This is a genomic window from Pedobacter africanus (genome assembly GCF_900176535.1).
GTDB lineage: Bacteria > Bacteroidota > Bacteroidia > Sphingobacteriales > Sphingobacteriaceae > Pedobacter > Pedobacter africanus.
Genome location: NZ_FWXT01000003.1, coordinates 57672 through 173014 on the forward strand (window position 1 = coordinate 57672; position 115343 = coordinate 173014).

95 protein-coding genes (2 of these 95 cut by a window edge) are annotated in these 115343 nt (G+C 43.7%); 57 read left to right on the forward strand and 38 right to left on the reverse strand.

What is annotated here, in order from left to right:
• The 3 genes from B9A91_RS17435 to B9A91_RS17445 all read right to left on the reverse strand — a co-directional run.
• Positions 1-3082 carry the 5' portion of a TonB-dependent receptor domain-containing protein gene (locus B9A91_RS17435; RefSeq protein WP_235012595.1) on the reverse strand. It extends 323 nt beyond the left edge of the window, so only the first 3082 of its 3405 coding nucleotides appear in the window; it begins with the start codon at positions 3080-3082; its stop codon lies off the left edge, out of view.
• Between the two features lie 165 nt (positions 3083-3247).
• Complete coding sequence (locus B9A91_RS17440) at positions 3248-4462, reverse strand: FecR family protein (RefSeq protein WP_084240315.1); 1215 nt, start codon at positions 4460-4462, stop codon at positions 3248-3250.
• A gap of 82 nt (positions 4463-4544) precedes the next feature.
• Positions 4545-5105 carry a sigma-70 family RNA polymerase sigma factor gene (locus B9A91_RS17445; RefSeq protein WP_159451735.1) on the reverse strand — a complete coding sequence of 187 codons (561 nt, stop codon included), beginning with the start codon at positions 5103-5105 and terminating at the stop codon, positions 4545-4547.
• A gap of 131 nt (positions 5106-5236) precedes the next feature.
• Between B9A91_RS17445 and B9A91_RS17450 the strand changes: the two genes are divergently transcribed.
• The 9 genes from B9A91_RS17450 to B9A91_RS17495 all read left to right on the forward strand — a co-directional run bounded on the left by B9A91_RS17450 (position 5237) and on the right by B9A91_RS17495 (position 21105).
• Entirely contained in the window at positions 5237-5827 is a 591-nt protein-coding gene (locus B9A91_RS17450) for an RNA polymerase sigma factor (protein ID WP_084240317.1), read from the forward strand.
• A gap of 77 nt (positions 5828-5904) precedes the next feature.
• A complete protein-coding gene (locus B9A91_RS17455) occupies positions 5905-7080 on the forward strand; it encodes a FecR family protein (RefSeq protein WP_084240759.1) in 1176 nt (391 codons plus the stop codon).
• A 182-nt stretch (positions 7081-7262) separates the two neighbouring features.
• Positions 7263-10883 carry a SusC/RagA family TonB-linked outer membrane protein gene (locus B9A91_RS17460; RefSeq protein ID WP_084240318.1) on the forward strand — a complete coding sequence of 1207 codons (3621 nt, stop codon included), beginning with the start codon at positions 7263-7265 and terminating at the stop codon, positions 10881-10883.
• Between the two features lie 23 nt (positions 10884-10906).
• Positions 10907-12388, forward strand: a complete 1482-nt coding sequence (locus B9A91_RS17465) for a RagB/SusD family nutrient uptake outer membrane protein (RefSeq protein ID WP_159451736.1) — start codon at positions 10907-10909, stop codon at positions 12386-12388.
• Between the two features lie 3 nt (positions 12389-12391).
• Positions 12392-15013, forward strand: a complete 2622-nt coding sequence (locus B9A91_RS17470; RefSeq protein WP_084240320.1) for a TlpA family protein disulfide reductase — start codon at positions 12392-12394, stop codon at positions 15011-15013.
• Between the two features lie 170 nt (positions 15014-15183).
• Positions 15184-16749 carry a Na+/H+ antiporter gene (locus B9A91_RS17475; RefSeq protein WP_235012596.1) on the forward strand — a complete coding sequence of 522 codons (1566 nt, stop codon included), beginning with the start codon at positions 15184-15186 and terminating at the stop codon, positions 16747-16749.
• Between the two features lie 80 nt (positions 16750-16829).
• Positions 16830-18284, forward strand: a complete 1455-nt coding sequence (locus B9A91_RS17480; protein ID WP_084240322.1) for an alpha-L-fucosidase — start codon at positions 16830-16832, stop codon at positions 18282-18284.
• 69 nt (positions 18285-18353) lie between these two features.
• Positions 18354-19145: a sulfite exporter TauE/SafE family protein gene (locus tag B9A91_RS17485; RefSeq protein WP_084240323.1), complete on the forward strand. Its 792-nt coding sequence runs from the start codon at positions 18354-18356 to the stop codon at positions 19143-19145.
• Between the two features lie 493 nt (positions 19146-19638).
• On the forward strand, positions 19639-21105 hold the full coding sequence (locus B9A91_RS17495) for an aminotransferase-like domain-containing protein (protein WP_084240325.1): 1467 nt from the start codon (positions 19639-19641) through the stop codon (positions 21103-21105).
• A gap of 13 nt (positions 21106-21118) precedes the next feature.
• Here the strand turns inward: B9A91_RS17495 and B9A91_RS17500 are convergent, their stop codons facing one another.
• The gene (locus B9A91_RS17500) at positions 21119-21904 is read right to left on the reverse strand and encodes a hypothetical protein (protein ID WP_084240326.1); all 786 of its coding nucleotides are present in this window, start codon (positions 21902-21904) and stop codon (positions 21119-21121) included.
• A 662-nt stretch (positions 21905-22566) separates the two neighbouring features.
• Here B9A91_RS17500 and B9A91_RS17505 point away from each other — a divergent pair.
• The 6 genes from B9A91_RS17505 to B9A91_RS17530 all read left to right on the forward strand — a co-directional run bounded on the left by B9A91_RS17505 (position 22567) and on the right by B9A91_RS17530 (position 31117).
• Complete coding sequence (locus tag B9A91_RS17505; RefSeq protein ID WP_084240327.1) at positions 22567-23016, forward strand: DinB family protein; 450 nt, start codon at positions 22567-22569, stop codon at positions 23014-23016.
• Positions 23017-23171: 155 nt separating this feature from the next.
• Entirely contained in the window at positions 23172-23756 is a 585-nt protein-coding gene (locus B9A91_RS17510; protein ID WP_084240328.1) for an RNA polymerase sigma factor, read from the forward strand.
• Between the two features lie 54 nt (positions 23757-23810).
• Positions 23811-24962, forward strand: a complete 1152-nt coding sequence (locus tag B9A91_RS17515; RefSeq protein ID WP_084240329.1) for a FecR family protein — start codon at positions 23811-23813, stop codon at positions 24960-24962.
• Between the two features lie 269 nt (positions 24963-25231).
• Positions 25232-28660 carry a TonB-dependent receptor gene (locus tag B9A91_RS17520; protein WP_200815686.1) on the forward strand — a complete coding sequence of 1143 codons (3429 nt, stop codon included), beginning with the start codon at positions 25232-25234 and terminating at the stop codon, positions 28658-28660.
• A gap of 11 nt (positions 28661-28671) precedes the next feature.
• Positions 28672-30480 (forward strand): RagB/SusD family nutrient uptake outer membrane protein, encoded by a 1809-nt coding sequence (locus B9A91_RS17525; protein WP_084240330.1) that lies wholly within the window; start codon positions 28672-28674, stop codon positions 30478-30480.
• 10 nt (positions 30481-30490) lie between these two features.
• Positions 30491-31117: a metallophosphoesterase gene (locus tag B9A91_RS17530; protein ID WP_144008989.1), complete on the forward strand. Its 627-nt coding sequence runs from the start codon at positions 30491-30493 to the stop codon at positions 31115-31117.
• Between the two features lie 51 nt (positions 31118-31168).
• On the opposite strand, the gene B9A91_RS17535 is transcribed toward B9A91_RS17530, so the two are convergent.
• From B9A91_RS17535 to B9A91_RS17595, 13 genes are all read right to left on the reverse strand, one after another.
• Positions 31169-31426, reverse strand: coding sequence for a hypothetical protein (locus tag B9A91_RS17535; RefSeq protein WP_144008990.1), 258 nt, complete (start codon positions 31424-31426; stop codon positions 31169-31171).
• A gap of 25 nt (positions 31427-31451) precedes the next feature.
• Entirely contained in the window at positions 31452-32108 is a 657-nt protein-coding gene (locus B9A91_RS17540) for a hypothetical protein (protein WP_084240332.1), read from the reverse strand.
• A 29-nt stretch (positions 32109-32137) separates the two neighbouring features.
• The gene (locus B9A91_RS17545; RefSeq protein WP_084240333.1) at positions 32138-34090 is read right to left on the reverse strand and encodes a TonB-dependent receptor plug domain-containing protein; all 1953 of its coding nucleotides are present in this window, start codon (positions 34088-34090) and stop codon (positions 32138-32140) included.
• Positions 34091-34201: 111 nt separating this feature from the next.
• A complete protein-coding gene (locus tag B9A91_RS17550; protein ID WP_084240334.1) occupies positions 34202-34909 on the reverse strand; it encodes a LytR/AlgR family response regulator transcription factor in 708 nt (235 codons plus the stop codon).
• Positions 34906-35931 carry a sensor histidine kinase gene (locus B9A91_RS17555; RefSeq protein ID WP_084240335.1) on the reverse strand — a complete coding sequence of 342 codons (1026 nt, stop codon included), beginning with the start codon at positions 35929-35931 and terminating at the stop codon, positions 34906-34908. The genes B9A91_RS17550 and B9A91_RS17555 overlap by 4 nt, the downstream gene beginning before the upstream one ends.
• A gap of 111 nt (positions 35932-36042) precedes the next feature.
• A complete protein-coding gene (gene pgl, locus B9A91_RS17560) occupies positions 36043-36768 on the reverse strand; it encodes a 6-phosphogluconolactonase (protein ID WP_084240336.1) in 726 nt (241 codons plus the stop codon).
• Positions 36768-38279, reverse strand: coding sequence for a glucose-6-phosphate dehydrogenase (zwf, locus tag B9A91_RS17565; protein ID WP_084240337.1), 1512 nt, complete (start codon positions 38277-38279; stop codon positions 36768-36770). Before zwf ends, pgl begins: the two co-directional genes overlap by 1 nt.
• 11 nt (positions 38280-38290) lie before the next feature.
• A complete protein-coding gene (gene gndA / locus B9A91_RS17570) occupies positions 38291-39706 on the reverse strand; it encodes an NADP-dependent phosphogluconate dehydrogenase (RefSeq protein WP_084240338.1) in 1416 nt (471 codons plus the stop codon).
• 3 nt (positions 39707-39709) lie between these two features.
• The gene (locus B9A91_RS17575; protein WP_084240339.1) at positions 39710-40474 is read right to left on the reverse strand and encodes an ROK family protein; all 765 of its coding nucleotides are present in this window, start codon (positions 40472-40474) and stop codon (positions 39710-39712) included.
• A gap of 104 nt (positions 40475-40578) precedes the next feature.
• Entirely contained in the window at positions 40579-40779 is a 201-nt protein-coding gene (locus B9A91_RS17580; RefSeq protein ID WP_084240340.1) for a hypothetical protein, read from the reverse strand.
• A 51-nt stretch (positions 40780-40830) separates the two neighbouring features.
• Positions 40831-41229, reverse strand: a complete 399-nt coding sequence (locus tag B9A91_RS17585; protein WP_084240341.1) for a hypothetical protein — start codon at positions 41227-41229, stop codon at positions 40831-40833.
• Positions 41230-41262: 33 nt separating this feature from the next.
• A complete protein-coding gene (locus tag B9A91_RS17590) occupies positions 41263-41772 on the reverse strand; it encodes a hypothetical protein (RefSeq protein WP_084240342.1) in 510 nt (169 codons plus the stop codon).
• A gap of 24 nt (positions 41773-41796) precedes the next feature.
• A complete protein-coding gene (locus B9A91_RS17595; protein ID WP_084240343.1) occupies positions 41797-42597 on the reverse strand; it encodes a DUF4382 domain-containing protein in 801 nt (266 codons plus the stop codon).
• Positions 42598-42794: 197 nt separating this feature from the next.
• Here B9A91_RS17595 and B9A91_RS17600 point away from each other — a divergent pair, with 197 nt between their 5' ends.
• From B9A91_RS17600 to B9A91_RS17615, 4 genes are read left to right on the forward strand one after another with little or no spacing between them, the layout of a single operon-like run.
• Complete coding sequence (locus B9A91_RS17600) at positions 42795-43034, forward strand: hypothetical protein (RefSeq protein ID WP_084240344.1); 240 nt, start codon at positions 42795-42797, stop codon at positions 43032-43034.
• Positions 43035-43044: 10 nt separating this feature from the next.
• Positions 43045-43887 carry a hypothetical protein gene (locus tag B9A91_RS17605; RefSeq protein WP_084240345.1) on the forward strand — a complete coding sequence of 281 codons (843 nt, stop codon included), beginning with the start codon at positions 43045-43047 and terminating at the stop codon, positions 43885-43887.
• 11 nt (positions 43888-43898) lie between these two features.
• The gene (locus B9A91_RS17610) at positions 43899-44573 is read left to right on the forward strand and encodes a response regulator transcription factor (RefSeq protein ID WP_084240346.1); all 675 of its coding nucleotides are present in this window, start codon (positions 43899-43901) and stop codon (positions 44571-44573) included.
• A 3-nt stretch (positions 44574-44576) separates the two neighbouring features.
• Positions 44577-45893 carry a sensor histidine kinase gene (locus B9A91_RS17615; protein WP_084240347.1) on the forward strand — a complete coding sequence of 439 codons (1317 nt, stop codon included), beginning with the start codon at positions 44577-44579 and terminating at the stop codon, positions 45891-45893.
• Here the strand turns inward: B9A91_RS17615 and B9A91_RS17620 are convergent.
• The gene (locus B9A91_RS17620; protein ID WP_084240348.1) at positions 45890-47128 is read right to left on the reverse strand and encodes a thioredoxin family protein; all 1239 of its coding nucleotides are present in this window, start codon (positions 47126-47128) and stop codon (positions 45890-45892) included. The two genes, B9A91_RS17615 and B9A91_RS17620, sit on opposite strands and share 4 nt — an antisense overlap.
• A 97-nt stretch (positions 47129-47225) precedes the next feature.
• Here B9A91_RS17620 and B9A91_RS17625 point away from each other — a divergent pair, with 97 nt between their 5' ends.
• The 5 genes from B9A91_RS17625 (at position 47226) to B9A91_RS17645 (ending at position 51752) form a co-directional block, all read left to right on the forward strand.
• Positions 47226-47672 (forward strand): ferritin-like domain-containing protein, encoded by a 447-nt coding sequence (locus B9A91_RS17625; protein ID WP_084240349.1) that lies wholly within the window; start codon positions 47226-47228, stop codon positions 47670-47672.
• A gap of 51 nt (positions 47673-47723) precedes the next feature.
• Positions 47724-48374, forward strand: a complete 651-nt coding sequence (locus tag B9A91_RS17630; RefSeq protein ID WP_084240350.1) for a response regulator transcription factor — start codon at positions 47724-47726, stop codon at positions 48372-48374.
• Between the two features lie 209 nt (positions 48375-48583).
• Positions 48584-49111 carry an RNA polymerase sigma factor gene (locus tag B9A91_RS17635; RefSeq protein WP_084240351.1) on the forward strand — a complete coding sequence of 176 codons (528 nt, stop codon included), beginning with the start codon at positions 48584-48586 and terminating at the stop codon, positions 49109-49111.
• A gap of 103 nt (positions 49112-49214) precedes the next feature.
• Complete coding sequence (locus tag B9A91_RS17640; protein ID WP_084240352.1) at positions 49215-49979, forward strand: DUF72 domain-containing protein; 765 nt, start codon at positions 49215-49217, stop codon at positions 49977-49979.
• Between the two features lie 126 nt (positions 49980-50105).
• Entirely contained in the window at positions 50106-51752 is a 1647-nt protein-coding gene (locus B9A91_RS17645) for a sensor histidine kinase (RefSeq protein ID WP_084240353.1), read from the forward strand.
• Between the two features lie 3 nt (positions 51753-51755).
• On the opposite strand, the gene B9A91_RS17650 is transcribed toward B9A91_RS17645, so the two are convergent.
• Positions 51756-53567, reverse strand: a complete 1812-nt coding sequence (locus B9A91_RS17650; protein WP_084240354.1) for a PAS domain-containing sensor histidine kinase — start codon at positions 53565-53567, stop codon at positions 51756-51758.
• A gap of 211 nt (positions 53568-53778) precedes the next feature.
• On the opposite strand from B9A91_RS17650, the gene B9A91_RS17655 reads away from it, so the two are divergent.
• Positions 53779-54375, forward strand: a complete 597-nt coding sequence (locus B9A91_RS17655) for a hypothetical protein (protein ID WP_144008991.1) — start codon at positions 53779-53781, stop codon at positions 54373-54375.
• A gap of 16 nt (positions 54376-54391) precedes the next feature.
• Here the strand turns inward: B9A91_RS17655 and B9A91_RS17660 are convergent, their stop codons facing one another.
• The 3 genes from B9A91_RS17660 to B9A91_RS17670 all read right to left on the reverse strand — a co-directional run bounded on the left by B9A91_RS17660 (position 54392) and on the right by B9A91_RS17670 (position 55859).
• The gene (locus B9A91_RS17660; RefSeq protein ID WP_084240356.1) at positions 54392-54802 is read right to left on the reverse strand and encodes a hypothetical protein; all 411 of its coding nucleotides are present in this window, start codon (positions 54800-54802) and stop codon (positions 54392-54394) included.
• Between the two features lie 25 nt (positions 54803-54827).
• Positions 54828-55010 (reverse strand): hypothetical protein, encoded by a 183-nt coding sequence (locus B9A91_RS17665; protein ID WP_084240357.1) that lies wholly within the window; start codon positions 55008-55010, stop codon positions 54828-54830.
• Positions 55011-55379: 369 nt separating this feature from the next.
• Entirely contained in the window at positions 55380-55859 is a 480-nt protein-coding gene (locus B9A91_RS17670; RefSeq protein ID WP_084240358.1) for an Lrp/AsnC family transcriptional regulator, read from the reverse strand.
• Positions 55860-56069: 210 nt separating this feature from the next.
• On the opposite strand from B9A91_RS17670, the gene B9A91_RS17675 reads away from it, so the two are divergent.
• Complete coding sequence (locus B9A91_RS17675) at positions 56070-56924, forward strand: sigma-70 family RNA polymerase sigma factor (protein WP_084240359.1); 855 nt, start codon at positions 56070-56072, stop codon at positions 56922-56924.
• A gap of 32 nt (positions 56925-56956) precedes the next feature.
• On the opposite strand, the gene B9A91_RS17680 is transcribed toward B9A91_RS17675, so the two are convergent.
• Both B9A91_RS17680 and B9A91_RS17685 read right to left on the reverse strand, forming a co-directional pair.
• Positions 56957-57625 carry a DUF6766 family protein gene (locus B9A91_RS17680; RefSeq protein ID WP_084240360.1) on the reverse strand — a complete coding sequence of 223 codons (669 nt, stop codon included), beginning with the start codon at positions 57623-57625 and terminating at the stop codon, positions 56957-56959.
• A 39-nt stretch (positions 57626-57664) separates the two neighbouring features.
• Positions 57665-58294 (reverse strand): DUF4142 domain-containing protein, encoded by a 630-nt coding sequence (locus B9A91_RS17685; protein WP_084240361.1) that lies wholly within the window; start codon positions 58292-58294, stop codon positions 57665-57667.
• Between the two features lie 200 nt (positions 58295-58494).
• Here B9A91_RS17685 and B9A91_RS17690 point away from each other — a divergent pair, with 200 nt between their 5' ends.
• Positions 58495-59277, forward strand: a complete 783-nt coding sequence (locus B9A91_RS17690) for a hypothetical protein (protein WP_084240362.1) — start codon at positions 58495-58497, stop codon at positions 59275-59277.
• A 340-nt stretch (positions 59278-59617) separates the two neighbouring features.
• On the opposite strand, the gene B9A91_RS17695 is transcribed toward B9A91_RS17690, so the two are convergent.
• Both B9A91_RS17695 and B9A91_RS17700 read right to left on the reverse strand, forming a co-directional pair.
• Positions 59618-60184, reverse strand: a complete 567-nt coding sequence (locus B9A91_RS17695) for a YciE/YciF ferroxidase family protein (protein WP_084240363.1) — start codon at positions 60182-60184, stop codon at positions 59618-59620.
• 387 nt (positions 60185-60571) lie between these two features.
• Positions 60572-61216, reverse strand: coding sequence for a porin family protein (locus B9A91_RS17700; RefSeq protein WP_084240364.1), 645 nt, complete (start codon positions 61214-61216; stop codon positions 60572-60574).
• Between the two features lie 347 nt (positions 61217-61563).
• Between B9A91_RS17700 and B9A91_RS24025 the strand changes: the two genes are divergently transcribed.
• The 5 genes from B9A91_RS24025 to B9A91_RS24275 all read left to right on the forward strand — a co-directional run bounded on the left by B9A91_RS24025 (position 61564) and on the right by B9A91_RS24275 (position 63790).
• Entirely contained in the window at positions 61564-61833 is a 270-nt protein-coding gene (locus B9A91_RS24025) for a hypothetical protein (protein ID WP_144008992.1), read from the forward strand.
• A 45-nt stretch (positions 61834-61878) separates the two neighbouring features.
• A complete protein-coding gene (locus tag B9A91_RS17710; protein ID WP_084240366.1) occupies positions 61879-62310 on the forward strand; it encodes a hypothetical protein in 432 nt (143 codons plus the stop codon).
• A gap of 75 nt (positions 62311-62385) precedes the next feature.
• Entirely contained in the window at positions 62386-63288 is a 903-nt protein-coding gene (locus B9A91_RS17715; RefSeq protein WP_084240367.1) for an SDR family oxidoreductase, read from the forward strand.
• Between the two features lie 12 nt (positions 63289-63300).
• The gene (locus B9A91_RS17720; RefSeq protein ID WP_084240368.1) at positions 63301-63501 is read left to right on the forward strand and encodes a KTSC domain-containing protein; all 201 of its coding nucleotides are present in this window, start codon (positions 63301-63303) and stop codon (positions 63499-63501) included.
• Between the two features lie 112 nt (positions 63502-63613).
• A complete protein-coding gene (locus B9A91_RS24275) occupies positions 63614-63790 on the forward strand; it encodes a DUF6496 domain-containing protein (protein ID WP_200815687.1) in 177 nt (58 codons plus the stop codon).
• Positions 63791-63818: 28 nt separating this feature from the next.
• On the opposite strand, the gene B9A91_RS17725 is transcribed toward B9A91_RS24275, so the two are convergent.
• Together B9A91_RS17725 and B9A91_RS17730 are read right to left on the reverse strand one after the other, a co-directional pair.
• On the reverse strand, positions 63819-64292 hold the full coding sequence (locus B9A91_RS17725; RefSeq protein ID WP_084240369.1) for a VOC family protein: 474 nt from the start codon (positions 64290-64292) through the stop codon (positions 63819-63821).
• Positions 64289-64510 carry an ArsR family transcriptional regulator gene (locus B9A91_RS17730; protein ID WP_084240370.1) on the reverse strand — a complete coding sequence of 74 codons (222 nt, stop codon included), beginning with the start codon at positions 64508-64510 and terminating at the stop codon, positions 64289-64291. The genes B9A91_RS17725 and B9A91_RS17730 overlap by 4 nt, the downstream gene beginning before the upstream one ends.
• 40 nt (positions 64511-64550) lie before the next feature.
• Between B9A91_RS17730 and ligD the strand changes: the two genes are divergently transcribed.
• Both ligD and B9A91_RS17740 read left to right on the forward strand, forming a co-directional pair.
• Positions 64551-67202: a DNA ligase D gene (gene ligD, locus B9A91_RS17735; RefSeq protein WP_084240371.1), complete on the forward strand. Its 2652-nt coding sequence runs from the start codon at positions 64551-64553 to the stop codon at positions 67200-67202.
• Positions 67203-67271: 69 nt separating this feature from the next.
• Positions 67272-68600: a putative sensor domain DACNV-containing protein gene (locus tag B9A91_RS17740; RefSeq protein ID WP_084240372.1), complete on the forward strand. Its 1329-nt coding sequence runs from the start codon at positions 67272-67274 to the stop codon at positions 68598-68600.
• 15 nt (positions 68601-68615) lie between these two features.
• On the opposite strand, the gene B9A91_RS17745 is transcribed toward B9A91_RS17740, so the two are convergent.
• Positions 68616-70100: an MFS transporter gene (locus tag B9A91_RS17745; protein WP_084240373.1), complete on the reverse strand. Its 1485-nt coding sequence runs from the start codon at positions 70098-70100 to the stop codon at positions 68616-68618.
• A gap of 86 nt (positions 70101-70186) precedes the next feature.
• On the opposite strand from B9A91_RS17745, the gene B9A91_RS17750 reads away from it, so the two are divergent.
• Positions 70187-71056, forward strand: coding sequence for a helix-turn-helix domain-containing protein (locus B9A91_RS17750; protein WP_084240374.1), 870 nt, complete (start codon positions 70187-70189; stop codon positions 71054-71056).
• A gap of 503 nt (positions 71057-71559) precedes the next feature.
• On the opposite strand, the gene B9A91_RS17755 is transcribed toward B9A91_RS17750, so the two are convergent.
• The 9 genes from B9A91_RS17755 to B9A91_RS17795 form a co-directional block, all read right to left on the reverse strand.
• A complete protein-coding gene (locus B9A91_RS17755; RefSeq protein WP_084240375.1) occupies positions 71560-72111 on the reverse strand; it encodes a hypothetical protein in 552 nt (183 codons plus the stop codon).
• Between the two features lie 191 nt (positions 72112-72302).
• Positions 72303-72863, reverse strand: a complete 561-nt coding sequence (locus B9A91_RS17760) for a DUF4230 domain-containing protein (protein ID WP_084240376.1) — start codon at positions 72861-72863, stop codon at positions 72303-72305.
• A gap of 109 nt (positions 72864-72972) precedes the next feature.
• Positions 72973-73395, reverse strand: a complete 423-nt coding sequence (locus B9A91_RS17765) for a hypothetical protein (RefSeq protein ID WP_084240377.1) — start codon at positions 73393-73395, stop codon at positions 72973-72975.
• A gap of 28 nt (positions 73396-73423) precedes the next feature.
• On the reverse strand, positions 73424-76600 hold the full coding sequence (locus B9A91_RS17770; RefSeq protein WP_200815688.1) for a collagen-like protein: 3177 nt from the start codon (positions 76598-76600) through the stop codon (positions 73424-73426).
• A 30-nt stretch (positions 76601-76630) separates the two neighbouring features.
• Entirely contained in the window at positions 76631-77797 is a 1167-nt protein-coding gene (gene porV / locus B9A91_RS17775; protein ID WP_084240378.1) for a type IX secretion system outer membrane channel protein PorV, read from the reverse strand.
• 4 nt (positions 77798-77801) lie between these two features.
• On the reverse strand, positions 77802-78299 hold the full coding sequence (locus B9A91_RS17780) for a T9SS type A sorting domain-containing protein (protein ID WP_084240379.1): 498 nt from the start codon (positions 78297-78299) through the stop codon (positions 77802-77804).
• A gap of 252 nt (positions 78300-78551) precedes the next feature.
• Entirely contained in the window at positions 78552-79379 is an 828-nt protein-coding gene (locus B9A91_RS17785) for a helix-turn-helix domain-containing protein (RefSeq protein ID WP_084240380.1), read from the reverse strand.
• Between the two features lie 123 nt (positions 79380-79502).
• Positions 79503-80132 carry an alpha/beta hydrolase gene (locus tag B9A91_RS17790; RefSeq protein WP_084240381.1) on the reverse strand — a complete coding sequence of 210 codons (630 nt, stop codon included), beginning with the start codon at positions 80130-80132 and terminating at the stop codon, positions 79503-79505.
• A 1-nt stretch (position 80133) separates the two neighbouring features.
• Positions 80134-81069: a ring-cleaving dioxygenase gene (locus B9A91_RS17795; protein ID WP_084240382.1), complete on the reverse strand. Its 936-nt coding sequence runs from the start codon at positions 81067-81069 to the stop codon at positions 80134-80136.
• A 101-nt stretch (positions 81070-81170) separates the two neighbouring features.
• Here B9A91_RS17795 and B9A91_RS17800 point away from each other — a divergent pair, with 101 nt between their 5' ends.
• The 22 genes from B9A91_RS17800 to B9A91_RS17905 form a co-directional block, all read left to right on the forward strand.
• The gene (locus B9A91_RS17800; RefSeq protein WP_084240383.1) at positions 81171-83705 is read left to right on the forward strand and encodes a BamA/TamA family outer membrane protein; all 2535 of its coding nucleotides are present in this window, start codon (positions 81171-81173) and stop codon (positions 83703-83705) included.
• A 91-nt stretch (positions 83706-83796) separates the two neighbouring features.
• Complete coding sequence (locus B9A91_RS17805) at positions 83797-84411, forward strand: sterol desaturase family protein (RefSeq protein WP_084240384.1); 615 nt, start codon at positions 83797-83799, stop codon at positions 84409-84411.
• Positions 84412-84538: 127 nt separating this feature from the next.
• Positions 84539-86044 carry a PQQ-dependent sugar dehydrogenase gene (locus tag B9A91_RS17810; RefSeq protein ID WP_084240385.1) on the forward strand — a complete coding sequence of 502 codons (1506 nt, stop codon included), beginning with the start codon at positions 84539-84541 and terminating at the stop codon, positions 86042-86044.
• A gap of 19 nt (positions 86045-86063) precedes the next feature.
• Positions 86064-89216 carry a SusC/RagA family TonB-linked outer membrane protein gene (locus B9A91_RS17815; protein ID WP_084240386.1) on the forward strand — a complete coding sequence of 1051 codons (3153 nt, stop codon included), beginning with the start codon at positions 86064-86066 and terminating at the stop codon, positions 89214-89216.
• Positions 89217-89237: 21 nt separating this feature from the next.
• Entirely contained in the window at positions 89238-91097 is a 1860-nt protein-coding gene (locus B9A91_RS17820) for a RagB/SusD family nutrient uptake outer membrane protein (RefSeq protein WP_084240387.1), read from the forward strand.
• A gap of 18 nt (positions 91098-91115) precedes the next feature.
• Positions 91116-94343 carry a polysaccharide lyase family 8 super-sandwich domain-containing protein gene (locus B9A91_RS17825; RefSeq protein ID WP_159451737.1) on the forward strand — a complete coding sequence of 1076 codons (3228 nt, stop codon included), beginning with the start codon at positions 91116-91118 and terminating at the stop codon, positions 94341-94343.
• Between the two features lie 40 nt (positions 94344-94383).
• Positions 94384-97461 carry a PVC-type heme-binding CxxCH protein gene (locus B9A91_RS17830; protein WP_084240761.1) on the forward strand — a complete coding sequence of 1026 codons (3078 nt, stop codon included), beginning with the start codon at positions 94384-94386 and terminating at the stop codon, positions 97459-97461.
• A gap of 129 nt (positions 97462-97590) precedes the next feature.
• Positions 97591-98796, forward strand: a complete 1206-nt coding sequence (locus tag B9A91_RS17835; RefSeq protein ID WP_084240389.1) for an Nramp family divalent metal transporter — start codon at positions 97591-97593, stop codon at positions 98794-98796.
• Positions 98797-98815: 19 nt separating this feature from the next.
• Positions 98816-99832 carry an NAD-dependent epimerase/dehydratase family protein gene (locus tag B9A91_RS17840; protein ID WP_084240390.1) on the forward strand — a complete coding sequence of 339 codons (1017 nt, stop codon included), beginning with the start codon at positions 98816-98818 and terminating at the stop codon, positions 99830-99832.
• Positions 99832-100884, forward strand: a complete 1053-nt coding sequence (locus tag B9A91_RS17845) for a dihydrodipicolinate synthase family protein (RefSeq protein ID WP_084240391.1) — start codon at positions 99832-99834, stop codon at positions 100882-100884. Before B9A91_RS17840 ends, B9A91_RS17845 begins: the two co-directional genes overlap by 1 nt.
• 39 nt (positions 100885-100923) lie before the next feature.
• Positions 100924-102309, forward strand: coding sequence for a mandelate racemase/muconate lactonizing enzyme family protein (locus B9A91_RS17850; protein ID WP_084240762.1), 1386 nt, complete (start codon positions 100924-100926; stop codon positions 102307-102309).
• An 83-nt stretch (positions 102310-102392) separates the two neighbouring features.
• Positions 102393-102752, forward strand: a complete 360-nt coding sequence (locus B9A91_RS17855; RefSeq protein WP_084240392.1) for a c-type cytochrome — start codon at positions 102393-102395, stop codon at positions 102750-102752.
• Positions 102753-102830: 78 nt separating this feature from the next.
• Positions 102831-103613: a sialate O-acetylesterase gene (locus B9A91_RS17860; RefSeq protein WP_084240393.1), complete on the forward strand. Its 783-nt coding sequence runs from the start codon at positions 102831-102833 to the stop codon at positions 103611-103613.
• Between the two features lie 185 nt (positions 103614-103798).
• Positions 103799-104782 (forward strand): Gfo/Idh/MocA family protein, encoded by a 984-nt coding sequence (locus B9A91_RS17865; RefSeq protein WP_317043341.1) that lies wholly within the window; start codon positions 103799-103801, stop codon positions 104780-104782.
• A gap of 10 nt (positions 104783-104792) precedes the next feature.
• Positions 104793-106148, forward strand: coding sequence for a Gfo/Idh/MocA family protein (locus B9A91_RS17870; protein ID WP_200815689.1), 1356 nt, complete (start codon positions 104793-104795; stop codon positions 106146-106148).
• 4 nt (positions 106149-106152) lie between these two features.
• Positions 106153-107487 (forward strand): sugar MFS transporter, encoded by a 1335-nt coding sequence (locus B9A91_RS17875; RefSeq protein ID WP_084240396.1) that lies wholly within the window; start codon positions 106153-106155, stop codon positions 107485-107487.
• Positions 107488-107497: 10 nt separating this feature from the next.
• Complete coding sequence (locus B9A91_RS17880; RefSeq protein WP_144008994.1) at positions 107498-108904, forward strand: putative oxidoreductase C-terminal domain-containing protein; 1407 nt, start codon at positions 107498-107500, stop codon at positions 108902-108904.
• A 116-nt stretch (positions 108905-109020) separates the two neighbouring features.
• The gene (gene nagA, locus B9A91_RS17885) at positions 109021-110247 is read left to right on the forward strand and encodes an N-acetylglucosamine-6-phosphate deacetylase (RefSeq protein WP_084240398.1); all 1227 of its coding nucleotides are present in this window, start codon (positions 109021-109023) and stop codon (positions 110245-110247) included.
• Positions 110248-110252: 5 nt separating this feature from the next.
• Positions 110253-111011, forward strand: coding sequence for a glucosamine-6-phosphate deaminase (locus tag B9A91_RS17890; RefSeq protein ID WP_084240399.1), 759 nt, complete (start codon positions 110253-110255; stop codon positions 111009-111011).
• 169 nt (positions 111012-111180) lie between these two features.
• A complete protein-coding gene (locus B9A91_RS17895; RefSeq protein ID WP_084240400.1) occupies positions 111181-112245 on the forward strand; it encodes a LacI family DNA-binding transcriptional regulator in 1065 nt (354 codons plus the stop codon).
• A gap of 63 nt (positions 112246-112308) precedes the next feature.
• Positions 112309-113934, forward strand: a complete 1626-nt coding sequence (locus B9A91_RS17900; protein ID WP_084240401.1) for an ATP-binding protein — start codon at positions 112309-112311, stop codon at positions 113932-113934.
• Between the two features lie 100 nt (positions 113935-114034).
• Positions 114035-115343, forward strand: partial view of a glucosidase family protein gene (locus tag B9A91_RS17905; RefSeq protein ID WP_084240402.1) — the 5' portion only. It continues 752 nt past the right edge of the window; 1309 of the gene's 2061 nt are visible here — the first part of the coding sequence; the start codon lies at positions 114035-114037; its stop codon lies off the right edge, out of view.

Genomic DNA, 115343 nt, shown 5'->3' on the forward strand with positions numbered 1-115343 from the left:
TATAGCTCAATTGGGCATCCAGCTGGTTGCGCGGACGCTCATATTCTACGATGCTGGGTAATAATCCGGTGGCAAAGGTTTTATAGCCCATATGGTTAAAGGCAATGTTGGCACCGAAACGAGGGCCATCGTACTGCAAGGCCATGTTGTATAGTACAGGAACCTGGCCATACAGCGGTCTTTTTTCGCGGATCATCTGCCTGGTACGGTACTCAAACCTTCTTCCATATTTATCGTCGGTCATGCTCTTGCCAACCACGGTACTGGCCTGTACATCTGAATTCTGGAGGGTCAGGTTACCACTCAGGTAAATGTCGTCCAGGAACTTCCATTCTGGTTTTACAAAACCAAAGCTTTTGCGGAGGTCAAATTCCCAGCCGCTCACTTTTGCCCATTCAGAGTTTTGTGTAACCACATACACCCTTCCGGTATTATCTGGCTGATTGCGGTAGATCTCTACTGGTTTATCAAAATATTTATAAAAATAGCCAAATGAAATCACCTCTCCGGGCTTGGGGTACCACTCCACCCGGAAATCGTAATGATCTATCAGGGTAGACAAAACACCCTGGTTGCTGCGGTAAGCGGCAATACCGGGGTCATAGCGGATCATACGGGAGTTTTCTATCAATGCCGGTCTTACCACTGATTGTGCGTATGCGGCCCTCAGGTTGAGGTCTTTCAATGGGGTAATGGTCATGCTGGCCGAGGGCAGGTAGCGCCAGGTTTTTTCTTCATGCTCCGGATCGGCAAAAGCAGATACAATTTTCCCGGTTCCGGGATCTACAAATTGCTGCTTTTCACCTTGCTCAATCAGGTTCCTGGTAGCCAGATCATTTACGCCATTTTTAATCCATTCGTATTTGTAATATTCGGCCCTGGCCCCCCAAACCAGGCGCAACCATTTAGTAAACCGGTTATCCAACATGGCATATACTGCCTGGTTGGTGTTTTTACCCTGGTATCCATTGTAAGAGAACCCTGCAGGATAATAGAAGAGGTCTTTTTGAGGGTCTTTAAATTCCAGGTATTTGCCCCAATCCTGCACCGGCACATAAGGGTAAATGCCGCCAGGCTGTACGGAGCCAATGGGCAATAGCGTCCAGTCGTACGTGCCTTCGCGCTGCATGTACTGATAGCCGGTTTTAGCCACCTGTTTTAAACCTGCTATGTAGAAATTGTAATTCAATGCGCCTTCGGCAGCTTTATTTACTTCATCATATTTGTATTGCGCCCTGTTAAAAGTACCGCCGCCCGGATTGGTGACACCGCTGGGCATGACATTGTATATGATCCCGTTCATGGTTTTGGTGGGGCCCAGCCAGGCTTCTATGGCATCTTTTTCCAGGTTAACGAGCTTATTGCGGGAAACATTCCAGTCAAAACGGAAAGCGCCGAAGGTATGCTCGCCATTGATGCGGTTTTGGAGCATGTCAATAAATTTCGGGCGGTCGTATTCACGGATTTCGGGCAGGTCTCCACGGCCAATTTCGTTGCCCCAGCCTACAATGCGAGAGAATTGGTTACTGAACACACGCGAATAAAAATTACGTGAGGTGATCTTATGATTTTTCGAGCTCCATCCCAGATTGAGCAGAGCACCCCAGCTCGTATTGAAATTGTATTGATTGGCAAAGGTAGGGTCAACTTCCCCGCCGGTCTCCACCTTAATGATCTTGTTGCCCAGTTTTTCCCAGTTGCCACGGCCAAACTGTGAAATGTCTTCATTAGCTTGTTCATTGCGATAACTTAGCGAACCAACAAAACCAATTCGACTGTTTTTAAGGTCATAACTACGGCCCAGGCTAAACTGATAGTTTTGTCCGGGTAGTGCAGTATAGATCCTTGTGCCCGCCCTTTCCAGTCCGCCAATCCTTTTGTTCTGTTCTGCAATCATGGCCGGTGTGATGGGTGTAACGCCTTTTGGAGGTATTGCACCTGGGTTGGTAGGGATGTAGTTCTGGCTGGTAAATACCATGATGTCTTTTGGGAAATGGTCCCTGACGCCATCATCAAAACCCAGGTAATCGTTTTTGCCGCGACCATAACCCAGGAAATCTTTGCCGGTACTGCCTTTGATGTATTTGCCCCCAAAACTGAAAGTATTGAAATTTTTATCAGGGATGGCCAGGGTATTGATCTGGATCAGTCCGCCGCCAAAACCAAAGCTCAGGTCAGGAGTCGAGGTTTTGGATACGATCACATTGTCGATCAGGTTAACCGGAACAATATCAAACTCAAAATCGCGTACCTGCACATCTGTGCTGGGCAGTGTAGCACCGTCCATCATGGCCAGGTTATACCGCTCTGCAATTCCCCGTACCACAACCCGGCGGTTGTCGTTGGTGCTTACGCCAGAGATCCTCTTCAAAGTTTCGCCAATGTTTTTATCGGGCAGCGCGGCAATCTGCTCTGCCGAGATGCCATTGGAAATACCGGCTTCGTTTTTCTGACGGGTATATAAGGCATTGATGCTTTCTTTTTTGAAACTGGCAGTGACCACAACCTGATCTAATGTACTGGTGATGGCGGTCAGCACCATGTCGAGCCTGGTCACTTCACCTGCTTTAACGACAACATCGGTAATACGCTTGCTCTGGAAGGATACATAGCTGGCTTCCAAGGTATAAGTACCCGGGGCTATGCTGAAGTTGTAGCTGCCATCGGTACTGCTTTGCACGGCCTGGCCACCCTGGAGCAGTTTAATGCTGGCTCCCGGAAGGGCTTCACCACGATTGTCCAATACCTTGCCTGTGATGCGACCGGGCTGCTGCCGCGCAGTATTAGGTACTGCGGCCCTTTCTGCTTTGGTAACGACCACGAGCATATTCTTTACGGTATAGCTGTAGGGCTGATTGGCAAAACAGGCATTGAGTACCTGTTCTACAGTAGCATTTTTTAGCTGGATGCTTACCGGCCTTGCATCGTTAAAAAGCTCGGTATCATAAAAGAAATCATATTTGCTTTGCTTTCTGATTTCTTCAAGTATGGAGTGGATGCTGCTGTTCTGCCTGTTCAGGTTGATGCGCTGAGCATAGCTGGCTGCATTGACCTGTATCAGCACACAGGTTATTAATATCATGGTGATTTTCATAACACGCATGCATTGATAAAAATTCATATTTTTGTTAATGTTAAAATGAGTTGATGATGTTGTAGCTTCAATATTTTCGATAAGCTTTAACAATACCGCCAGAGGTGTTCCCAGCACCTTTGGCTTTTTTTGCTTACCGTTCGTATGGTGGTATTAGTCGGTCACGATCAGCCTCCTTCCTTTTAATGTTGCTGTTGCTTTTTTTGTGGATTGTATCATTTCTATAATGGTAGAAAGCGGCTGTAAGCGCGACACCATGCCGTTAAAGCGCATGTTGCCCAGCTGATGCGGATATTCCACTTCTATATCATACCAGCGCGAAACCTGACGTAATACGCTTTCAAGGGTTTCGCCCCTGAAAATGAAATCACCATTTTTCCAGGCCAGCTGCTGCTCAATGTCGGCATCCCTTACCCGGATGGCCCCATCTAACACTGCTTGTTGCCCCGGTTTCAATAATGCAGACTGGCCATTTCTGGCATGTACCCGTACACTGCCTTCTACAAGGGTAGTTTTTACAGCAGTTTCATCGGGATATGCATTTACGTTGAAGTGCGTACCTAAAACCTGTATTTCCTGTTTGTCCGTTTCTACAAAAAATGGAACCCGCTCTGGCCTGCGGTCCCGTCCTCCCCGCAAGGAGCTATACAGCTTCGCAACCTCGAAATAAACTTCTCCGGTCATTTTTACACGGCGTTCTTTTGCATCAAAATGCAAAGGATAGCTCAAAGAAGAGGCGGCATTCAGCCAGGCCCTGGTCCCGTCGGGCAGACAAACCTGGTATTGTCCGCCCTTTGGTGTAGTAATGGTATTTGTTGTTGTACCTTGCAGCACTTTGTCCCCGGCCATGCGATACAGGATATTGCCATCCCTTGTTTTTTCTATCTGTATCCCATCCTGCCTGGCAAGCGTTCCGCTTGTTGCATCTTCCAGAGAGATGACCGAACCGTCGGCCAGGGTTAAGGTAGCTTTATGTCCGCCCGGAAGGATGTCTGTTTGTTGTGCCAGCTGCCTGTTGTTTGCCGCTTCGGGACTCCTTAACAGCCAGGTGATGCCTGCCAGTAATACAAAACCGGTAAATATGGCCGCGTAGCGCAACCAAGGTAGGCGGCGCATTAACTGCACAGCAACCGCGCTATCAGCGATCCTTTCATTGATCTGTTGCTGCCAGCTTTCCATTTTTTCGGCAGCCACATGGTCAGGCAATGCTGTTTGCTGCGCTGCACGGGCATCCTGTTCCTCCATCAGCTGATGAAGTTGAGCAACCATTTCAGGATCTTCCAGCAGCTGGTTTACCTGCTGGGCTTCCGCATGGCTGCACTGATGGTCCAGGAACCTGGTCAGTAATTTTCGGGTTTGCTCTTCCATAGCTTTTTAAATCTCCTTCTTATCCTACTACTCGTAAAAAGGAGGGGCGCACCACCTACGGAAAATGAAAAAAATATTTATGCTATACGGCCAGGTACTTTTTGGTGCGGTTGCGAAAGGTCTCCAGGGCAGATGACATGTAGTTTTCTACGGTGTTTACCGATAGGTTCATTTCCCTGGCGATCTCCGGGTAGGTAAGCCGTTCCTCCCGGCTCAGCTGGAATACACGACGGCGCTGAGGGGAAAGGGCCTGCAGCACATCCTGATATAGTCCGTCTGCATCAGCTGTCATGAGTTGATGATCGGCCAGTTTGCGGTCGGCAAGGGTTTCTGTTAGTGTAGTTTGCTCAATAGTTGTTACAGATGTAACCATTTTACGGCGCTGATCTACAATCTTGTTGCGCATACAGCGGTAAAGGTAAGCAGCTATATCGCCCTCAATTTTCCTGGTATGTCTTTTTTCCCAGATGTCGAAAAGCAGATCCAGCATCAGTTCTTCGGCAATATTTTCGTTGAGGATATAACGCAGGGCCTGTTTGTATAATCGGGCAGAATGCCGGCCGAAAAACTCATTGTAGGCCTTAACATCGTTGTGCTGACAACGTTCCAGTAAGGCATGATCGGTTGTATGCGTGTAATCCACTTCAGAAAAAATTTACCGGAGCAAAACTGTTAAAATGGCGTTTGCTTAATGTGAGTTGTATATTAATTTTTTATTAATAATTCTTAATATTGGCACTGGTATCCCTATATTAAGGGCTGAGGCAGATCACCATGGTAATTAAACCCCTTCATGAAGAAGCTGAACTACTGGCTAAAATAGCGGAGGGCGACCAGCTTGCCTTTAAAGTGATCTACGACCAATACCACAGGCAGGTGTATAACTTTGCCTTCAAATGGATACAGGAAAAAGAATCTGCACAGGAAATTGTGCAGGAAACTATGCTGTACCTTTGGCAATTGGGCCATAAGCTTAAGGACATCCACAATCTGGAGGCCTATCTGAAAACCATCGCCAAGCGTAAAGCCATTGATGTTTTTCGTACAAAAGTATTGCAGGAAAAATCTGTAAGAGTACTTGCAACGGCTTACATCGACGGTCATAATGACACCGAAGAAGGCATTCTGATGCGGGAAGCCAGGAACATTCTGGCCGAGGGGATTAGCCAGCTTCCGGCCCAGCAGCAGCAGGTATACAGGCTTTGCCAGCAACAAGGTCTTAAATACGAAGAGGCCGCCCGGCAATTGGGTATTTCTCATGGAACGGTACAAACACACATGAAGCTGGCTTTAAAATTTCTGCGTACCCATGTGCTGAAAAACACAGATGTAGCCGCTCTATTGGTGATTTTGAAATTATTTTAATTTTTTTTGAATTTCATTACCTCGATTTTTTTTGTCGCCCGACTTCAATTTAAATGGGCAGTATGCCCCGGCTAAACATGAACAAAGAAAGATTAAGTTATTTGCGTTTGCAGTACCTGTCTGGCAATATCACCTCCGCAGACCTGACTGAATTGAAAAGCCTGGTAAATAACCCTGACCTTGATGCTGGGTTTTCAGACCTCGCAGAGGAAATCTGGATGGCACCAGATTCGGATATCCAGCCTATGAGTGCAGATGAGGCAAATGACATATACCTGCAGGTAACTGCCGCTGCCCAGCAAAAAAGACCGGTTAAGCTTTGGAGGCGCCTGGCAGTTGCGGCTTCTGTTATTTTAATTGCGGGCTGTGGACTTTACTTTCTGCTAAACAAACCAAATGCAGGTCTCAAAGATACTCCGGTATATGCCGCTGATGCTTTACCAGGAAAGGTTGGTGCAACCCTTACACTTGCCAATGGAAAACAAATAGCATTGGGTGATGCCAGCAAAGGAGAGTTGGCTAAAGAAGCCGGTGTCATGATTACGAAGCAGGCCGATGGAAAACTGATTTATGAGGTGGCTGCGGTGGATAATGATCATAAATTGAATAAACTGACCACTGCCAGGGGAGAAACTTACCAGGTTCGTTTGTCGGATGGCACTATGGTTTGGTTAAATGCAGATTCAAAGCTAACGTACGCAGCCTCCTTAAATGTAAATAAAGGACCACAGGAGCGAAGGGTAAAGCTGGAAGGTGAAGCTTATTTTGAGGTGACCAAGAATAAAAACAGCCCTTTTATAGTGGAAACGGGGGGGCAGGAGGTCCAGGTGCTGGGCACTCATTTTAATATCAACAGTTATGCAGATGAGCCTTTGCTGAGCACCACTTTATTGGAGGGAAGTGTGCGTGTGACAACTGCTGGTTCTGCAAAGCAGGCCATAGTGCTTAGTCCAGGTCAGCAAGCCCTTAACCAGCAAGGTAACGTGAAGGTGGTGAAAGCCAACCTGGAGCAGGTGATGGACTGGAAGCAAGGCGATTTTTACCTGAACCATGTCAATTTCAAAACTGCGATGCGCAAAATTGCCAGGTGGTACAATGTCGAAGTAGTTTACGACGCCTCTGTCTCTGATGTTATAGAGGCAGGTGGCTGGATTTCAAGGAATAAAAAACTTTCCGAAATATTACAGTCCATAGAAGCAACGGAACAGGTGCACTTCAAAGTAGAAGGACGGAAAATTATAGTATTCAAATAACCAATAACCAGAAAAGCCAAATAATTATGCAGAGAAACTTACCATAAAAATCTAGAAGGAGGGGAACAAACCAGATCCTTTTAAGGATCTGGTTATAGTTTGGCCACAATTAATTTACTGTAAACCGCAGTTGCCCGCACCGTGGAAAGTTCAGGGCGTACTGCATAACCAAACCAATACAAATGTATAGAATTTATACCAGAAACCAGGGTATGGCACTAAGGCTGTACCGTAAACTATTGCTAGTTATGCGACTAACCACCGTGATCTTAATAGCATCCCTGATGCAGGTCAGTGCATCAACATTTGGCCAGCGCATTACCATGGACAAAAAAAAGGCCTCCCTCGAAGCGGTGCTGAAGGAAATCCGCAAGCAGAGCGGTTATGATTTTTACTACGATGGGAATGTGCTTTCATCGGCCCCCGCTCTTAGCATAACTTTGAAAAATGCCAGTCTGCCTGATGCCCTGCGTGTGGCGTTTGAGGGACTGGATATTGATTATACCATTAAGGGGAATATTGTGTCCATTAAAAAGAAGGACACCGGCTTTCTGGACAAAGTACTTGGCGCTTTTGCAAACATTGATGTACGTGGAACAGTGGTGGATGCGGAAGGCAATACGCTGAGTGGGGCTACTGTTAAGATTAAAGGGACCAATCGGGTGGCGGTTACCGACAACAACGGTGAGTTTAACTTCAGAAATGTAGATGAAAATGCAGTTCTGGAAATCTCCTACCTGGGGTATCGTAGCCGGGAAATTAAGGTAGCTAAAAACATGGCTCGTATTTCGCTGGAGCTTTCCAGCGGTGAGCTGAGCGAAGTATTCGTGATCTCAACCGGTTATCAGACACTTCCGAAAGATAGAAGCACCGGTTCTTTTGCACATGTAGACGCGGGGAAGATGGCCCAAAAAAGTATAGGCATGAATGTGGTAGATCGCCTGGAAGGTCTGGTACCCGGATTAGCTGTAAATTATGGACAAGGGAACGACAAACTGGTGCTGCGGGGTGTAAGTTCCGTCAATCTTAGCCGTCAGCCCTTAATTGTACTGGATGGTGTGCCGGTAGCCGAATACCGGAACATAGAATCGCTGGTAAACCCGGCGGATGTAAAGGATATCACGGTATTAAAAGATGCAACAGCAGCATCCATCTGGGGTGCGCAGGCTGCAAACGGGGTGATTGTAATTACAACTAAGTCAGGGGAATACAACAGCACTAAAATAAACATTGCCTACGATGGCTTTGTTTCCTTTAAAGGAATGCCTGATTACAGCAGTTTAAACCTGATGTCCAGTCAGGAGTATATTGCCACGGCCAAACAATTGTTCCAGAACAGCAATTACCTCACCGCCTATCCTTTCAATACAGTGAATACCTTTAATGGCGGAAATTACCCCCGGATATATCCGCATGAAAGAATTTTCTATGATCTGAAATCCGGACTCACCACAGAGGCCCTTGCCAACCAGCGTTGGGACTCCCTGGCCAATTTATCCAACAGGGAACAGATCGATAAAAACTTTTATCAGCAGGCCATGCTCAGCTCACACAGTGTAACACTTTCTGGTGGCGGCAGGCTGAATAAATTCTTTGGCTCGCTGGCCTATAGCAGGTATGACAATGCAGACAAGTCCACACGCGACAGGTACAACTTCAATTTGCGGGAAGAATGGAAACTGGCCAAATGGCTTACGCTCGACCTGACCGGTAATCTATCGTACGAGAAAAACCGGGTGCTGAGTAACCTCTCCCATCCAACGCCTTTTATAACCGAACTGGACCAGTATGTACCTTACGCACTTTTTGCCGATGGGAATGGAAGCCCTTTATCGCAAAGCTATCTATACATGACGCCCGCTTACAGAAGTACTGCAGAGCAGAGAAGCAAGATCAGCCTCGATTATGTTCCTTTAAATGAGTTAAACTATAACCGCAATGACAACAGTGTTTTAGCAGCCCGGGTAAATGGAGGGTTAAAAGTGAACCTGTACAAAGGACTTAGTTTTACAACCAGGGGGCAGTACCAGAAAACTGTAGACGATGGCTATAATTTTTATGATCAGAATGCCTATAGGGTACGTTTGGAGGTTGTCCAGTTTACACCGATTCCTGCTGCGGGAGCCGAACCGGTATCTCTTTTGCCAACAACAGGCGGACATTATGCTACCAATAAGTTAAATGTGACTGCCAGGACCATCAGGAATCAGCTGGATTACAATCTGCAAACCGGAGACCACCAGATTACAGCACTGGCCGGACAAGAGGTTAAAAGTACACTTTTTGATGTGACCAGAACCATGACCAGGGGCTACGATTTCCAAACGCAAACCTATATTACCTACAACCAAAAAGACCTGGAGAACCCTGGCATTCCTGCTACCGGCGCTACCGGTGCAATATTGCCAATAGGAACGGCCAGCAGGAATACACTCAGATCTATGCCGATCACCAGGGCCGAAGATGAATTGCGCTTTGTTTCCTTTTATGGGAATTTAGCCTATGCGTATAAGAACAGGTATAATTTTAATGGCAGCCTGCGCTACGATCAGTCTAACCTTTTTGGTAAGTCCAAAAGCAGTCAGAATAAACCGATCTGGAGTGTGGGCTTGAGCTGGAATATGGAACGGGAGGATTTTTTCAAATCTGAGCTGATCAGCAAACTGATGTTAAGGGGTACTTACGGTATTGCAGGTAATTCGCCAGGTGTGGGCAAAGGTGGGGTTGCCGATATCCTCTATGCCAGTAACAGTACAAATTATTCCGGTCTCGGTACAGGATATGTTATTATCAGTCCGGCCAACAATCGTCTGGTGTGGGAAGAAACAAGGTCTTTAAATTTAGGTGTTGACTTTGAACTGCTGGACCAGCGGATTTCGGGAACAGTAGATTATTACAGTAAACGGACGCCTAATTTGCTGGGCGAACGCCCGCTAGATCCAACAACGGGCTGGTCTAGCGCCTATGGCAATTTAGGGGAAATACGTAATAAAGGCATCGAAATTTCCATCAACAGCAGGAACATCAGCCAGAATGATTTCAGCTGGACAACCAATTTTAACATCTCCCAAAATAAAAACAAGGTAGTTTCTTTAAAGCGACCTGTTGCCTTGACCGTAGATGCGAAGACAAATGGCGGCTTTATTGAAGGCTACTCTGCCTACAGTCTGTTTGCCTATAAGTATGCAGGCTTAAATGCGGATGGAAATCCAATGGTATACAAGCAGGACGGTAGTACAGGTATGTTTACCAACCAGCTGGCTTTGGCCGATACCTATTACCAGGGAAGCACGCAGCCCTTATGGTACGGCGGGATAACCAATACCTTTCGTTATAAGGATTTTACACTGTCTGGTCTGATTGTGTATAACCTGGGGAATGTAATGCGCAGTGATGTAAACCGTTTTTATTCAGGAAGACTGCTTGCCAATATCCAAAGCAATTTTAACGAAAGGTGGCAGAACCCGGGTGATGAGGCAAATACCAATGTGCCTAAATACGTGCCCCTTGAAACCACCAGTATCAGCCAAAGGACCACCTCATTTTATAACCGGAGCGACCTGAACATCATCAGTGCATCTTATGTGCGCTTAAGGGACCTGACTTTGTCTTACGATCTGTTCAAATCCGGGTTGTCTAAACTGCATTTGCAAAAGGCAAGGATATATGCTCAGGTCAACAATGTGTTGTTGTGGACAAAAAATGACAGAGGGATAGATCCTGAGTACTACAATTTATCGCAAGGAACGAGATTAAAAGTTAACCCGGCGTTTTATACCCTGGGGCTAAACCTTTCTTTTTAATGATCAGAAAAAAATATATTCCAATGAATATTTCAATAAAAAAAATAGCACTGCTGATCATGATCGGCAGTGTATTTACAGGATGTAAGAAATTCCTCGAGATAGAACCTAAAGGAAAAGTCGTGGCCAAAAAAATCGAGCATTACAATGGTCTTTTCAATAATTCCTTAATCAATGGTTTTCAGAATTTAAGGATGACGGCCACCACCAATGCGATAACGGGCGAGCTGGGCTTTTCTTTTAGTATCCTGGGAGAGGTTGATGCTCCTTTTTATATGTCTGATGATATGATGGCCAATCCGGCCACTTTCCAGAGCTTCAGTCTGATTAATCAGAAGAGCTACAAATGGGCCGATGACATTTATTTGCCCGAAACCAATGCTTCGGAGTGGAGTGCCTTTTATACACATAATTATGTATACAATGTAATAGCCAATGGGGTAATGAATGCCGAAGATGGTACGGAAGCAGAGAAAAGGGCATTACAGGCAGAGGCCAGGGTAGCCAGGGCCTACATGCATTTTTGGGTGGCACAGCTTTTTGCCAAACCTTTTAATCCTGCTACGGCTGCTACAGACCCGGGAGTGCCTATTGTAACTGAAGCAGATACTGAAATCAAAGGTTTTAAACGTGCTGCTGTAAAAGAAGTGTATGATTTCATTACCACTGAAATTACCGAGGCAATCCCCAGCTTAAATCCCAGTACCATAAATAAAGGAAGGATAGGGCAGCTGGCTGCATACAGCATCCTGGCAGAAGTTTATTTCAATATGGGAAAATACCAGGAAGCACTTGGCCCGTTGAATAAGGCGTTTGAGCTGGTTGGCTCAAGCAAAGTGCCGATCTCACTGTACAACTACAACATTAAAGTCAATGACTGGTATAATGCACTTGCCCCTAATTCTGGCCTGGCTGGTTTCCCAACTTCTTTTGATAGTTATGAAACCATTTTTACAAAGCAGAGTGCTGCCCCGCTTTACAGTGCGTTCAGCAACCTGGCTGTGCTGACGCCGGAAACATATGCGTTGTTTGGGGCAGACGATCAGCGCAGAAAGGCATTTAGTGACAAGAGCCTGTTTTCTTCTGCAGTGCAATTGCCAGGCTATCAAAGAGCTGCTCCTTTAACTATAAATTTAGGGCCAACACTGCCTAACCTGTACCTGATGAAGGCAGAGTGCGAGGCACGCAACGGACAGCTTACAGATGCAGAAAATGATCTGGAAACTTTACGGAAAAACCGCATGCCAGATGCCACGGCACAAGTACAATATACCGGACAGCAGGAACTGGTTAAACTTATCCTGCGCGAACGTATCCTTGAATTTGCAGCGACCGGCAGAAGGTGGTTCGATATGCGCCGCCTTTCTGATGATGCCCAGTACAACAATACCCGTGGAACACGGACGATAGGAGGGCAAACCTATACCTTAAGCAACAATCGCTTAACGTTAAGAATTCCGCCGATGATCCTGAATTTTAATCCATCCATGCCCGATAACCCATAAAACATGTCAGTCAATTTAATGAAGTTAGTTGGTATAGTGCTGATCGGTATAGGCCTGCAGGTGCAGGCTTATGCTGCCAGCCAGGCTATTCCGGCCGATACCGCCATCGTAAGGATAAAAAGTAAGGATACCACAAACTATCCTGTAAGGTTGATGTACAGCCTGAACAACGAGTCTAAATTTGTTTTAAATGCAAAACCCATTAAGGGCATTTACGAATTCCGTTTGCCTTTAAATGGCTATAGTAAGGCAGTGCTGTACATTACTTCTGCCAGTAATATCATTAAGTCGGGCAAAAGTTTTGTTCCGCAGCCGGCCCCGCAATTCCTGATCAAAGGGGGAACTGATGTTACCGTAACAGCAGATTTTAACAATCCACTGGACCTGTCGCTGAAAGCCAGCGATGCTGAAATCAGGTTATACGAGAGTTATGCTGTCAAAGAACGGCAAACGCACCAGCAGATCTGGGCACGGATGAAGATCAAATTTGCGCAGCCCGATCAACAGGAAAAGCAGCAGCAGGCCGAAGCGGAAATAGCCAGCTTGTCTGCCGGGCTGAAAGCTTTTAAAAAACAGTTTACCGCGCAGCATCGTAATACTTTTTCGGCATTGATGGTTTTTGAAAGCTATTACACCGAACTGGGCAATGAACAGGCATTTAAACAGTTAAAGCTAACCGCAACTGCGTTTAAGGATAGTCCGGAATGGAAAACTTTGTATGCAAAACTGTATGCTGCCAATGCGACCGCCAAAGGTGCTGTTATTCCTGCGTTTGAGGTGCAGGATATCAATGGTCAAACCTTTAACTCACGGAAGCTGGAGGGCAAATATCTGCTGATCGATTTCTGGGGAAGCTGGTGCCAGCCCTGCAGGGCCAGTCACCCCGAACTAAAGGCCATTTACGAACAGTACAAACCAAAAGGGCTGGAGATCCTTGGAATTGCCTTTGAAAGTGGGACCATGGAAAACCAGCTGAAGCAATGGAAAAAGGCTATTGCTGAAGACCAGATCAACTGGGTACAGGTGCTCAATACAACAGAAAACAACCTGGTAAAATTGTTCGGTGTCAGTTCCTATCCCACAAAAATCCTGGTAGACCCTAAGGGTAATATCCTGCTCCGTACAAGCGGGCATAGTGATGAACTCAAAAAACTGCTGGAGACTATCTTCGGCAGCAAAACTTCCGGCCCGGTTTCCTTAAATAAATCTGTTGGCAGGGACAGCCTGTTAAATTACCTGAACCAGAAACTAACCGAAAACACCACACAATCCAAAGCCATTTTGAAAGAAGAGGCCGGTGCTTTAGTGCAAAGTGCAACCGAGGAAAATCTGTTACTGGCATTAAAGCTTTATAAAGCAATGGGTAGCGCCGACGCTGCTGCGGCTGTAGAAAAAGGAATGCTCAAAAAATATCCGAGGGGGGTAATGGCGCGTGATCTGGCATATGACAAAATTTTTGGCATCAAACCGGAACCTCCCTTAGCTGCAGTTGAAAAGAGCTATTTAAACTGGCTGAAGACCTATCCGGCAGCCGCGTATGGTGTAAAACAGCAGGAACGCTACAACTTTGCCCTTTTAACCCTTGTACAGCGCTTTTCCAAAGCAGGAAATAAAGAAAAAACGGAGCAATACCTCGAGTTGCTTAAGGATTCGAATATGAAAACTGTAGCCTTGTACAATGTGGGCAAAGACTTACTGGACCGCAATGAAGTTCCTGCTGCTGCACAATACCTGGGGCCTGCTTTAAAATTAAGTAAGGAAGCTAAAATGTCGGCTGATCCAAAGATGAGAAAGGGCTTCGCAGCGATGTATTATAGTAGCATCGTAGAGATGTACTCCTCAGCTATGCTGTTAGCCGGACAAGCCAATGAAGCCATAAAGCTAACGGCCGACTTGCTCGAAGAATACAACTATACGGGCATGAACTGCCAGCAGCTGGTATTGACATTGGCGAAAGCCAGGGTCGGCAAGGGAGAAAAATTATATGCTTTCCTGGCGCTGGACAGGTACCTTAGGGAAAATCCGCAAACGCCGCCTGTGCTGGAAATGGCAAAAGACCTCTACGTGATGTTAAATGGAAGCAAGGCTGAATTTGAGGAATACCTGAACAGTTTGCTTGCCGGAAAGCAAAAGCAGCTGACCGATCATTTAAAAACAACAATGATCAGGGAAAAAGCCCCTTTATTTTCGCTTTACAACCGCAAAGGGCAATTGGTTAACCTGGCAGATTATAAAGGCAAAGTGGTCGTGCTCGATTTCTGGGCTACCTGGTGTGTACCTTGTGTGCAGTCTTTTCCGGGCATGCAGGCAACAATTGATCAATACAAAAACAACAGGGACGTTGAATTTTTATTCATCAATACCTGGGAAACCAAAGCCGGCTTTGAAAAAAATGTTGACGAGCTGATGGATCAGCACCATTATACCTTTAATGTGCTTTATGACCGGCAGGCAAACGACAACAAAGAACTGGCAGTGAAACAATATGGTGTAAAAGCCATCCCTGCAAAATTCGTGATTGACAAAGAAGGTAACATCAGGTTTAGGGTAAGTAACAGCCGGACAGATAAGGCTTCTATACTGAGCGAGTTGTCTGCCATGATAGATATCGTCTTGAAACAATAGTTACTTTTGAATTTGAACGCTAACAGCTCGGCATTCAGTGGCAAGAGGGGGCAGGGTTGATCAGGTCTGATTACTAAATTTGAATTCCCGCATTGTAAAGATCAATTACATTGTTAAATTAGGGTAATTGATAAAGCGCAATGCATACAATTCTACCTTTTTTACTTTTGATGATAGCAGCTATAGTGCTGCTGGAAATGTGGGCCGACAAACTAAAAATTGCCTATCCCATTCTGTTGGTGGTAGCTGGCCTGGTTGTGAGTTTCATTCCCGGACTGCCGGTTATTCGAATTGACCCTGATCTGATCTTCTTTATATTCCTGCCGCCGCTGCTGTTTGAGGCTGCCTGGTCTATCTCCTTTAAAGAGATGAAGAAATGGTGGCGTATTATTGGCAGTTTTGCTTTTCTGGTGGTGTTTTTTACGGCATTATCAGTAGCACTGGTTACCAATTACTTTATACCGGGTTTCAGCATTGCGTTGGGCTTTGTGCTGGGGGGGATTGTTTCGCCGCCTGATGCGGTAAGTACCGGTGCCATCATGAAATTTGTAAAGGTCCCAAAATCTATGTCGGCCATACTGGAAGGGGAGAGTTTATTGAATGATGCTTCTTCGCTGATCATTTTCCGCTTTGCGGCGGTGGCCGTGGGTACAGGGCAGTTCATTTGGCAGGATGCCTCGCTTAGCTTCTTATGGATGGTGCTTGGGGGTACGGGGGTAGGATTGTTGTTGGGCTGGTTATTTGTTCAGGCGCATAAAAGACTGCCTACCGATGCACCTTCTGATACCGCACTTACCCTTATAGAACCCTATTTTATGTACCTGATAGCAGAACAGCTGCACAGTTCGGGAGTATTGGCTGTGGTGAGCGGCGGCTTGTTTATGGCCAATCGAAGGTTGTTCTTTCTGAACAGCAGCAGCCGCATTAAGGGGGCCAGTGTTTGGGAAAGCTTTGTGTTTATCCTGAATGGTATTGTTTTTCTGATCATTGGTCTTGGACTTCCGGAAATTGTAGCGGGTTTGCGGGCCGATGGAACACCGCTTTCCACCGCAATTGGTTATGGGGTAATGGTAACGGCAGTATTAATTGCAGCCCGCATCATCAGTTCGTACGGCGCTATGATTGCCACATTGATCTTTCGTCCCTCTGTAGCGCCCCATGCAGGTTCCAGAAGACGACAGTATATGATGCCGCTTTTGCTGGGATGGACCGGCATGCGCGGAGTGGTATCGCTTGCAGCAGCGCTGGCCATCCCTGTTACGTTGGGGAGTGGCGGGGCTTTCCCTCATCGGCACCTGATTTTGTTCATCACCTTCGTAGTGATCCTGCTTACACTGGTGGTACAGGGGCTCACTTTGCCCTACTTTATCAAACGCAGCAAGTTGTTTGATACGTTTAAGGCAGAGACCGAAGAAGAGACGGTCAAAAAAATGAAGAGAGGCTTAAGGTCGCATGTCTATAAATACCTTAAGGATAAATACGATGGTGAACTACACGATCATGCGGGCCTGCAAAAAATCCTCAAACACTGGGAAGAAAAATCGAAAGCTGCCGATGAGGACGAGTGGCTGGATAAAAAAACGATAACTGTATTTATGGAATTGCTGGAATGCCAGCGGGAGTACCTGGCAGCGCTGAATAAAGACCCGGCCATTGACGAGGAGATTATCCGGCGGCAATTGTACCAGATTGACCTGGAGGAAGAACGGTTGAATATTTTAATGCCAAAATCGTAGCACTTAATGCCAATATTATTGAATCTGGTGATGGAAATACCTTTAAATTTGAAGGTGAATACACTTTTGAATTTGAATATATGAAAAGACTGCTTACACTTTTGCTGTTGATCTATGGTACTGTTTCAGCGCAGCAAACCATCAAACCTTATGGTGCATTGCCTTCAAAAAGGCAGCTGGCCTGGCACGATATAGAGGTTTACGGGCTTATCCATTTTACGCCCACTACTTTTGAAGATAAAGAATGGGGATATGGTGATGCCGATCCAAAGATTTTTAATCCTGCCAACTTTGATGCCAATCAGATTGTGGCGGCAGCAAAAGCAGGCGGATTGAGAGGGATAATTCTGGTGGCCAAGCACCACGATGGCTTTGCACTTTGGCCAACAAAAACAACGCCCTACAATATTAGTAAAAGTTCGTTTAGAGGCGGTAAGGGCGATCTGGTTAAAGAGGTAGAGCAGGCTGCACGCAAAGCAGGCTTAAAGTTTGGCGTTTACTGCTCGCCCTGGGACCGCAATAACCCCCAATACGGTACGGCAAATTATCTGGCCATTTACCAGGCGCAATTAAAAGAGCTGTACAGCAATTATGGTCAGCTTTTTATGAGCTGGCACGATGGCGCCAATGGTGGCGATGGTTATTATGGAGGCGCGCGTGAAAAAAGAAGCATAGACAATACAGTTTATTACGACTGGAAAAATACCTGGGCCATTACCCGGAAAATGCAGCCTATGGCCAATATCTTTAGCGATGTAGGCCTGGATGTACGATGGGTAGGCAATGAAAAAGGTACAGCGGCTGAAACCAGCTGGGCTACTTTTACCCCAATGGCACCTGAAGGAAAAAATGAGGCTGTTCCGGGGCAGGCCAACTATCCTCAAAGTCCGGAAGGCATCAGGGATGGTAAATTCTGGATGCCTGCAGAATGTGATGTTCCGCTAAGAAAAGGCTGGTTTTACCATGCCAAAGAAAAACCCAGGAGCCCTGAAGCCCTTTTTGACCTTTACCTTAAAAGCGTGGGGCGTGGTGCCGGACTGGATCTTGGCTTAGCCCCTGATACGCGCGGGCAGTTGCATGAAGATGATGTGGCCTCGTTAAAGGACTTTGGCGCTATGGTGAAAACAACATTTGCTAAAAACCTGGCAAAGGGAGCTGTCATTAAGGCCAGCAATGCCAGGAGCGTTAAATACAATGCAGCTTTGCTGCTGGATGGCAATAAACAGAGCTTTTGGGCAACCGCAGATCCGGTGCATCAGGCAAGCCTGGAAATAGACCTGAAAGGGCCGCAGACTTTTGATATCATCAGTTTACAGGAGTACATCCCGTTAGGGCAGCGCATTGAGGGCTATAACATCCAGATATGGGAAGGTAATGCCTGGAAAACGGTTTACGAAGGTAAAAGCATTGGCGCAAAAAAGCTGGCAAAGTTGGAACAACCCGTAACTACAAATAAAGTAAAGCTGAATATTACCCAATCGCCTGTATGCATTACACTTAGCGAATTTGGTTTGTATAAAAAAGCGGGTTTTTAAGCATAAATACAAAATAGCTTACCTCCAATTGTAAATATTGGAATAGATTTGCTGAATACTTATTATTCAATGGAAATCGCTGGCTATTTCTCGTCAATCTTTATTGGGTTGTCATTAGGGCTTATTGGCGGAGGGGGGAGCATCCTCACCGTGCCTGTACTTGTTTACCTGTTTAGCATAGATGCGGTTCTGGCTACTGCCTATTCCCTGTTTGTGGTGGGTACTACAAGTGCGATTGGGTCCATATCCTATTTTAGAAAGGGATTGATCACTGTAAGGACTGCGATGATATTTGGTATCCCTTCTATTGCAGCTGTTTTTTTTACCAGGAGGTACGTGGTGCCTGCTATTCCCCAGGAAGTTTTTAGCATCGGTGATTTCATCGTGACCAGGAGCATTATGCTGATGGTGCTTTTTGCGGTTCTAATGATTGTGGCCTCTTACAGCATGATCAGGCAGCGTAAGCTGGCTGGCCCGGAAGAAGAAAATGCCGAGCCCAATTACCTGCAGGTATTTATACAAGGGCTATTGGTGGGCTTTGTAACCGGACTGGTAGGTGCCGGTGGCGGATTTCTGATTATCCCGGTTTTGGTAAACGGATTAAAAATGCCAATTAAGAAAGCTATAGGGACTTCCTTAGTGATTATAGCGCTGAATTCGCTCTTCGGGTTCTTTACCTCTTTTGGCAATAGCCTGGTAGATTGGGCTTTTCTGCTGCGGGTTACGCTGATTGCCATGGCTGGTGTTTTTATAGGAACCAGCATTTCAGGCAGGATGGATGGGAAAAAGCTGAAGCCTGCTTTTGGCTGGTTTGTATTGGTGATGGGGGTCTATATCATCATCAAAGAGATCTGTAAATAAAACTCTTATACTGATGTTTGTTTTTGCGAATAATGTAAAATGCGCTGTATAAACTATAATTCAGTTTATGATAAGCTAGCGCAGGGTTTCCTGTTTCGATAAACCGGATCAACTCTTTTAGCCGTATGGTTCCAATGTATTGTTCAGCTCGTTGAAGGGGCAAGGATTTGCAGTGGTGGGCTGTCATGAGGTTGATAGCTTCGCATACCAGCTGATCCTGATCCAGTAAAACCGGTTTCCGGATATTTAAGACCTCCACAGTGTTGTTTGTATTATCGAGGCTGTAATTATTTTGACAATCACTCATTTTTAGTTTATTTTTATAAAAAATAATAGTGGTTCAACCTATTGTCGTAAAGCTCAGTACTATATTTGAGGTTTACTGAACCTACTTTAAGTTTTTTTTCTGAACACAGTTTGCAATCCCTTTTTATTTCTAAACTTTTAATATACATTTGATTAAGATTATAAACTATGAATTAATGCTCAAAAAATGAAGAATAAATACAGTATGAACTGGGTAATTCCACAATTGGACAAAAGTCGATGTGCTACCCAAATTGAAGAATTCATAATCGGACAGATCAAGGTTAAAAACCTGCTTGCCGGGGATAGCATTCCCTCTTCCCGGATACTGGCAAACATTAATAATATTAGTCAAAGTTCAGTTAGGAGGGCCTACACCCGTTTGATAGATAACAACTGGCTCACCAGTACACCCGGTTCAGGAACCACTGTATCAGCAAACAATCCAACTGAAGATATACCGCACCGAACTTCGGGCTTCACAGAACATTTTCCAGCAGGCCTGGTCTATATAAATAAAAAAGAAGAGATTGTTCAACCGGCCTATATAGAAGAACCATTTGTAGCAGTGGGCACAGATTTTCCAAGCCCTGCTTCTTTTCCTGAAGAAAAGTTTGTAGCTTATTGTAACCACTTTAGAGAGGAGAGCAGAAAACTGAGCCAGGCAGAGCTGCTTAATGCATACGACGCAAGGTATTTAAAAGATAACATGGTTGATTATCTGAATCGTAAGCGCAACTTCGGTTTAAAACACAATATGCTTGACATTATAAAAGGCCGGAAAAGTACGCTCGATAGGGTATTTAGAATTCTAATTAACCCGGGAGATGTGGTGATCAATACCTCACCTCACGACAATAAACTGCTGGCGGCTTTGTTAAAACGAAATGCAAATGTATTTACCATTAGCCGTAGAGATCCTGATTTTATTGAACGCATAGAACAGATGCTGAACCATACCAGGGTAAGGGCAATACACGTCAGGCCGCAATGCAGCTTTCCTGAAAGTTTTACCCTTCCGGAGGATAGCTGTGAACGTCTTGTGGAGTTGGCGAAAAAACACAGGATGTGCATTATCGAGGAAGAAGAAGATCATGAATTCTGGTACGGCACTACTGCCTATAAGCCATTGGCTTGTTATGATCACGATGGTTTTGTGATTTATATGTCTTCGCTGAGCAAAGCAACTTCAGATGCACAGTCTTTACGTATTGTAGTGGCATCGGTACAATTTATCAATGAATTGCAAACGTTACCTGCACAGCCCATAGAAGAGAGGGATATCTTTAAGGAGCAAGCCTTTGCCAGAATGATAGCCAAAGGCGATATGGCTGATTACGCCAGGCAGATCAGGTTGCAATCCAAAACCTATCGCGATGAACTGCATTTAATCCTGAACCATTACCTGCATAAGTTTGTGAGTTATATCGTACCAGAACATGGCCTTACTTTTTGGCTGAAATTTGACAATAAGTTTGACCTGAACGTAATGTTAAAGAAACTGGATGATGGGGGCATCCAGGTTCCTTATCACCCAAATAACAAGAAGACTTCCCTAAAAACAAGCCATATGATGCTGGGCTTTGGAGCCTTTGACATCAATGAAGCAGAAGGCGGTGCCAAAATGTTAAATATGGTGTTGAGTGAGTATTGAAGGGTGGGGGCCTTTACTCTGTTTTAAAATCCATTCTTTTCCAGCCTTTGGTTCTTGCTTTTTCCGTTTCTCCTGCAGCTATAAAAGCCCTGAGTACAGCCACAGGGTTAAAAGATTTTGTATTTACTACGAGAGTCCCTACAAAAGTGGTTCTAATATACTGTAGCGTAATAACCGGTATACACAAACAACCAGGCTCAATTTCAAAATTAAATGTTGCGGGCGGAACAACCAGTGGATCAAAAGTCCAGTCTATGCTGGTCATTTGTATGGGGCTTAAAGTCATTTTTCCATGCTTCAGGTCATGCATCCCAACAGCAAGACCCAGTATGCATTTACGCCCATCTTTTGGGAAATTTAGCTCATTGGGTAGTTGCATTTCCGGGATATTGATGCTTAAAGTTGTGTGATTAATAGTTACTTCAGGCTGTACAAAAAAGTTATCCCTTACCGGCGAATCCATATTGAACTCAAAACCAGCCAGCCGGTTAAAGCTGTCTTGATTAAATGTAAAAACTTTATTTTTTGGATCATACGTCTGTCCCATTACGTATATTAGATCTGAATTGAAGCGGTTTACCATTCCGCCATCAAAGAGCTCTGTAATAACAGGATTTAGATTCTGCCGGATACTTCCTGCCAGGGATGATGCCAACCCGAAACTGGAAGCTGCTAATTTGGTGGCCTTTGTTTGCTTACCGCCAGCAGATTTGGAGGTAATTACCTGTTTGCCGCGATGCTTTTTTAAAACTGAAGGGCCTAAAGTGCCCCTGATGAATTTTCCGTCTACTATTGCCATAGTTCAATTTGGTTAAGGTTTAGAATCGCTCTTACCTTTCCTCAGGTCAGATCACTAATAAATATACAATTATAATACAAATACTATATAGTTAGTCCGCATATTTTCATTAAAACGCGGACTATATGCGGACTATACTTGGACTATATGCGGACTATTATCCTATTAGGTGCGGGCCTGTCTTACCTTAACACTGTCTTTATTTCTTGAATTTTTGAAAGCGGCGTTTATTTGCGAAAAAATTGATTAGAATTTAAATCAATTGTTAGTGCTAATATACGTCGCAGATCGCATGACTGCAAGTCCCAATTGCTTTATTGTTGCACTCATCATCTCCCGTTGTAGCTCGTACGCTGAGCCGTCTTTCAGCTGCATATTGGTTGGCTTTTGCTCGGACTTTGGCTGGCTCCAGCCGACTGATTTTCAGAAAAGATGATGGTAAAAACATGGTTTTAGTTTAGCAAACGGCCACTTTGCCTCGCGGAATCAGGGGCCAAATTTGAACATGAAGCTGGGAACTTAATTTTAGAATAGCTGAGCCAGCTTATATGAAATTTGCTGAATAAAATTTTCTTAACAGTTTGACAGAATTTTGATGCCCGGGAGACAAGAGTGGGTGCCAGGTTGTTTAACTTTACGTAAACTTTAAAACACCTGTACCCATGCTAAAAGAATCCTTGAAAGCACTCTTTATAAGAGACCTCAATAGACTGAAATCGGAAATTGAACAATACCAGGATGAGAAAAACCTCTGGCGCATTGATAAGAACATTACAAATTCTGCGGGTAACCTCTGCCTGCACCTTGTTGGCAACCTAAATACCTTTATAGGTGCCGAACTGGGTAAAACCGGATATATAAGGGACAGGCCACTGGAGTTTTCGCTAAAAGATGTGCCCCGTGCCGAGTTGATCCGTAAAGTGGAAGCTACAATTGAAGTAGTGAACAATGCAATAGACAATTTAGCTGAACAAGATCTGGAAAGTGATTATCCGCAGTCAAAAATTGTAGAAGGAGGGAGTTCGGTGGCTTTTATCCTGATGCATTTGAGCACCCACCTGGTATACCACCTTGGCCAGATCAATTACCACCGCAGGTTATTGGATATTTAGCAGGCGCAACTGCTGGCACCTTAGCTAAAGCCGGAAAATAAAATATTTTGATTTGTTGCATAAAAATAAATAGCTTAGATTATATCTCTGTTTGTTTACAATAAATTAATGTTAGTTGTTTTATTTTGGCAATAGTTTAAAGGATGTAAGCTTATATGTGCACTGAACTGGACTTCAACTTTTTTCTGCTGGTTAAATCCGACAAACACCGGGCATTTAAACTCGTGTTTGAAGCCTATTGGCAGTCACTTTATAAGCAAGCATATAAAAGGGTTCAGTGCGCCGATATAGCCAAAGACCTGGTTCAGGACTCTTTTTTATCACTCTGGGACAAGATAGACCAACTCGATTCTGAAGGAAGTGTACTAGCCTACCTGTATGCTGTTCTGAGAAATAAAGTGCTTAAACTTTATGAAAAAGATGAGGTAAGGGCCAGGTATGCCATAAGTATAACCGCACTTGAAGCCCCTTCAGACCTTCACGCGCAGAACGCACTTATTGAAAAAGAACTGAAATCCCTAATAGAAAAGGAATTGGCCAGCATGCCACCCAGAATGCGCGAAATTTACCTACTGAAAAAAGACGAAGAGCTTTCTGTAAAACAAATTGCGGTTAACCTTTCCCTTTCCGAACAGACCATCAAGAACCAGCTGCAGACTGCGTACCAGCGTTTGCGGGTAAGGGTTAAAGATTACAACCCCGTTCTGGAGCCCAATGAACTTTTTTTGAAAAAAAAGTAACCAGCCTATAGTACTTTTCTTTCCGATACCGGATATCTGAGTAAAAGCAATATTTTGGATACCGGGAAACTAAATGATTTACTGAAGAAATACAACAATCAAACGGCTACTGCTGAAGAAAGGAAAGCTGTGGAAGATTGGTATGAAAGGATAAACGGCGAAGTGCCTGAAATGGACACTGCTGATTTAGCCGGTACCAAAGCAGATATGTTCAATTTTCTTGAACATCATATTGCACCTGTTGCTACAACTGCACCTGCCAAAAGCAGGTTCCGGATATACAGGTCGTATTTGGCTAAAGCTGCAGTGTTTGCAGGGCTGTTGCTGGGTATTGCCTATTTTTTCTTTAAAAAACCAGCTAATGGCGATGGAAAACAACTTCTTGCCCATCAAAACATACAGCCAGGGGGCAACAACGCCGTACTGCAGCTGGCCAACGGTACCAAAGTTGTGCTTAACCAGGCGGCCGACGGACAAATTTCCAGTCAGCAGGGGATCAGCATCGTTAAAACCAAAAGCGGAGAACTGGTTTATCACCTTCGGGAGCAGGCAGGAGCAAACGCATATGCCATGAACACGGTAACTACCCCGCACGGCGGACAGTACCATCTGATATTGGTAGATAGAACAGAGGTATGGCTCAATTCAGGTTCCTCCATAACCTTCCCGGCGGCATTTTCGGGCAAGGAACGTAAAGTTAAAATAACCGGGGAAGCCTATTTTGAGGTGGCAAAAAACAAGGCCAAACCATTTGTAGTTCAAACCGGTAAGTCCGAAATTACTGTTCTTGGAACCCATTTCAATGTCAATGCCTACAGTGATGAGGAAGCAGAAGCCACCACCTTATTGGAAGGTGCAGTGAGCGTAAAAAGTGCAGGTCAGCAGGTATTGTTAAAGCCCGGACAGCAGGCTAGCCTGCAGAAAAATGCCAGCCGTTTGAGCATGCATGAAGTGGAAGACGCCGATGCGGCAGTAGCCTGGAAAAACGGATACTTCCAGTTTGATAATGCCGATCCGGCAGCGGTAATGCGACAGATATCCAGATGGTATAATGTCGATGTTCAATATCAAGGGGCTTTACCGGTAAAACAATACAATGGAAAAATACCACGGGGGGTGAGTGCAAAGGAACTGGTAGAGATGCTTTCTTACAGTGGCATCAATTGTACCCTGCAAAACAACAGAATCATAGTTATTCCTAAATAGATAAACCAAACCAGCTCACCATTAAACCAGCAAATATGAAGAAATAGCACACCCGCCACGCCACAAAAATCTTCAAAAAAAACGAGAAGTGTTCGCAGCACTTCCCGTTGAAATTTTGGGATCAGGACCTGATTGACAAAATCTTAATCAGGCAAACAAAAAGTAACAAGCTATAATGTTTAAACCCCAAATTCAAAGCTATGAATTTTTTTACATTCTTTAGCGCTGTATTTATGCTGCAGCGCAAATCAACGCAATTAATATTGGTTATGAAGCTAACAACAGTACTACTCATTGCCAGCCTGCTTCAGGTTAGTGCAAGTGTATATAGCCAGAAAATAACACTGAAGAAGAAAGATGCTTCTATAGACTTGATCTTAAAATCAATAGAGAGGCAGAGTGAATATGTATTTCTGTACGATAAGCTGGAGGTTATAAAATCCGGTAAGGTATCTATTGATGTGAAGGATGCACGTATAGAAGATATAATGGAAATATGTCTGAAAGACCAGCCGCTTACCTATAAAATCTTCAATAAAACGGTGATCCTTAAAAGGAAAGAAGAACATACCCAGACCCTGTTTCCCGGCAATATGTTCGAGATCATTAAAGGAAAGGTTATGGATGAAAGCGGTCGCCCGGTACCAGGCGCAAGTATTAAAGTCAAGGGTAGCTCGGCTTCAGCAATAACGGATGCCAGTGGTTTTTTTACGATCAATGCCAAATCCGACGATATCCTGGTTATTTCCTATGTAGGTTCGAAAACCCAGGAAATATTGGTTGGTGAAAACAAACAACTCCATATTGTATTAAAAGACGATGTAAAATCACTCGATGATTTTGTGGTGGTGGGTTATGGTAAGCAAAAAAGAATTAACCTTAGTGGTGCTGTCGATGCCATTAGCTCCAAAGAAATAGAGAACAGGCCTATTCCAAGTATAGGTGCGGGCTTGCAGGGACTTATCCCGAACCTAAACATTGCAAATGGAAGCGGACGTGCCAGTGATTCTACGTCTTTAAATATCAGAGGGGTAACTTCATTGGGTGGACAGTCGGGAGATAAAACAAAAGATAAGCTTTATAGCAGCCCTTATATCCTGGTAGATAACGTTCCTTACACTGCAGGGGAACTAAGCTTGCTTAATCCGAATGACATTGAAAGCGTGACAGTTTTAAAAGATGCTGCTTCTGCTGCTATCTATGGTGCCAGGGCTTCGTTTGGGGTCATTTTAATCACCACTAAAACACCCAAGAGTGGCAAACTTAGTGTAAGCGCCAACGCATTTTATGCGTATAAAACCCTGGGTAAGCTTCCTCAAACGATTACTGATCCTTACCTTTCCTATACCACAAAGCATGAAGCCGCATTTCCTTATTATCCTCAACTTTTTAATGATGAAGCAATCAGGAATTACGCGAAACAAAGGTCTGAAAATCCTTCTTTGCCTACTACCTATGTAAATCCTTCAAATGCCAATCAATGGATTTATGTGGCCTCAACAGATTGGTTTAAAGAGGCATTCAATACTATATCACCAAGTTATAATGCTAATTTTAACCTATCTAAAAAATCTGAGGATGTAGGCTACCTGCTCTCCGCAGAATATATGAAAAATGATGGGGTTATCAAGAATGCAAATGAAACCTATGACCGGTATAACCTGAGGGGGAAAATTGATGTGAAGCTGTTAAAGTGGCTTAACTTTGGAAACAATACTGCTTTTACCACTTCCTTATATAATGCCCCTACCTCCTCGATGGATAATTTCAGTTATTTCTGGGAAATTAACCGTCAGAATTCATTGGATGCTGTTTACAACCCAGATGGTACCTTTACGGCTGCAGGGGCAAACACCATCGGACGCGTACAAAAGGGTGGGCGTACCCTACAGAAATACAATAACTTTCTGACTACTTTTAATGCAACGGCCGATGTGATTAAAGATGTGCTGGAAATTAAGGGGGACATTACTTTCAGGCGCAATACGGGAATTCTTAATGGAGGTGATTTCAGGGTGCCGTACAATAGCGGACCAAATACAGCTACACAATATCAAGGCCCCGGCACTTCCTATATCCGTGCCGACAATTCAGAAACAAGGAACAACATTACCAATCTGTATGCCGATTATCACCAGACTTTTAACAAACATTATGTGCAGGCCCTGGCTGGTTATAACCAGGAATACAGGTACGACCAGGTATCCTGGGTAAGCAAAGCAGGCCTGATCAGTAGCAGCCTGCCTTCACTTAACCTCGCCACAGGAGCGGTAACAACTGGTGAGACTATAAAGGATTGGGCAGTAAGAGGATGGTTTTATCGCCTGAATTATATTTATGCAGATAAATACATCGTTGAATTCAATGGCCGTTACGACGGGACTTCCAAATTTCCCAGGCGCGACAGGTGGGGCTTTTTTCCTTCTGCATCTGCTGCCTGGGTAGTTTCCAACGAGAACTTCATGAAATCTGTTAAAGATGGCATCAGGCTCGACCTGCTTAAATTCCGTGGATCATATGGATCATTGGGTAACCAGGACGTAGATGCCTATTATTATATCGCCAATATGAAATCTTCCCAAATCGGACAGATATTAAACGGTGGCAGGCCGCAGGCGGTTTATCCTCCTGATCCGGTTTCTCCAAGCCTGACCTGGGAAAAAGTATCTACAGCGAACTTCGGGGTAGATATGTCATGGTTTAACAATAAACTTGATATCAATTTTGATAAGTATACCCGTTACACAGATGGTATGCTGACCAAAGGAAAGACACTTCCTGGAGTGTTTGGAGTAGATGAACCTAGACTCAATGCTGCAGATTTAAAAACCAAAGGATGGGAACTGCGCGTAGGCTGGAAAGATGCTATAAATATTGCAAAAAGCCCATTTTCTTATGGTATTGGTATCAATGTGGCAGACAGCCGTTCATTCATTACCAGGTTTGATAACCCCAATAAAAACTTAACGGATTATTATGTAGGACAGGAGATCGGAGAAATATGGGGGCTGGAAACCGAAGGCTTTTTCCAGAGCGAAGCTGAACTTACCAGCCATGCCAATCAGCAGTTTTTTGTGTCGGATGATGCCGGTGGTACTTTTGGTGTAGGGGATTTAAAATGGAAAGACCAAAACGGCGACGGCTTTATCAATAGGGGGAAATACACTGCTGATGATCATGGGGACCTCATACGGATTGGTAATTCAAGCCCCAGATATACTTTTGGTGTTGACCTGAACCTGGCCTGGAAAGGTTTTGATGTCCGCTCATTTTTTATGGGAATTGGAAAACAGGATTTTTATCCAAGAAACAACAATGTGTATTTCTGGAGTGTTTTTGCCCAGCCATGGACAAACCCAACAGTACAAACAATGGACAAATGGAGCCCGGAAAACCCTAATGCGTATTTCCCGCGGTTGAAATCTTATATTGCCGAAGACGTGTCGGAACTAGGATATCCTCAAACAAGGTATCTTCAGAATTTTGCTTACATGCGCCTGAAAAACCTGACCATCGGTTATACACTACCGCAGGCTATCCTTAGGAAGCTCCAGGTAAACAGGCTGAGGGTTTATTTCAGTGGTGAAAATATCTTCGATAAGTCAGGTGTGAAATTCAATCTGGATCCTGAAGCTTTAAGTGGTAATGTTTACCCCTTCCAGAAAACCTTTTCGTTTGGCCTTAATGTAACACTTTAATCGTTAGTATCATGAAATTCAATACATCAATATATATTGCGCTGATTCTTTCGGGAGCATCCTTTGTTGGCTGCAAGAAAGATTTTCTTCAGAGAGATCCTAAATCTACAATTACAGATAACGTGTTTTTTAGTTCAACCAATGATTTGGAGACTTATAGTAACGGCTTTTATGAGCAACTGCCAACTCCTGTCAATGACATGAATAGCGACAATATCGCTACGCATAATGTGAGTGTTGAAACGGATCAGCTTGTAAGGGGCATGATTACCCAGGATACTTACGGAACATGGCAAACCAATGGCGCTGATAACTGGAGTAAGAAGGACTGGGGGAAACTAAGAGCTGTTAATTATATGCTGGACAATGCAGCTAAGGTTACAGGTAGTCAGGTAGACATCGATCATTACATCGGTATTGCCAGATTTTTCAGGGCCATGTTTTATTTTGATAAAATCAAAAAGTACAGCGATGTTCCATGGTATGGCTCGGTTTTAAATTCAGAAGACGAAGCTTTATATAAAGGACGTGATTCCAGGGCATTTGTTGTGGATAAGGTATTGGAAGACCTTCAGTTTGCAGTTGACCACATTAAGGCCGATGGTACAAATACAAGGATTACAAAATGGGCAGCCCTTGCCTTACAGGCGCGCTTCGGGCTTTATGAAGGTACTTTTAGAAAGTACCATGCAGAGCTTAACTTAGCTGCTGACTATTCCCGCTTCCTGACCCTGGCAGCAACTGCAAGTAATAAAATTATGACTGAAGGCAGTTTCTTAATTACAGGAACCAGCGCGGATGACTATGCGGCTATTTTTAATGCTACTGCTTTGTCTGCCAACAAAGAAATCATACTTTGGAAAGACTATGACCCTGCGCTCAATGTTGGAAATGGCTCTGCATTGGTATTGAATTATAATTTTGCGCTGAGCAGAAGCTTGGCTGAAGCTTATCTGAATAAAGATGGCAGCCGGTTTACAGATTTTACCAAATCCTTTTTAACACTGTTTGATAATCGCGATCCACGAATGAAGGCAACGATAAATTACCCAGGCTGGATACAACCCGGAACTACCGTTCCCTATCGAATTAATCCGACTATGGGCGGGTATGCACAGATAAAATATTATCCTGCAAGAACAGAACTGAACCAGGGCTTTGAAAAACAGTACAACGACATTCCGGTTTTCCGCTTGGGCGAAATTTTACTGATCAATGCAGAAGCTAAGGCTGAACAGGGAGCAATTACACAAACCGATCTGGACAACACCGTAAACAAGTTAAGAAAACGTGTAGGGATGCCAGATATGACTTTAGCTGTGGCACTCGACCCGGCACTTGTTGCCCAGTACCCGAATGCAGCTGGTGGTAATTTAAACGTATTGCTGGAGATCAGACGGGAAAGAAGGGTTGAATTGGCCTGTGAAGGATTCAGGTTTGACGATCTGATGCGTTGGAAGGTAGGAAAGCTGATCCAGAACAACCAGCAGGGCATGTATATACCGGCATTGGGCGCCTATGATGTAACCGGCGACGGGGTTCAGGATATTGCTGTGCTTGCTTCGCCCGCAGACGAAAGTCCGATTGCAGCTCTGCCCCCGGCAGTGAAAGCAGGCCTGGCCAAATACTATCTGAAAGACGCTGCTGGAAAAGACAATACTTTCTACTTATCAGGAGCTACCTCCGGTTTTGTTTCGTTTACCAGGGACAGGGAACAGCCGAGGAACTTTATTGAACCCAAGTATTATTATCGTCCGATTCCACGCCAGGAAACTTTACTGAACCCAAACCTTAAACAAATATTTGGCTGGGACCAATAATTCATCTATAATGAAAAGAAGGAATTTTCTTAAAAGCTCTGCATTGTTCGGAGCAGCGGGTGTGCTTCCTACCGGAGCCATTGTGGCGGCGCCGGCAGGGAAAGCCCCGGACAAGGAGGATGAGATGTACGGAAAGCCTTATGTGGTGAAACGGCTTAAAATCCCTGCCCCGTACTACAGCTTCCGTAAAAAGAACTGGCATTTCATTATTCTGGATGGCAATGGCCCCGGATTAAAGCTGGATGGAGAACAGATGAACTGGCTGGAAAGGGAGTTGGATAGTCTGAAACCCAATACCCCGGTGCTGCTCATGTCGCATTATCCCATTCTTACGGTAACCAATACCTGGGAGGGAGGGCAGCATGGCGATCATAAAGAGCTTAAAAAGCTGTTTTATAAACACCGCGACAAGGTTAAGATCTGCCTGAGCGGGCATCAGCATTTGCTGGATGAAGCTGTTTACAATGGGGTTAGGTACCATTGCAATGGCTCTATGAGTGGTTTCTGGTGGGGAAAGGGTGATGAGAAATCGGCTCGGCCTTATTTTTACCAGGAGAGCTCGCCAGGTTATGCTTTGCTGAAGCTTTACGAAGATGGCCGGGTAGAGAATGAATATATTCCGCTCGATCTAAGCTAAAGATTCAAATCCCTATAAATAATTAAGGCCGGGCATTTTGCCCGGCCTTAATTATTTATATCGGCATTGTTGCCATTTAGGTTTGCCTGTTCCAGGCCCTCCCTGCTCTCCATCTGCTCCGTGCCGGAAAACAAGGCGCATAAAAAAGACATTTGCCGAAACAAAAAGTACAATGGCCAGTATGGCTGCAACTTTTGTTAAACTTACCAAAGCCGGGTTCTTGGCAAAGCCCCCGAATATGTAACCGATAATAAACACCATACAAACCCCAAATAGTATCCGTATGGTCATAATGAATCCGAAACCCATGATCTTAAAATTTAATTGTGAACGATTATTTGTAGTTGCCAAGCAGTGCCGTGTTTTCTGATAAGCCCCAATGCGGCTCCGTACCACTTACATCTGCTGCCTTTATTTTTTTAAGGCTCTCTGTAGCCAGTTGCTTTGCCTGCGCTTTGTCTCCTCCCCAAAGTTTAGGGGTGTTGTACAGTTCCCATGCCTGTACATACATGGCCCTGGGGTTTGCAGCGTCAAGTGCCTGCGCTTTAACCCGGTATTGCTGAGCAAGCGGGCCATATTTGCGTCCGTAACTCATTGGGCTGATAAACACTTTTGTGCGGTAAACCATACTCAGCACGGTATAAACCTCTGCACACGCTTTCTTTTGCTTCAAGGTGTCCAGCAAAGACTTCGCCATCAACGCCTGCTGTTCCCCTCGGTTGCTGTAAGGCTCAATACTTTCGCCGTCATCTTTCCTGATGAAGCCGATTTTTGCATTACACAGAGCGGCGTAATAATAGGGCAGCCAGTTTTTTTTCTGCTGTCCGCCAATCCTAAGGAACTCTTTTTCAAGCGCTTCATAATCGCCGGTCTTTCGGGCCTGGTCTAATTTGGTTACTGCATTTTGCAATGCATTTGTACCCTGTTCCTGGGCTATGCCCTTAAAATAGAATGGTACCATTGCCAAAATAAGGCATGCTAACTTTTTCATACTTGTGGTTTTTAATTATTGAAAATTGATTATAGATTTTTATCGATGAAATCGGCCGTGCGGTCTATGCCAAAGCTCATGAATATGCCAGCATAGAAATACCTGTCGGCCGGTAAGGTTATGGCCGTTTTATTCCGGCCATCAAAGCTATAGTTGTAGCCAAATACCTGCTTGGTACCCAGCAGATTGTTTACGCCAATACTGACCCCCGAAATTGGTTTCTGCTTCCACCTGCCAAACAGGGAAAAGAGGTGGGCCACCTGCAGGTTCATTATGCTGTAGGGCCTGGTTGTTCCCTGGTCGGCTATCTCCAACAGCTGTAGGCCATTGTACCTGATGTTGTAATAAGGCCTGCCCGTTGCTACAGCACAGGAAAGATTTAAAAATGTATTGATGTCCTGAAAATTCTTTTTTATTGCAATGGTAGCGGTATGAGGGGTAGTAAAATCCGGTTTCAAGGCATAGGGATAGTTCAGGAAATCGCGTTTGGAATCCAGAAAGGTATAGCTGATCCAGTAATCAAGGTTCCTGATGGTTTTTTTATCTCTGAAAAACAGTTCCAGACCCTGGGCATAGCCCGATCCACTGTTGTTCAGGAACGGTGCTGTTTTTACCAGATGGTGATATTGCTTGCGGTATAATTCCATACGGAAGAACCTGTTGTTTGCTTTTTTGGTGTAGTTAAGTACATAATGTGCTGCATTTGAAAATTTCAAATCGGTGTTCTGATACAGGATTTCATTTGAGGGCTGCTGATAAAAGATGCCATAGGCAAGGTTCAGCTGTCCGCCATCATTAAAACGATAGGCCAGGCTGGCACGTGGGGCAATTGCCGGTTTGTTTAACAGCAAGGAATATTCTGCCCTAACGCCCAGTCTGGCTGCCAGGTTATCGGTTAGGTAAAGTTCGGCTTCTGCAAAAGCTGCCGACAAATTATCGGTAAGCAGGAGGGTGCTGTCATTGGAAAAACCATTGTCCCGGTTGTAAAAATGTTCTGCACCTATGCGCAGGGCCTGGTTGCCGGAAAAGATCCTGGTAAAAACCATCCTTGCTTGTGCAAAATCAGACCTGATTTGGCGCTCATGGTCCATAGCTGAACTTCTGCTTAGGGTACGGGTATCATTGTAGCTGTAGGCCAAACCTGCATCCACAAGCCAGGTTTCATTCAGCTGATCGTGATAACTCAGGTTGTTATATATGCTTTTCCCCTTTACCTGATAGCTGGACAGCAGGTTTGCGTTGTTGATGTCTGGAGAACGCATCCCGACATCACTGGAGTTCCAGTTGGTGTAAAGCTTCAGCATGCCCGATTTTCCTGTCTGTATCCTGAAGTTTGCGTCGCCTTCCAGGTACTTCGGTCCGCTGAAATAATCGGGCCTTTGCTTAACAATGGTATTGTACAAAGCCGCATTGCTGTAGCGTAAGGTAACACCATAACTACTTTTTTTATTGCGTGCCAGCTGCTGGATACCAGCCCCGACATTTGCAGGGAACAAAGAAAAACTGGCCGAGGATTTTTCGGGCAAACTACTGCTTTCCAGGATCAGGACACTGCTCATGGCTTGGCCGTAAAGTGCCGAATAACCTCCTGTATTGAACAATATTCCTTTAAACAAAATGGGATTAACACGCGCATACTGCTGCATGCCAGGTACGGCAGGGTAATTGGGGCTTTTAAGTAAGGTGCCATCAATAAACTGCCGGGTTTCCTCGCCCGTGCCCCCGCGGATAAACAGGCCATCGCGATCGCCGATCTGCTGCGCACCAGGCAGCGAACGCATGGCCAGTGCAATATCAGCATTGTTTCCTGCAACGGTAAAAGCATCCATTGCGGTAAGGGAAGCCCCTTTTGCCTTGTCACTGGCTTCAAAAGACCCCGCACTGATGGTTACCTCTTTTAAAGTCCGGCTGTCTTGTCCGTAAACGGCCTGGAAGGCCATTGACATAAAAAATGCTGCAGCTGTCAAACGTAAGGTATTCATTGCCTTTGTATTTTGTTGTATGTACAGGCAAACCTATAGCTAAAACCAATAGGTATTTTGGAGAATAGACCACAAGGGGAATTGTGCAGACGAATGCCGGAATTCCGGGAACTAGTTTTTTCTGCCCTTTAACAGAATGGATAAACTGTCTTTATAAGACTCGCTTACCGGGATTTCTTTTTTGCCTATGCAAACAAAATCGCGTTTAATGGTACTGATCTTTTTTGCGGCAACAAGAAAAGATTTGTGACAGCGTATAAAGGTACCCGGAGGGAATTTTTCCTCCATAGCCTTCATGGTCATGCGGGTAAGGATCGGCTTTTCAGCAGTAGAAAGGTAAATCTTGATGTAGTCCTTCAGCCCTTCAATATATTCAATGTCGGCTGCAATGATCTTTACCTGGGTGTACTCTACATTGACAAAAAAATCCTGCAGTTCAGGGGCCGCGGCAACCGGGTTTTGTAAAAGGAACAGTTCATTTGCCCTGTTGCACGCTTTCAGAAAACGATCAAAGCTGAAGGGTTTCAACAGGTAATCCACCACCTGCAGGTTAAAGCCTTCCAGTGCATATTGCTCATAGGCGGTAACCAGTATCACCATTGGCGGATTTTTTAAGGCAGCCAGGAACTGAAGCCCGTTTAAACCCGGCATCTGGATATCCAGAAAAATGAGGTCTACCTGCTCTCTTTGCATCACATCGCAGGCCTCCATCGCATTTTTACAGGTGGCCGTCAATTGCAAAAAAGGCACCTGGTCAATACTGTCTTCCAGTAAGTCCCTTAACAATTGTTCATCGTCTACAGCAATGCAGCGTATCATATCAATTGTAAAGTTAAGCTAATATGGAATTGGTTAGCTGTCTGTTGGATCTTTAAATTATACTTATCCTTGTACAGTAAATCCAGCCGTGATTTTACATTTGCCAGGCCGATGCCCGAATGCCCGTCTTTACTGCTGTTTGATTGCGCATCAAATTGGTTAATGGCTTCAAAAAACAGCTCACTATTGGCAAGGGATAAATTGATGCTGATGACCGGCTTTGCCTGATAACCAATGCCATGTTTAAAAGCATTTTCTACAAATGGGATGATCAGCATGGGTTCGATGAGCTGAGTTTCACTAAGGGCGTTTATTTCCGTGTGATACCTGATCTCTACATCGGTACCAAAACGCATGCGCTGCAAGGCTACGTAATTGTTCAAATAAGCGATTTCTTTATCCAGTGTTACTTTTTTGCCTTGTGTTTCATACAGCATGTAACGCATCAGTTCTGAAAGCATGATGAGCGAGGGCTCGATCTGGTCAGATTTTTTTCTGGCCAGTGATACCAAGTTGCTGAGCACATTGAACAGAAAATGCGGGCTGATCTGGGAACGGAGGAATTTCAGTTCGGTAGAAAGTTGTTCGGTTTTTATTTTTTGCTGCTCGCGGTCCTGTCTTATCTTGTCAACCACTTTACGGTAAACGATACTAATGATAAATACCGCAACAGAGGGGGCAAAAACGAACTTATAGGCGGTAAGGTCTTTCAGTACCTCAGGAAACCACCAGGCCAGCATATGGTATTTTAGCTGAAAGGAGCCAAGGATCAGTGCTGCGGAACATATTATATACAACCACCAGAACCTCCGGTTAAGCAATCTGGGAATCAGAAAAAATGCATTAAAATAAAAGATGAAGAGATGTATCAATCCGGCAAGGCTAAAAAAGTATCCGGGAATGGGGCCTATTTTATACCCGTGTGCCGCTGAAGATACCAGGTAGGGCAGGAGCAGGACCATGGCCCAGATGAGTGCATGAAGGGCGATGCTGATGTACCTGAATTTGACTGCTATTTTCATTGACCTGGACCGAACTGGAAATTGAGTTGCCGCTGCGGATAAATTTAATTATTTGGCGGCAACTCAATGTCATTGAATAGATAAGACCGGCAATTGTGTAGACGAAAAGCCCTAATTGTCCAGCAGACTGGCTGCTGCATCATCTAAAAACCAGGTTACCCCGCCGTCAATCGGGTTAATCAATTGGGCAGGATATAGTTGGGTATTCTTTTTAGGACTTTCAATCACTTGCTTTACCGCCTGCGCCTTACTTTCCCCAAAAACAAGAAAAGCGACATTTTTCGCTTTGTTGATGAGCGGGGCTGTAAAGCTGATCCTCCAGGTAGACAACTTTTCTACGAACACCGAATCGAGCTCTACATTTTTGTTGTTCAGTATGGTAGTTCCCGGAAACAGTGATGCGGTATGGGCATCATCGCCCATGCCCAGCAAAATCAGGTCGAACACCAGGTCAGCACCACCAAAATGTTTGGTAATGGCTTTGGTATATTCAATTGCAGCTTTTTCGGGTGCAAGGGTAGTATCTATATAAAAGATATGGTCCTCCGCAATATTCAGCGGGTCTAGTATGGCTTTTTTGGCCATCAGACCATTGTAACTTTCGTGGCTGGGCATCACATTGCGCTCATCACCAAAAAAGAAATATACTTTGGTCCAATCTATCTTATCTTTATAGGTAGTAGCCAGCATTTCATATAATGCTTTCGGCGAATTCCCACCGGTAAGTACAAAATTAAAGCAATCCTGCTCATCAATGGCTTTATTGGCTATTTTGATGATATATTCGGCAAGATCTTCCAGCAATTCGGGCTGTGTTTTATAGATCAGTAAATTCATTAGTCTTTATTTAAAGGTAGCGTAAACCAATGGAAGCCATCTCTGGCAATCAGCGCTTCAGCATCTTCGGGGCCCCATGAGTCGGCCGCATAGTTAGGAAAGCTGAGCGATTTTTTGCTTTCCCATGCATTGATTACCGGCATCAGCAGTTCCCATGCAATTTCTACCTGGTCGGCACGCATAAACTGTGTCTGATCGCCGGTCATTACATCCAGCAGCAGGGTTTCGTAGGCTTCTGGTGATTCCGTGGTATAAGTGCCCTTATAGTCAAATACCATGTCTACCGGGTTTAAGGTCATATCTAGTCCGGGTCTTTTGCCCTGAACCTGTAACCTGATGCTCATTTCCGGTTGTATGCTGATGATGAGCCTGTTTTGCTGCCAGTGTTCTGCTACCGATGCAGGGAATACCTGGTGCGGTACATCTTTAAACTGTATGGTAATGAGCGAAGAGGTTTGTGACAGGCGTTTTCCGGTACGAACATAAAAAGGTATTCCTTTCCAGCGCCAGTTATCTACAAAAAACTTAATGGCCGCAAAGGTTTCTGTATTTGATTGTTTGTCTACATCTTTTTCAGAGCGGTAGCCAGGTACTTCATCGCCTCTGATCCAGCCCTTGGTATATTGTCCGCGTACGGTGTTGAAGCGGATATCTTCGGCCGAGAACGGGCGCATGGCTTTCAATACATCTACTTTTTTATCCCTGATCTCATCTGCATCGAAATTGATGGGGGTTTCCATACCAATAATGCAAAGCAATTGCAGCAGGTGGTTCTGGATCATATCCCTCAGGGCACCAGAGCCATCGTAATAGCCGCCCCTGTCGCCTACACCCAGCTGCTCGGTTACCGAGATCTGCACGTGGTCAATATAATTCCTGTTCCATAGCGGCTCCAGGAAGGAGTTGGCAAAGCGGAAAGCCATGATGTTCTGTACGGTTTCCTTTCCCAGGTAATGGTCTATACGATAAATCTGTTTTTCTTTAAAACGCTCTCTCAGGATCTCATTGAGTTCACGAGCGGTTTCCAGGTCTTTACCAAAAGGTTTTTCTACCACGATGCGGCAGTTGTCTTCGTTTTCTGCCAGCTTAAATTTGGCCAGACGTTTGGCAATTGAAGGGAAAAGATCTGGCGATACGGCCAGGTAATATACAATTTGTGTGTCCGGGCCAAATTCGTTCTTAAACTTATCTAAGGTGTCTTTAAGTGTATCAAAAGAGGCGGAATCTTTAACATCAATCGGGTTATAATGAACGTTCTGAGAAAAATTGTCCCATTTTTCCTTATGTACCTTGCCTGTACGCGAAAAGCTATTTACACCTTCCATCAGCGTTTCCCTGAACTTCACGTCGGTTAAAGGTCTTCTGGCTGTGCCAATAATGGCAAATTTTTCGGGCATATAGCCCTCAGCATAAAGGTTGTAAAGAGCGGGCGCAAGTTTGCGCAGATTTAAATCACCGGTACCACCAAATATTACAATTATGGTTGGATTAAGGCTGATACTTGTCTTCATTATATGGTTTTTTACAAATTATCTGAATTCCAGTCGGCATGGAAAATGCCTTCTTCATCTGTACGTTCAAAAGTATGGGCGCCAAAGAAATCCCTTTGTGCCTGGGTTAAATTAAGTGGAGAGTTGGCCGTTCTTAAAGAATCAAAGTAGGTTAATGCCGAAGCAAGGGCAGGGACAGCGAAACCATTCTGTATGGCATTGCCTACCACTTTACGCGTGCCAGGTACAATTTCTTTCAGTTGCTGCTGGATGCTGCCATCTGCATAAAGATGCTCCAGTGCAGGCTGTTTTTTGTAAGCCTGATAGATGTCTTCGAGCAGTACCGCACGGATGATACAGCCGCCACGCCAGATCTGCGAGATCTCCTGCAGGTTCAGTTCATATTTGAACTCTTTGGATGCCTGGGTAAGCAGGTGCAGCCCCTGGGCATAGCAGGTAATCATAGAGAAATAAAGCGCCTGTTCCAGCAACACTTCAAATTCTGCAGGATTATCAATTTTCTCGGCAGCATGCGGCAAAGCATCGGCCAGGGCAACGCGTAGCTTTTTGTATTTGGAAAGGTCGCGCGAACTTACCGATTCGTTAATCGTTGGGATGGGCAACTGCAGGTCCATAGACACCTGCGAGGTCCATTTTCCCGTACCTTTGGATTTGGCCTCATCTTTAATTACGTCAATTAAATAACCACCTGTTTTTTTGTCTTTAACCTTAAAAACATCACGGGTTACTTCCAAAAGGAAGGACTTTAAACGGCCTTCATTCCATTTTTTAAAGGTATTGTAGATCTTTTCATTGTCGTAACCCATTCCATGCTTCAGCAGGTAATAGGTTTCGGCAAGGATCTGCATCATTGCATATTCTATACCATTGTGCACCATTTTAACAAAATGTCCTGAAGCCCCCGGACCGATATAAGCCACGCATGGGTCGCCGTTAACTTTAGCAGAAACAGCTTCCAGGATAGGCTTTACTGCGTTGTATGCGGTTTTGTCACCTCCCGGCATCATGCTTGGTCCGAAACGTGCGCCTTCCTCACCGCCCGAAATGCCCATTCCAAAGAAATGGATGCCCTGTTCTTCCAATTCAGTAGCTCTGCGGCTGGTATCGGTAAAATGTGAGTTTCCGCTATCGATGATCATATCGCCCTTATCTAGTAAGGGAATCAGCTCCTGGATCACACTGTCTACAATCTGACCTGCCGGTACCAGCAGCATCACCCTTCTGGGCAATTCCAGGCTTTGTATAAAATCTTCCAGCGAAGCGAAGCCTTTTAAGTTATGGGTTTTTCCATCTTCTTCAAGCTTTTGCAGCATCCTGGCATCTTTGTCGTAACCGGTTACAGCAAATCCATTGTCGGCCATGTTAAGCAGTAAATTGCGGCCCATGGTGCCAAGGCCTATCATTCCTAAAGTATATTTGTTGTCCATTGTCTATTTTTTATTGGGATGGTTGGTATATACATGGTATTTTTCTTCCAGATCCCAGAGTTTTGCGCCGCCCTTAATGCCGTCCTTATTGCTTACCAGCTTAATGTTATGGTCAAGGTTCAGTGTAATGTGCTTGGCATTGCCCCCGCCTATATACAGGGTGTCGTAATTGAATACGGTTTTATAGATTTCGATAATGTGTGCAAGGCGCTCGTTCCACTTTTCTATTCCAATCTTTTCAAAGGCCCTGTCGCCAATGTAATCATCATAATCCTTGTTTTTGGTAATGGGCAGATGCGCCAGTTCCAGGTGGGGCAGGAGATCGCCATCAAATACCAATGCAGTGCCAAAGCCGGTACCCACAGTAAATACAATTTCAAACCCTTTGCCAGCCACAACCCCCAGGGCCTGCTGATCGGCGTCGTTAATGAGCCTTACCGGTTTGCCAAATAAATCGCTCACCTGCTGGGCCAGGTTCACATTGGTCCATTTGTTTTTGGCCAGGTTTACCGCAGTTTGTACCCTGCCGCATTTTACATAACCCGGAAAGCCAATGGATATCTTTGAGAAGTCCTGATCTAAGGTAGCCACCAGTTCCTGAATGCATTTCAGCACCGCTTCGGGTGTAGATTTTTCTGGAGTCGGAAGCTTTTTGAATTCTGAAAGCAGATCGCCCTTTTGACTTAAAATGCTAGCCTTAATGCTGGTACCGCCAATATCAATGGATAAAATATGATTAGAGTCCTCTTCTTTTTTTGTAACTGGCATGTTTTGTTTTTTGAATAAAAAATGGCCTGTTCTTAAATATCTTTCAAAATAACAAAATTAAGATCAATATTCACCTATACAATCTGCTTAATCGTGGTTCGATGTTATCTTTTTTTTGTAATATTAATCAGCATTTCGTTTTGCTCATCTTCTTCTTTTACTTCCATAACCGATTCAGTATCTGCAAATAGTTTTCTCTCCCTGGAAAGCGTTGGCGGAACACCGGAAACACCGATTCCGGCCAATGCCAGTACCATAAACAGAAATACAGCAGATAACCTCATCAGCTTTTTAAGCTGTTTCATATAGCTGTTTTTAAAATGAATGATTGTTGCCAGTTTACTGGCATTGAATTTTTACGCTAGCTTGCAGTGCAATTCATCTTCATCATTTTTAGCTACAGATTTTAGCCGGTAAAAAAGATTGATTTTTTGAGTGGTTAACAGGGGAGGACGGCAGTTTGCTATTTTTGCATTAAGCAGGAGCGTATGCCATTCTGCCAAATGCAGGAGATCATTTATGCGGATGAAAAGATGCTCTTGCGGCCTGATCTGGTTTAAAGCCCGTTTGTAACTGATGCTTTTTGCCCAGCTGAGCCTGCTTTCCCCTAAAAAAGAGGTTTGCTGCTTATCCGAACTTGTATATGCAGCCGATATGGTAAACCCCGAAAAATTAAAAAAGCTGAGCAGCAAAACAACTGCCAACAGCCATTTTGAGCACCAGCTCTTATAATTGATAAGGTTTCTTGCTTTCATTGCTTGGCAAAGATACCATTAAAAAGGAAACGGCTAATGTTTTCCTTTGCCGTTTCCTTTACCATTACCATTACCATTTCCGTTTCCTGGCTTTGCGTAACCCGCTTTGGAATTTCCTTTGAATTTATTTTTAGGATGTCCTTTAACTACATAATACCTCGGATCATCGCTTCTCAGGATCACCGCCTGTCCGCGATTTGATTTGTACTTTGCGTATTTAACCTTATGGTCTTTAAAGTGCAGATAGGGCTTAGGCGAATTGATGACCACCTTGTAGCCATTGTACAGATCGTAATTCCGGTATCGCACAGGAAGGTTCGAATTGAAAACCCATGCACCATTGTTCAGATACACAAACTGCCTTCTGGGTACGTCATAATAGCTCTCTATATCGGGTAGATAGTAATAATCTACATGATCATAACCTGTTGGCCCCCAAAGCGGTTGCGAACCAATGTTTACATTAAGGCTGACTTGTGCAGCCGAAGGCAATGCCATAAAGCCGGAGATGCTGAGCAGGGCTAAAAAAACTAATTTTTTCATGATTTAGATGTTAAAGTCTGGTAGTTATTGTTTTAGAACAATGGTTCCTATGTTATTGTTTTGTCCCAGCGTTACCGCAACATTGGTGATGGTGCTGTCTTTATAGCCGGTAACAGGTACAAATTTTACGTTGTAATTGCCTGCCGCAAGTCCACCTACTGTGAATTTTCCAGTCAAAGGGTCTGCTATAGTACCAACAGTATCTGTTCCTGCAATCACTAATACCTCAGGATGGCTTAACAAGGGCATTGCTGTTCCGGAGATCAAACCAGATGTTGCAGCCGTGAGTCCTCTTACCACAGGTTTAAGCAAATATTTGCCATTACCGGTACTCACAATAGATTTTGCGGCATCAAAATCGAGCAATAAAGAATAAGTTACTCCCGGTTCCAACGAAGGATTTGCTTTAAGTTTAACTTTCCAGCCGGAAGACTGTCCACTTGGGGTAGTAAGCGCCTGTGACACCCCATTTACTACTATAGTGTTTCCTGTTTCATTTAAAACCAGACGAATTTCTGTGACCTCGCCACTTGGCATTTCTCCTGAGGCAACAAGGATATCAGGTTTACTACTTCCTATCCTGAAATCCAGAATGTTAAAAATATCGGCTGAGGCGGAAAAACGATAAGGCTTGCCATCAGAAAGCAGTACAATTTCCTTTACACTCAGGTTAATCTTCTCGAAGTTTCCAGGCGCGTCTGTCATTCTGATCTCTACCTTTGTATTACCTTCAGCTGTATTGTTATTATTTTCCTTACATCCGGTAAGAAAAATCAACCCCGTAAAAAAAAGGGCAAAACCAGCATATGCAATTTTTAGTTTCATAGTTTTAGATTTAAATAAATATTAACATTTTTGTTACTCAAAGTTGGATAGCGAAGATGAATTGAACATGAAATTCCAGATTTAATTGACCCGGAAATTTCATCTTAAATTCATGTTGGACTGTGACATTTGCTAGGACTTATATTTACATGATGCGTAGGTTATTCATTTTCAGGATACTATTTATAACTATCTTTATGCTGATCCTGTACCAGACAGTCGGGGCCAGCAGCGTTGCGCATGCATGGCAGGATAACAAAAAAGAAAAACGCAGCGAAAAAGCAGAGCCAAAGGAAAAACCGGATCAGCAGGAACCGGTTAAGCCAGATATAAGGGAAGTGCCAAAAGCCCGTAAACAATCGAGACCACCTGTAGTGAAACCGAATGTCAAGGCAAAACCGATTAAAGTTGTACGCCCCAATATTAAAAGGCCATAGCAGATAAGCCATGAGAATCACATCACTACTTGTTCTGATTTGTATGACCTGCTTTAAGGTACGTGCGCAGCAGGACAGCTCGAAAAGAGCGACCCTGACTTTAGCAGCTCTTTATAGCACGGATGTAAGTTATTATGGACAATCGACTACCGAAAAACTACCTTATGTACTGGTCAACGCCACCCTTAGGTTCCCTGTGGGTTTGTATCTCTCTGCAGGTTCATACAAGCTTTTGAATTATGGATCTGGTCTTTCTGAAACAGACCTCGGCGCCGGCTTTGATTATAACTTTAATGCCAGGTTTACCGCCGGACTGGCATATACGCGTTCTTTTTTTCCTTCCAATTCCCCGCTATTGCAGGCTGCAAATGAAAATAATGTAAATGTTTCTGCAAATTACGCCTGGCCCTGGCTTAAAAGTTCCTTTAGTGCCGATTATGCTTTCGGGCAACAGCATGATGTTTTTGTAAGTCTGGCCCATTCCAAAGAGATTAACCTGGGTAGCTTGTTTAATGAAAAAAATACGGTTTCGATTGAACCTGCCATAGAGTTGGTGGCGGGCACCCGGCATTTTTATGAAAGCTATACCATAGAAAAAAGTAACAGGGATAAAGCAAAGGGCAAGGGCAAAGCCCCGGTACAACCGGGAAATTCCAATTCAACGACTACCGTTGTTACCGCATCCGACCGTTTTAATATGTTATCTTACAATTTTAAACTGCCACTGTACCTGAGCCGGGCAAATTATATGGCCGAATTGAGCTATCAGTGGTCTGTGCTGGGGGCAAAAGCTGACGCTGAACTGAAATCCCGGCAATCGTTTTTTGGTCTCGGTTTTTACTATCAGTTTTAATCTTACTGTCAATGAAGGTATTAATTGTTGAGGATGAAAAAACACTGGCCTACGAAATGGAGGCCTTTCTGAAGAAGGGTTTCTATTTGTGTGATATTGTACATTCGTTCAGGGCTGCACTGGAACAACTTGAACTGAATACCTACGATTTCATATTGATAGACCTGAGCCTTCCTGACGGTGATGGCCTTGAAGTTTTGAAAAGAGCAAAAAAGAACAATCCGGATGCCGCTTACATCATCATTACCGCCAGAACAAATCTGAAAGACAGGGTGAGTGGACTGGACCTGGGAGCCGATGACTACCTGGCCAAACCATTCTATCTTTTGGAACTGCAATCGCGAATGCAGGCCATTGCCCGCAGGAAATTCAGCATTACAGAAGAACTCATCGCCATCGGCAGCTTTCACATCGATATCCCTAAGAGAATGGTGCTGTTCGGAGCAGAAAAGATAGAACTTTCCCGTAAAGAATTTGATCTCCTGAGTTATCTTCTGCTCCATAAAAACAGGGTGCTTACGCGCGTACAATTGAGCGAGCATATCTGGGGCACCTTTGTGAACGACGATTACGATTCCAATTATATTGATGCGCATATCAAAAATGTCCGTAAAAAACTAAACGCATGGGCAGATACCGACTGGCTCGAAACCGTACGTGGCGTAGGGTACCGGATTAAAAAATAAACAATGAAACTATCGGCTAAACTTACCATTTTCATTACCGGATCAAAACTGGTGATTGTATTGCTGTTTGTGTTGACACTTCCATTTCTGGTCAGACAAATAGCTTCAGAATATACCAATTACACTTTGAAGCAGCAGCGAAAGAAGGTGCTCAGCATCATCGGTAAAAATGGCCTCGATTATTATTTTCAGGGCGATGAGACCTATGGCAGCTACACCATGCTCAAGGAAGAATTTATAGCCCTGCTCCCGGTCGGTGCCGGACTAAAAATGGATGTTATCAAAGATTCCCAGCGTCTGATTGAAAGGGATACCCTTAATTACAGGGTTTTGAGTTATACTTTTAAGCAAAAGAACAAGAACTATCTGCTGGAGATCGGTAAGACTACGGCAAGTATCAACCAGTACAACAAACCTTTACAGGAGTTCGCTTTATATGTGCTGATCACCCTTATTGTGCTAACGATATTGATCGACCTTACCTTTATCCGTTTGCTGATCCGTCCCCTGGCAAAAATTATAAATACCCGGTTGATCAACAGGAAATTTCCTTTTAGAGCAGAACAGCAGCAGGTTAAAACCAGTACAACTGATTTTAAATACCTGGATGAATCGCTGATCCTGTTAATGAACCAGGTCAATGAGGCTTTTTATAAGGAAAGGGAATTTACCTCCAATGCCTCGCATGAACTGATGACACCGATCAGTATCTTACAGAATAAGATGGAAAACCTGCTAAGGGAGGAAACACTGGATGAGCCCTCAGCTATAGCTGTTGTAGAAATGATGAAAACGGTAGACAGGTTAAAAAACATAACGAAATCATTGCTGCTGATTTCCAGAATTGAAAACGAGCAATACATCAGAAAGGAAACGGTTAGACCTTTACAGTTGTTTAATGAAATCATCGACGAGATCAGTCACAGGCTGGAGGAAAAAGAAATAAAAATCTTTTTGGAAGTTTCTCCTGAAGCGGTACTGAAAGATGTGAACAAGGATCTGTTGTTCCTGCTGTTTTTTAACCTGCTGCACAATGCGATAAAGTTTAACCGCCTTCATGGAGAGATTTTTATAAATGACAGCTATTTAGCCAATGGTGCCTATCAGCTTAACATTAAGGATACGGGAATCGGCATTGCCAAAGCAGATCTGCCCTTTGTTTTTGACCGCTTTATGAAGACCAATCTGGAAGGGGATGTGGGTTATGGCCTGGGTCTGGCGATTGTAAAAAGCATAGCATTGTACCACCAGGTGCAGTTTAATGTTCATTCGGAAGTAGGTGAGGGCACAATATTTACAATTTTGTTTCCAAAAGATTAGGGGGCAAGGGTTTCCAGGGTTTGAACCAGGTCAGTAAATACTTTAGCATCCGGCTTCAGCTCCCTGCACCTTTTTGCCCATTTTAAAGCATCTGCCAGGCACTGGTGCTCTGTAGGGGGTAAACCGGTAAATGCTTTTGCAGCAGTGTAAAGCTGTTCGGCAATTTCCATGGTATACTCGTTTAACAGGTATTTTTTTTCTTCTTCAAAGCCAGGAGTTTTTGTACTGTCTTTCTCACCGCTGATAAATGGCTGCATTACTTTGTCGTAGCGGCGCTTATCCTCAGCACGAAGGCTATCAGCAGGAATAGCAAAAGGCCGGGCAGCTATTTTGTAACCTGCATTTTTTATGCCCTGATAGTCCCGTGTTAAGCCGTAATACATCAGATCATACCGGTTTACGAGCGCTTTCTGCTTTTCTGTAAGACCATAAAGTTGCCTGCCAAATGCCATCAGAGCAGGATAGACTGTCAGCCTTTTCTCTGTTATGGCAAGTCCGGCTGCATTTCTCACCACTTTTTCAAACAGGCGGTTGGTTGTTTTTTCTTTTGAGGATATGCTCAGCTTATCGTAATAACGGATCAGGTGATCCAGCGCTGCAGACTGCTTCCCGCTCACCTGGTTGGCCAGGTATACCAGGGTCGCATCTTCCTGTAACTTGCCAGTGCTTATGGTTTTAAAATACGCATCCAATACCGCTGTATTGTCCATATTCATTGCGGAAAGCCGGTCAAGGTAATGGCGCAGAAAAAGCGGGTCGCGGTTCCCTTCATGGTAAGTCTTTTCCAGATGGGCAAGGTTATTTTTATCGCTGCCGGCCTTCATGGCCTCATCGGCAATGTTAATAAAGGTTTTTTTTTCTCTTTCACCCACTACCTTGTGCACAAGATCGCCTTTACTGTTCAGAAAAAGATAGGTAGGATAAGCTTTTACATTGTATTTCATGGCAAGGTTTTTACCTTCACCTTTTTCTGCATCTATTTTATAATTTATAAATGTGAGGTTGTACTTGTTGCCAACGGCTTGTTCGGTAAATACAAATTTATCCATGTATTTGCAGGGACCGCACCAATCTGTATAAACATCTATAAAAACCATTTTATTGGTTTTGCCGGCTTGGGCCAGTAGTTGCTGCCAGCTGCCTTCAAAGAACTGTATGCCTTTTTTTTCGCTGGTTTGGCCAAAAAGTGATGCTCCGTACCACATAAAAAAACAAATGGAAACAAATCTTTTCATTTTATCAGCTTGAATGTACCTGATAAAGTTAGTCTTAAAAAAACAAAAACTATAATCAATAGTGACTGTTCTTATAAGACATCAAAACCTTTTAAAAATGGAAAATAATAAAGAAATCTTAAACGATCTTGTCCAGATTACGAACGACAGGATAGCCGGCTATCAGAAAGCCATTGAAGAATTGCATGTAGAAGATACAGATCTGAAAACCCTGTTTGTGGAAATGGTAAGACAAAGCCACCGGCACAAAGCTGCATTGGTTCAGGAATTGCAGGTACTTGGTGGTGATGCGGATACAGGTACAACAACATCCGGAAAAATTTACAGGGCATGGATGGACATTAAAGCCATGTTTACAGGGCACGACCGCGAGACGGTTTTAAATAATTGTGAGTTTGGCGAAGATGCCGCACAGAAAGCCTATAAGATGGCGCTTGAAGCGGATGGTTTATCAGCAAATTTACGATCTTTGATTACCGATCAGCAAACAGAGCTAAGGGCTTCGCACGACGAAATCAAAGCGCTGAGAGATCAGTTGGTATAATACATGAATCAGGGGCTTTAAGCCCCTGATTCTTTAATAAGTTTAGCGCATATGATACAGGTAGTACTGGCAGAGGACCATAACATTGTAAGAAACGGGATCAGGATGATACTCGAAATAGATAAGGGCATTCATATTGCTGCCGAAGCTGTAAATGGCCGGCAGGTGCTCGAATACCTCTCTAAAGCAGATAAAACGGATGTGGTACTTGCTGATGTCAATATGCCGGAATTGGATGGCTTAGCCCTGCTCAAGGAAATAAAAACCCTTGGTCTGGATACAAAAGTGGTGATACTTTCCATGCACGATAATGAAAAATACATATCTGAAGCTTTTATTCATGGTGCATCGGGTTACCTGTTAAAGAACGTCAGCGCCGATGAACTTATCTTTGCGCTTAAACACGTTCATAGCGGGGGGCAGTACCTTTGTTCGGAACTCGCCATGAAGGTGTTCGAAAAGTCTATACATTGCGGGCCAGACATTTTAACCATTTCAAACGAAAAAATAGATTTCTCGGCCCGTGAAATTGAAGTGCTGCATTTGATCGCGGAAGGTTTAACCAATAGTGAAATGTCTGATAAACTTTTTATCAGCAAAAGAACCGTGGAAGGGCACCGGCAGAGTTTGCTCGAGAAAACCGGCTCCAGAAACACAGCTGCACTCATTCGCTATGCCGTTTTGAACGGCTTTGTACAATGAGCCGGCGGTGCATGAATTAGCCTACAGGTAAATATTTTTAATACAGGTATAAATACGGTAGCTTAAGGATGTTTATACCTGATGTGAGCGGCCTGAATACCCAAAATATTTCCTAATTGCCTTAGAACCGAGGCTCTGTTAAAAAAGGCCAGCTAACGGCATAGTGTTTGGGATTTTAGTGGTAACCCTAATCTTAAAACCCCTTACATATGAAAACAGAATCATTGGAATTTAACAGGCAGTTATTTACATTCAGAGACACATTGCGCCACTTCGCAATTTCATTTACCAAAAACGAAGACGATGCTGATGATCTGGTTCAGGAAACCTTTCTCAAGGCAATTCGTTATGCTGCAAAATTTGAGCAGGGAACCAATTTAAAAAGCTGGCTGTACATGATCTTAAAAAATACTTTTATCAATAATTACCGCAGGGCCAATAAGCTTAAATTTTATAAAGCCGAAAGTGTTGGACTTGCTGCGGACAATTATAAAAATAACGCCGCAAGTAACAAAGGAGAAAGCAAGTGTGCGCTCGATGACATTCAGGGAGCCTTAGCTAAACTTCCTTATGAATACTACTATCCGTTTATCAAGTATTTTGAAGGTTATAAATACCATGAGATTGCTGCAGAATTGAACATTCCTATAGGCACAGTAAAAACCAGGATCCATTGTGCCAGAATGGTGCTGAAAAAAAATCTGAAGATGTACCACGCGGAGTTCTTAAAAAATTAAAGGGTATTTTATGTACCTGTTTCCAAACGCGGTGCGCCAACGGGTTTGGATTCTGTTTTTAAAGCCTAAACAATATCGGTTCTAAGCTGTTCCTGTAGGCAATATGGCTTTAAAAAGAAATATCTTTGAAAATTATTATTCCGGAACAAGTGGCTTGCTGCTACCTGTCCGGAATAAACTTTTTTATCCGGAAGCATACAGGGACAAAAGCCGGCTATGTTTTTATGGTTCTTTAATGAACAGCCTTGAGGTGAACAGCTCTTTTTATAAAGTGCCAAAAGCCGCTACGGTAGCGAAATGGGCAAATGAAGTGCCAGAGGATTTCAGGTTTACTTTTAAACTTCACAGGGGCATCAGCCACAATAAATACCTGGCATTTGATCCTGAAGCGGTAAAACACTTTATGGAAGTAATTGATCAGGCAGGTGATAAAAAAGGATGTTTGCTGGTACAGTTTCCACCCAGTGTAAGAATAAGTGAATTGCGGCAAATGGCCTTGCTGATGGATGTACTGCGAACCGCCGATCCGGAAAACAAATGGAATATTGCATTGGAATTCAGACATCTGTCACTTTACCGGGAGGAGGTGTACAGGCTGCTCCATGAGCACGGTATGGGCATGGTACTACAGGATAAGCCACCCGCGGTTACACCGATGCTGGAAACATCACTTTCTTTTATTTACTTGCGCTTTCATGGGCCCGACGGAAACTACGGAGGAAGTTACGAAGATGAAATACTTGACGAATATGCCGGGTACATCAGGAACTGGTTACGTGAAGGTAAAACTGTGTTCAGTTATTTTAATAATACCATGGGCAATGCAATAGCAAACTTATTTACGCTGAAAGATATGGTATTAAGCTGAAGGAAGTTTAATCTTTCAACTTTAATTTCAATAAAAATATTAGCTTTAAATATTCAATAAGATTTACAATACTTTTTGGTGTATAATAGGGGATTTAAATAAAATGAACAAGATTTATTGCATAATATGAATGAGGAGTTGCAGGGCGATCAAAAACTAAATAAACTGAGACTTGCCGAACTTGCCGAGAAGCAGGCACAATTGGCAGCCATTGTTAATTCATCCGACGATATCATTGTGAGTAAAACGCTGGAAGGTATAATTACAAGCTGGAATCCTACTGCCGAAAGGGTATTTGGTTACCAGGAAAGAGAAGCAGTGGGACGGCACATTTCTATCATTATTCCCCCTGACCGTTTAGCGGAGGAAGATTATATCATTTCCCAGATCAGAAATGGAAAAAAAATAGATCATTTTGAAACTGTCCGGATAGGCAAAGATGGAAAAACGGTACAGTTGTCGATAACCGTATCGCCCGTTATTGACGAGAGCGGCAAAATTATCGGGGCCTCTAAAATCGCACGCGACATCAGCGCGCAGGTCACATCGCAGAATGCTGCCAGAAAATATACAGAGCGCCTGGAGATCATGAATATGGTGATGAGTTCCATTTCAGAGGAGCTGGACCTGAATAAGATATTACAAAAGGTTACCGATGCGACCACCAACCTTACAGGTGCCAGGTTCGGTGCTTTCTTTTACAATAAGATCGATGAAGAAGGTGAATCCTACATGCTTTATACCCTGTCCGGGGCCCCGCGGGACGCATTCGATAAGTTTGGAATGCCCAGAAATACGGCTGTTTTCCATCCTACTTTTTCTGGTGAACGCGTAGTACGGGTGGACGACATCACAAAAGACCCTCGGTATGGCCAGAACTCTCCTCACTTTGGCATGCCAAAAGGCCATTTACCTGTTGTGAGTTACCTGGCTGTGCCTGTGATATCCAGATCGGGTAAAGTAATAGGTGGATTGTTCTTTGGGCATCCGGACCATGGAAGATTTACAGAAGAACATGAAATATTGGTAACCTCTATAGCAGCACAGGCTGCCATAAGCCTGGACAATGCAAAGTTGCTGGAAGAGGTTATGGCCCTGAACGACAAAAAGGATGAGTTTATCGGACTGGCCAGCCATGAACTTAAAACCCCACTGGCCAGTATCAATGGTTACCTTCAGATCTTGGGCCGACGGATTGCAGGTACCGAGCATCAGCTGTTTCTGGATAAGGCATTGCACCAGGTTTCCAGACTGACTACGCTTGTTAACGATTTGCTGGACATTTCTAAAATTGAGGCTGGCAAGCTGAAATTAAGAATAGACGCTTTTGACCTGAAAAAGATTATTGAAGAAGCGATTGAGTTGATCCAGCAAAGTGTTTCGGCACATACCATAACGTTTAAAAGCAATGTGGAACAGTGTCTTGTAAATGGTGATGCCCAGCGGGTGGAACAGGTGGTAATTAACCTCTTGTCTAATGCCATAAAATATTCCCCTTTGGCCAATCGCGTTGAAGTAGAGCTCAGACGCGAGGCCGAAAAGGTAGTGGTGTCTGTAAAAGATTTCGGTCCGGGCATCCCAAAAGATAAGCTAAAAAGTATTTTTACAAGGTTTTACCGTGTAGACGAAGCTGCACCTAATATTTCGGGATTAGGAATAGGACTATACCTGGCCAATGAAATTATCATCCGCCATTCCGGGGAAATATGGAGCGAAAGTGAAGTTGGAAAGGGAAGCACTTTTTATTTCACCATACCTGTGAACATAACATGATCATCAGGAAGGTATGGTAAGCTGTACCCTTGTTCCGGGATTTGCAGGAGAAATGTCGAGCACACCCCTTAGCAGTTCCACGTGTTGCCTGATGGTGTGCAAGCCAATGCCATAGGAAATCTTCTTTGCATCAAAGCCCTTTCCATTATCGCTTACCTCAACGGTATACTGCTTCGCATCGTAATTGATGCTAACGGTTACTTTATTTGCGTTGGCATGTTTAATGATATTGACAAGCAATTCCTGAACGCCGCGGTAGATGACAATTTCAATGTACTGTTCCATAAGTTCAGGCAGGTTATGGAATAAACAACGAATATCCAGCACGCCCTTAAATTGTTTGCATATATCTTCAATGGCAGCCTTAAAGCCAAAGTCTTGCAGTACATTGGGCATTAATTCATGAGAAATATCTCTGGACTCCCTGATGGCCTGTTGCAGAAGTGACATGGTCATCTGCCTGATTTCATCATGTTGGGCTGTCCAGGTTTCACCTTTTTTCAGATTAAGCTGGTTAAAATTGAGCAATGCCCCGAACAGAATTTGCCCAAGACCATTGTGCAGGTTTTCTGCAATCCGGCGGCGCTCTTTTTCCTGGGCGTTTAGGGTAGCTTTGAGCAGTTCCCTGCGGTGTTTCTGCTTTTTTTCGACTTCCTGTGCTTTGAGCAGGTTCTCGGCAGCTTTTTTCCGTTCGCTAACGTCATTAAAAAGAACAGCCACATGATAATCCTCGGGCGCATCAATGCGGAAAGCATAGACGTCGTACCAGCGGCCTAAGGCAGCTGCATATTCTTCAAAATGTTTAGACATTCCGGTTTTTGCAACTTCTCCATATATTTCGTACCAGTGATTTTCATGTTCAGGTAACATGGTCCGCACTGTCTTTCCGACTGCATTTTTGAGGCCTGTTTGTGCTTCAAATGCTTTATTCATCTCCAGAAAACGGTAATCTACGGGCTCATCTGCTTCATTGAAAATCATTTGAATGGTACAAAAACCCTGCTCAATCGAGTTGAATAGCCAGACATATTTGTCGGCAGCCTTTTTGGCCAGTTTATCTTTTATGTTCAGCAGTTCCTGTTCCGCTCTTTTTTCGGTAGTGATGTCGCGTGTGGTCATGATAATGCCGTCTTCATACTTCACCAGTGCCTGGTAAAACCAGGCATCGCCAAAATGTTCATAGGGATAATGATGTTCATGCTTATAGGAGATGCCAGTTTCAGTAACTTGAACCATTTTATCAAAAATCCCACTTACAATTACTCCAGGGCTTAAAGTGGTCAGGCGTTTGCCTACAACATCCCCATTTTGCCTAACGCCCTGTGTGTTGTTTAGAATCCACACAAAGTCAATGATGTTTCCTTTTTCATTTCTTACTGCTTCAAACACCTGGATAACGTCTAATGAGCTATCGACCACCGATTGGAAAAACTCAAGTCCAGACCTGGCTTTCAGCTCTGTGTTCTTGATATGGGTAATATCGATAGTAGAAGTTGCTACCCCATCGTTCAGTTTTACGACCGACTGGTAAAACCAGCCCTTAAACTGTTCATGAGCATAATGTCTTTCTGATGCATCAGGAATGCCGGTTTCGGTTACCTGTTTAAAAGTATCGAATATCCCTTCTTCAATTACACCCGGATTTAAACTGAGCAGACTCTTGCCCAGCACATCCCCATATAGCTTTTCTGAAGCGGGGTTGTTTAAGATCCATTTAAAATCAATAATGGCGCCTTCGTTGTCGCGTACAGCTTCAAATACCTGGATCATAGCAGCAGAGCTGTCCATGGCAGATTGTAATAATTTTTGCTTCATTGGGGTGTTTGGTTATGCGCTGTCCAAATCAAATCTTCTGTGCGATAGCCTGAATTTTTTGCTGGCGAAAGGTAATCTTTTTGATGGATTTTTTTTTGGGCTTTGGTTCATAATATTTTCAAAAGGCAATTGAATGGTGATGTATAGCGTGCTGCTTAAACAATCCTGACTGAAAATTTGTTTTTAATGTTGGCTTTACTATCGTTTACAAATGTCATATCACCTTATTATGGATGTTGGTTTATCAAATAATTTAAAACAAGGTATACTTTCAGAAGCGGGATTAAAGGCGGTAACTTCTAAGGATTGCAGGCGGCTAGCTGCCAAGATCAGCGCTGCTACAAACAGGCATATTAGTGTAACCACCATCAAGCGGGTATTTGGCTTTGCCGAAACCAAGCATCACTTTTCTAAGTATACAATAGCCGCACTTCAGGAATATGTAAAAGGTGATGAAGAATGGAAAGATAAAATTTTTTTTAAGTGGCTGCAAGACTCGTATATTGTAGCCAAATCTCCCTATAAAATGGACATCCTGTCGTTTATCACAGATGACCGCTCTTGTATTGATGAACTAAATGAGGGCGAACCTTATTTACATCCTGAACATTTGGTGATAACGGCCTTGAAAATGATGTTACATGATAACCTTAGCGAAGTGGCCATCTGCAAAAAGGGCAAATATATTGGGCGTATTTATGCCAATGAACTGCAGCGTTTTGTATATGCGGGTGATCAGCTGGTTTATCACCGGCTTAATTTTGATCTGGTAACTGCAATTACGGTTATGCAAAGGGAAGGGTTGTAAAAATACTTCAATTTTTTTATGGAATCCTAATGGTATCAGCATTCGCTTTTTGAATTTTAAGCTTTTCGGCTTCTTCTTCTGCCGTGATTTTTCCTTTTTTAAGATCAATGCGGATGATATTGTATAAACTCATGTACAGGTTAGCCATCCACACAATGGTAAAGCCAGCTATGACATAGCCTATCCAATTTTTATAAAGTAATTTATAATCGGTTACCAGGAGCAAAAGCAGGGTTACGTAGTGGCTGAAACAATATTCGCAGGTAAAGACATAAAAGAATTTTCGTTTCAACAGGGCATTGCAGGATTTTGATTTTGCGACGCAGTATTCCCGCGGCTCTTTAAATATTTCTTCTTTGGTAACTGTCCAGGATATACAGGCAACCACTATTGCCAGGATAAAGAACCAATAAGGGTGGCTTTCCATAGTATTACCTGCTTAATTCCATTAATTATATTTCGAACTGGTTAGCCGGTCGGGAGAGTGCTTTTGAAGCAATAGTTTTATCCTTTCCCCAATCCCAGTCTACTTTGAAGTCTTCGTCTGGATGAAAATAGTATTTAGGACCATTGGTCGGTGTGGCATCGGCTTTTGGTTTAGCATTTTCCTTTTGTTTAACATTAAATGATTTCATGGTAAAATGAGTTTTTGGATTAAAGGGTTATAAGTTTATGATATAACATAATAACAATTTTAATTAGGCTCAGTTTGACGTATATATACGTGTTTTTAATATGAAATATACGAGATAAAAACTTTGCAACTGCCAGTGGCAGCTTATTTTTATGGAAGAAGAACAAATGACAAGTCAGATTGTTCTAATGCTAAGTTAGTTTTAGAGAATAGTGGGCGAGTGATTGGATGGTCATATGCTGCTATTGAATATGTGTAATTTTTAATTTTCTTTGTTTAGCCTGTTGCTGTAGTAACAGGCTAAATGTTTTTATAGCCTACCATCAGTTCGGCTCTTTTACGCGGATACGGGATTGCAATGAATAAAAATTTAGCTTTTACTTTTCAAAGGGTACACCAGTTCCCTTTTTGCTTCATTGACCACAAAGAAACTTTGTAACGAACCGACATTGGGCAGCTTGGTTAGCTTTTCTACAATAAAACGGTTATATTCTGTCATATCGTTTACTGCGATTTTAAGCATAAAATCGCATGTGCCTGTGGTATTGTAACATTCGAGCACTTCGGTAAATTGTATAACTGCAGTTTGAAAGGCGTTTATGGCTTCGCCCCGATGATCACTCAATTGTACCTGGGTAAAACTGAGCCAGATATCTGCAAACTTTTTCTGATTGATGAGGGTGAAGCTACCCAATATAAAGCCTTGTTCTTTTAGCCGGTTTACACGTTGAAACACGCTACTGATGCTTTTGTGCAGCATTGCACTAAGCTGTTTGTTACTTAGCCGGGCATCTTTTTGGAGCAGACGTAAAATGTCGATATCCGTTTGGTCCAGTTGATTTGTTTGCATACAGTAATGGCTTAGCTCCTTACCTGCAAATAAAAGAATTTTCTTGCAAAGCAACTGAATATCAAATATAATTTTGAAAACCATGTTGTTGTAAGGTTAAATCGGAATTTAGTTTTGTTTAATGTGGCTTAAACCGAAAAATTTGCGTAAATGAAGAAATGTATACCGTTATAATACAGGCTTTAATGAAATTTGCGCGGGAGACAATACATGAGACAACTCATCATTAGCCAAACAGTTACCAACAGAACAGCTACGCTGGATAAATACCTGTATGAATTATCGAAGTCCGAACTACTAAATGCAGAAGACGAGGTTGCCTTGGCTAAAAGAATACAACAGGGAGATGAAGCAGCATTGGAACGCCTGGTTAAAGCCAACCTTCGCTTTGTGATCTCAGTAGCCAAAAAATATGCCCCATCAGGCATAGGACTGGAAGATATGATTGAAGAAGGCAATCTGGGCTTGATCAAAGCTGCCCGAACTTTTGATCCTACGCGTGGCTTTAAGTTTATTTCGTATGCTGTGTGGTGGATCAGGCAGGCTATTATGCATTATATAGCCGATAAGAACCGAATCATCAGGCTGCCCGGTAACCAGATTGTTGGCATTGCAGCTTACAAAAAGGCAAATGAGTTGCTGGAGCAACAGCTGGAGCGTGAACCTCTGCCAGACGAACTGGCCGCGCATATGGAGCAGCCTTTAGATAAGGTAACGGAATATATGAAATTTGCTGCCTATACTTTTTCGTTGGATAAAGTAATGGGCGATGAAGACAACAGCACATTGCTGGATGTATTGCAAGATGCAAGTACAGCAGCTGCTGATTCCAGTCTGGTAAATGAATCGCTCCGTACAGAGCTCAGCATCTTGGTTAGCAGGTTGCCCGGCAGAAGCGGGCAGGTGCTTAAACTGCATTATGGACTGGATGGCACTGCACCATTAAGCATGGAAGATATTGCTGTAGTAATGAAGCTAGGCAAAGAAAGGGTAAGGCAGCTGCACGCAAAGGGCATTGACACTTTAAAGTACAAGGCACCCGAAAGTCTACGCGATTATTTGTAGCTGATGGTGCAGGCTTAACACAAAGCACTGCTTTATTTCCCGGTTTCCATATCCGGGGCATCAACTGGCTTGGACTCGGGAGAGCCTTTTTGTCTCAGGTAAATCGTCAGGAATACAATAGAAGCTACAGAAAGGAACTCGCTCTGCCAGTTTTGAAAGGTCTCGAACCAGAATTCTGCTTGTCCCAGGTAAGCTATTACGCTTTCTTTTGGGAGACGTTTGGCAAGTAGTTCGACATTATGGTTTTGCCAGCTGCCATACAGGTGCAAGCTCCAGCTCGCCAGGAACAGGATCCCAAAGCAAATGGAAAGTGAATTGCTGTACACCTTTAGTATCCATCCGCCTTTTCGTACGGGCCAGGGTGCATTTTTGGATGGCTTTGGTTCCCTGTCTACCTCTTCAGGCTCATCCAGACTTTTAGACTCTGCCGAGCCAATCTGGCGCAGAGACACTGTTAGTAATACATATAAGGCCATTTGCAGGAATTCGCTTTCGAAGTTTTCGAAGGTGGCAGAAATGAAATGCCCGCTTTGCAGGTAAGTTATTAGGCCGATTTCCGTTACGTGGTCTTCCTGGAGATCCTGATTGTGTTTTTTCCAGCCGGTTAGTGCCTGGGCGGCCAGGGTTACGATAAAAAGAGTCAGGAATACGATGGTTAGCCCGTTTCTGTAAAAATAGCTGTGTTTTTTTGATGTATTCATAAAAAGCTTAAGCTGGCTGCTGGTTAATAACCAACAGTATTAAACTTTGTTTAAACTTTTTACATGAAACTTATTAGGCGGAATCGTATCTTCTGCTTTAGGTGGTCTGTCTGGTATTAGCTTACCGTTTTTAAGGTTTTTGGAGAGAAACTTTGCCATCTCCAGGTTTCTGCGCAAGCTACGCAAATGCTTTTTTGCTATGCTTACAAGAGCCGTATCGCTGGAGAGAATTACTTTTTCATAGCGGTTTATGATTTGCTGATGGTTATTGATAGAAGTAAGCAGATATATACTGTTAATGTCTGAATTTGTTTTTTTTGCGAACATCATTTCCCGGATCTTCAGGGGCACAGATGCTGAATCGGCAAGTGTAACTTTCGCCGGCCCGGCAAAAGCCTGCAGATCCTTATGGGCAAGTATGCACATATCAATGGTTTTAACTGCATATTCCCTGATCCTGGATTGCTGAGTCTTTGTTTTTATTTGTTTGGACAGATTGAGCTCCCAGGCATAGTCCATTGAAACTTTTTGCAGAAAATGGCCAATATTCAGTGTATCCTGAACAGAGATCCGCTTATTTGCAACATGGAAATTTGCTGTTGCGAAAGAGGAGGCGATTAATACGCATACTGAACAAATAAGCAGAATACGAAATTTTAAATTTTTCATGTTTAAGTTTGTTATACCAAATGCAATGATGTAAACAATTCAAATGCTTTTCTGGTTTGGAAATAGAGGTTAAAGAACTGTTTTTATTAGCCTCCAGGTAGATTCGGCCTAATAGTGCGTGTGAAATTATAAAGGTATTTTTATATACCAGTTTTAGGCCTGGACAGGCACACATTTTGCAGCCATTAAATAAACGAATTATGAAAAAAACACTTGCGTTAATCAACGGCATGGCCTTAATTATTACCATTGCAGTTAATTATTTATCAAATACCGGACTGTTAAATGGCAATACCATGAAAATGGTGTCAGACAAATATTTCAATTACTTCACTCCGGCCGGTTTTGCTTTTTCTATCTGGGGGTTTATCTATGTTGGCTTGATTGCCTTTGTGGTTTATACAGGGCGTTATGCTTTTAAAAAAAACAATGACGATCCGGTACTTACGAAAATTGGATGGTGGTTTGTGCTTTCCTGTTGTGCAAATTCACTATGGGTTGTTTCCTGGTTATATGAATATACCGCCTTATCTGTTTTAATAATGGTTGTCATCCTTATTTCCTTAGGAAAGATTGTTGTGAATACCAGAATGGAGTTGGATAGACATCCTTTTAAAAGGTATTTTTTTGTCTTTTTGCCATTTGCTATATATTTTGGATGGATTTCTGTGGCGCTTATCGCTAATATAGCTGCTTTCCTTACAAAAATTGGTTGGAGTGGATGGGGAATCTCTGCTGCAGGCTGGACAATGATTATGATTTGCATAGCAGGCCTGGTAAATATAGTTATGGTCAGGACGAGAAATATGCGTGAATACGCAGCTGTAGGTATCTGGGCCTTACTGGCCATTTCTGTTTCAAATGTCAATAATAACGGGCCCAAATCAATTATTTACACTTGTTATGTGGTAGCTGCAATCCTGCTTGTTTTTATTATTCTAAGTGCTTTTAAAAATCGTTATCGGTCTATTGAAGAAATGTAGAAAAGGATTATGATTACGTTCCATCTGAGCCTGTAAATATTTAAAATGAAACTTAATGTTACCTAATCTGTTGTGGTGGGGTAAATACCTTGAACTGATATAAGTGATTATGCAGTACACCTGTACCAATATTACTGCCCTTATGAATATCTTCAAATCAAACGGTTACAGGACTACAAAAACAGAGCTGTTGATGATGCAAAGGCAGTAAACGCGTTGGATGTACAGATGAATAGCATATGGTATAAGAATCGGGACAAGTTCATTTTTGAACTCATCCCGACTTGTTAACCTTCATATAAGCTATTACAATTGATTTTGTAAAAGGTTTGAAATTTATTTATTCAGCTGCCGCCTGCTCATTGATTGAGCTGACCGCAATCTCGGTAAGGGCAACATCGGTTGCTTTTTCATTATCAAGAGTAAATTGCAAAAGTTCAGCAACATCGGTATGCCCCATGTTTTGGGCAAAGACTATCAATGTGCCGTAGGTAGCGATTTCATAATGCTCTACTTTCTGGGCAGCAAGGATTAGCCCCGCATCACGGATCATGGTATCAGCTTCGGTATCTTCAATAACACCTTCGGCTTCTTTAACCAATCCTTCCATGGCATCACATTTTTTGCCTTGGGCTTTCTCATCCAGCAGTTGAAAAACCTGCTCCAGGGTTGCAATGTGGTTATTCGTTTCTTCGGTATGTTTTTCAAATGCGGCTGCCAGTTCAGTACTTGTGGCAGCTTTTTTCATTTTTGGGAGGGCTTTTGATAGGTGTTTTTCTGCCCAGTAGATGTCTTTTAGTTCATCTACAAAGAAATCATGAAATTCTGAATTTTCCATTTTCCCGGTTTTGGACTTTTTGTTTGATTTTGCGGCGGTCTTTGCGCCTGTTTTTGTTGTGGTAGCCATGATTTTTTTTTAAGAATGTTCCTGAATTAATATTTGTTATTACTATTAATTTAACACCTCCTTTTGCAGCTAAGTTTTTGCAATTGGAAATACCAGTATTTAATCTTTCGGGCCAGTATTAAATGCGTATTAATCCTTATGAAACAGGTGTTTATACCAAGCCATGGTTTTTGGATCTTATTATAGCTACCTAAACCATAAAGGTGGGTCTGGTTCAGGGGATACCCATAAAAAAAGCAACGACATCCATCGTTGCTCCTTTATCAACTAAACCTAAACTTTATAAATACTAACCAAATATTTATGCAGCAAAGCTAAAACAGGCTCATTAAATCCACGTTAAATATTTATGATGTGTTAGACGCAAATGGAAACATTTCCCCTGTTTTAAAACGTGTAACCCAGCGTTAGCGCAAATCCTCTGTTTTTGGCTTTATCCTGGTTTTGATCTTCTTTGGCAGCAGATTGAAAGTCCATCATGTATCGTCCGTTGATATTGATGTTGGGAGTGATACTATAACCTACACCAATAACGCCACCAGCTACAGATTTCCTTAAATTATCGGTGTCTGTTGTAGAGGTAACTTCGTTGCCATTGGCTTTTACCACTGTTTTTTGCGACAACAGGAAAGAGGCCTGAGGACCGGCAAATAGGGTAAACTCTGGTGATGGCCTATAGCCTATAAGTACCGGTATGTCAAGATAGTTCAGCGTTGAATTGATTTCACCGGTTGTTTCACCAACAGTCTCTTTTAATTTAAAGCCTTTTTGGGTAAATGTTGCTTCGGGTAAGAATGCGAATCCGCCACCCATTGGCAAATCCGCGTAAATGCCGGCCTGGAAACCTGCCTTATGATCGGTACTGTATTCCTGCCCTAGAAATGAATATTTGCCAATGTTGGTTAAAGTAGCGCCGGCTTTAATACCAAATCTCATCTGATCGTTTGCAGTTGCCTGTGTAGTTTGCGCAGTTGCCTTAAAGCTCAAACTGCCCGCAGTTAAGCCCAATACTATAATGAATAATCTTTTCATAATTCTGTTTTTTAATTAGGTAAAATCACAGAGGTATTGTAATAACCATGCCAGTATTGACAGTTTGCAGGGCTTACCGTGTGGTGTTTTTTGTTATAAGTGCTTGTTTTTTAGTGTTTTTGCTGTGATTTTTGGTCTGGATCATTTAGCAGCAAGCCGTAGTGTTTTATGTGTATTCAATCTGGTACACCCCTAAATTGTTAAGTCATGATGAAAAGTGCCCGGTTTGGTTTACTGCTGATCTGACCCCAGGGTGTTTTCTGCTTTTGAAGGTGGGTTCATACAAGGAATGTAAAAACATTTTAGAAAGATATGTTGTTTTAAATGTGCTTGTAAAACCAATGTTTATGAAAACTTTAGAAAATTATCAGCAGCACGCAATGGGCCATAAAGAACAAACAGTAATCATGGATTCGGCATTAACGGCTGAAACAGACGAATTAAATCTGGATTTATTAGCTGTCGGCTTTGCTGGTCCGGAAGACGAGGATGAGGACGATGATGATGATTTCCCTTCCAGGGAAGATATTGAATATGAAGACGATGACCAGGATTTGGATAAGGAGGTTGAGGATCCTGACTTTAATAATGACGACGAAGAGGAAGAGTTCTATTAAAGCGGCATAGGTTTTGGGTAAGCATAATTGCATACCTGCATTTATATGGAACCAAACTTAAACCTTCGCCTGAATTTATTGGACAATTACAGTCTGAGTACAAAATTTCCCCTGAGTATATGGAGCCGTTTACTATGGCTTGTTGCCGGGGATGAACTTATTTTCATTCACTCGGGGTCAGAATTTGAGACACAACAGTTTAGCGGCGCCGGCTGGGCTTTGGAATTTAACCAGCTTTTTGTGGTAGGTTTTGTGGAACGTTATCCCGATGTGTACAACAATGTGCTGATGACCAAAAGGATAAGCAATGTGAGCATGTCTTTAAGCGCCAAATTAAGGACAGAAATGAATGACCTGGCCATTTTGCTAAGGCATGCTCAGGAAAAGGAACAATCGGAACTCTATTTGCAAGCTTACGCCGACCTGATTTTACTGAATGCCAATCAGGCCTATGCAAAACAGAACGGAAGCGCTTAACATTTTTGCGATAGACTTGATGTAAAACTTTTTAATCCTTTACCTGTTTCTTTTTTTAAATTAAAGAAGACAGCTATGGAAAAACAGAAAAAGCAAAAACCGCCTCAAAAGCCTGATACTAAATATCCCGTTCCGCCTTTTCCTAAACAAAAGCAAACACCGCCAGGAAAAGAACAAAAAATGAAGCCTTTGGCCGATCATGGGGAAGAAAGCTATAAAGGTTCCGGAAAACTTACAGGTAAAAAGGCCATCATTACTGGTGGAGATTCTGGCATTGGGAAGGCTATTGCCATTGCTTTTGCGCGTGAAGGTGCAGACGTACTAATTAGCTACCTGAGCGATGATGAAACAAAAGATGCACAGGACTCCGCCAGGTATGTAGAAGAAGCTGGTCAAAAGGCAGTTTTGGTAAAAGGCGATATCAGAAAAGAAGGCCATTGCAAGAAAATCATAGAAAAAGCCGTAAAGGAATTTGGACAAATAGATATTTTGGTAAACAACGCCGCCTTTCAGATGGCCCGGAAAGATTTAGCCGACATCCCAGGTGAGGAATGGGTAAAAACGTTTGAAACCAATATCCATTCCATGTTCTATTTGAGCAAAGCGGCTGAACCTTATATGAAAAAAGGAAGCAATATTATTAATACCACCTCGGTAAATGCTTATAACCCAAGTGCTGTGCTGCTGCCCTATGCAGCCACGAAAGGTGCCATTCAAAATTTTACGGCCAATTTAAGCCAGATTTTATTAACTGCAGGCAAAGGCATAAGGGTTAACGCGGTTGCACCCGGTCCGATCTGGACGCCACTTATCCCCTCAACCATGCCCGATCCGGAAAAATTCGGCATGGATACACCAATGGGCAGGCCCGGGCAGCCTGTAGAAGTGGCTCCTGCCTATGTTTTCCTGGCATCTGATGACGCTAGCTATATTTCAGGGGCTACCATTCCAGTTGCTGGCGGAAGGATTACGATTTAAATACCCAAATGCATGCCTTCTTCAGTTATCAGGTATTTCGACTATAACAAGGAATCGCATACCCTCAAAATCATTTTTGTGACGGGTATAGAATATCATTATAAAAATGTGCCTGAAAGGGTTTTTCAAATGCTGAGGGCTGCTGGTTCGAAAGGGCGTTATTTCAACCACTATATCAAAGATAAGTTCAAGTTTAAAAAAGTAGGGGTTTAAGGTCAGGCCGTAAAAACGCCACCTGCAAAAAGAAATGGCTTAATTCAAACCAATTCAGGAGGAACTTTGTTTTGAAAGCCAAATAACTAATACGTATTCTAATTTTACTACTATGGCAAAGTATTCAGAAAAAGCCTCAGAGAAGGTGGAAAAAACAATGCATGAAATGAAAGAGGGAAAACTTAAATCCGGGAGCGGTAAAAAAGTGACTTCTAAAAAGCAGGCCATTGCAATAGGCTTGTCAGAGGCAAGAAAAGAAGGGGCCAAGGTTCCAAAAAAGAAATCTTAAAATCGATTGGGGCTCCCCTCACCGCCATTTAAATTTTCGCTGCTTCTTCTATATCTTTGATGATAATTTTGCCCATTTTCATCATTGCATCCATTACACGTTTGGCTTTATCCGGATCACTACTTTGCAACAGATTGCTAAGAATTGTGGGAGAAACCTGCCAGGATAAGCCAAATTTGTCTTTTAACCATCCGCATTGTGATTCTTTACCGCCATTGGCCGTAAGGTTGGTCCAATAATAATCAATCTCTTCCTGTGTATTGGCTTCGATAGAAAAAGACACAGACTCGTTAAATTTGAACGTTGGGCCACCGTTTAACAATATGAATTCCTGATCTTCTATTTTTATATCTGCTGCCAATATCTCGCCACCAAAATGAGGTGCATCTTTTGGGTAATAACTGGTGCTGAGCACTTCTGATTTTTTAAATACCGAGGTGTAAAAATCGATTGCTTCTTTAACATTATGGTCTAACCATAAACAGGGTCTTATCTTTTTCATGATGATTTGATATATAGTTTATCCCTAAACAATCTTTCACCTAAAATTGTTTGGGGATGAATTTGGCCGGAACCGCACTCCATAAGTATTTTAATGTGCTTGGAAATGGCCGGGCGGCTGATTTCAAAATGCCATGCAACCGCATTGAGGTTGAGCGATTGATTGCTCAGCAGATCAATGATCTGGCGCCGTGTAGGATCTGTATGATTAAAAACCAAGCCGTTTTTAGATTGTTAATTAGTTCTAAAACATTAGTTTATGAGCCTGAAAAAATATAACGAAAAGCGTGACTTTAACAAAACCACCGAACCTAAGGCTGGCAAACCTGCTGCAAGTGGTAAGCTACAGTTTGTAATCCAGAAGCATGATGCTTCGCGCCTGCACTATGATTTCAGGCTGGAAATGGGAGGTGTGTTGAAAAGCTGGGCAGTACCCAAAGGCCCTTCTACTGATCCTAAAAACAAACGCCTGGCCATGATGGTAGAAGATCATCCTTTCGATTATAAGAGTTTTGAAGGTATTATTCCCCAAGGTGAATATGGGGGCGGAACAGTGATTGTATGGGATGAGGGCACCTATGAACCTATTGAGCAGATTAAGGGGAAAAAAGCCCAGGAGAAGCATCTTTTGCATCAGCTGCATACCGGGTCATTGAAAATTGTTTTACATGGCCAGAAGCTAAAAGGTGAATATGCATTGGTTAAAACCCATGGCATGGGCGAGAATGGCTGGCTGCTGATTAAACATAAGGATGAGTATGCTTCCACAGCTGACATCACCAAAAAAGATAAATCTGTGCTTTCTGAAAAGACCATAGCACAAATGGAAAACAGCAGTGAAAAGGTGTGGAAGAACGGGCATGAAGAAGACCTGATTAAACCGCTGCTTAAAAAGGGGAAAAAAGCAAAAATTCCCATAGGGATGAAACCTATGCTGGCCACGCTTGTGAATGAGCCTTTTGATGATCCGGAATGGATATATGAAGTGAAATGGGATGGCTACCGTGCTCTGGGCTTCTGCAAAAAGAACGGTGATGTGCAGTTGCTATCGCGCAACAATAAGCAGTTTAATGAAAAGTTCTATCCCATTTTTGAGTTGCTGCAAAGCTGGAAAATGGACATTGTTGTGGACGGTGAAATTCTTGTGATCAATGATAAGGGGGTTTCGAAGTTTGGCGATTTACAAAACTGGAGAAGTGAGGCGGATGGGGAACTGGTGTATTATGTGTTCGACCTGATTTGGTTTGATGGTAAAGACTATACACAGCTTCCCTTAATGGAACGGCAGAAAATCCTGGCTGCAGTTTTACCCCAAAATGATGACCGTATAAGGTTGAGCAAGGTATTTGAGGCCAAGGGGACTGAATTTTTTGAGGCTGCAACAAAAATGGGCCTGGAAGGGATTATCGCTAAAAAAGCAAACAGTTTATATGCAAAAAATGCCCGTTCAGCTGAATGGCTGAAAATTAAAGTAAACCAGCGCCAGGAAGTGGTAATTGCTGGTTTTACAAAAAACGAAGGAACCTCCAAAAAGTTTAGTTCATTGCTGCTGGGCATTTATGAGAACGGGAATTTGCAGTATGTAGGCAAGGTAGGAACCGGTTTTAACGATAAGGCCCAGCGGGAAATGATGGCCCAGTTTGAACCGCTGATTATCAACAAAAGCCCTTTTCCGGAAGTACCGGATGTGAACAAACCTTCACGGTTTCGCCCTAACCCGCCTAAAGCCAAGGCAACATGGCTTAAACCGGAACTGGTCTGCGAAGTGAGCTTTGCCGAGGTAACCAGCGACGGTGTTTTCCGTCATCCTTCTTTTGAGGGGATGCGAACAGATAAGAAAGCCAAAGATGTGCTGAGGGAGGCCCCGGTTGAAACCAAAGCAATTGTTGAATCGGAACTGCCTGATGAGCACGAAACTCAGCCGGTGCAGAAAGACCGGCATGCTGGGGCAATCAGGCCGCCGAAAGCTACCGGGCGCAAAACCTTACTGAACCCTAAAGACGAAACCCAGGTGCGTAAAATAAACGGTCATGAATTGAAATTTACGCATTTGAGCAAACTTTACTGGCCGGAAGATAAGGTGAGCAAACGCGATATGTTTAATTATTATTACCAGGTAGCTGGCTACATTTTGCCCTACCTGAAAGACCGGCCGATGTCCTTGAACCGATTTCCGGGCGGTATACATTCCAAAGGTTTTTACCAGAAAGATGTGAAAGGTAAGGCTCCGGACTGGGCAGAGACTTTTCCTTACACCACAGGCGATGGGGAGGAAAAGGAGTATTTGCTGGGAAATAATGAAGCTGCTTTGCTTTGGATGGCCTCTTTAGGTTGTATTGAAATGAACCCCTGGTTTTCAAGAAGACAATCTCCCGACAACCCGGATTATTGCGTGATAGACCTTGACCCCGACAAGAACACCTTTGACCAGGTTATTGAAGTGGCCAGGATGGTAAAGGAGGTGCTTGACCAGATGGGCGTACCTTGTTATGTCAAGACTTCCGGATCAACAGGTATGCATGTGTATATCCCCCTGGGTGCTAAATACACTTACGACCAGTCGCAGATGTTTGCTAAAATTATTGTGAACCTGGTACACCAGCAGGTGCCGGAGTTTACCAGCCTGGAAAGAATGGTGGATAGCCGTAAGGGGAAGATGTACCTGGATTTTCTGCAGAACAGGCCTGGCGCTACTATTGCAGGGCCATATTCTTTACGCCCTAAGCCGGGCGCTACGGTATCTATGCCGCTGGACTGGGACGAAGTAAAGCCCGGGATGAAAATGATGGACTTTACAATTTTTAATGCGCTGGACCGGCTTAAAGAAACAGGCGATCTTTTTAAAGGGGTGCTGGGCAAAGGCATTGACCTTACCAAGGCGATCAATAAGGCCAAAGCCGTGTTTGGGTGACCTACAAAGCGCTATTGATTTTTAGAAGCGAGATAAAAAAGAGTAGATTTAAGCCTCAATTTATCCGATATGGCAAAACATTTTACGCCTACTGATCTTGCAGCTTTTGTGTACGCTGAGTTACAGCGCTCGAAAATAAAGGAAGAAAAACCCAGCGAGGCTATTTTAAAGGAGTTGTTTAATACTTTATATTATACCAGCCTGCAAACAGAAGAGGGGCAGTACATCAAAGTTACCGTTACCTTATTGGATCATCGATCTATAGAAAGAGATGAACCGGTACAGCACGATAACTGGAATTTCTTTGCTTTTGAGCAGCCGATAGAATTTTCTATAAAAAATCTGGTTAAGCTCTCTAAAGCTGCAGACCCCTGGAGTTCTACGCTGTCTGTTCATTATGATGAAAATCATAAGCTTTTTATTTATGGAATGATTGACCAGACCTATCATTACCAGAGTTACCTGAATTATGAACAGGACGATAAACCACCTTATCCGGGTATAATTCAGACCATGATCAATGGTATCGGGATCCTAAATGTAATGCTGGATTATCATCCGGTAGCCACGCTGAACCAGAATTCCCTGGTTAAATTATATCCGAATGTGTTTGAATATGGGCCGGTTTCAGATTTCATCCGAAAGAAAACGATATACAGTAAATCTTTTATTGAAAAGAAAGTAGGGCATGACCTAAGTGCTGATGATGCGGCTGTATACAATGACATCATATTTGAGTATGTGATCCAGTCCATTAGCCGGATTTTGCTTAAAATAAAAACTTACCATCATGGGGGCGCGATATTGATAACAAAAGATTTTGTAAGCGATCTGACTACCAAATACCAATTGGAATATAACCGGATTGAATCGGCAATTTTACATATTCTGACCAGTGTAACGGATAACGATTTGCTGTTGGACGAGATCAAAATGTATAAACGGAAGAAACGCGACATTCCTTCAGTGCTCCACGACGAGTTTAATGAGAACGCACTGGAAATTGAAGACAGCTATAATGAGCTGATTGGTGCTGTACGCTTTGTATCTTCTTTAAGCTGTGTAGATGGTTTGGTAGTTTTGTCGCCTCATTTAAATGTGCATGGATTTGGAGCAGTTATCAATGAGAAAGAATTGCCACCTTACGTTTTCCTGAACAGATCCTCCAAACTTTCAGTGAACAAGGTGAGGATAGACCCAAAGCATTTCGGCACAAGGCACCAGTCGATGTTTTCTTATTGCTATAAACATCCTGAAAGCCTTGGTTTTGTGGTGTCACAGGATGGAGAAATCAGGGCGATCAAAAACGTAGGTGGCGAGGTGATGATGTGGGAAAACATTAAAGTTTACCAATTTGAAAGAAGCAGCAAAATGCCCAAACTGCCGCCAAGGAAGTAATGGGCATTACAGCAGCTATTCTTTAACGGACCGTAAATTAGGCTTAAATAGATAAAAACTGAGGATGGCCAGTATCCAGACACCAGTTCCGCTGAATAGGGTGAGCAGTTCAAAACCATAGCTGAGTGCTGCCTGGCCCTCGTTGCCAAAGCCATTATTGCCTGCTGCTATTTTTTCGGCCAGCTCTTGGAGCTGGCTGGCATTGAAACTGCTTTCTAAAGTTGCTTTTAAATGTGTGGTAATACCTTTACTTAATACCAGCCCCATTAGAGCGATGTTGATTGCAAGTGTGATGAGCCTGGCACTCATGTCTATCCCGGATGCCATTCCTGCACGGTCAGCGCTAACCGATCCGGTGGTGGTATTGGTTACTGGCGTATTGCAGAAGCCCAGGCCAATGCCAGACAGAAGGGTCCCTGGAAGCATGCTCAGCCATCCTGGATGTTCAGCCCTGATGCCCAGCCACATGAATATAAAACCAAGGCCAATGCTGAATAAACCAAATGGAATAACAATGCCCGGTTGGTATTTTAGTAACAGGCGTTCTGCCAAAGGCGGAACTACCAGCGTGGGTAGGGTGTAAGCCAGGAGAGCGGTTCCGGCGACCAGGCTACTGTAACCCAATACACCCTGAAAATAAATTGGCAGGTAGATCATGAATGGCCAGAAGCAGAAATTCATACCTATAGAGCCAGTGATGGCACCTGAAAAGTTACGCACTTTGAAGACGGTAAAATCAAACATAGGTTGTGGGAAAGTCTTTTCGGCATAAAGAAAGAGCAGGAAAGCAAATGCAGCGCATGTAAGAATAAGCAATGCAGTAGTACTGCCGAAGCCCAGTACCGGCCCCTGAATAATAAAATAGATCAATGCGAAAACAGCTAGCGATAATGAGATCATACCCCATACATCCAGGCGCTGGGCCTTGGTGTTTTTAGATTCTGATATACCTGCAAGCGCTAAACACAGGGTAAGTATACTCAATGGAAAATGAACCAGGAAAACCCATTCCCAACTGGAAAATGATAGGATCAGTCCACCGATAAGCGGGCCAAAACCGAGCCCTATCCCAAATATTATACCCCACATGGCAAAGGCCTTGCTGCGTTGAGGCCCTTCCTGAAACTGGTGAGAAAGAATGGCGATCTGACAAATAAGCATAATGCCACCGCCCAGTCCCTGGAGAAAGCGGCTAATGATGAGCAAAGGCATATTTGTAGCCAGACCGCAGAGCAGGGAGGTGATGCCGAAGAGCGATAGTCCGATTATAAATATCAGCTTCCGTCCGTAACGATCGGCCAGGGTTCCTGTGGCCATCAGTACTGTTGTGCAGGCAATGGTGTAAGCGTTCATGATCCATTGCACATCTGTGAAGCTGCCATGTAATAATTTTTCGAGGCTGGGCAGCAAAACAGGTACACTGGAAATTTCGAGCCCGAACATCAGCGATGAAAGGCAGATGGCGGCCAGGGTAAGGTTATTTTTCTTGTTGCTATGCATAGTGCTTATTTTTTTTATGACAAAAATAGACCGGTAAAAGTGCTTTTGTTCGGTTCATTTCTATTATAAAAAGGTATGTTTGTATTATGGTTAAACAGAATATACACCAGGCTGTAGAAGTAGCATACCTTAAAACAGACCATTGCCCGCTGAGCAACAGGCAGTATAGTTTTTTTGAAATGGTATACCTCATTTCGGGTAGGGGATTTGTGAACATCAACGGCAATAGAATGGCCTATCGAGATGGCAACCTTTTGCTGCTTACACCTAATGACCACCATCATTATGAAATAGTTGTAGAGACAGAGTTTCTGCTGATCCGTTTTAGCGACAGCTACATCAGGAACTATCCCTGGAAAAGTATTCATCACCTGGAGTGTTTGCTTTTCTATGCAACTAAATTATCAGGATGTGTAATGAGGTGCAAAGAGGACAGCCTTCTTGTAGAGAAGATTGTGGACTCACTGCTTTTTGGTATGAAGCTGGGTGGTGTTTACCAGCAGGACCTGGATATGAACCTGGTAAATGCCTTGATTGTTATAGCGGCCAGAAACATCGCTAAATTGCGGCCGGGAAATGTAAGAGATAATACGGATAAACGTATACTTGAGATCATTAATCATATTGAGCGCAATATTTTTATACCGGAACAGCTAACGGCTGCAGCTATTGGGGATACTTTTGGTATTTCGCAGACCTATCTGGGTGTTTACTTTAAAAAACAATGTGGAGAGACCCTGCAGCAATTTATAAGTGGCTACAGGATCAGATTGATTGAGTGGCGTTTAAAATTCAGTGATTTGAGAATCAATGAACTGGCTGATGAATTCGGGTTTGCAGACGGGAGCCATCTGAATAAGTTTTTTAAGAAACAAAAAGGAATCAGTTTATCAGGATATCGTCAGGCCCTGCCCCGACTTGATCCGGGATCTATCAGGACCCCGAACCTGCATTAAAACTACCCAAATAACTACTGTTACTAATCTCTCGCCTGTTTTCTGCTGCAAAAAGAGTTGTAAACTTTCTATGCGTTCGTTTAGTAACTCTGGCTGTAATGGCAGTTTATCTGCTCCCTGCCTTCGGGTAGCCCCGGCCAGCACATACCACCTGTTTGCAGTTCCCTACATAAAAGGAAAGTAAAAAACCGGTGCAAGTGTAGATATATATATATAACTTGGTAAAATACCTATAAAAGTTGCTTTTATGAGCGGAGTTGTTTGTGGTGAGTTTTTTATTTGTTGCCGGATTTTTACCACTGCCTTTGCACTGCCCGGCCTGCGCTCAGCCATGTGCTGCGTGTTTTAAGCATAGTTTGGACATGTTTAATCCATCTGCAGATATAGCAATCATGCTTAAAACATATTCAATGTATGGAGAAAACAAGGTTTAACAGGCTGAGCATAGGAAGCCAGTAGCAAGGGGATAGGCTGGGCATGAAGTTTCGGCTACTCCTATTGGCCTAGTCGATCTCGATATCAACATCTCCCGATTCTATATCCTCAGGTTTCCCTATGGTAACATTCAGTTGGAATTTACCGTCAGATATGGTTTTTGTTTCCGCAGGCCCGCTATCGGGATCAGTATTGTCTGTGCCAATGTGTATGATAAATAATTCTCCTTTGAACTGAAATTCCCCTTTTATGGTTTTTTCATTAACAAACTCAGTAATTTTCACTTTGCCTTCAGTACCGATGAGACTTTGAGGCAGATCGGTGGAAGTATAAAGCCCCAGCAAGTCTTCTCCTTCAATTGTATATTCTCCGACCCCATGAAAATTGCCGATGGTAAGATTGATCTGTTCATCTTCGCTGACAATTCCGCTGATGTGCATGATATTTAATTCCTTCACATATATTGCAAGGGCATTTTTACTTCCTTTGACCTCCTTGGCTGCACCATCAATTTTGAATGAAAGATTAGGAGTAATCCAGTCTAACACTGGTACCTTTTTACAAGAGCTGGTTACAGTAAGCACGAACAGCAACAGCGCATAAAAGCGGAATTGTTTCATTGACATTAGTTTAGATGGCGGAAGGTAAGAAAAATCAATGATTTTTTCTAATTTTTCATGATAGGGAAGATACATGGGAAGTCCAACTGAGCCATACCAGCCATAGATTTTTCATTCCAGGCAAAAAGTAAGATTATGCCAGGTTCCATAGTTAAAGATAAAAAAATAGCAACGGAATGAAAAGCAGTTTATTACTCAAAAGACAAACTTATTTTATTGTAGCCCAGGCCTGTAAGCAGGGGCCGAAGGACGTTTAATGCATTTGCCCGGGTTTGCTGTAGGATATCAGACTTGCGGACTTCATCTGCAATTTGTTTTTCGGCAGTTTTGTACGCTGCATCAACAAGGTCAGCCTCCCTGAAAAATGCCATTTTAGTATCGTATACCCGGGAAGATTTATGGTCTATTTTGATGTAACAGATTTCGGGTTGCGGCAATTGTATGTTTACAGAGTCATCATAGACCTTCACATGTTCAGCTTTAACCCTGGCAAGGTCTATACAGCCTACTGCATCGGCCTTTATAATGAGCAGCACACTTGCATCGGGTAGGAAAGGGGTTTTATTTTTATGCTCCAGCACATCACTGATGCGGTATTTTACCAACTCCAGTTTGCCCATAGCTTCTACACGTTCCAATAGTAGCTGATGTTTGCTTTCAACAGTGGTTTTAAAACTGAACTTATCGGCAATTAACCAGCCTAGAAGTCCGATAATTGCAGCAATGATTAATAATTTCAACAATTTAAGCATAATTAAAGCTATCCAATTTACAGGCCAAAGTTATTTTGTCAGTAAATTGATACATGTTTAGCACAAAAAAGAGCCGTACAATGTACAGCTCTTTTCCCGTAACAATGGCTTATTGAGGTGTAGCGCCCTTTTGCTCATTTTGCATAGGAGGAAGCTTTGGGGCTTCTGTTTTCTTTTGTTCTGGTTCGGGTGTTTTTCCATCACTTGGCATCTGGTTGCTCCCTGTTTTTGTTTTATTGGCCAAGGGGGCAATAGCTCTGGACTGCGCTCCTGCACCGCCAGAACCCGATCCCTGAGCTGTTTTTTGCAGGTACGCTTTGAAGTTGCCAGAAGTATATTGCAGCTCTTTGCTGTTATCTTCTGCCTGTTTTTTCTGTACAACAGGACCGGATTTGAGTCCGGGAGTTGTACCCTGAAGCAATTGTGCTTTGATGCTCTCGCCTGTTTTGAATTCCTGTGCCTTAGCGTTTGAACCAAGGATTATGATCAGGCCGACAAAGAGTAGTGTGCTGATATGCTGAATTGTTTTCATGTTGGTTTTTTAGCTGATGAATTTGATGTTATTTGATGCTGATCAGGACTTTAATTTTACTTATGCCTTTGGCAGTATAGCCTTCCAGCGCTTTGCCCAGTACCTGTCCTATTTTAACTTTTTCGGGGTCGGCCTTCATCGCAACTCCCGGGGTTGAAGAAGTAACAAGCAGGTCTCCTCTGTATATCGCGCCTCCTTCGTCACAAACCTTGGTTGGGATAACACCTACAACGCCCATAGGTACCTGACTACTCAGATCGGCATCTATGTGCTCTTCTGTCAGTAATACCCCTGGTTTTGTAGCATAAACTCCAGCTACCAAAGTAGAGTAAGGTCCTGCAGATTTTTCGACAGTGCGGTCTTTGCTGGTCGAGATGACGAGGATGTCTCCGGGTTCGTAAGCGGCTTTATTTCCTGCAACATCAAAAGATTCCGCAATATCTGCCCCACTGTTCTGGGTACCGCCGTTAAAGAAACCCCGGCCTGCGGCATTAATGCGGGCCACATTCACTGTGCCTGGGTTCCCGCTTTTAAATAGTGCAATGTCCCCTCCGCTATGCTGCTCCGCAGTTAATACTGCGTTTGTATTGCCGGTATTGAAATTTACCAGTCTTGCTGCCCTGCCATTGCTGAAATTGGGTGTCCAGGCAAACAAGGCATTTCCGGTACCATCGGCGGTTGTTTCAACACCATCACCCAAATTACTTGCGTTTGCAGTAACCCCATTTCCGTTACCATCTGCAATGGCAATAAGGGCCGGGCCATTTCCTGCAGGATTAGAGGCATGGAAGAGTCCGGCGAAGCCACCGGTACCCGATGAAATCCCGTATATTCCTGCTGTTCCAAAATTGGCGAATTGTGAATTTACCTCACCCCTTACAGCAGGAGATGTACCAGTAACCTTGTCTACTTTAAAATTTCCTGCAATTCCATTTCCAACGGTAGTTACCGTGATGGCATCGCTGGTGTTGGATTCATTGAAGTTATTGAAACGACCAGCCCTGCCGGTTGCAAATGTAGGCACCCAGGCATAGAGGGCATTGCCGCCACCGTCGATATTGGCTTCTACGGCATTGCCATTCTTACTTGCATTGGCCGTGATGGCATTGCCATTTCCATCCTGGATGGATACCAGTGCCGCACCATTTCCGGCTGGATTGGATGAATGAAAAAGGCCTGCAAAGCCACCTGTTCCGGAAGAAACGCCAAAAATACCTGCTGCACCAAAGTTGCCAAAAATGGTTTTTACCTCCGATCTTACACCTGCAGCGACACTGTTTGAATTGTCTACCAGGAAAGAAGCTGCATTGCCCTGGGTATTGTCGGGGATATTGCCGTTTCCATTGGTTTCTACTTCTAAGGTATTTCCGGTAGTGTTGGTATTGTTGAAGTTTTCAAAACGGCCAGCCCTGCCGGTGCTGTTGTTCAGACCAACCTGACCCAATACGCCAACGGCAGTTCCAGCGGTACTGGTGGCTATAAAGCCACGGACGCCATAACCACCACCATCGTTCCGGCCTACAACTGCACCTGCAATATCGCTGGTTGTGCGGCCTACAACTGCCTCCCCACCACCATTATTATCGCCAACAACCCCGGCCGAAGTTTGTGAAGTGGTAATACCATGAATGCCAAAACCGGCACCTGTGGAAGCACGTACACCTGCACCATTGCCGGAAGTACTAACGTTTACAACGGTGCCGTTGCCTACAGATGTAACACTCAATGCATTGTTGTTATTGGCATTGTTGAAAATATTGATGGCTGCGGCAATACCATTGTTACTGGTCGCTTGTAAACCAGTTCCTGTATTGCTGTTGGCATATACTCCATATCCATTGGCAGAAGAGTTTCCATATACGCCCAGTCCATTTGGGGTATTACCATACACGCCCCATCCTGAGCCATCCTGTGAACCATAAACGCCCACGCCTAGTCCGCCGGTTCCGTTATTGATTCCTCTGATTGCACTGGAAAACCCGCCAGGCGTGGTACTTGAGATGATGCCCCTAACTGCTGCTACACTGCTGGTCTGCGAGCTGGAGGTCCCTTCTATCGAGGTGCCATCGCCGGCATTATTAATCGAAAATAATGTTCCGGCATTGTTTTCATTGGCATTGAACGGCAATACAAAACCACCGCCTCCAATTGAGGCTGGGGCCCAGGCTACGCCGTTGAACTTTAACACATCATTTAAAACTGGTGCAATGTTAGATACTGGCCTGGTCTGGATACTGGCCACCACCGGATTAGGGTAAGTTCCTGAAAGATCGCCACCAGCCGCACCATTGGGTGGCAGGGTAGCGGGGATGACTCCCGGGGCTAATTTGGCGAAGGTAACCGAACCGTCCAGCAGTTTGGTAGTAGTTACCTTACCATCTGCAATTAATGGATTGGGATAGGTGCCGGAAAGATCTCCACCTGCGGCACCATTGGGTGGTAAGGTAGCTGGGATGATTCCCGGGGCTAATTTGGGCAGTGTAACCGAACCATCCAGCAGTTTGGTGGTAGTTACTTTACCATCGGCAATTAATGGGTTTGGATAGGTACCGGAAAGATCGCCACCGGCAGGGCCGTTAGGAGGCAGAGTAGTTGGAATAACACCGGCAGCCAGTTTAGGCAAAGTTATGGCACCGTTTACTATTTTAGCTGTGGTAACCTTGTCATTGCCAATGGTTGGGTTAGGGTAGTTCCCGGTTAAGTCGCCCCCTGCAGGGCCCGTAAGTACTCCCGGAATACCCTGGACACCCTGTGGGCCTGCAGGGCCAATCGGACCCGCCGGACCTGCCGGGCCTGGTGTGCCGGCTGCTGCGTACAAAGCAAAAGGAACACTCATGAGTTGTGTAGTGCCCAATGCCGTATAGCTGCCTCCGCCAAGGGCCATCTCGACCTTGGCATATTGGTTGGCATTTTGCCATGGTATACCCGCAAATGTGCCTGTTAAGGCGGTTCCTTTACCAATTTGCAAAGTAAAAAGCCCGAGTTGGTTGGTGTTTAGCGAGTGCTCTTCCATATACTGGACAGGCCCGTTGGCAGCACCTCCGAGCACAGATATTTTAACTTTAACCGCCTGGTTGGATAAGACCGTTCCATTTGTATTTCTGGCTACCCCCTGGTAGTTTATTCCGGTTAAGCCGCTTTGTGCCAAAATATTTTGACTGGCAAAAAGCGTGATCAAGAAAGCGAATACAGTAAAATGTTTCATATAATTAGCGTTTAAATAGGTTTATGTGAATTATTTTTTTGCTGGTTTGCCCATAATAGGCGCGTAACTTAAGGTGAAGCGCATGGTGTTACGCATGACATATCTTTCGGCACTTGGGAAAATATAGCTGATATCGACACGGATGGGGTTTGCATTAAAACCCACACCTGCCGCAAAATGCTGTCTGTTCCCTTTTTCGGGGTTTTCATAAAAATAGCCGGTCCTTATAAAGAACTGGTCGTAGTAGGAGAACTCCAATCCACCGGCTATTGTAAATTCCTGCAATTCTTCTTTAAAGCCACCGGGTGCGTCGAATAATGAGCTGAACAATGCACTTGCTACACCTCTGTTGGGATCTTTTCCCTTTTCTATCTGGTTGGTTATGTTTCCCTCCTGATCGAGTTTGTAACGCGGTGGGGTAGGTACCATGAGTTTGTTTACATCCAGTAAAAGGGTTAACCTGTTTTCGGGTGTGGCATAGAGTGAATAACCCGCACCGACCCGGAGGTTCATGGGCATGAAGGTTGTTTGTACTTCGTTGTATTTTAGCTTGGTACCTATATTGGTTAAGGCAAGCCCCCAGTTAAACCGCCTGCCATATTTACCCTTTTGAGACAGTTTATCTGAATATAGGGAAATATCGGCTGCAAAGGCATCGGTACGTTTTAAGAGCAGGTTGTTATAGGTTCCGGACCCTATGTCGCTTTGAAAGTACCGTGCGGTTAAGGCCATAGCGAAGTTCTCACCAAACTTTCGGACATAACTGGCATCAATGGAAAATTCATTGGCTTTATAAGCCTCAAGCAATTCGCCGCTTTCATTCCTGAAGCTAATGGTACCCAAATCAAGGTATTTAACTGACAGTCCAAGGGCCTCTCTGTCGTTCAAGTGCCTGTACGCGGTTAAATAACCCAAATGCGAGTCTTTGGTAAGTTCTCTCATCCAGGGGGTATAAGATACACTTACCCCCATTTTTTCGCCAAATATCAGTTTAGCAGCATTGATGAAAATGGAGTTGGCGTCTACCGGTAAACCTGTTCCTGCCTCAGCTACCCCTGCGTTTCTGGCATCGGGACTGAGCAGCAGGAAGCCTGCACCGGTATTGACAACCCGGCTGTCCTGCTGCGCATAAATGTTAGGGCAGCAACAGACCATGCATGCTGTATAACATACAGCAAGGTAAATTGTACGTTTCATAGGTTTATTGTATAACTAGTTTTTCGGAATACTGCTTAAATGCTGCTTTGAGCACAACATAGTAAAGACCAGAAGACAGCCCTGAAATCAGCAAAGGATACTTCACTTTACCGGCCAGCAGGTTTACCGTAAAATTTCTGACTGTTTGCCCTGCGTTGTTAACCAGCTGCAGGTTAACAGGGCCTGATTTAAGTAAATCGAACTCTACATAAGTTGAGCCGGTGGCTGGGTTGGGATAAACAATGAAACTGTTGACGTAGTTGATTTCCGGGTCGGTTTCGTTACCCGCTACTTCTGGCTGCTGGAAGCCCTGTGTGACCAGTAGTGGAGGACTTTCAATAGGGTTTACCAGCACATCACCAATGGTGTATTGAATAATGGTGTTGTTGATTTGCGCGGTACCTCCAGTGCTTGCTACTACAGAACGCTGAAGCTGTGCTTGCTGTGCTGAGGCAGTTGTTCCGGTAGCTAAGGCAAAACAAATAGGGATGATCGTTTTCATAAAAGGTTGATTGTTAGAATTTAATTTAGACTATTCCAAGGTGTTGAAAATCATGATGTTTTTTGAAGAGAATGATTGAATGGTATGTTTAACGAGCGGGGAGTAATTCTGGTTGAGGGAAAAATAATTCCGTCCATCAGATTTGTCGGAAGGTAATATTTCATTTCTTCGTTTGTTAAGATTGTTAAATAGAATTGCTTAAAAGTAAGTGCTTTAGCAAAAAAGAAATAGTAAAAAACAACGGATTTTCAATTAAAGATCAAGGCTGTCTGTAAGCTTGCCTGTAAAGTTCAGCTGACCCATTTTATGCAATTGCGATGGGGTACAACCATAGAAATGTTTAAACTCCTTGATGAAGTGTGTCTGATCAAAGAACTCAAACCTATCTGCCAGATCTGTCCATTTCAGGCATGCGTTTTCACACAATAACCGCCTGAGCTGGCTAAAGCGGACGATCCTGCCGAAGGTTTTTGGGCCGAATCCGATCTTTTCTTTGAAATGATCGCGAAGGGTGGTGGGCGACATGGCTACTTCCCTGCAAAGTTCAGCGATGTGGATGTTTCCTGCATATGCTTTAATGAGATCACAGGCATATTCTACCCTTGCGGTGCAGATTTTTTCAGACAGGAACAAGCGCTGTAACAACCAGCTTTCAAGAATTGATATGACCTTTTGCGGAGATTTCATTTCATCCCGCATCTGACAGATCGTTAACTTTAATGCGGGAAACAAAGCCTCCATATCTGTAGCTGAATTCGTGAAATGATGCTGAGGAATGCCCAGGAGTTTGTAGGCACCAAAAGGTTTGAAATAAACCTGTACCACTTTCCTGGTAAAAGAGTCGAAGGAACGGAGCCGATCAAGAAAACCTACATAACTAAGGGGGTTTTTAAAAGTGTTGGTGGTATTGAGCTCGCGGATGAGTTTTTTTTCGTCAAGCGAAAAGCACATTACGGTATAGTCAACAGGAAAAATATGTATGGGGTTATTGCTATCGATTTGTTCATTTATTTCCACATAACCGTACGCCAGTATATAGGGCTGTAGCGCAGGGTTTGGGGTAAATGGATTGATAATCAAAACGTTTGCTTAGGTGTATAGCAAAAAAAACATTTTTTTGCTGCAATTACAAAAAAATGTTTTTCCATTTAACCCTTTGTCACAAGTTTGCCTGCTGGATTAATGACCTCCCCGTCAAAGTATTTAATTCAGTTGAAAGACGATTTTTCTGGCCAGATCAATTTCCTGCTTTGTGATGGTATGCGGTCTTCCCGGATAGATTTTTAACGTAACGCTGGCGTTCATCTTTTCAATAAGGCCTTTGCTCAACTCCACTCTTGAAACAGGTACATGCGGATCGGGGTCGCCGGTGGTGATCAATACAGGGGTTTGTTTAAAATTACCTGTATAATTTTGCATATGGATTTCCTTGCCAATCAATCCGCCTGTGAATGCAACTGCCCCGCCATACTTTGCTGCATTCCGGCTGATGTATTCCAGCGTTAAACAGGCGCCCTGGGAAAAACCGACAAAATAAATTCTATCCTGGGGAATCCCGGCATTTTCAATAACTGTAACCAGATCTTTGATGACTTGAAGTGCAGAATCTAAAGCGGGCTGGTTTTCTTTAACCGGTACCATGAAACTGTGAGGGTACCAGCTGTTATTTGTAGTCTGAGGTGCAAAGAACGCAGCTTCCTCTATTTGCAGGTGATCTGCTAAAGCAATAATGTCTGTCGCCGATGCCCCTCTGCCGTGAATAAAAATGACAGCACTTTTTGCTTCTGCTACCGGAACTCCGGCAGTAATTATATTTTTCTGATGAATATACATGCTAATCTAATTTTGGTAATATACTTTCTATTTCTTCTCTGCTGCTTTCGTACTGTACAGGTAGTTTTAAATTCCTGCCCAATTCTTCCAGCGGCTCATCTATGGTAAAGCCCGGATTATCTGTGGCAATTTCAAAAAGCACACCTCCCGGCTCGCGGAAATAAAGCGAATAGAAATAGTTACGGTCAATCTTTGGCGTGATGTTCAATCCCATTTCAACGATTTTATCTCTGAAATACATTAAGGTAGCTTCATCTTTTACCCGGAAAGCCACATGGTGTACTGATCCGCCTGCGATGTGTCCTATCGCCTCACCGGGTGCTTCTACCAGGTCTACAATAGCGGCCTGTTCAACCGCATCAGTTGTAAATCTGGAACGGTTAACTTCTTTCTCAGCTAATTTGTAACCAAATATTTGGGTTAACACTGCTGCGGTGCCTTCCATTTTATTGGTGGTGATGGTGACATGATGAAAACCATGAACAGCATTAGCTTTGGTTACTTCGGCAGTTTCCCACTGTGGCCTGTTGTCTTTAACTTTGGCCTCCGTAAGCTCAAATTTTAAACCGTCAGGGTCAAGAAAGGTGAGGTAACGTTCGCCAAACTTAACGGCTGGTTTATTGTAAATTACATTATGATCTTCAAAACGTTTTTGCCAGAACTCAAGGCTTCCTGCAGGAACGCTATAACCTATTTCTGTTGCCTGCCTTGTTCCCCTGCGCCCGGCTGGCATGCCTTCCCAGGGAAAGAATGTTAAGATACTTCCTGGTGTGCCCTTTTCATCTCCATAATAAAAGTGATAGGTATGCGGGTCATCAAAGTTAACCGTTTTTTTAATCAGTCTTAAACCTAATATGCGGGTGTAAAAATCATAGTTCCTTTTTGCATTTCCTGCGATTGCAGTAATGTGGTGAATACCTAAAATTTCGTTTTTCATAAATTTCCTTTTTTTTGATCACACAAAATTACGGCCTGTGAATTTTAAAAATCTTACCATAGATTAAGAAATGCGTAGCTTTATTTTCAGATATTTAAGTCATGACTAAATTTGTTCTCTTCCCTCTTTTGTTAATGGTAAGCTTGCTTACCCGGGCGCAGGATTCTATTGATGTAAGGATTTATCCGAAGTATGATAGTGTAGGTAAATTTCACCGCTTTCTGTTTGGTGAGAATTACCGTAAGGAATATGCGCTGCCTGTAAAAGTGCCGGTGATCAGGATCTCTGTGATAAAAGGAGGACTGACCCCCACACAGCGTGGCGGCGGGAACCAGTCGCATTCCCTGCGATTGGTAGATAGGCAGGGGAAAGAATGGGTGTTGCGCAGTGTAGAGAAATTTCCGGAGATACTTTTACCAGCGATATTCCGGAAAACATTTGCCGGTGAAGTGGTAAAGGATAACATGTCGGCCCAGAACCCTTTTTCGGCGCTGGTAGTACCGGATATAGCAGATGCAGTAAATGTGCCGCACAGTGACCCGATGATAGGCTGGGTAATGCCCGATGAAAAACTTGGGGAATTTGCAAAAGTATTTGCCAATACACTTTGTCTGCTTGAAGAAAGGGAGCCTGCGGGGGATACCGATAATTCGGAGAAGATGATGCGCAAGCTAAACGATAATAATGATTATGCCTATAACGGACCTTTGTTTTTAAGAGCTAAGGCTTTGGATGCATTGCTGGGTGATTGGGACAGGCATGAGGACCAGTGGAGGTGGAAGCCTGTAAAGGAAGACAATGGAATAACGAGGTATATACCTATACCACGTGACAGGGACCAGGTATTTTACCTGTCAGAGGGTATCATACCACGTTATGCGCAGGCTTCCTGGTTGCTGCCCATGATTCAGGGATATGAGCGCAACCTGCCGGATATCAATTGGTTTTTCTGGGAGGGAAGGGCTGTTTATGCGCGCTGGTTTTCCCAGATGAACGAAGAAGAATGGAACCAGGTAGTTAAAGAGTTTTGTGCCTTATTGACTGACGAGGTGTTTGAAAAAGCGCTGAAGAAACTTCCTGAACCGGGTTACAGTTTAAGACACGACAGGTTATTGGCGCAGCTTAAGGAAAGGCGGGCAAAGCTGCCAGTGATGATGAACAAATATTATCATTTCATAAACAGGATTGTTGACGTACAGGCCAGTAATAAAAATGAATTTATCAGCATTGCAGATGCCCCTGGAAGGGCATTGAGGGTAACCATACATAAGCTGACAAAAGATGGAATGATTAAGGATATGGTTTTTAACCGCACATTTGACCCGTCGGTAACTAAAGAGATCAGGCTGTACGTAAGGGATGGAAATGATAGCCTGCTGCTCAACAACAGAACATCGCCCATTAAACTCAGGGTTATTGGGGTGGAAGGAAATAAAAAGTATCATATAGACAATAGCGTAAACAGGGTACAGGTATTTGGCATGGACAATAATGTAAACCTTAGCGGAAACACGGCAAAAATTGCCAAACGTTTTGACAGTGATACTTCCAATACACATTTTGTGTACACAGATCTGTATACCAGGAAAATGTTGCTTTTAAATGCCGGTTACAACATTGATGACCGGGTATTGCTGGGACTTTCGTACAAAATTGTACAACCGGGCTTCCGGAAACTTCCGTTTGGCAGTACGCATTCCTTCTCGTTCCTGCATTCTTTTGCCACCGAAGGTTTCAGGTTCAATTACCGTTCGGAATTGTTTAAAGCCCTGGGAAAAGCGGATATCGTTTTACAGGCCGATGTATTTGCTCCTGAAAATTCGCAGAATTTTTACGGCCTTGGTAATGAAACTACTTTTGATAAGACCGGCGATTTTGTAAGGTATTACCGGGCAAGGTTTAGTTTGTACCAGTTTGAACCCTCGGTGAGGTGGCAACACTTAAGCTCAACTTTAGGTATCGGCCCGTCGTTTCAATATTACAGGTACGACAAGAACGATAACAACGGACGTTTTATTAACAACACTGCTGCATTGAACTCGGCCGATAGTAGTACCATTACCAAAGACAAAGCATTTGCGGGGCTTACTTTCAACTTCATCCATAACAACAGGAACAGTGACATTTTACCTGATTCGGGTACCTATCTGGACCTGAAGCTGATTGCTTATAAAGGTTTGAACTCCTATTCAAATTCTATAGCACAGCTTACTGCAAGCTTTTCAGTTTATAAAGGTCTAGACCGCAGGAGCAGGCTGGTCCTGACCGACAGGATAGGAGGGGGAATGACTATAGGCAAACAGGCCTTTTACCAGTCGCAGTTTTTAGGCGGGCAAGGCAATTTGCTTGGCTACAGGGAATTCAGGTTTGGAGGGCAGCACAGTCTTTACAATAACCTGGAGCTGAGGTATAAAGTAGCTGATTTTATCAATTATATACTACCCGGACAGTTTGGTCTTCTTGCCTTTCATGATGTAGGAAGGGTATGGGTAAGGAACGAGAAGTCGGATGTGTGGCACCAGGGCTATGGGGCCGGGGTGTATTTTGCCCCTGCAGCGTTAACGGTGTTCCGCCTGGTGGCCGGGCATTCCAATGAAGGCTGGTACCCTTATGTGGCGATGAAATTCAGGTACTAAAAATGACCGAAATTCTATAATTGCTACTTTTGGAATGACATAAAAGCTGTAATTTAGCGTTTCGCTTTTACAGGTAGCAGAATTACTGAAGATGAAAAAAAATTTTGTATCCAATTCCCGGGAATCTATAAGAATGTTTAAGAACCCTTTGTTCGAAGCATTGTCTAAAGTGCCTTTTTATGTGCCTTTAATTGTTTATATACCTGTTATCGCCTATTTTTTCTGGGCCTCGGTTACCGTCAATGGTTTTCTTGTGTTTTTGCTGCACCTCTTTTTAGGCCTGCTGATCTGGACCTTGACCGAATATGTGTTGCACCGCTTTGTGTTTCATTTCTATCCATCTTCGGAATGGGGAAAACGCATACATTTTATATTTCATGGTGTCCATCATGATTATCCGAATGATGCACAGCGTTTGGTGATGCCACCCTCGGCGAGTATTCCCCTGGCCACGGCATTTTACTTTCTTTTTCGCTGGCTTTTGCCTGTAGAAATGCTGGATGGTTTTTTTGGAGGTTTTATATTGGGTTACCTTTTTTATGATATGACACATTATATGCTGCACCATGCACAATTTAAAAGTGGGATATGGAAAAAAATTAAGCAACACCATATGCTGCACCATTATGATGACTCTACAAAAGGCTATGGGGTAACCTCCGACCTGTGGGACCGGATTTTTCGTTCGGGCTTCTTGAAAAAATAACATTTGTCTTTTTGTACTGGTATTCCTGTATTTATCTATACCGGTATACCAGTATATTGATATGCCGATTTGGTGTTTAGTGCTTTCTGTTTCTATATTCGGGTACGTACCCAATAAACCAGTCAAAATGAAAGCATCTTTTATACTTTTAATTGTATTTGCCTGTATTTTGCTAAACGGCTATGGGGGCAGGGGTATAAAACCGCCAGGTACCAATGTTGGGATTAAGACTAAAACCATTGCAGCGAACTTAGATGTACCCTGGGAAATTGCCTGGGGGCCGGACAATTGTATCTGGTTTACAGCGCAGGGCGGAACAGTAAGCAAGGTAAATCCTGAAACCGGTGAGAAACAGCTATTGCTCCGAATTGCGGGCACCTTCAGAAACCGGTCTACCGGCCTGCTGGGAATGACTATACATCCCGATAGGAAATTGCCTTATGTTTTTTTGGATTATACTTATAAAGAGGGTAAAAAGGTTTTTTTGAGGTTGGTAAGGTATAAGTATACCGATGACAGTTTAATACATCCGCTGGTATTGTTAAACGACATTCCGGCAACCACCGGACACGCCGGTTCGAGGCTTGTAATTGCACCGGATGGTAAGCTGATGTTAACGGTAGGCGACGCAACCAATGGAAACAGCGCCCAGGATACCAATGCCTTGACCGGGAAAATACTCCGCCTGAACATTGATGGCAGTATTCCGGTTGATAATCCTTTTAGGGGAAGCCCGGTTTGGTCTACCGGACATAGAAATCCGCAGGGGCTGGCTTTTACCGGTCCGGGAACGCTGTTCAGTTCGGAGCATGGTGATGCGATAGGCGACGAACTGAATCTGATAAAAAGGGGTGGAAACTATGGCTGGCCGCATGTTGAAGGCTTCTGCGATACAGAAAAGGAACAGCTGTTTTGTAAAACACATGAGGTTACAGCACCTGTAAAGGCCTGGACGCCAGTTATCGCACCGGCTGGGATAACTTACTGTGGAGCTAACTGCGCGATAAAGGAATGGAGGAATGCCATATTGCTGGTAACGCTGAAGACACAGAGCCTCAGGGTACTGAAACTAAATGATGCAGGAACAGAAGTAATTGCGGAGCAGGTTTACCTGGATCATGAATTTGGTAGGTTGAGGGGCGTATGTGTGTCTCCTGCCGGAGCGGTATATGTGTCGACCAGTAACCGGGATTGGAATCCCGGCGAAGGATATCCTAAGCAGGGAGATGACAGGATCATCAAAATATTGCCAGGTGACAGCAGTAGTAGTGGTCTTGTACAGCAAAAGCAGGCAAAGCCCGCATTAGCGGAGGGGGCAGTTGTTTACAATAACTATTGTGCTTCCTGTCATAAAAATAATGGCGAAGGGCTTGCCGGGGTTTTTCCACCTTTGAGAGGTACCCAGGGGGTGTTGGGCGATAAAACCAGATTGATAAAAATAATACTGAAAGGATTATCCGGACCGGTAACTATAAAGGGCAGGAAATACGATCAGCAAATGCCGGCCTTTGACTTTTTAAGCGATCGGGAAATAGCGCTTGTGGCGACTTATGTGCGGACACACTTTGGGAACAGTGTCGAAAACATAACCCAGGTGCATGTAGCGAAAGTAAGAGGCGCGGGTAAAAAATAACCAAAAACTAAACCAATGTATGAACAGAAAATTTATTAAACAGTTGAAGCTGCTTGTTTTACCGGTTGCAATCTGTTGTTTTTTTATGCCGGTTGAGCTGATAGCTCAACAAGCTAAGAACATTACAGGTATCGTAACCGATGCAGAAACAGGAATCTCCATCCCTATGGCCAGTATCAGGTTGAAGCGAACGAGTACGGTTGTTACAACAGATGCCAATGGTAAGTACACATTAAAGGCAAACAGTGGGGACCAGCTTACATTTTCCTATATAGGGTATACAGAACAGGCTTTTGTGGTAGGAGAAAAAAACGTAATCAATGTGGCCCTTAAAAAAGCGGTTTCCAATTTGTCTGAAGTGGTAGTTGTGGCTTATGGTACCGTTAAAAAGTCTGATCTGACGGGTGCAGTGGGGCAGGTCGATATGACCGATATGGCCAAGGCCCCTGTGGCCAGCTTTACAGACGCACTAGCAGGCCGTGTTGCGGGGGTACAGGTTTCTGCCCAGGATGGCCAGCCAGGAAAGGGTATGAGCATCGTTATACGCGGCGCAAACTCCTTAACCCAAAGCAATTCGCCTTTATATGTAATTGATGGTTTTCCTATTGAAGATCCGGAAGATGGTATGCTGAACCCGGATGATATAGAAACCATTAATATACTCAAAGACGCCTCGGCGACAGCCATATATGGCTCGAGAGCAGCAAATGGCGTAGTGCTGGTTGAAACCAAAAAAGGAAAGATTGGCAAAGCCGTGGTGACTTTTAATTCTTCCTATGGCTTCCAGCAGGTCCAGAAAACCATACCCGTAATGAACGCCTATGAATTTGTTAAATACCAGATCGAACTGAACCAGACCTCGGCTAACAATACTTATCTGACGGATGGGAAGACCCTGGAAACTTACCGGAACATGGAGGGGATAAACTGGCAGGAACAGGTTTTTCAGCAGTCGCCGATTGCCATCAACAATATCGCTCTGAGAGGAGGGAACAGCCAGACCAGGTATTCCATATCAGGCTCGTTGTTTGATCAGAAGGGAATTGTTATTAACACTGGTTTTAAGCGCTACCAGGGCAAGGCCTCCATTGACCAGACCATCAGCAAAAAGCTGAAAGCGGGGATCAGCGCAAACTATAGTAAGATCAGTACCTTCGGGCAGCCCATTTCGGAAGGCAACGGGCCTTCCTTTACGACCTATCTGCTGTCGCGGGCCTGGGGATACAGACCTGTAAACGGCGGAAATAATCAGGACTTGCTGGAAGAGGATGGTGATTTTGAACTCATCAACCAGTTTGATATCAGGCTCAATCCCATTGTTACCAGCGATAATGAGTACAACAGGAGCAGGACTTCAGATTTTTTGACCAATGCTTACCTTACTTACAGTCCTCTGAGCAATCTTGTGTTCAGGTTTGCTGGCTCGGTATCCGACAGGCAAAAAAGAGGGGTTTTATTATACAATTCAAAAACTGTTCAGGGCAGTCCGTTAAATGCCCGGAATGCAAAGGGACAATGGGGCTCGGTAATTTACAATGAGATCAATATCTTATCTAGCGACAATACGGTTACCTATACAGCTGCAATCCATAAAGTCCATAAAATAACTGCACTGGGAGGGTTTTCGTTTCAGGACTACAATGCAGAATCTTATGGTTATGCTGCGCAAAACCTGCCAAACGAGCAGTTGGGGCCAACAGGCCTGGATGAGGGGGTACCTTACGCGGGTTATGCAAATTCGGGCGGAAACTTTATGGCTTCGTATTTTGGCCGTTTATCTTATAACTACAAATCGAAATACCTGCTTGAATTCACATTCAGAAGTGACGGTTCCTCAAAGTTCGCCAAAGGACATAAATGGGGATATTTTCCATCAGGTTCTATTGCCTGGAACATGCAGGATGAAAGTTTTATGAAATCATGGACAATGGTATCCAACGCCAAACTGAGGGTAAGCTATGGCAGTACCGGGAATAACCGTGTGGGTAATTATGATGCCTTTGCCGGCCTGAGCTTTCCAATTGCCAATTCTTATTCTTTTAATAATGCTTTGCCCAGTAAGGGGTTAATTATAAGCGGATTAGGTAACAGGAACCTGAAATGGGAAACCACAAACCAGCTAAACATTGGTTATGATCTGGGTTTATATAAAGACCGGATTGCATTTACAGTAGATTGGTACAGGAAGGTGACGAAAGACCTGCTGCTCAATGCAGATCTGCCGGCGACAACCGGTGTACTCAATGTACAACAGAACATCGGCAAAATCAGGAACCAGGGAGTTGAATTTGCACTGAAGACTGTAAATATTAAAAGCAAGGTATTTGAGTGGTCTAGCAATTTTAACATTGCATTTAACCAGAACAGGATTCTGGAGTTGGTGAGGGACCAGGATGCGCTGTACTCAACTGTTAACTTTGAATCGCAGTATAATGCCAATCCAGCCTATATTTCACAGATCGAAAAGCCCGCAGGGATGTTTTACGGTTATATTTTTGATGGCGTTTACCAGCTAACCGATTTTGACAAATCTCCGGCAGGGGTTTATACTTTGAAACCCGGGGTGACCAATAACGGAGCTTCGCCGCAACCCGGACACATCAAATACAGGGATCTGAATGCCGACGGTATCATCAATACCGATGACCTTACGGTTATTGGCAGGGGGCAGCCCATTCACACCGGTGGTTTTTCCAATAATTTCAGCTATAAGGGCTTTGACCTTGGTATTTTTCTGCAGTGGTCTTATGGTAATGATATCATGAACGCCAACAGGTATATGTTTGAAGGGAATGGTAATGTGAGGGTGAGTTTAAATCAATATGCAAGTTATGTAGACCGCTGGAGCGAAAGCAACCCTACGAATAAGAATTTTAAGGCAAACGGACAGGGCACTATTGGCAGTTACTCCTCCAGGGTAATTGAAGATGGTTCTTATTTACGGTTGAAAACTGTTTCACTAGGTTATAACCTGCCGGTTTCCTACACTAAATCTGTAGGCCTGAGTAAACTGAGATTAACCGCAACTGCACAGAACCTGCTTACTTTCACCAGTTATTCGGGTATGGATCCTGAGGTGTCTGTAAGGAGTTCAGTTCTTACTCCGGGGTTTGATTTTTCGGCTTATCCCATACCAAGAACGATTGTTTTCGGTTTAAACGCAACATTTTAATTTCTGACCTTATCCTATAAAATGATGAAATACAGTTATTTGTTATTGTCTGCACTGTTGCTGGCCGGTTTTTCTGCCTGCAAAAAGCAGCTGGATACCAAGCCCAAGGATTTTTTTGAACCTTCTGATTATTATCAGAATGCTGAGCAGCTGAATATTGCACTGAATGGGGTCTATGATAACCTGTCTGTGGTGTACTCCAACCCGATCCATTTCCGCTGGGGCTTTGAAGGGGACGAAGCCTGGTATGTAAAAAGTGCACCGTTAACCGGTCCGCATATTTACGATTTTACAGCGGCCAATTCAGAGATTCAGAGTTTCTGGAACACCCTTTACATTGGAATCGGGCGGGCGAATTATTTACTCGCCAACCTGAACAATAATCTGGCCATAGATGAGGCTGTACGGAATAAAGTTAAAGGTGAAGCACTTTTTTTGAGGGCATATTATTATTTTTTACTAGTGCAAACTTACGGCGGCGTTCCTTTGATGCTGAAGCCAACCCCCTCGGTTACTGCAGTTGATGTGCCCCGTGCTACGGCAAAAGAAGTTTATGAACAGATCATTGCAGATATGACGGAAGCGGAAGGCCTGGTATCGGGTATCAACCAGCTGGGCTTTGGCGGCCGGGTAAACAAATCGGCGGTAAGGGGTATATTGGCAAGGGTTTGTCTGCATATGGCTGGTTACCCGGTTAAAGACCAGAGCAAATATAAGGCGGCAAGAGACTGGGCTAAAAAAGTAATAGATGATGCAGAGGCCGGACATGCCCTGAACCCTTCTTATTCGGGTGTATTCATTAATCTTGCCGCCGATAAATACGACATTAAAGAGTGTTTGTGGGAGGTGGAGTTCTGGGGCAATAAATCGGATGCTTTTACAGAAACAGGTTCTGTGGGGGATGTAAACGGACCTGCCTCATCCAATACGGCAACAGGCTTTGCCTATGCGGGGCTTAAGGTAACCGCAGATTTATATTATCTTTTTCAGGAGGGTGACATCAGGCGGGACTGGTCTATTGCCAGGTTTACGTATGGGGGTACCAGTCAGCCCGCCAATTCCAAGACCTTTATTACCTCCGTTAACCGCACTACTGCCTATAACAGGTTTCCGGCAAAGTACAGACGGGAATATGAGGTTGTACTGCCAAAAAATACAACAGGTACCCCTATAAACTGCCCTTTGCTCCGTTACGCTGATGTGCTGATGATGTTCGCTGAAGCAGAAAACGAGATGGCCGAAAACTCAGTGCCTACGGCTGATGCCATAGAAGCTGTAAATAAAGTGAGAAGAAGGGGCTGGTGTACAGGGGTAAAAACCGTGACCATTAACAACGGAGGATCCGGGTATACCACAGCTCCGACGGTCACATTTGCCGGAGGCGGAGGCTCGGGGATAGTGGCTACTGCCAGTGTTTCAGGCGGCAAGCTTATCGGGATAACTTTTGCCAATGATGCGGTTTACGGAACGTCGAGAGGGATGGGCTATACTACCGTCCCTTTGATCACCTTTAGCGGTGGTAACGGTTCGGGCGCGACAGCAACAGCAACCATTTATACCGCGGCCGATGCACAGGTGCCAACTGCGGTTACTGCCAGTAAAGAAGCCTTCAGGGCATTTATCCGTGATGAAAGGTCGCGTGAACTGAGCGGAGAAACCTTTAGAAAGGGTGACCTGGTACGATGGGATATTTTTGTTTCCCGGATGCATGAGCTTTCAGCTACCATTGAAAGGGATTTGGGGACGTCGACCACTCCTGCCTATCTGAACCTTTTCATCAAAGGTTTTGGACCAAACATTACCGACAGGAATAAGCTTTGGCCAATTCCTACACGAGAACTTACTTTAAACAGGGCCTTGACCCAAAATCCGGGCTGGTAATTTTAAACTGACATGAAAATGAGAACTTTATTTATCGGGCTAATGGTTTTATTAGGTACAGTGGGCGCGAGGTCTCAGCAGCGCTTTGTTTCATTTGATGCTGGCATTCCTTCAAACTGGCAAACCAATGCTGATTCGGCACTGGCGGCAAGTACTGAGCACATAAAGGCTGGCAAATCCTTGAAATGGCATGCAAAGAACGGCAAGTATATCCTGGCAACAAACCTGGCTATTCCTAAGGCATCGCTGGATACTGCTGCATCGGCAATTGCCCGGATGTTTATTCATGTTCCGGCCCCATCTAACGATACCCTGCTTTTTGAGTTTATGGATGGTAGTGGCAATGTACAACGTTCCGGAAAAATGCTTTTGAATTATAAAGGCTGGAGAGAATTTCACCGTTCGTATTATTATGATTACAGTGCCGGAAGTCCTACGCCGGGATTTTTGTTGAATGAGATGAAAATTACCTATAAGCCTGCCAATATTGCTGACAGCTGCCTGATCTATATTGACGAGGTGACGCTCATCGGAAATAAAGATGTGAGGATCCCGGGGCCACATGTATGGCCAGATTATCCCCAATTTGCAAAACAGGTAACCAATGCGCCTTACCTCAATGTGCTGGAAAACTGGAAGAGCGGACCGGATTTGCCGGTTGTTGCAGCAACGGCACAGGAACTGGCAGATATGCAAATGCTGAGGGCACATTTTGCCAGAAATTCTGACTCTGTAACAGCGGCCGTGCTTACAGCGGCAAAAAATTATGTACTTGCCTGCAACATTAGCTATCATACAGACGGAAACATCAGGGGGAATGGTCTCTTGAAAATATATGATCCCGCTACCCTTGTTCTGATTTCCGGACATTGCAGTTCACTGGCGAGGGCTGCAAATAAGGGAGATACTGATGCAAAGGACAAACTCGTATTGTTTACCGCGTACCTGATTAGTGAAGGCCTGGCAGAGGGCGGCAGAATTGTGTTACAAACTAATTCCTACACCAATCCACGGATTTTTCCGGTAGGCTTCCTGGAGGCACTACCGCATTATACGCCGGCACTAAGAGCTGAGGTCTTAAAAATGCTGAAATGGGCCAACGAATATAGTGTGATCTATGGTGCGGATTTTATGGAGGGATATAGTGTAGACTACCTGAAATTACGGACTGCATTTTTGTTTGAATTGGCCGTATTGGATCCCGATGACAATGTGGCGGTAAGGGAATTGAAAATGGTTAAAAGGTTCATGGAGCGCAATACCGTCCCATCGCTTGGAGGAAGGGACGGGGTGAAGCCGGATGGGGTGGGCTATCACCATGGCTCGCAGCATACCAGTTATATGGGGGCCTGGGCCACATGGATAGGGTTGGCTGATTTGCTGAAAGGGACCGCATACAAAATTGATCTGGCGGCGTATCGGCATATGGGCATGGCTTTGAAATATCTGCTGATGGGTTCGTCTAAGGGTGTACTTTTTGCGCATGCCGAATCGGGAAGGAACCCTTTCCCCGCTGCATTGCCTGTAAGCCTGACTGATTTTGAGAAGTTTGTTGAGATTGGGGGAGACATACAACATCTGCCCGCCGATCCTGAAATGGGCGCGATTTACAACGACGTAACCGGTACAAACAAGTATTCCGTCCCGGCTATTGCTACAACGGGCTTTCATCAATACAACTACGGCGCTTTAGGCATCCTGAGGAAAAGTAAATGGACAGCGGTAATGAGGGGCTTTACCAGTAAAATATTTGGCGCAGAAATATACAAAAATGAAAACCGGTATGGGCGTTATCAAAGTTATGGCAGTCTGGAAATCCTTTACAGTGGTACGCTGGCTGCAACAGGATACATTCTGAATGGAAAAGGATGGGACTGGAACGTAATGCCTGGTACTACAACAGTTCACTTCCCTACGTTTTCAGGCTTGCAGCCTTCGAAAGATACGGCTATGGAATTTCAGAACCTTAATTTTGCAGGTTCCTTATCTTTGGGGGATGATGGCATTTTTGGCTTCAACTTCGCCGAGATGGCTAATGGCAATTATCTGCCCTCAAGGCTCAGGTTTAAGAAAACAGTCTTTGCGTTCGACAGCATTCTGGTATGTCTTGGAAGTAACATCAATGCCATAGACGGACGGGGAAATGTGGCTACCAATTTGTTTCAGGGCATCAATAAAACCCTCAATCCGGCGATTTATGTCAATTCTGCAACCGCGGTTACGGCCGACTACGACCAGACCCTGGATACACAGCTGGCTGGTATCTGGCTCGTAAATGGTCAGTCTACCGGATATTATGTACCCCGTGGAAATGGGACAGTCCGGGTTTTTAGAGGCTCACAATCTACACCTAAAGAAACAGTGATGGATCAGAGCCTTCCCAATTCATTTGAAACAGCGTTGGCTAGTAAGGCATGGATCAATCATGGGGTTAATCCGATAGAGTCTAGTTATCAGTTTGTGGCAGTGCCGGCTACAACGCCTCAGGCTATGCAGGCATTAGCTGCACAGATAGAGGCAAATACAGTATACCAGGTGCTTAAACAAAGCGATACCATGCATGTGGTAAAATACCTGCCCAAGTTAGTGACCAGTTATGCCTTTTATAAAGCCAGTAACACAGTAAATATTGGCTTTGTAAAAAGTATTTCTGATGTATCGCTGCTGGGTATAAAGGAAAACGGAGACACCCTTACTGTAACCATGAACTCACCGGATATGAATGTGAAAAAAGAGACCGCTTACGATTATTACTGGCGTGCTTATCCGAGGCCTGTAAGCCTTGTGCTTAATGGCAACTGGGATGTGCTGGAAAACCCCTCTAATGTTTCTTTTAGCGCACAAACGAATTCAGTTACCCTGTCATTTAACCTGGAACATGGGTTCTCTAAAACGCTTAAACTGGTTAAAAGAACCAGCCTGCATTTTTCAGGAGCCACTCAGCCGGTCGGCAGTATACAAGAACTTTCTAAAATTAATTCTGGCCTGTCCCTAAAAAGAAAACTTAAAATATTTCCTAACCCGGCGAATAGAGATATGGAGGTCGAATATGAAGCCGCTGATGCCGGAACAGCCGATATGCAGATTGTGAATGTGCTAGGGCATACGGTGCTATCTAAAAAGGTGCAGATAAAGAAAGGACTGAATTCCAGTCCGGTAAACGTTGCTGCATTGGTGCCCGGAACCTACGTTGTAATACTGGCTAATGGATTTATGCAACAAAAGGGAATTTTTGTAAAATATTGACGATAACAATTCAATGAGTTTTAGCATTAAAACACAGAAAATGAACATAGAACAAAAGATAGGGGTGATTTGTATTGCCCTGGTTATGCTTGCCGCCGGATGTAACCAGGATTCCGATAAAAAAGTAGGTAAAGAGGCTGCGTTTTTCCCCAAAAGCGACAATGAAGAGGTAGCCCGCTATATGGAGTCATTTAAAGGTGTTGGTGCGCTGACCGACACTTCCCAACCTACGCTTCCGCAAAAAACGCTCAGTCATTTTAAATATCCGAACGATCTGGCCTTAGACCTGGTCTTGGCCGAACCACAGATTGTACAGCCTGTAGAATTGAGTTTTGACCACAGGGGGCGGCTTTGGGTGGTACAATACCACCAATATCCCTATCCGGAAGGGCTGAAAGTGACCAGCATCGACAATTACCTTAGGGTAAAATTCGATAAAATACCAACTGCACCACCGGGAGGGGCCAAGGGAGCAGATAAAATAACCATATTTGAGGACACCAACGGAGATGGCAAATACGATAAAGCTACAGACGCGATTAAGGGACTGAATATTGCAACCAGCGTAATAACGGGACGTGGTAAAATTTGGGTGCTTAATCCACCTTATCTGCTGGCTTATCCGGATACGAACAATGACGGCATCCCCGAGGGTAATCCGGTTGTACATTTACAGGGCTTTGGACTGGAAGATACGCATGCTGTAGCAAATAGCTTAAGATGGGGACCAGATGGCTGGCTGTACGGGGCACAGGGCAGTACTGCTACAGCAGATATCAGTTCTTCTGTTTCAAAGCATGTGGCTTTCCAGGGGCAGGCCATATGGCGCTACAATACAGATAGCCATGTGTTTGAAGTGTATGCTGAAGGTGGTGGCAATACTTTCAATGTTGAATTTGACAGCAAAGGCAGGTTGTACTCGGGGGACAATGGTTACGATCGGGGCCCTAATTTTAAACAAGGCGCCTATTACCAGAAAAGCCTGGGCAAACACGGACCTTATACCAATGCCTATACTTTTGGAAACCTGAAGAACATGCAGCTTAGTGGTGAAAGAAAGCGCTTTACACATTCCCTGATTAAATATGACGAAAATGTTCTGCCTCAAAGGTACAAAGGTAAGATGTTTGCATTGAACCCACTGCTGAATTTTGTCCAGCTTACAAGGCTGGAGTCTTTCGGATCTACATTTAAAACCATTGACGAAGATAAGATCCTGACAACCGACGATCACTGGTTCCGTCCGGTGAATGTAAAAGCAGGGCCTGATGGCGCTGTTTATATTGCTGACTGGTACGACAGCCGTCTTTCGCATGTAGATCCCCGCGATACCTGGCATAAAACCTCGGGAAGGGTTTATCGTCTGTGTAATAAAACGAATAAAATCATATTGCCAAAGTTCGATATCAGCAAATATTCGGTACAACAGCTCATACAATTGTTAAAAAATGAAAACAAATGGTATCGGCAGCAGGCACAGATCCAGTTTGCAAACCGTAAAAACAAATCTTTTGTGCCACTGCTGCTGCCACTGCTGAAATCTGCGGATGGGCAGCTGGCGTTGGAAGCGCTATGGGCCATAAACCTGAGCGGTGGGTTGAATGATGACATTGCGCATATGGCATTGAGCCACAAAGATCCTTTTGTGAGAAACTGGGCAGTGCGGTTGGCAGGTGATCATAAATTGCGCTCTCCGGTATTTTCCAAACACCTGATCAGGCTGGCAGAAACAGAAGCAGATCCTGAAACCCGGAGCCAGATTGCTGCCACCGCGAAACGCTTACCTGGCCGTATAGCTATCCCTGTCATCGAATGCCTATTGAAGAGCGGGGATGATGCCACTGATGCGGATATCCCTCTATTGATCTGGTGGGCCATAGAAGCCAAAGCTGAAGCAGATCGCGATAAGGTGCTGGGTATGTTTCAGCAGGCTGCAGTTTGGAAAAGCAAAACCATTCAAAATACAGTACTGAAGCGTTTGATACAAAGGTATGTGATGGCTGGAGGGGAAGCCAATTTTATAGCTGCTGCAAGATTAATTGAACTGGCCCCTTCAAAAAATACAGCAAAAGAATTGATCAGTGGTTTAAGTGAAGGCCTTCGCGGGCGGGATTTGATCGGACTATCACCCGCCCTTGCGAAAGCCATAAAACCTTATCAGAATGAACTTTTTGGTGGGCCTTTGGCATTGGGGATAAAGCAAGGAAAAGGCGGGGCTATTGACAAAGCCATTCTGGTTATTGCCGATCCAAAGGCCGATTCGCAACAGCGACTGGCTTATTCCAGGCTCCTTGGCGAAAGCGGGCAGAAAAAGGCAGTGCCGGCCCTATTGAAAATAGTACAGACATCGGGTTCATCGGCAGCCTTAAAGCAAACCGCTTTACAGGCGTTGCAATATTTTGATATGCCTGAGATCGGCAGGAAAGTAGTGGCTGCATATCCGCAATACCGGGGAGACGAAGGGGTAAGGACTGCTGCAATAGGCCTGGTGTCCAGCAGATCTTTATGGGCAGCTTCGTTTCTGGATGCGATAGAAAAAACCAGAAATATCAATAAGACCGATGTGTCTGATGCAGTTGCCCGTAAACTGAAATTGCTGAAAGATCCGGGTATAACTGAGCGGGTAAGCAGGCTGTGGCCAAATGTGAAACTGGCAACGTCTGCAGAAAAAAATGAAAGTATAGCCAGATTTGCAAAAATTATCAGGTCTGGTAAGGGAAATCTTCAGAAAGGAAGGGTTTTATACCTCAGCAATTGTGGCCCTTGCCACCGCTTGTTTGATGGTGGTGGGAATGTAGGACCAGATCTGACCGGGTACGATAGAGATAATATGAACAGCATGTTGCTCAACATTGTTGATCCCAATGCCGATATCAGGGAAGGTTATGTGATCCATAAGATTGTGACAACGGACGGACGTACACTGGAGGGGAAAATCATCTCAAGAAATGGTGATGCCATCACACTTCAGCCAGTTGCGGGAAAAAACATGGTGCTTTCTGCAACCAAGGTTAAGGAGATGAAAGCCCAACAGGTTTCTTTGATGCCTGAACGCATCTTAGAACACTTGTCTGAACAGGAAGTGAGGGATATATTCTCTTACATTATGAAAAAATAAAAAAAACTAAAGCGTGTTCCGGAAAAAGATATTGGATTTTAATATTTTAATTTATACTTTCGGGTACGTTAACGAAGCGTTGAGTAAACTGTTTGTCAATGCCGTAACTAAACCAAATTAACCCTGAAAATGATATCAAAACTTAAAAAATGGCTGCTTTCCCTTGGGCCAGGAATTATTACAGCCGCCTTGGTTTTTGGCCCCAGCAAAATGACCATCACCTCAAAACTGGGGGCCGACTATGGCTATAGCCTGTTGTGGATTGTTGTGGTAGCTATTTTTTTTATGACGATTTTTACGGTTATGGCGGCCAGGATTGGTGTGGCATCAGAACAGTCGCTCCTGGGGACGATTCGTCAGAAATGGGGGGATGTTGCCGCGGTGGCCATTGGATTGGGGATTTTCTTTGTTACCACCTCCTTCCAGGCTGGAAATTCTATTGGCGTTGGCATTTCAGTGGCTGAGGCCACAGGTACATCTCCTGTGCTGTGGGTTATTCTATTCAACCTTGTAGGCATAGGTTTGCTTTTCTTCAGGGCCTTTTATAAAGTGCTCGAGAAGCTGATGATTTTTTTGGTGGCATTGATGCTTTTTGCTTTTGTAACTACCCTGTTTTTTGCAAAGCCTAGCATTACAGGTATTGCTGCTGGACTGATACCAGAACTGCCTGAAGGATCAACGGGCCTGGTTATAGCTTTTTTTGCTTCCTGTTTTTCTATTGTGGGTGCTTTTTACCAGAGTTACCTGGTACAGGAGCGAATAAAGGTAAACCCTGAGATCAAAGAAAAAAAAAGCCACAGCATTACAGGAATCGTTATCCTTGGGCTGATGAGTGCAATTGTGATGATCTGTGCTGCCGCAGTTCTAAATACCAAAGGGATTAAAGTAAACACTGCATCCGATATGGCAAGGGCATTGGAACCCCTGTTTGGCAGTGCTGCTTCTATCTTTTTCCTGGTTGGACTTTTTGGTGCCTCTTTTTCTTCGCTTGTAGGAAATGCAACTGTTGGCGGGGCTTTGCTGGGCGATGCATTTGGTAAGGGAAGTCAGCTGAATTCAACAGCAGTTAAATTGCTGATTGCCCTGGTGATGGTATTTGGTGCGGTTATAGCCATTAAATTTGGCAAACTTCCGCTCGAACTGATCGTTTTTGCCCAGAGTGTCACCATATTTCTGGTTCCTTTCATTGGTATTGCCATGTATGCCATTTCCAATGACCCTAAGATTATGGGCAAACATGTGAATTCTTTGTCTACCAAAATATTTGGGGCCATAGGCCTGCTCATATTGATATTTCTTGCTTTGAGCAATATTAAAGAACTGTTTTTTAAGTAATTCAATAATCCTATTTTAAATGACCGAATTAGCACAACTGGAACAAGAGTTATTAAAGCCTTCTGAAAGGCTGATTGCAGATATCCGTAAAATTGAGGGCGACATTATGTTGTTGGGCGTTGGCGGTAAGATGGGCCCCAGCATGGCCCGGTTGGCTAAGCTGGCGGTGGATCAGGCCGGACAAAAAAAACGCATTATCGGTGTTTCCCGTTTTTCTGATGGCAATGCCCGGGAAGAACTGGAAACTGCCGGAGTAGAGACCATTTCTGCAGACCTGCTGAATGAAGCTGAGCTGGCAGGGCTGCCAGACGTTGAAAACATCATTTACCTGGCCGGAACCAAATTTGGTACCACGGGTAAAGAGGCCTTTACCTGGGCCATGAATGCTTACCTTCCGGGTCGTGTTGCTGAGCGTTTTAAAAAATCACGTATTGTTGTTTTCTCTACAGGAAACGTTTATCCCTTTACCCCGGTTACTTCTGGTGGTTTGTCTGAAGACCATCCGGTTTCTCCGGTTGGCGAATACGGGCAGTCTTGTCTGGGAAGAGAGCGTATCTTTCAATATTTTGCTGAAAAGAACCAGACACCAACCCTCATTTATCGTTTAAATTATGCAATCGATCTTCGTTATGGGGTTTTGTTAGAGCTTGCCAAATCTGTAAATGAAGGCCGGCCAATAAATTTGACTACCGGAAATGTGAATGTGATCTGGCAGGGAGATGCCAATGAGATTGCAATCAGATCTTTGCTTCATTGCAGTGCGCCTGCGAAACTATTAAATGTAACCGGGCCGGAAACACTTTCGGTAAAGTGGCTTGCAGAACAGTTTGGCATGCTGCTGGGTAAAGAACCACTTTTTGAAAATGAGGTTCAGCAGACAGCGTTGTTGAACAATGCTTCTGAAGCCCATAAGCTGTTTGGTTATCCAAGGGTAACCATCAGAGAAATGATGGATATGACAGTGAGCTGGTTACAGGGGGGTGGTAAAATCTCCAATAAACCCACACATTTTCAGGAAAGGAAAGGGCAATTCTGATGGCACGGCAATTGAAACCTGAATTGAAGAAATTCCTGGATGCAGGTACGGTAATTCCTGCGCATCCACTGGCATTAACCTCAGATAGGAAGCTGAATGAGGAGCAGCAGCGGCAGTTGACCAGATATTATATGGCCGCTGGTGCGGGTGGCGTGGCTGTGGGGGTACACAGTACGCAATTTGAGATCAGGGACCCAAAGATTAATCTTTATGACACTGTCTTGCGTCTGGCAGCCGAAGAAGTAGAAAAAGAGGGGTTGGAAAGGCCTTTTATCAAAGTGGCTGGAATTTGCGGTCCTACCGCAGAGGCGGTAGCCGAAGCGGAGACCGCTCTTAGGTATGGCTACGATATGGGGCTTTTGAGCATGGGCGGATTACAGGCTTGGACAGAAACAGCGATTTTGGACAGGGTAAAAGCTGTTGCAGCAGTAATGCCGGTTTTTGGTTTTTATCTGCAGCCAAGTGTTGGCGGACGCATCTTCAGCTATGATTTCTGGCTGCAGTTTGCAGAAATAGAAAATGTAGAAGCCATAAAAGTAGCTTCTTTTAACAGGTACCAGACCCTGGATGTGGTAAGGGCGGTATGCCATTCAACCAGAAGAAATAAAATTGCCCTTTATACGGGTAATGATGACAATATTATTGCAGACCTGCTCACCAGCTATGAGTTTGAAGTTGATGGAAAGAAAGTAGAAAAAGAATTTATTGGTGGATTGCTGGGGCATTGGGCAGTGTGGACAAACGCAGCCGTTCGGTTATTTGAAGAAGTCAAAGCCTGTAAACGGAATGCGTATCAAAATGCTGCCACATTGCTAAGTAAAGGCGTACAGGTAACGGATATGAATGCGGCGATATTTGATCCCTCGCATAACTTCCATGGCTGTATCCCGGGTATACATGAGGTGTTAAGAAAACAGGGGTTAATGGAAGGAACCTGGTGTCTGAACCCTGAAGAGCAATTGTCGGAAGGGCAGGCCGCAGAAATAGAACGGGTTTGTGCTGCTTATCCGGACTTGACAGATGATGTTTTTGTTAAAAAGTTTCTTGGCTAGTTATTGTCAGAAAACACCATCAAGGAAATACCAGGAGAAATGAACCGAAGATCCTTTATTAAGAACGCAGGTCTGATGGCTGCATTTTCCGGAACTGGTTGGAACAAAACTTCTTTTTTCGCGACACCAATTATGAAAAACATTACAATAACAACTATTGATGCCGATTTTGAACGTGAAAAACTGATTCGGCCATTTGGATTTAAAGGAGGCTATCTGACAGAACTCTGGCAGGTCGCTTCCAGAATTCAGGCTGAATCGGGGCTGGCTACCACGGGTATAGCAACGCAAAGTGTTTTATATGGCGATGCTGATCTTTTTGCCAGCCATACCGAAGCGGAGGGTAATGCACTGATGTTTCTTGTGGTGAATAAGGCGTTGGAGCTGATCAGGCAAAATCCTTTTAAAGATCCTATTGCATTGTTGGAAGCAATATTTCCTGAATTGGTTAGGGAGGCGAAAAGGATAACCGGTAAGGCTGATCTGAACCTCAATTTTGTTTACAATGCGCTTATCAGCACCGACAATGCCGCTTGGTTAATGTATGCTGCTGAAAACAAGTACAAAACGTTCGATGAAATGATTCCAGCGCCTTATAAAGAAGCTTTATCACATAAAAACCGCCAGGTTGCGGTTATTTACCAGGTGCCTTATGGGATGCCGGTATTGGATTTGACAAAGGCTGCTGCTGAAGGTTACTTTGTTTTTAAAATAAAAACGGGTTATCCAGGAAGCCAGACTGAGATGTTGCAGAAGGATATGGAAAGATTGAGCCAGGTTCATGCTGCCCTTAAAGACCTGCGTACAGACCGTACACCCAATAGTAAACTGATTTATACAATGGATGCGAATGGCCGGTATGAACGTAAGGAATTACTACAGCGCTATCTGGACCATGCCAGGAAGATAGGAGCCTTTGAACACATTTTATTTTATGAAGAGCCGCTGGCGGAACATAATGATGAAAATGTATCGGATCTGGGGATAAGGATGGCCGCGGATGAAAGTATACATACGGAAGCTGATGCTACAAAGAGAATAGAGCAGGGGTATGGAGCAATGGTACTTAAAGGAATCGCAAAAACGCTCAGTATATCGATGAAAATTGCAAAACTCGCAGCGGAAAATCAAATTCCATGCCTGTGTGCAGATCTTACTGTAAATCCCATACTGATAGACTGGAATAAAAATCTTGCGGCCCGTTTAACGCCTTTCCCAGGTATAAATATGGGCTTTATAGAAACTAATGGTGATATGAACTATAAAAACTGGAAGCATATGCTCGGGTACCATCCTTATGCTGGGGCTACCTGGACTAAAACAACAGGAGGGATATTTGAACTTGGGGATGATTTTTACGCAAAAAGCGGGGGTATTTTCGATGCTTCTGCCCATTACGAGCAAATGTTTAAAAAAGGACAATAATTTATTAAATATTTAGAAGGCAGATTGCAGGAAATATTTATTTTTAACCCGAACACAATAACCTAATAGTAACACACACAACAATGAACAAGACCTTATTTTTTTCAGGCTGCCTGGCACTGGGTATATTTACTACAGGAGCAGCCAAGAGTCAAACTGCTGACCCTAAAAAAGACATTGAAGCAGGAAAAGCATTGATTGCGAAATCAGATTGTTTTGCATGTCATAAACCAGATGGCAAACTGGTTGGCCCATCCTATACGGAGATTGCAAAAAAATACACTGCCACAGATGCAAATGTTACACTCTTATCGGGAAAGGTAATAAAGGGCGGTAGTGGTAACTGGGGGCAGATCCCTATGGCCGCACATCCAAAAGTTTCGCAACCGGATGCAAAAAAAATGGTGAAATATATTTTGTCCCATTCTTCGGCAAAAAAATAAACCAGAGATGAAACCAGTATGAAAGTACCATTTCTGGCCACACCCAAAACGGTACTTTTATGGCTTTAAATTAGCAATATGAGATTTGTGTTCCTTTTATTTCTTGTTTCGCTCTGCTGTGTTTTTAACAGCCTTGGCCAGCAAAGTCCGGACAAGGCTGATCCTGATTTTCATTTATATCTGCTTATTGGGCAGTCTAATATGGCAGGCAGAGGGAAAATAGATAGCGATGGTAAGCAAATCAACCCGAGGATACTGATGTTAAACAAAAACGGGGATTGGGTTATGGCTACGGATCCACTTCATTTTGATCGACCTGCTATGGTAGGTGTTGGCCCTGGCCTGAGTTTTGCCCAGCATATGCTTGGTAAAAACAAAAAGATAAGAATAGGCTTAATTCCATGTGCAGTAGGAGGTTCTTCAATTGAGGTATGGCAGGCAGGGAAGGAATATTTAAAAGACCACCCTTACGATGATGCCATAAAAAGGGCTAAGATTGCAATGCAATATGGGGTGCTTAAAGGTATTGTATGGCACCAGGGAGAAGCAGATAGCAATGAAGAAAAGGCGGGACGTTACATTGCGAACCTGAAAAAGCTGATTGCCGACCTTAGAAAGGACCTGCTGGCTTCTGATGTACCGTTTGTAGCCGGGGAACTGGGACAGTATCGTGAAAATTACAAACTCATAAATGCGGTACTGAAAGATTTAGCAGATGAAGTGCCAAATTCCGGACTTGCTACATCTGAAGGATTGGTGCATAAAGGAGATGGTACGCATCTGGATACCCCCTCAGCAAGGGAATTGGGAAAACGTTTTGCTGTTGTTATGCTTAGGTTGCAGAAGAATCGGAAAAAATAATTTGTTATGGGGATGCCAAAATAAATTTGCATGTTTCTTCTTTAGTGTGTATATTCGGGTACGTACACATTATTACATAGTCCTAAGAAGAACAAGGCCTTTAACACCACATTGAGAACAAAATTGTAAGTTTAGTTTATAGACAAATCATTATGAATAGTTACAACCGGAGAAATTTTATCAGAATGGCAGCATTAGCAGGCACAGGGTTTGGTGTTGCAGGTAGTTTTGAATCGCTATTTGCAAAATCAAGCATATTGGCAGGAAAAAGGGTAGGAATTATAGGGCTGGATACCTCACATGCCGTAGCTTTTACCAAGACCCTGAATGCGGCAGATGCACCAGCCGAGTACGCTGGTTATAAAGTGGTGGCAGCTTACCCGAAAGGGAGTAATGACATCAAAACCAGTGTAGAGAGGATTCCGGGGTACACGGAGGATGTAAAAAAACTCGGCGTTGAAATTGTCGGTTCGATTGCCGACCTGCTGAAGAAGACCGATGTCATATTGCTGGAAACAAATGATGGGCGCCTCCATCTGGAACAAGCTTTGCAGGTGTTTAAGGCGCGTAAACCTATGTTTATAGACAAGCCAATGGCCGCTTCGCTGGCGGATACCCATGCTATATTTACAGCCGCAAAAAAATACAATTCCCCTGTATTCTCTTCCTCTTCTTTAAGGTATATGGATGGTATATCAGACGTAATAGAAGGTAAAATCGGAAAAGTACTTGGTGCTGAAACTTATAGTCCAGCCAAATATGAAAAAACACACCCGGACCTGTTCTGGTACGGCATACATGGTGTAGAAATGTTGTTTGCGGTAATGGGACCAGGCTGTAGAACGGTGACCAGGGTGCACACTGAGGATACCGATGTTGTGGTTGGGGTATGGAACGACGGCCGCGTCGGTACTTTCAGAGGTACACGTAATGGCAAAAGTGATTACGGTGCCAGGGTATTTGGTGAAAAGAAAAACGTTACCCTTGGTGAATTTAAAGGTTATAACCCCTTGCTTCAGCAAATCGTTAAATTTTTTGAAACAGGACAGGCCCCTGTACGGCCGGAAGAGACCATAGAAATTGCTGCTTTTATGGAAGCTGCTGATGAAAGCAAAGTAAAGGGTGGTTGTCCGGTAAGCATGACGGGATTGTTAAACAAGGCTAAATAAATTGATACACATGGATAAATCAGGAGACAAAAACCGTCGTCATTTTATAAAAAATGCAGTCACTGGGGCGGCCGCACTATCCTTAGGTGGTGTACTACCCGGGTTTAGTGCCAAAAGCTATGCAAGTATATTAGGGGCAAATGATAAGATTAACGTAGCCATGATGGGGGTGAATGCGAGAGGGCTTGCCCTGGCAGGTAACTTTTCACTGCAGCCCGGCTGCGTGGTAACCTATATCTGTGATGTGGACAGTCGTGCTGCTGATAAATGCATTGCTCAGGTAGAAAAGAACCAGAGCAGGAGACCGAAATCAGAGCCGGATTTTAGAAAGGCCCTGGAATATAAAGATGTTGATGCTTTGGTTGTAGCTGCTCCTGATCATTGGCATGCGCCCGCCGCAATACTGGCTTCGAAAGCAGGTAAACATGTTTACCTGGAAAAGCCCTGCAGCCACAATCCTGCAGAGGGAGAACTGCTGCTGGCAGCAGCCAATAAATATAAAAATGTAATTCAGATGGGCAATCAGCGCCGCTCATGGCCAAATATTGTTGCCGCCATCAAGGAACTCCATGGTGGAGCAATAGGCCGGCCTTATTTTGCAAAGACCTGGTATACCAACAATAGGCCTTCAATTGGTAAAGGTAAAGAAACAGCTGTGCCATCCTGGTTAAATTTTGATTTGTGGCAAGGACCGGCGCCCCGCACGGCTTATAAAGATAATATTTTACATTACAACTGGCATTGGTTCTGGCATTGGGGAACAGGTGAAGCCCTAAACAACGGAACGCATATGGTGGATATCGCCAGATGGGGACTAGGTGTGGATTATCCTACAAAAGTGACTTCATCAGGAGGCCGTTACCGGTATCAGGATGATTGGCAAACACCCGATACCCAGGTTATAAGCCTGGAATTTGGTAATAAAGGCGCGATTACCTGGGAGGGAAGGAGTTGCAACGGCCGGAATGTAGAAGGTGCCAGTGTTGGTGTTATCTTTTATGGAGAAAACGGCTCCTTGCAAATCGATGGTACAAACGGATACGTCATTTATGATTTAAACAATAAGCTGGTGAAAGAGGTTAAAAATGATGTTAAAGTTGATGCACGAAGTTTAACTAACCCCTCACAGGCTTTAGATGCCTTGCATATCAATAATTTCTTTGATGCAATAAAAAAAGGGACCAGTTTAAATTCGGATATTTTGAGCGGACACCAAAGCACATTGCTTGTACAGTTGGGTAATATTGCGCAACGTACAGGAACGGCCCTTGATATCGATCCCAAAAACGGTCATATTTTAAACAATAGCGCAGCAATGCAATACTGGAGAAGAACTTACCAAAAAGGTTGGGAACCAACAATCTGATCGCATGGAAAAAGGAAACATTACTTCAGTTAGTGTAAGTTCGTTGAGCAAACGCGATACACTCATTTCAATTTTTATCATCGGGCTGCTGTTCTTTATTTTTGGCTTTGTGAGCTGGGTAAATGCCATTCTGATCCCTTACTTTAAGATTGCATGTGAACTCAATAATTTTCAGTCCTACCTGGTTGCATTCGCTTTTTATATCTCTTATTTTGTGATGTCTGTACCTTCATCTTACCTTTTAAAATCTGTTGGATTTAAGAAAGGGATGATGATAGGCTTCTGGACCATGGCCCTGGGTGCATTTATTTTTGTCCCGGCTGCACTTGCCAGAACCTATGAGGTATTTCTACTGGGCCTGTTTACGCTTGGTTCTGGTTTGGCAATATTGCAGACAGCGGCCAATCCATACATTACCGTACTGGGCCCGAAAGAAAGTGCAGCTCAACGCATCAGTATTATGGGGATCTGTAACAAAGGGGCTGGTATACTTGCGCCGTTGCTGTTCGCCGCCGTAATATTGAAGGCTACAGATGCTGATTTATTTAAAGAGTTGCCCACAATGGATGCTGCGGCCAGGAGTGCGGCGCTTGATGAGTTGATCCGAAGGGTGATACTTCCTTATTCCTGTGTCGGTATTGTTCTTTTATGTCTGGGTTTATTTGTGCGTTTTTCTCCTTTACCGGAAATCAATACCGAACAGGAAAGCCAAGATGTGGCACTTGCCAATTCCGGTAAGACCAGCATCTTTCAGTTCCCGCACCTGGTGCTTGGGGCTTTAGGTATATTTTTGCACGTAGGTACCCAGGTAATTGCCATTGACACCATTATAGGCTACGCCGGATCTATGAATATTCAACTGCTTGAGGCCAAAGTTTTTCCATCCTATACTTTGTTTGTGACCATTTGCGGTTATCTGCTGGGCATTATTGCCATACCCCGGTTCATTAGTCAGGCCAATGCTTTAAGAATATGTACCTTACTCGGTGCAATTTTTACATTGCTTATCATTTACGCAGAAGGAAACATTGCCTTTTTAGGCCACCAGGCCGATATTTCTATCTGGTTTGTGGTATTGCTGGGTTTTGCAAATTCGCTGGTATGGGCAGGTATATGGCCGCTTGCGCTCGATGGCCTGGGCCGATTTACCAAATTGGGTGCTTCTCTGATGATTATGGGACTATGTGGAAACGCAATTATGCCACTTCTTTATGGCTATTTTGCCGATCTGTTTGACCTGAGAACTGCCTATTGGGTCTTATTTCCCTGTTATCTGTATCTTATTTTTTATGCACTTTACGGACATAAGCTCAGAAGCTGGTCTGCTATAAAATCTTAAAAAAATGCTTATGCTTTCTAATTGCCACTTTAAATTTAACAATAATCAAGGTAAAGCACTTTTTGTACTTTGCCTCCTTTTCGTGACAGGAACAGGCTGCCAAAATGATATAAGGGAGTCGGAAGACGCCTCCATAAAATTGATTACACTAGACCCCGGGCATTTCCATGCCGCTCTGATACAGAAATCTATGTATAAAGAGATCAGCCCGATTGTACATGTCTATGCACCTGATGGACCTGAGCTTGATGCTCATTTAAAACTCATTGAAAAGTACAACAGCAGGGCTGAAGATCCTACAAAATGGGAGGAAATAGTGTATAAGGGGCCAGATTACCTGCAAAAAATGCTCGACGAAAAAAAGGGAAATGTAGTGATCCTGTCTGGCAACAACCAGAAAAAAACAGAATATATACAAAAGTCTGTTGAAGCAGGAATTAATGTTCTGGCAGATAAACCTATGGCCATCAATACCAAAGGATTTCAGCAACTGGAAAAATCATTTGAATTTGCCCAAAGGAATAAAGTATTATTATATGATATCATGACAGAGCGTTATGAAATTACAAATATGCTTCAAAAAGAGCTCTCGGAGCAGCCGGATGTTTTTGGATTACTGGAAAAAGGTACCCAAGATCAGCCTGCGATAACAAAAGAAAGTGTGCACCACTTTTTTAAATTCGTTTCTGGTTCACCTTTAATTCGTCCCCAGTGGTTTTTCGATATCAATCAGGCAGGAAACGGATTGGTTGATGTGACTACCCACCTGGTAGATATGGTACAGTGGGAAGCCTTTTCAAATGAGCTTATACACTACAAAACTGATATAAACATGCTTTCTGCAAGGCGTTGGACAACTTCAATTAACCCCGGACAATTTAAAAAGAGTACAGGTAAAGATACCTATCCTGCTTACCTTCAGAAAGATGTTAAGGACGGAGTATTGCAGGTTTACTCTAATGGAGAAATGAATTATACCATTAAGGGAGTGCATGCAAAGGTTTCAGTAGTCTGGAATTTTGAAGCGCCTGAAGGTTCGGGAGATACGCATTATTCGGTGATGCGCGGAACAAAGGCCAACCTGATCATTAAACAGGGGGCTGAACAGGGGTATAAACCTACACTCTATATTGAACCCGTAAAATCAAATGATGCAGCATACGAAAAAGCCTTAAAACAAGGCATTGAGAAGATGGGAAAGCACTACCCGGGACTTACTTTAAAGCCAATCAAAAAAGGCTGGGAAGTTGTTATTCCGGAAAAATACAAGGTAGGGCATGAGAGCCATTTTGCAGAAGTAGCTAAGAAATATCTGCGTTTTCTCAAAGAAGGGCAGCTTCCGGATTGGGAAAAAGAAGCACTTTTGAGTAAATACTATACCACAACAAAAGCACTTGAACTTGCTTTGAAAAACTAAAGTCACAAGGAACTAAACTTACATTTTACAGATAATACTATTGTTCGGGTACGTAAACATAATGACAATAATATTTATCTTTGCAAATAATTTCAGCCTTGAAATTACAACAGATTATGAGTGAGAGGAAACTAAAAATATTTAACGGCAACATTATAACCCCATACCGTATTGTAAAAAATGGAACGCTCGTTGTCTGCAATGGCATAATCAGTGATGTTATTGAAGGAGATATCGAAGTACCAGGGGCGATTCAGATCGATGCTAAAGGCAAGTATATTGCACCCGGATTTATAGACATGCATGTTCATGGCGGTGGTGGTTTTGATTTTATGGATGGTGATGTAAATTCCTTCCTTAAAGTTGCTGAAACACATGTCAAATATGGTACTACGGCCATGTGTCCGACTACATTAACCAGTGAGCTGGCCGATTTACTGGAAACCCTAGACCACTACGAAACTGCCAAAGCAATAAATAAAACAGGGGCACAATTTCTGGGTATGCACCTGGAAGGGCCATATTTTTCTAAAAACCAGAGCGGGGCACAAGACCCGCGCTTTATGCGTAACCCAGAGCCCAGGGAATATGAAAAGGTTTTGTTCCATGCGCATTCCATCAGAAGATGGAGTGCAGCTCCGGAGCTTAAAGGTGCACTTGAATTTGGCCGGCACCTGAAGGCCCTGGGCATTCTTCCTGCTATTGCCCATACCGACGCTATTTATGAAGAAGTGCTGGAAGCTTTTGAAAATGGTTACACGCTTGCCACCCATTTTTATTCGGCTATGTCGGGTGTAAGCAGAAGAAATGCTTTCAGGTATGCCGGGGCTATTGAGGCGGGGTACCTGATTGATGAAATGGATGTAGAGATTATAGCTGATGGCATACACCTTCCAGCACCTTTGTTAAAGCTTGTGTATAAGATAAAAGGAGCTTCCCGAACGGCTCTCATTACTGATGCCATGAGGGCTACGGGGATGCCACCAGGTAAAAGCATTTTAGGCAACAGAAAGGACGGACTGGAAGTTTTAATTGAAGATGGAGTGGCTAAGCTGATGGACCGCAGTGCTTTTGCGGGTAGTGTAGCTACTGCCGACAGGCTGATCAGAACCATGGTCAATGAGGCTGGTGTTCCTTTACAGGAAGCGATACGGATGATGACAGCTACCCCAGCCAGAATTTTGGACGTGGCTGATAAAAAAGGTACGATCCTCAAAGGAAAAGATGCAGATCTGGTGCTCTTCGATGAGCAAATAAACATAGCCAACACCATCATAAACGGAGAAATTATTTACAGCCGGGAAGCAATATTGCAGCACAATCCCATCCTGGTAAAAGAATAGAAAAAATGGTCAGAGAATTTACAACAGACAAACTTAAAGTACAGGTACTGGAAGATAGAAATTTGCTTGGTACACGAGCCGCAGAAGCTGTTTATCAGCAAATCAAAGCATTACTGGCCACAGAACCTTACCTCAATATCATTTTTGCTGCGGCCCCCTCTCAGCATGAATTTTTGTCAGCATTAATTGAAAAAGACATAGACTGGTCACGCATCAATGCCTTTCATATGGACGAATATATTGGCCTGACCGAAGATGCCCCCCAGGGTTTTGGTAACTTTTTGAAGGCAAGGATTTTTGAACATGCGAATTTTCACAGTGTAAACTACATCAGGGGAAATTCAGCAGATGTGGCAGCAGAGTGTGAACGCTACGAAAAACTGCTGCTACAATTTCCGCCTCACCTGGTTTGCATGGGAATTGGAGAAAATACCCACATTGCTTTTAATGATCCGCATGTAGCCGATTTTAACGATATAAGACTTGTGAAGGTAGTTGATCTTGATCAGGAATGCAGGCAGCAACAGGTAAATGATGGCTGTTTCGCCAAAATAGATCTGGTGCCTGAATATGCCCTTACCTTAACTATTCCAGCATTATTTTCTGGTAAATATATATTCTGTATGGTTCCCGGCGAAAAAAAAGCAAAGGCGGTCCACCACACTTTAAGTCAGGAAATCACCGCGCAATATCCCTCAACCATATTGAGGAAGCATGAAAATGCGGTTATGTTTACCGATAAGCAAAGCAGCGTTTTTGTTTAAGGGAAAAAACATCAGAAACGCTCCGGGTAAAAAATATTTTTGCTTTTTTAGGACCGCATTTATTTTATTTGATAAAATAAATGCAAATTTATAGCGATGAGGCCTGAATGTGGTGTTACAGCAAGTGTGCCTGCAATGGGATCATGACCTTTTAAAAAAGAGATAACTAATGAAAAAAACTGAAGAGAAAGCACTTGTTGGTGTACGTGAGATCGCAAGAAAAGCAAATGTTTCTATAGCAACTGTCGACAGGGTTTTGCATAACAGAACAGGCGTATCAGCCAAAACAAAAGAGAAGATTGATGCCATTATAGAAGAATTAAACTATAAGCCCAATATTTTAGCAAGGCGCCTGGCATCTAAACAAATTCTGAGGTTTGCGGTGTTAATCCCTTCAGTATCTAAAGAAACAGATTATTGGAGTGCTCCTTTGAGTGGTGTTTTGCAGGCTGAGTCGGAAATCTCGTCTTACGGCATTCAGGTAGAAACCTTTTTTTTTGATCAGAACGATAAAAAATCGTTTGTAAAACAATCAGAAGCCGTGCTCAGGGGCAATTTTAACGGTGTGCTTTTGGCCCCGATGTTTATAGAAGAATCGAGCAAATTTGTAGATGAATGTGCGCTACTTAACATACCTTGTGTATTCATTAATTCGGATATTCCGGACAAAAACAGTTTGTGCTACATTGGTCCTAGTCTGTATCATAGCGGTTATCTTGCGGCACATATCTCCGGTTATTTATTAAAAGAAAACGATAAGGTCCTTATTGTAAATATCTCTAAGGAAATAGATAATCACCACCACTTGCTTCGAAAAGAAGAAGGCTTCCGGAAGTATTTTGAAGATAACCATAAAGTAAATGAAATCCTCAAAGTCGATATCCGTGATACTGCATATGATTCTGTTAAAAAAAGTCTTTCAGCAGTGTTAAAAAACAATACCATAAATCTCATTTTTGTAACCAATTCCCGGGTGTCTTCTGTGGCGCATTATCTGGAAGAAGAGAATATTGAAGATGTTAAATTGATTGGTTTTGATTTTCTGACTGAAAATATAGCCTATCTGAAAAAACAAACCATAGATTTTTTAATTTGCCAGAAACCAATAGAACAGGGATATAGGGGCATTATGGCGCTTTATACCCATTTTGTACATGCCAGTCCGATAGACAAGGTATATCATATGCCTATCGATATCATTACAAAAGAAAACCACCAGTTTTACAGAAACTAAGCCAGGTTTATCAGAAGGATGATCTGATGTTTTTGTTTATATTTGTTTAACCTATTGTTGAATATGAACGAATCAGCTCATCATCATAAAAATGACGGGGGGAAGCTCCATGAATTAACTGCTCATCTGCAATCGCTCATTACTTCACTTGAAGATATTGTGTTTGAGATTGACGGAAACCAGGTTTTTAAAAACGTGTGGGTATCCGACGAGCGTTTGTTGTTTATGCCTAAGGAAGCTTTTCTGGGGAAGACAATAACAGAAGTAATGGGCGCCGGTTCTGCGCTATTTACAGCTCCGGTAAATAAAGCGATAGCAACTGGAACAGTTCAGGAAATCACCTACAAGCATCTTGATGATCTTCATAACCAGTGGTTTAAGGCGAAAATCAAGCCGGTGCTGAAATCTTCAGTTCCGGAAGATTATGTTCTGGTGTTGAGCATACAGGATATTACGGCGCAAAAACTAGCCGATATGGCCCTGGAAGAAGCCAAGCTGCAATTGGAGCTGAGTAATATGGCTTTGACGGAGGCCAGGGACAAAGCAGAAAAAGCATCCAAAACCAAGTCGGATTTCCTTTCTGTAATGAGTCACGAGATCAGGACGCCTTTAAACGGTATCATTGGCATTGCCAACCTTTTAAAGTTAAACCATACCATGGATCAGAAGGATTACATTGGTAACCTGATCTTCTCCGCAGATCATCTGATGCAGCTGATCAACGATATTCTGGACCTCACCAAGATTGAAAATGAAAAGCTGGAACTGGTACTTGCCGAGGTAGACCTTTTCAGGCTAATAAAAAACATTAAAAATCAGTTTAAATCTTTAGCGGAGTCTAAGGGTGTACAGTTAAAAAGCTATGTTGACGATGAAATTCCACAAAGGCTTATTGCTGACCCAATACGCCTTAGCCAGATGCTGAATAACCTGATCAGTAATGCCATTAAATTTACAGATAAAGGTGAGGTAAGCCTTTTGGTAAAACTTTTGTCTACTCATTCTAATCAGGTAAAACTGCATTTCAGTGTAAAAGATACCGGAATGGGCATTCCGCCCGAATTGCAGAAAACCGTTTTCGAAAGTTTTAAGCAAATTCAGTTATCGGCACAACGGGAACACGCTGGAACTGGATTGGGCTTAACCATTACCCAAAAGCTTGCCGAACTGCACAACAGCAGGGTAATTCTGGAGAGTGAAACGGGTAAAGGTGCTGAATTTCATTTTGACCTGGTTTTTGATATCGCGGACAACCAGGAGTCCGATGATAATGCAACCACGCTGCCTGTATCTGCCATTTATCAGAATAAACTTAAAGGATTGAAAGTATTGTTGGTGGAAGACAACCTGATTAACCTGATGGTTGCCCAAAAGCACCTGGAGTATTTTGGAGTACAGGCAGACTGTGCCGACGATGGCAACAGCGCCCTCCAGTTGATGCAGGGAAATGAATACCATGTAGCCATGCTGGACCTGCATATGCCTGGCCTGGATGGATTTGCACTCGCAGAGATCATACGTCAACAGTATCCCACTGTTCATCCGGTAATCTTTACAGCAGATATCATGACTGAAGTGAGGCATAGATTTGCCGCAATAAATGTTTACGACATTCTTAACAAACCATTTGCACCCGAAAAGATGTTTGCGGTGCTTTTTAAAGTGGCCAGGTCAAGAGGGATCTTATAGCAGGGGACATGCTAAAATAGTTTATTAAACAGCCAAAAGCTTCTTGAAATATGCTGTTAAAAATCTTCAAATTGCGTTAGCCAATTTAAACCAATACAACATGAACAGAATCTTTATGCAAGGCAGGTGTTTGATTGCCGTCCTTTGTTTAAAATTAACTACCGGATATGCACAGCAAACGCTTTTACCTAAACAGACAGATCGTTGGGCAATACAGCCGAATGGAAGTATTACATGGAATATAGATAAGCGCATTCCCCATACCGATCATATCGAGATGGCGGGAGAGCAGGTGGCCATATGGGTTGAATATGGATTAGATAGCATTAAACGGTCAAAAATAAATAGAACACTGGTATTTCCAACGTTCAGGATGCTTCCTGATGGTACAAGATCGCACATCACTTATTCCTTCCAGGACAATGAACTCCCAAGGTTTTATATGAACAAAAGATTGCTGGATTTTGGTACCGCTAAAAGTGGTAAATCAGGTAATTTGGGTTATAACGTTAAAGATATTAATCAGAAGGGTATCATGCGGGTAAACGCCGAAACGGGAAACCCTGTATTGGCAACAATAGTACGCAGCTTTTTTCCCTCGGTAGATCAGCCTATGGCTATTGAGAAGTTTGTGTTTACCAATGTTTCAGGAGCGGACCTACCTGTTGCCATGGAATATCTCAAAAGAGAGGTCAGGACAGATGCTTCAAGAAGTAAGGGGAAATCGCATAGCGTAATTATGGGGACCACAGGAGAGGGAAACCGGGTGCTGAAACCTGGAGAATCAGCCACATTTGCAGTTTATTACCTCGCAACAGACCATCCAGAACAATTGCCTGCAATTAATGCAGATAAAGAGGAGCAAAAAAGAATGGCAAGAATAGCAGAGATCCAGGCTCCATTGAAGCTGGAAACGCCGGACAAGGTGTTAAATACCGCTTTTGAATTTGCCAAACTGCGGGCTACCGAAAGCATTTACAAAACAAAGGGCGGCTATATGCACGGTCCCGGTGGCCTGGCTTATTATGCCGCTATCTGGGCAAACGATCAGGCCGAATATGTCAATCCATATTTTGCTTTTTCGGGCGACAGGATCGGGCACCTTTCTGCCATGAACGCCTATGCCTGGTTTGCCAGGTATATGAACCCCGATTATAAAGCAATTCCAAGCTCTATTGTAGCCGAAGGAGATGCCGTATGGAAGGGTGCAGGCGACAGGGGAGACCAGGCCATGATTGCCTACGGCGCATCCAGGTATGCCCTGGCTACAGGTAATATCGATTCTGCCCGTAAATTATGGCCTTTAATTGAGTGGTGCCTGGAATACAGCAAACGAAAAATGAACGCAGAAGGGGTGGTTACTTCTGATAAAGATGAACTGGAAGGCCGTTTTCCTGCCGGAAAGGCCA

Bases quoted from the DNA above. Each gene is read 5' to 3' on its own strand.
- B9A91_RS17440 (WP_084240315.1), bottom strand. From the start codon at position 4,462: ATGGAAGAGCAAACCCGAAAATTACTGACCAGGTTCCTGGACCATCAG.
- B9A91_RS17450 (WP_084240317.1), top strand. From the start codon at position 5,237: ATGGTAATTAAACCCCTTCATGAAGAAGCTGAACTACTGGCTAAAATA.
- B9A91_RS17455 (WP_084240759.1), top strand. From the start codon at position 5,905: ATGAACAAAGAAAGATTAAGTTATTTGCGTTTGCAGTACCTGTCTGGC.
- B9A91_RS17460 (WP_084240318.1), top strand. From the start codon at position 7,263: ATGTATAGAATTTATACCAGAAACCAGGGTATGGCACTAAGGCTGTAC.
- B9A91_RS17465 (WP_159451736.1), top strand. From the start codon at position 10,907: ATGAATATTTCAATAAAAAAAATAGCACTGCTGATCATGATCGGCAGT.
- B9A91_RS17470 (WP_084240320.1), top strand. From the start codon at position 12,392: ATGTCAGTCAATTTAATGAAGTTAGTTGGTATAGTGCTGATCGGTATA.
- B9A91_RS17475 (WP_235012596.1), top strand. From the start codon at position 15,184: ATGATAGCAGCTATAGTGCTGCTGGAAATGTGGGCCGACAAACTAAAA.
- B9A91_RS17480 (WP_084240322.1), top strand. From the start codon at position 16,830: ATGAAAAGACTGCTTACACTTTTGCTGTTGATCTATGGTACTGTTTCA.
- B9A91_RS17485 (WP_084240323.1), top strand. From the start codon at position 18,354: ATGGAAATCGCTGGCTATTTCTCGTCAATCTTTATTGGGTTGTCATTA.
- B9A91_RS17495 (WP_084240325.1), top strand. From the start codon at position 19,639: ATGAAGAATAAATACAGTATGAACTGGGTAATTCCACAATTGGACAAA.
- B9A91_RS17500 (WP_084240326.1), bottom strand. From the start codon at position 21,904: ATGGCAATAGTAGACGGAAAATTCATCAGGGGCACTTTAGGCCCTTCA.
- B9A91_RS17505 (WP_084240327.1), top strand. From the start codon at position 22,567: ATGCTAAAAGAATCCTTGAAAGCACTCTTTATAAGAGACCTCAATAGA.
- B9A91_RS17510 (WP_084240328.1), top strand. From the start codon at position 23,172: ATGTGCACTGAACTGGACTTCAACTTTTTTCTGCTGGTTAAATCCGAC.
- B9A91_RS17520 (WP_200815686.1), top strand. From the start codon at position 25,232: ATGAAGCTAACAACAGTACTACTCATTGCCAGCCTGCTTCAGGTTAGT.
- B9A91_RS17525 (WP_084240330.1), top strand. From the start codon at position 28,672: ATGAAATTCAATACATCAATATATATTGCGCTGATTCTTTCGGGAGCA.
- B9A91_RS17530 (WP_144008989.1), top strand. From the start codon at position 30,491: ATGAAAAGAAGGAATTTTCTTAAAAGCTCTGCATTGTTCGGAGCAGCG.
- B9A91_RS17535 (WP_144008990.1), bottom strand. From the start codon at position 31,426: ATGGGTTTCGGATTCATTATGACCATACGGATACTATTTGGGGTTTGT.
- B9A91_RS17540 (WP_084240332.1), bottom strand. From the start codon at position 32,108: ATGAAAAAGTTAGCATGCCTTATTTTGGCAATGGTACCATTCTATTTT.
- B9A91_RS17545 (WP_084240333.1), bottom strand. From the start codon at position 34,090: ATGAATACCTTACGTTTGACAGCTGCAGCATTTTTTATGTCAATGGCC.
- B9A91_RS17550 (WP_084240334.1), bottom strand. From the start codon at position 34,909: ATGATACGCTGCATTGCTGTAGACGATGAACAATTGTTAAGGGACTTA.
- B9A91_RS17555 (WP_084240335.1), bottom strand. From the start codon at position 35,931: ATGAAAATAGCAGTCAAATTCAGGTACATCAGCATCGCCCTTCATGCA.
- pgl (WP_084240336.1), bottom strand. From the start codon at position 36,768: ATGAATTTACTGATCTATAAAACACAGCCCGAATTGCTGGAAGATCTT.
- zwf (WP_084240337.1), bottom strand. From the start codon at position 38,279: ATGAAGACAAGTATCAGCCTTAATCCAACCATAATTGTAATATTTGGT.
- gndA (WP_084240338.1), bottom strand. From the start codon at position 39,706: ATGGACAACAAATATACTTTAGGAATGATAGGCCTTGGCACCATGGGC.
- B9A91_RS17575 (WP_084240339.1), bottom strand. From the start codon at position 40,474: ATGCCAGTTACAAAAAAAGAAGAGGACTCTAATCATATTTTATCCATT.
- B9A91_RS17580 (WP_084240340.1), bottom strand. From the start codon at position 40,779: ATGAAACAGCTTAAAAAGCTGATGAGGTTATCTGCTGTATTTCTGTTT.
- B9A91_RS17585 (WP_084240341.1), bottom strand. From the start codon at position 41,229: ATGAAAGCAAGAAACCTTATCAATTATAAGAGCTGGTGCTCAAAATGG.
- B9A91_RS17590 (WP_084240342.1), bottom strand. From the start codon at position 41,772: ATGAAAAAATTAGTTTTTTTAGCCCTGCTCAGCATCTCCGGCTTTATG.
- B9A91_RS17595 (WP_084240343.1), bottom strand. From the start codon at position 42,597: ATGAAACTAAAAATTGCATATGCTGGTTTTGCCCTTTTTTTTACGGGG.
- B9A91_RS17600 (WP_084240344.1), top strand. From the start codon at position 42,795: ATGCTGATCCTGTACCAGACAGTCGGGGCCAGCAGCGTTGCGCATGCA.
- B9A91_RS17605 (WP_084240345.1), top strand. From the start codon at position 43,045: ATGAGAATCACATCACTACTTGTTCTGATTTGTATGACCTGCTTTAAG.
- B9A91_RS17610 (WP_084240346.1), top strand. From the start codon at position 43,899: ATGAAGGTATTAATTGTTGAGGATGAAAAAACACTGGCCTACGAAATG.
- B9A91_RS17615 (WP_084240347.1), top strand. From the start codon at position 44,577: ATGAAACTATCGGCTAAACTTACCATTTTCATTACCGGATCAAAACTG.
- B9A91_RS17620 (WP_084240348.1), bottom strand. From the start codon at position 47,128: ATGAAAAGATTTGTTTCCATTTGTTTTTTTATGTGGTACGGAGCATCA.
- B9A91_RS17625 (WP_084240349.1), top strand. From the start codon at position 47,226: ATGGAAAATAATAAAGAAATCTTAAACGATCTTGTCCAGATTACGAAC.
- B9A91_RS17630 (WP_084240350.1), top strand. From the start codon at position 47,724: ATGATACAGGTAGTACTGGCAGAGGACCATAACATTGTAAGAAACGGG.
- B9A91_RS17635 (WP_084240351.1), top strand. From the start codon at position 48,584: ATGAAAACAGAATCATTGGAATTTAACAGGCAGTTATTTACATTCAGA.
- B9A91_RS17640 (WP_084240352.1), top strand. From the start codon at position 49,215: ATGGCTTTAAAAAGAAATATCTTTGAAAATTATTATTCCGGAACAAGT.
- B9A91_RS17645 (WP_084240353.1), top strand. From the start codon at position 50,106: ATGAATGAGGAGTTGCAGGGCGATCAAAAACTAAATAAACTGAGACTT.
- B9A91_RS17650 (WP_084240354.1), bottom strand. From the start codon at position 53,567: ATGAAGCAAAAATTATTACAATCTGCCATGGACAGCTCTGCTGCTATG.
- B9A91_RS17655 (WP_144008991.1), top strand. From the start codon at position 53,779: ATGTCATATCACCTTATTATGGATGTTGGTTTATCAAATAATTTAAAA.
- B9A91_RS17660 (WP_084240356.1), bottom strand. From the start codon at position 54,802: ATGGAAAGCCACCCTTATTGGTTCTTTATCCTGGCAATAGTGGTTGCC.
- B9A91_RS17665 (WP_084240357.1), bottom strand. From the start codon at position 55,010: ATGAAATCATTTAATGTTAAACAAAAGGAAAATGCTAAACCAAAAGCC.
- B9A91_RS17670 (WP_084240358.1), bottom strand. From the start codon at position 55,859: ATGCAAACAAATCAACTGGACCAAACGGATATCGACATTTTACGTCTG.
- B9A91_RS17675 (WP_084240359.1), top strand. From the start codon at position 56,070: ATGAGACAACTCATCATTAGCCAAACAGTTACCAACAGAACAGCTACG.
- B9A91_RS17680 (WP_084240360.1), bottom strand. From the start codon at position 57,625: ATGAATACATCAAAAAAACACAGCTATTTTTACAGAAACGGGCTAACC.
- B9A91_RS17685 (WP_084240361.1), bottom strand. From the start codon at position 58,294: ATGAAAAATTTAAAATTTCGTATTCTGCTTATTTGTTCAGTATGCGTA.
- B9A91_RS17690 (WP_084240362.1), top strand. From the start codon at position 58,495: ATGAAAAAAACACTTGCGTTAATCAACGGCATGGCCTTAATTATTACC.
- B9A91_RS17695 (WP_084240363.1), bottom strand. From the start codon at position 60,184: ATGGCTACCACAACAAAAACAGGCGCAAAGACCGCCGCAAAATCAAAC.
- B9A91_RS17700 (WP_084240364.1), bottom strand. From the start codon at position 61,216: ATGAAAAGATTATTCATTATAGTATTGGGCTTAACTGCGGGCAGTTTG.
- B9A91_RS24025 (WP_144008992.1), top strand. From the start codon at position 61,564: ATGAAAACTTTAGAAAATTATCAGCAGCACGCAATGGGCCATAAAGAA.
- B9A91_RS17710 (WP_084240366.1), top strand. From the start codon at position 61,879: ATGGAACCAAACTTAAACCTTCGCCTGAATTTATTGGACAATTACAGT.
- B9A91_RS17715 (WP_084240367.1), top strand. From the start codon at position 62,386: ATGGAAAAACAGAAAAAGCAAAAACCGCCTCAAAAGCCTGATACTAAA.
- B9A91_RS17720 (WP_084240368.1), top strand. From the start codon at position 63,301: ATGCCTTCTTCAGTTATCAGGTATTTCGACTATAACAAGGAATCGCAT.
- B9A91_RS24275 (WP_200815687.1), top strand. From the start codon at position 63,614: ATGGCAAAGTATTCAGAAAAAGCCTCAGAGAAGGTGGAAAAAACAATG.
- B9A91_RS17725 (WP_084240369.1), bottom strand. From the start codon at position 64,292: ATGAAAAAGATAAGACCCTGTTTATGGTTAGACCATAATGTTAAAGAA.
- ligD (WP_084240371.1), top strand. From the start codon at position 64,551: ATGAGCCTGAAAAAATATAACGAAAAGCGTGACTTTAACAAAACCACC.
- B9A91_RS17740 (WP_084240372.1), top strand. From the start codon at position 67,272: ATGGCAAAACATTTTACGCCTACTGATCTTGCAGCTTTTGTGTACGCT.
- B9A91_RS17745 (WP_084240373.1), bottom strand. From the start codon at position 70,100: ATGCATAGCAACAAGAAAAATAACCTTACCCTGGCCGCCATCTGCCTT.
- B9A91_RS17750 (WP_084240374.1), top strand. From the start codon at position 70,187: ATGGTTAAACAGAATATACACCAGGCTGTAGAAGTAGCATACCTTAAA.
- B9A91_RS17755 (WP_084240375.1), bottom strand. From the start codon at position 72,111: ATGAAACAATTCCGCTTTTATGCGCTGTTGCTGTTCGTGCTTACTGTA.
- B9A91_RS17760 (WP_084240376.1), bottom strand. From the start codon at position 72,863: ATGCTTAAATTGTTGAAATTATTAATCATTGCTGCAATTATCGGACTT.
- B9A91_RS17765 (WP_084240377.1), bottom strand. From the start codon at position 73,395: ATGAAAACAATTCAGCATATCAGCACACTACTCTTTGTCGGCCTGATC.
- B9A91_RS17770 (WP_200815688.1), bottom strand. From the start codon at position 76,600: ATGAAACATTTTACTGTATTCGCTTTCTTGATCACGCTTTTTGCCAGT.
- porV (WP_084240378.1), bottom strand. From the start codon at position 77,797: ATGAAACGTACAATTTACCTTGCTGTATGTTATACAGCATGCATGGTC.
- B9A91_RS17780 (WP_084240379.1), bottom strand. From the start codon at position 78,299: ATGAAAACGATCATCCCTATTTGTTTTGCCTTAGCTACCGGAACAACT.
- B9A91_RS17790 (WP_084240381.1), bottom strand. From the start codon at position 80,132: ATGTATATTCATCAGAAAAATATAATTACTGCCGGAGTTCCGGTAGCA.
- B9A91_RS17795 (WP_084240382.1), bottom strand. From the start codon at position 81,069: ATGAAAAACGAAATTTTAGGTATTCACCACATTACTGCAATCGCAGGA.
- B9A91_RS17800 (WP_084240383.1), top strand. From the start codon at position 81,171: ATGACTAAATTTGTTCTCTTCCCTCTTTTGTTAATGGTAAGCTTGCTT.
- B9A91_RS17805 (WP_084240384.1), top strand. From the start codon at position 83,797: ATGAAAAAAAATTTTGTATCCAATTCCCGGGAATCTATAAGAATGTTT.
- B9A91_RS17810 (WP_084240385.1), top strand. From the start codon at position 84,539: ATGAAAGCATCTTTTATACTTTTAATTGTATTTGCCTGTATTTTGCTA.
- B9A91_RS17815 (WP_084240386.1), top strand. From the start codon at position 86,064: ATGAACAGAAAATTTATTAAACAGTTGAAGCTGCTTGTTTTACCGGTT.
- B9A91_RS17820 (WP_084240387.1), top strand. From the start codon at position 89,238: ATGATGAAATACAGTTATTTGTTATTGTCTGCACTGTTGCTGGCCGGT.
- B9A91_RS17825 (WP_159451737.1), top strand. From the start codon at position 91,116: ATGAGAACTTTATTTATCGGGCTAATGGTTTTATTAGGTACAGTGGGC.
- B9A91_RS17830 (WP_084240761.1), top strand. From the start codon at position 94,384: ATGAACATAGAACAAAAGATAGGGGTGATTTGTATTGCCCTGGTTATG.
- B9A91_RS17835 (WP_084240389.1), top strand. From the start codon at position 97,591: ATGATATCAAAACTTAAAAAATGGCTGCTTTCCCTTGGGCCAGGAATT.
- B9A91_RS17840 (WP_084240390.1), top strand. From the start codon at position 98,816: ATGACCGAATTAGCACAACTGGAACAAGAGTTATTAAAGCCTTCTGAA.
- B9A91_RS17845 (WP_084240391.1), top strand. From the start codon at position 99,832: ATGGCACGGCAATTGAAACCTGAATTGAAGAAATTCCTGGATGCAGGT.
- B9A91_RS17850 (WP_084240762.1), top strand. From the start codon at position 100,924: ATGAACCGAAGATCCTTTATTAAGAACGCAGGTCTGATGGCTGCATTT.
- B9A91_RS17855 (WP_084240392.1), top strand. From the start codon at position 102,393: ATGAACAAGACCTTATTTTTTTCAGGCTGCCTGGCACTGGGTATATTT.
- B9A91_RS17860 (WP_084240393.1), top strand. From the start codon at position 102,831: ATGAGATTTGTGTTCCTTTTATTTCTTGTTTCGCTCTGCTGTGTTTTT.
- B9A91_RS17865 (WP_317043341.1), top strand. From the start codon at position 103,799: ATGGCAGCATTAGCAGGCACAGGGTTTGGTGTTGCAGGTAGTTTTGAA.
- B9A91_RS17870 (WP_200815689.1), top strand. From the start codon at position 104,793: ATGGATAAATCAGGAGACAAAAACCGTCGTCATTTTATAAAAAATGCA.
- B9A91_RS17875 (WP_084240396.1), top strand. From the start codon at position 106,153: ATGGAAAAAGGAAACATTACTTCAGTTAGTGTAAGTTCGTTGAGCAAA.
- B9A91_RS17880 (WP_144008994.1), top strand. From the start codon at position 107,498: ATGCTTTCTAATTGCCACTTTAAATTTAACAATAATCAAGGTAAAGCA.
- nagA (WP_084240398.1), top strand. From the start codon at position 109,021: ATGAGTGAGAGGAAACTAAAAATATTTAACGGCAACATTATAACCCCA.
- B9A91_RS17890 (WP_084240399.1), top strand. From the start codon at position 110,253: ATGGTCAGAGAATTTACAACAGACAAACTTAAAGTACAGGTACTGGAA.
- B9A91_RS17895 (WP_084240400.1), top strand. From the start codon at position 111,181: ATGAAAAAAACTGAAGAGAAAGCACTTGTTGGTGTACGTGAGATCGCA.
- B9A91_RS17900 (WP_084240401.1), top strand. From the start codon at position 112,309: ATGAACGAATCAGCTCATCATCATAAAAATGACGGGGGGAAGCTCCAT.